The 82,519-nt window shown below is 74.0% G+C and carries 85 protein-coding genes, 1 rRNA gene and 1 pseudogene; 72 read left to right on the top strand and 15 right to left on the bottom strand.

Annotated elements, in window-relative coordinates; genetic code table 11:
• The 6 genes and pseudogenes from VMV22_08255 to VMV22_08230 all read left to right on the top strand — a co-directional run.
• Positions 1–193, top strand: a 193-nt coding sequence (locus tag VMV22_08255; protein ID HUY22320.1) for a hypothetical protein, incomplete at its 5' end; no start/stop codon positions are given.
• Positions 194–313: 120 nt separating this feature from the next.
• On the top strand, positions 314–463 hold the full coding sequence (locus VMV22_08250; protein ID HUY22319.1) for a hypothetical protein: 150 nt from the start codon (positions 314–316) through the stop codon (positions 461–463).
• A 225-nt stretch (positions 464–688) separates the two neighbouring features.
• The gene (locus tag VMV22_08245) at positions 689–967 is read left to right on the top strand and encodes a transposase (protein HUY22318.1); all 279 of its coding nucleotides are present in this window, start codon (positions 689–691) and stop codon (positions 965–967) included.
• Positions 968–978: 11 nt separating this feature from the next.
• The gene (locus tag VMV22_08240) at positions 979–1,113 is read left to right on the top strand and encodes a hypothetical protein (GenBank protein ID HUY22317.1); all 135 of its coding nucleotides are present in this window, start codon (positions 979–981) and stop codon (positions 1,111–1,113) included.
• A pseudogene (locus tag VMV22_08235) lies at positions 1,108–1,602 on the top strand (IS256 family transposase). The gene VMV22_08240 and the pseudogene VMV22_08235 overlap by 6 nt, the downstream one beginning before the upstream one ends.
• 478 nt (positions 1,603–2,080) lie before the next feature.
• Entirely contained in the window at positions 2,081–2,857 is a 777-nt protein-coding gene (locus VMV22_08230) for a hypothetical protein (GenBank protein HUY22316.1), read from the top strand.
• Positions 2,858–2,989: 132 nt separating this feature from the next.
• Here VMV22_08230 and ileS read toward each other — a convergent pair whose 3' ends face one another.
• A complete protein-coding gene (gene ileS, locus VMV22_08225) occupies positions 2,990–6,142 on the bottom strand; it encodes an isoleucine--tRNA ligase (protein HUY22315.1) in 3,153 nt (1,050 codons plus the stop codon).
• A gap of 252 nt (positions 6,143–6,394) precedes the next feature.
• Between ileS and VMV22_08220 the strand changes: the two genes are divergently transcribed.
• The 3 genes from VMV22_08220 to VMV22_08210 are packed head-to-tail and all read left to right on the top strand — an operon-like array spanning position 6,395 to position 8,630.
• The gene (locus tag VMV22_08220) at positions 6,395–7,159 is read left to right on the top strand and encodes a TraR/DksA C4-type zinc finger protein (GenBank protein ID HUY22314.1); all 765 of its coding nucleotides are present in this window, start codon (positions 6,395–6,397) and stop codon (positions 7,157–7,159) included.
• 8 nt (positions 7,160–7,167) lie between these two features.
• Entirely contained in the window at positions 7,168–7,638 is a 471-nt protein-coding gene (gene lspA, locus VMV22_08215) for a signal peptidase II (protein ID HUY22313.1), read from the top strand.
• Complete coding sequence (locus VMV22_08210) at positions 7,635–8,630, top strand: RluA family pseudouridine synthase (GenBank protein ID HUY22312.1); 996 nt, start codon at positions 7,635–7,637, stop codon at positions 8,628–8,630. The genes lspA and VMV22_08210 overlap by 4 nt, the downstream gene beginning before the upstream one ends.
• Before the next feature lie 27 nt (positions 8,631–8,657).
• On the opposite strand, the gene VMV22_08205 is transcribed toward VMV22_08210, so the two are convergent.
• A complete protein-coding gene (locus tag VMV22_08205) occupies positions 8,658–9,491 on the bottom strand; it encodes a sigma-70 family RNA polymerase sigma factor (protein HUY22311.1) in 834 nt (277 codons plus the stop codon).
• Positions 9,492–9,615: 124 nt separating this feature from the next.
• Between VMV22_08205 and VMV22_08200 the strand changes: the two genes are divergently transcribed.
• On the top strand, positions 9,616–10,221 hold the full coding sequence (locus VMV22_08200) for a histidine phosphatase family protein (protein ID HUY22310.1): 606 nt from the start codon (positions 9,616–9,618) through the stop codon (positions 10,219–10,221).
• 6 nt (positions 10,222–10,227) lie between these two features.
• On the opposite strand, the gene VMV22_08195 is transcribed toward VMV22_08200, so the two are convergent.
• Positions 10,228–10,680 (bottom strand): Rrf2 family transcriptional regulator, encoded by a 453-nt coding sequence (locus tag VMV22_08195; GenBank protein HUY22309.1) that lies wholly within the window; start codon positions 10,678–10,680, stop codon positions 10,228–10,230.
• A gap of 152 nt (positions 10,681–10,832) precedes the next feature.
• On the opposite strand from VMV22_08195, the gene VMV22_08190 reads away from it, so the two are divergent.
• The 4 genes from VMV22_08190 to VMV22_08175 all read left to right on the top strand — a co-directional run bounded on the left by VMV22_08190 (position 10,833) and on the right by VMV22_08175 (position 17,296).
• A complete protein-coding gene (locus tag VMV22_08190) occupies positions 10,833–12,005 on the top strand; it encodes an alkaline phosphatase family protein (GenBank protein ID HUY22308.1) in 1,173 nt (390 codons plus the stop codon).
• 118 nt (positions 12,006–12,123) lie between these two features.
• On the top strand, positions 12,124–12,681 hold the full coding sequence (locus VMV22_08185) for a bacterial proteasome activator family protein (GenBank protein ID HUY22307.1): 558 nt from the start codon (positions 12,124–12,126) through the stop codon (positions 12,679–12,681).
• A gap of 141 nt (positions 12,682–12,822) precedes the next feature.
• Entirely contained in the window at positions 12,823–16,428 is a 3,606-nt protein-coding gene (gene dnaE, locus VMV22_08180; protein ID HUY22306.1) for a DNA polymerase III subunit alpha, read from the top strand.
• 178 nt (positions 16,429–16,606) lie between these two features.
• A complete protein-coding gene (locus tag VMV22_08175) occupies positions 16,607–17,296 on the top strand; it encodes a hypothetical protein (protein HUY22305.1) in 690 nt (229 codons plus the stop codon).
• A gap of 19 nt (positions 17,297–17,315) precedes the next feature.
• Here the strand turns inward: VMV22_08175 and VMV22_08170 are convergent, their stop codons facing one another.
• Positions 17,316–18,077 carry a hypothetical protein gene (locus VMV22_08170; protein HUY22304.1) on the bottom strand — a complete coding sequence of 254 codons (762 nt, stop codon included), beginning with the start codon at positions 18,075–18,077 and terminating at the stop codon, positions 17,316–17,318.
• Positions 18,074–20,131, bottom strand: a complete 2,058-nt coding sequence (locus VMV22_08165; protein ID HUY22303.1) for a thioredoxin domain-containing protein — start codon at positions 20,129–20,131, stop codon at positions 18,074–18,076. The genes VMV22_08170 and VMV22_08165 overlap by 4 nt, the downstream gene beginning before the upstream one ends.
• Positions 20,132–20,221: 90 nt before the next feature.
• On the opposite strand from VMV22_08165, the gene VMV22_08160 reads away from it, so the two are divergent.
• The 7 genes from VMV22_08160 (at position 20,222) to VMV22_08130 (ending at position 24,531) form a co-directional block, all read left to right on the top strand.
• The gene (locus VMV22_08160; protein HUY22302.1) at positions 20,222–20,986 is read left to right on the top strand and encodes an SDR family oxidoreductase; all 765 of its coding nucleotides are present in this window, start codon (positions 20,222–20,224) and stop codon (positions 20,984–20,986) included.
• Positions 20,987–21,042: 56 nt separating this feature from the next.
• Positions 21,043–22,326, top strand: coding sequence for a tyrosine--tRNA ligase (gene tyrS, locus VMV22_08155; protein HUY22301.1), 1,284 nt, complete (start codon positions 21,043–21,045; stop codon positions 22,324–22,326).
• Positions 22,327–22,418: 92 nt separating this feature from the next.
• Positions 22,419–22,787, top strand: a complete 369-nt coding sequence (locus tag VMV22_08150; protein ID HUY22300.1) for a YbjQ family protein — start codon at positions 22,419–22,421, stop codon at positions 22,785–22,787.
• A 7-nt stretch (positions 22,788–22,794) separates the two neighbouring features.
• On the top strand, positions 22,795–23,028 hold the full coding sequence (locus VMV22_08145) for a hypothetical protein (GenBank protein HUY22299.1): 234 nt from the start codon (positions 22,795–22,797) through the stop codon (positions 23,026–23,028).
• The gene (locus tag VMV22_08140) at positions 23,025–23,477 is read left to right on the top strand and encodes a DUF3151 family protein (protein ID HUY22298.1); all 453 of its coding nucleotides are present in this window, start codon (positions 23,025–23,027) and stop codon (positions 23,475–23,477) included. Before VMV22_08145 ends, VMV22_08140 begins: the two co-directional genes overlap by 4 nt.
• Positions 23,474–23,935, top strand: coding sequence for a hypothetical protein (locus VMV22_08135; GenBank protein ID HUY22297.1), 462 nt, complete (start codon positions 23,474–23,476; stop codon positions 23,933–23,935). The genes VMV22_08140 and VMV22_08135 overlap by 4 nt, the downstream gene beginning before the upstream one ends.
• A gap of 14 nt (positions 23,936–23,949) precedes the next feature.
• The gene (locus VMV22_08130) at positions 23,950–24,531 is read left to right on the top strand and encodes a flavin reductase family protein (protein ID HUY22296.1); all 582 of its coding nucleotides are present in this window, start codon (positions 23,950–23,952) and stop codon (positions 24,529–24,531) included.
• A gap of 31 nt (positions 24,532–24,562) precedes the next feature.
• Here VMV22_08130 and VMV22_08125 read toward each other — a convergent pair whose 3' ends face one another.
• Positions 24,563–24,838, bottom strand: coding sequence for a hypothetical protein (locus VMV22_08125; GenBank protein HUY22295.1), 276 nt, complete (start codon positions 24,836–24,838; stop codon positions 24,563–24,565).
• Between the two features lie 178 nt (positions 24,839–25,016).
• Between VMV22_08125 and VMV22_08120 the strand changes: the two genes are divergently transcribed.
• Positions 25,017–25,220 carry a hypothetical protein gene (locus VMV22_08120; protein ID HUY22294.1) on the top strand — a complete coding sequence of 68 codons (204 nt, stop codon included), beginning with the start codon at positions 25,017–25,019 and terminating at the stop codon, positions 25,218–25,220.
• Positions 25,221–25,254: 34 nt separating this feature from the next.
• On the opposite strand, the gene VMV22_08115 is transcribed toward VMV22_08120, so the two are convergent.
• The 4 genes from VMV22_08115 to VMV22_08100 form a co-directional block, all read right to left on the bottom strand.
• Positions 25,255–26,382: a C40 family peptidase gene (locus tag VMV22_08115; protein HUY22293.1), complete on the bottom strand. Its 1,128-nt coding sequence runs from the start codon at positions 26,380–26,382 to the stop codon at positions 25,255–25,257.
• Between the two features lie 184 nt (positions 26,383–26,566).
• Entirely contained in the window at positions 26,567–27,505 is a 939-nt protein-coding gene (locus VMV22_08110; GenBank protein ID HUY22292.1) for a hypothetical protein, read from the bottom strand.
• A 5-nt stretch (positions 27,506–27,510) separates the two neighbouring features.
• Positions 27,511–29,046, bottom strand: a complete 1,536-nt coding sequence (locus VMV22_08105; protein HUY22291.1) for a CUAEP/CCAEP-tail radical SAM protein — start codon at positions 29,044–29,046, stop codon at positions 27,511–27,513.
• Positions 29,047–29,140: 94 nt separating this feature from the next.
• On the bottom strand, positions 29,141–30,394 hold the full coding sequence (locus tag VMV22_08100) for an ATP-grasp domain-containing protein (GenBank protein HUY22290.1): 1,254 nt from the start codon (positions 30,392–30,394) through the stop codon (positions 29,141–29,143).
• A 31-nt stretch (positions 30,395–30,425) separates the two neighbouring features.
• Between VMV22_08100 and VMV22_08095 the strand changes: the two genes are divergently transcribed.
• The 30 genes from VMV22_08095 to VMV22_07950 all read left to right on the top strand — a co-directional run bounded on the left by VMV22_08095 (position 30,426) and on the right by VMV22_07950 (position 59,229).
• Positions 30,426–31,082, top strand: coding sequence for a NifU family protein (locus VMV22_08095; GenBank protein HUY22289.1), 657 nt, complete (start codon positions 30,426–30,428; stop codon positions 31,080–31,082).
• Positions 31,083–31,181: 99 nt separating this feature from the next.
• The gene (locus VMV22_08090; GenBank protein HUY22288.1) at positions 31,182–31,967 is read left to right on the top strand and encodes an A24 family peptidase; all 786 of its coding nucleotides are present in this window, start codon (positions 31,182–31,184) and stop codon (positions 31,965–31,967) included.
• 138 nt (positions 31,968–32,105) lie between these two features.
• Positions 32,106–33,296 carry a chorismate synthase gene (gene aroC / locus VMV22_08085; protein ID HUY22287.1) on the top strand — a complete coding sequence of 397 codons (1,191 nt, stop codon included), beginning with the start codon at positions 32,106–32,108 and terminating at the stop codon, positions 33,294–33,296.
• Positions 33,289–33,834, top strand: coding sequence for a shikimate kinase (locus VMV22_08080; protein ID HUY22286.1), 546 nt, complete (start codon positions 33,289–33,291; stop codon positions 33,832–33,834). Before aroC ends, VMV22_08080 begins: the two co-directional genes overlap by 8 nt.
• Positions 33,831–34,883, top strand: coding sequence for a 3-dehydroquinate synthase family protein (locus tag VMV22_08075; GenBank protein ID HUY22285.1), 1,053 nt, complete (start codon positions 33,831–33,833; stop codon positions 34,881–34,883). Before VMV22_08080 ends, VMV22_08075 begins: the two co-directional genes overlap by 4 nt.
• On the top strand, positions 34,880–35,350 hold the full coding sequence (locus VMV22_08070; GenBank protein HUY22284.1) for a type II 3-dehydroquinate dehydratase: 471 nt from the start codon (positions 34,880–34,882) through the stop codon (positions 35,348–35,350). The genes VMV22_08075 and VMV22_08070 overlap by 4 nt, the downstream gene beginning before the upstream one ends.
• 29 nt (positions 35,351–35,379) lie before the next feature.
• A complete protein-coding gene (locus tag VMV22_08065; GenBank protein HUY22283.1) occupies positions 35,380–36,474 on the top strand; it encodes a Xaa-Pro peptidase family protein in 1,095 nt (364 codons plus the stop codon).
• Positions 36,474–37,034 (top strand): elongation factor P, encoded by a 561-nt coding sequence (efp, locus tag VMV22_08060; GenBank protein HUY22282.1) that lies wholly within the window; start codon positions 36,474–36,476, stop codon positions 37,032–37,034. Before VMV22_08065 ends, efp begins: the two co-directional genes overlap by 1 nt.
• A gap of 12 nt (positions 37,035–37,046) precedes the next feature.
• Complete coding sequence (gene nusB / locus VMV22_08055; protein HUY22281.1) at positions 37,047–37,469, top strand: transcription antitermination factor NusB; 423 nt, start codon at positions 37,047–37,049, stop codon at positions 37,467–37,469.
• A 189-nt stretch (positions 37,470–37,658) separates the two neighbouring features.
• Positions 37,659–38,228, top strand: a complete 570-nt coding sequence (gene pyrR, locus VMV22_08050) for a bifunctional pyr operon transcriptional regulator/uracil phosphoribosyltransferase PyrR (protein HUY22280.1) — start codon at positions 37,659–37,661, stop codon at positions 38,226–38,228.
• 20 nt (positions 38,229–38,248) lie between these two features.
• Positions 38,249–39,301 carry an aspartate carbamoyltransferase catalytic subunit gene (locus VMV22_08045; protein ID HUY22279.1) on the top strand — a complete coding sequence of 351 codons (1,053 nt, stop codon included), beginning with the start codon at positions 38,249–38,251 and terminating at the stop codon, positions 39,299–39,301.
• 49 nt (positions 39,302–39,350) lie between these two features.
• On the top strand, positions 39,351–40,658 hold the full coding sequence (locus VMV22_08040; GenBank protein ID HUY22278.1) for a dihydroorotase: 1,308 nt from the start codon (positions 39,351–39,353) through the stop codon (positions 40,656–40,658).
• The gene (carA, locus tag VMV22_08035; protein HUY22277.1) at positions 40,655–41,794 is read left to right on the top strand and encodes a glutamine-hydrolyzing carbamoyl-phosphate synthase small subunit; all 1,140 of its coding nucleotides are present in this window, start codon (positions 40,655–40,657) and stop codon (positions 41,792–41,794) included. The genes VMV22_08040 and carA overlap by 4 nt, the downstream gene beginning before the upstream one ends.
• A complete protein-coding gene (gene carB / locus VMV22_08030; protein ID HUY22276.1) occupies positions 41,794–45,138 on the top strand; it encodes a carbamoyl-phosphate synthase large subunit in 3,345 nt (1,114 codons plus the stop codon). Before carA ends, carB begins: the two co-directional genes overlap by 1 nt.
• A gap of 28 nt (positions 45,139–45,166) precedes the next feature.
• A complete protein-coding gene (locus VMV22_08025; protein ID HUY22275.1) occupies positions 45,167–46,465 on the top strand; it encodes a dihydroorotate dehydrogenase in 1,299 nt (432 codons plus the stop codon).
• A complete protein-coding gene (pyrF, locus tag VMV22_08020; protein HUY22274.1) occupies positions 46,458–47,165 on the top strand; it encodes an orotidine-5'-phosphate decarboxylase in 708 nt (235 codons plus the stop codon). Before VMV22_08025 ends, pyrF begins: the two co-directional genes overlap by 8 nt.
• 32 nt (positions 47,166–47,197) lie before the next feature.
• The gene (gene mihF, locus VMV22_08015; protein HUY22273.1) at positions 47,198–47,518 is read left to right on the top strand and encodes an integration host factor, actinobacterial type; all 321 of its coding nucleotides are present in this window, start codon (positions 47,198–47,200) and stop codon (positions 47,516–47,518) included.
• Entirely contained in the window at positions 47,515–48,087 is a 573-nt protein-coding gene (locus tag VMV22_08010; GenBank protein ID HUY22272.1) for a guanylate kinase, read from the top strand. Before mihF ends, VMV22_08010 begins: the two co-directional genes overlap by 4 nt.
• Positions 48,088–48,483 (top strand): DNA-directed RNA polymerase subunit omega, encoded by a 396-nt coding sequence (gene rpoZ / locus VMV22_08005; protein ID HUY22271.1) that lies wholly within the window; start codon positions 48,088–48,090, stop codon positions 48,481–48,483.
• A gap of 46 nt (positions 48,484–48,529) precedes the next feature.
• Entirely contained in the window at positions 48,530–49,816 is a 1,287-nt protein-coding gene (coaBC, locus tag VMV22_08000; GenBank protein HUY22270.1) for a bifunctional phosphopantothenoylcysteine decarboxylase/phosphopantothenate--cysteine ligase CoaBC, read from the top strand.
• Positions 49,813–51,009 carry a methionine adenosyltransferase gene (gene metK, locus VMV22_07995; protein HUY22269.1) on the top strand — a complete coding sequence of 399 codons (1,197 nt, stop codon included), beginning with the start codon at positions 49,813–49,815 and terminating at the stop codon, positions 51,007–51,009. Before coaBC ends, metK begins: the two co-directional genes overlap by 4 nt.
• Before the next feature lie 49 nt (positions 51,010–51,058).
• Positions 51,059–52,990: a hypothetical protein gene (locus tag VMV22_07990; GenBank protein ID HUY22268.1), complete on the top strand. Its 1,932-nt coding sequence runs from the start codon at positions 51,059–51,061 to the stop codon at positions 52,988–52,990.
• Positions 52,991–53,070: 80 nt separating this feature from the next.
• A complete protein-coding gene (gene def / locus VMV22_07985; GenBank protein ID HUY22267.1) occupies positions 53,071–53,637 on the top strand; it encodes a peptide deformylase in 567 nt (188 codons plus the stop codon).
• A 16-nt stretch (positions 53,638–53,653) separates the two neighbouring features.
• Positions 53,654–54,580 (top strand): methionyl-tRNA formyltransferase, encoded by a 927-nt coding sequence (locus tag VMV22_07980; protein HUY22266.1) that lies wholly within the window; start codon positions 53,654–53,656, stop codon positions 54,578–54,580.
• An 11-nt stretch (positions 54,581–54,591) separates the two neighbouring features.
• The gene (gene rpe / locus VMV22_07975; GenBank protein ID HUY22265.1) at positions 54,592–55,260 is read left to right on the top strand and encodes a ribulose-phosphate 3-epimerase; all 669 of its coding nucleotides are present in this window, start codon (positions 54,592–54,594) and stop codon (positions 55,258–55,260) included.
• 12 nt (positions 55,261–55,272) lie between these two features.
• Positions 55,273–56,334 (top strand): bifunctional diaminohydroxyphosphoribosylaminopyrimidine deaminase/5-amino-6-(5-phosphoribosylamino)uracil reductase RibD, encoded by a 1,062-nt coding sequence (gene ribD, locus VMV22_07970; GenBank protein ID HUY22264.1) that lies wholly within the window; start codon positions 55,273–55,275, stop codon positions 56,332–56,334.
• On the top strand, positions 56,334–57,557 hold the full coding sequence (locus tag VMV22_07965) for a bifunctional 3,4-dihydroxy-2-butanone-4-phosphate synthase/GTP cyclohydrolase II (protein ID HUY22263.1): 1,224 nt from the start codon (positions 56,334–56,336) through the stop codon (positions 57,555–57,557). The genes ribD and VMV22_07965 overlap by 1 nt, the downstream gene beginning before the upstream one ends.
• A complete protein-coding gene (gene ribH / locus VMV22_07960; GenBank protein ID HUY22262.1) occupies positions 57,544–58,083 on the top strand; it encodes a 6,7-dimethyl-8-ribityllumazine synthase in 540 nt (179 codons plus the stop codon). Before VMV22_07965 ends, ribH begins: the two co-directional genes overlap by 14 nt.
• A gap of 17 nt (positions 58,084–58,100) precedes the next feature.
• Complete coding sequence (hisG, locus tag VMV22_07955; protein ID HUY22261.1) at positions 58,101–58,973, top strand: ATP phosphoribosyltransferase; 873 nt, start codon at positions 58,101–58,103, stop codon at positions 58,971–58,973.
• Positions 58,974–58,992: 19 nt separating this feature from the next.
• The gene (locus tag VMV22_07950) at positions 58,993–59,229 is read left to right on the top strand and encodes a hypothetical protein (protein ID HUY22260.1); all 237 of its coding nucleotides are present in this window, start codon (positions 58,993–58,995) and stop codon (positions 59,227–59,229) included.
• Between the two features lie 55 nt (positions 59,230–59,284).
• On the opposite strand, the gene VMV22_07945 is transcribed toward VMV22_07950, so the two are convergent.
• The gene (locus tag VMV22_07945; GenBank protein ID HUY22259.1) at positions 59,285–59,800 is read right to left on the bottom strand and encodes a hypothetical protein; all 516 of its coding nucleotides are present in this window, start codon (positions 59,798–59,800) and stop codon (positions 59,285–59,287) included.
• Positions 59,801–59,993: 193 nt separating this feature from the next.
• Between VMV22_07945 and infC the strand changes: the two genes are divergently transcribed.
• From infC to VMV22_07905, 8 genes are all read left to right on the top strand, one after another.
• Entirely contained in the window at positions 59,994–60,704 is a 711-nt protein-coding gene (infC, locus tag VMV22_07940) for a translation initiation factor IF-3 (GenBank protein ID HUY22258.1), read from the top strand.
• A 1-nt stretch (position 60,705) separates the two neighbouring features.
• Positions 60,706–60,900 carry a 50S ribosomal protein L35 gene (gene rpmI, locus VMV22_07935; protein ID HUY22257.1) on the top strand — a complete coding sequence of 65 codons (195 nt, stop codon included), beginning with the start codon at positions 60,706–60,708 and terminating at the stop codon, positions 60,898–60,900.
• Between the two features lie 96 nt (positions 60,901–60,996).
• Positions 60,997–61,398, top strand: a complete 402-nt coding sequence (gene rplT, locus VMV22_07930; GenBank protein HUY22256.1) for a 50S ribosomal protein L20 — start codon at positions 60,997–60,999, stop codon at positions 61,396–61,398.
• A gap of 65 nt (positions 61,399–61,463) precedes the next feature.
• Entirely contained in the window at positions 61,464–62,216 is a 753-nt protein-coding gene (locus VMV22_07925) for an RNA methyltransferase (GenBank protein ID HUY22255.1), read from the top strand.
• The gene (pheS, locus tag VMV22_07920) at positions 62,213–63,298 is read left to right on the top strand and encodes a phenylalanine--tRNA ligase subunit alpha (protein ID HUY22254.1); all 1,086 of its coding nucleotides are present in this window, start codon (positions 62,213–62,215) and stop codon (positions 63,296–63,298) included. Before VMV22_07925 ends, pheS begins: the two co-directional genes overlap by 4 nt.
• A 7-nt stretch (positions 63,299–63,305) precedes the next feature.
• The gene (gene pheT / locus VMV22_07915; protein ID HUY22253.1) at positions 63,306–65,819 is read left to right on the top strand and encodes a phenylalanine--tRNA ligase subunit beta; all 2,514 of its coding nucleotides are present in this window, start codon (positions 63,306–63,308) and stop codon (positions 65,817–65,819) included.
• Between the two features lie 135 nt (positions 65,820–65,954).
• Complete coding sequence (locus tag VMV22_07910) at positions 65,955–66,794, top strand: SCO family protein (protein HUY22252.1); 840 nt, start codon at positions 65,955–65,957, stop codon at positions 66,792–66,794.
• Positions 66,791–67,768 (top strand): cytochrome c oxidase assembly protein, encoded by a 978-nt coding sequence (locus VMV22_07905; GenBank protein ID HUY22251.1) that lies wholly within the window; start codon positions 66,791–66,793, stop codon positions 67,766–67,768. The genes VMV22_07910 and VMV22_07905 overlap by 4 nt, the downstream gene beginning before the upstream one ends.
• 64 nt (positions 67,769–67,832) lie before the next feature.
• Here the strand turns inward: VMV22_07905 and VMV22_07900 are convergent, their stop codons facing one another.
• Complete coding sequence (locus VMV22_07900; GenBank protein HUY22250.1) at positions 67,833–68,666, bottom strand: TauD/TfdA family dioxygenase; 834 nt, start codon at positions 68,664–68,666, stop codon at positions 67,833–67,835.
• Between the two features lie 92 nt (positions 68,667–68,758).
• Here VMV22_07900 and VMV22_07895 point away from each other — a divergent pair, with 92 nt between their 5' ends.
• Positions 68,759–69,646: an alpha/beta hydrolase gene (locus VMV22_07895; GenBank protein ID HUY22249.1), complete on the top strand. Its 888-nt coding sequence runs from the start codon at positions 68,759–68,761 to the stop codon at positions 69,644–69,646.
• A gap of 74 nt (positions 69,647–69,720) precedes the next feature.
• Here the strand turns inward: VMV22_07895 and VMV22_07890 are convergent, their stop codons facing one another.
• Together VMV22_07890 and VMV22_07885 are read right to left on the bottom strand one after the other, a co-directional pair.
• Positions 69,721–70,431: a hypothetical protein gene (locus VMV22_07890; protein ID HUY22248.1), complete on the bottom strand. Its 711-nt coding sequence runs from the start codon at positions 70,429–70,431 to the stop codon at positions 69,721–69,723.
• 123 nt (positions 70,432–70,554) lie between these two features.
• Complete coding sequence (locus VMV22_07885) at positions 70,555–71,232, bottom strand: GNAT family N-acetyltransferase (GenBank protein HUY22247.1); 678 nt, start codon at positions 71,230–71,232, stop codon at positions 70,555–70,557.
• Here VMV22_07885 and VMV22_07880 point away from each other — a divergent pair.
• Complete coding sequence (locus VMV22_07880) at positions 71,231–71,653, top strand: thioesterase family protein (protein HUY22246.1); 423 nt, start codon at positions 71,231–71,233, stop codon at positions 71,651–71,653. The genes VMV22_07885 and VMV22_07880 overlap by 2 nt on opposite strands.
• Before the next feature lie 48 nt (positions 71,654–71,701).
• On the opposite strand, the gene VMV22_07875 is transcribed toward VMV22_07880, so the two are convergent.
• The gene (locus VMV22_07875) at positions 71,702–72,082 is read right to left on the bottom strand and encodes a hypothetical protein (GenBank protein HUY22245.1); all 381 of its coding nucleotides are present in this window, start codon (positions 72,080–72,082) and stop codon (positions 71,702–71,704) included.
• Between the two features lie 132 nt (positions 72,083–72,214).
• Between VMV22_07875 and argC the strand changes: the two genes are divergently transcribed.
• From argC to VMV22_07825, 10 genes are all read left to right on the top strand, one after another.
• Positions 72,215–73,228 carry an N-acetyl-gamma-glutamyl-phosphate reductase gene (gene argC / locus VMV22_07870; GenBank protein HUY22244.1) on the top strand — a complete coding sequence of 338 codons (1,014 nt, stop codon included), beginning with the start codon at positions 72,215–72,217 and terminating at the stop codon, positions 73,226–73,228.
• Complete coding sequence (gene argJ, locus VMV22_07865; protein HUY22243.1) at positions 73,225–74,394, top strand: bifunctional glutamate N-acetyltransferase/amino-acid acetyltransferase ArgJ; 1,170 nt, start codon at positions 73,225–73,227, stop codon at positions 74,392–74,394. Before argC ends, argJ begins: the two co-directional genes overlap by 4 nt.
• A complete protein-coding gene (gene argB / locus VMV22_07860) occupies positions 74,391–75,308 on the top strand; it encodes an acetylglutamate kinase (protein ID HUY22242.1) in 918 nt (305 codons plus the stop codon). Before argJ ends, argB begins: the two co-directional genes overlap by 4 nt.
• Positions 75,305–76,522, top strand: a complete 1,218-nt coding sequence (locus VMV22_07855) for an acetylornithine transaminase (protein HUY22241.1) — start codon at positions 75,305–75,307, stop codon at positions 76,520–76,522. Before argB ends, VMV22_07855 begins: the two co-directional genes overlap by 4 nt.
• On the top strand, positions 76,519–77,517 hold the full coding sequence (locus VMV22_07850) for an ornithine carbamoyltransferase (GenBank protein HUY22240.1): 999 nt from the start codon (positions 76,519–76,521) through the stop codon (positions 77,515–77,517). Before VMV22_07855 ends, VMV22_07850 begins: the two co-directional genes overlap by 4 nt.
• On the top strand, positions 77,514–78,008 hold the full coding sequence (gene argR / locus VMV22_07845) for an arginine repressor (GenBank protein ID HUY22239.1): 495 nt from the start codon (positions 77,514–77,516) through the stop codon (positions 78,006–78,008). The genes VMV22_07850 and argR overlap by 4 nt, the downstream gene beginning before the upstream one ends.
• Positions 78,008–79,264: an argininosuccinate synthase gene (locus VMV22_07840; protein ID HUY22238.1), complete on the top strand. Its 1,257-nt coding sequence runs from the start codon at positions 78,008–78,010 to the stop codon at positions 79,262–79,264. The genes argR and VMV22_07840 overlap by 1 nt, the downstream gene beginning before the upstream one ends.
• Positions 79,261–80,949 carry an argininosuccinate lyase gene (gene argH / locus VMV22_07835; GenBank protein ID HUY22237.1) on the top strand — a complete coding sequence of 563 codons (1,689 nt, stop codon included), beginning with the start codon at positions 79,261–79,263 and terminating at the stop codon, positions 80,947–80,949. Before VMV22_07840 ends, argH begins: the two co-directional genes overlap by 4 nt.
• Entirely contained in the window at positions 80,946–81,629 is a 684-nt protein-coding gene (locus VMV22_07830) for a DNA-3-methyladenine glycosylase (GenBank protein HUY22236.1), read from the top strand. The genes argH and VMV22_07830 overlap by 4 nt, the downstream gene beginning before the upstream one ends.
• Positions 81,630–82,110: 481 nt before the next feature.
• Positions 82,111–82,519, top strand: a 16S ribosomal RNA gene (locus tag VMV22_07825); the annotation flags it as partial.

The raw sequence follows: 82,519 nt of genomic DNA, 5'->3' as shown, positions 1-82,519 counted from the left end.
CGCCCCCGGCCCGGAGCCGACGGGGATGGCGCTCGAGGGCAGGGCCGGCCCGGCATCGGTCCCCGTGCAGGGCAACGCCGCCACCGGTGGCGCCCGCCCGGTCGGGCCCGAAGCGGCGGCGCCCACCGCCGATGGCCAGGGCGTCATGCCGATCGACGGCGTGACCCAGCCGCAGGCCATCGCGCCGCACTGAGTGCCTGGATCCACCGAATTGTGACCTGATCCGGTCGCCACGCATCCGCGGAGAGTGCCTCCCTTGCTGAGGAGGCACTTGTTGTGAAGTCAGTATCGCGCGGGATTCGACCGGATCGAGGTGACTTTCGACGAGCCGAACCTGGTGGCCAATGCCGGACTCCTGTTGGTGGCCACCTTGGTTGTCCGGCTCGGGCTGGAACGGTTGATCAACACCTCGGTCGACCTGTCGGGCCGGGTCGGCGGTGCCTACCCGGGCGCAAGGTACTGACCCTGGTCCACGCCATGGTGGTCGGGGGCAGCCACATCGACCACGCCGACATGCTCCGGGCCGGAGCAACTCAGTCCGTCCTCCCCACCGGGTGATGGCACCGTCCACGCTCGGCACGTTCTTGCGGGCATTCACCTTCGGGCACGTCCGCCAGCGCGATCGGGTGCTCGCCAGACGTTGCGACGAGCCTGGGCGCTCGGCGCCGGACCCGGGGAGGACACCATGGTGGTCGACCTCGACTCGACCATCTGCGAGTTGTCGGGCAGGGACAAGCAGGGTGCCGGATATGGTTACACCCACCGGCTCGGGTATCACCCGCTTCTCGCCACCCGGGTCGCCACCGGCGAGGTGCTTCACGCCCGGATGCGCAAAGGGGCGGCCGACACGCAGCGGGGGACCATACGCTTCATCGAGGAGCTGGTGGCCCGGCTCCGCCGGGCGGCAGCGACCGGGGAGCTGATCATGCCCTTGGACTCGGGCTTCTGGTCGAACGCCCCCTTGTAGCCCTGGAGTGGATGGACGTCGGCTACACGATGGGTGTGCGCATGGTCGCCTCGGTCATCAGCGCCGTGGCCTCCATCGACGAGGAGTACTGGACGGGCATCGAGTACACCCCCGATGGCGAGGACGAGGTCGCCGAGTGCGAGTAACTCGTGGGGCTGCGTCATCGGGGGCTCGATGTGACCGAGCCCACGCTGTTCGTCCTCGACGGGTCCCAGGCCCTGCCGTCGGCGATCAACGCTGTGTTCGACCACCCGGTGATCGCGCGGTGCGAAGGGCACAAGGAAGGAGCTCGAGCGCACCCACCCCGGCGCCGCCGCGTCGCTGCGAGAGGGGCCGGCGGAGACGCCTCACGATCGGACGCCTCGGAGTGCCGCCGCCCCTGGCGCACCCTGTGCTCGACGAACGCCATCGAGTCCATGATCGACCTCTGCAGGGACCACTCGCGCAACGTGAAGCGCTGGCGCATCGGCCAGATGGCGCTGCGCTGGTGCGCGGCAGGCATGCTCGAGACGAAGAAGCAGTTCCGACGCGTCAACGGGCACCTGCACGTGAAGGCGCTCTGTTCCGCGCTCGAGGCTCACGTGGCCCGTGCTTCGCCCGATCACCACGCTGCGACGGAGGAGGTGGCCGCATAGCCGCGAAGCCTGGGGCCGTCACCGAAATCCACGGCGGTCGGGACATCATCTTGGTCTGTGCTGTTCTCGCCCACGACCTCATCCGGTGGACGCCCCTCCTCGGTGAGCTCACCCCGGAGGACCGCCTGGTGGTGGCCAGGACCGCCCGCACCCCGTTCCTCTCCGTCCACGGCTGTTTGGTCAATCGATCCGGACGGCCGAGCTTCGAGCACCACGTCGAGTGGCCGTGGGCGGAAGCATCTGGAAGGCACTCAACCTCCTGCGGTCACTGCCTCCGGTGCCGGTGTAGACACCTCACCGTGGCCGGCGCACCGCAAACGATGGCAGGACAGCGCTGACAACCCGCGAGGATCATAAACCCCTGGTCGAGCACGCCCTTGTGATGTAAGTATAACCTGAAGGAGTGACGCGCAGAGTGAAATCAAAAGGTAGCGCTCGGACATGGACGGCTAGTCGCAGGTCTTGGGGGTCGGGACTCGTGACGATGGTTGTCGCTGTTGGATTCTTCATCAGTAATGGCATCAGTGGCGAAAACGTTGCTGCAGCTACTAATAGGCTTCATAAGACACAGGCGGTCATCTACGGTGACTCGCTGACGTGGGAGTCGACCAAGTATATTGCCAGGGGTTTCTTGGGTAACACGACGTACAGGCCGCATGTTCACGCCTACCCTGGTTCGGCACCGTGTGATTGGGTGGAGTGGTTGCCTGCGGACATCGCGAAGTACCACCCGACCGTAATCAGCCTGACGACCGTGGGGAACAACACGACTGCCTGTACCATGTCCAATGGTCAACAACTTGATGCGGGCTCCCAGGCATTACAGGACAACTACCGAACAGCGCTGACCGGGTTCTTCTCTACGGCGATTGCATCGGGGGCCAGAGTGATATTCAACCAAGGGCCGCCGGTTGAGAGCCCTGTTGGTAACGCTTGGGTCAATGAGATCAACCTGATCGCTGCACAGCTGGCGCCGAACTACGGCGGCAAGGTCACAATCTCGTCGGCCGCACGGCTATCGGTCTCCAACAATGGGGTATTCACGACCACTCTGCCCTGCTTGGCGGGTGAGAACAAGAAAGACGGCTGCTCTGCTGGGGTGATCGATGTGCGTACCGTCTCCGGTGACGGGGTGGGGGTCCACCTATGTCGGAACGGATTCGTGGGAGGGACGTTCAGGAAGCCCTGCGACGTTTACTCCAGCGGAGAGGTGCGCTTCGGAGCTGCGCTAGCCCAGGCTATTCGTAACCCGTAAAGGAACACTGGTCCACCCAATCCGGGTCATACTCCAGCTGTCCAGATCATCTGGGCCGCTCTTCAAATATGCAGGAAAGCCTGCATCAACGATGGTGCTGACCGGTAATGCGAGCCCGGCGCCGCCGCGGCGTCACCCGCCCGGGCAGGGGGCCTTCGTCAGGCGGATCGCCACCTCGCCCGCCACGGCGACCGTGACCCCCGTGGCCAGCGTCTGGGCGGCCACGTAGGCGCGGTGGGCCTCGACGGCGGCAGCCATGTCGGCGGGCGCGTCGATCTCGAGCTCGATGCAGTCCGACACGTGCAGGCCGGCATCGCGGCGCGCCGCCTGGACCAGGCGCACCGCGTCCCGGGCGAGCCCCTCGGCCTCGAGCTCGTCGTCGACGGTGGTGTCGAGGGTGACGACCCCCACCTCGCCAGGCAGCGTCCGGCCCTCGGCCTCGTTGCGCGGGCGCAGCACGAGCTCGTACTCACCCGGCTCGAGCGCCACGCCCCCCGCCACCATGCCGTCGGGGCCGTGCTCCCAGTCCCCCGTGCGCACCGCCACCGTGACGCGCTGGGTGTCGGGGCCGAGGCGCGGCCCGAGGACGGCGTGGACGAGGGTGAGCACCTGGTGGGCCACGCCCCCGACCTCGTCGGTGAGGACGACCTCCTTCACGTTCACCTCGTCCTCGATGAGCGCCACGAAGGGCCGGAGCCGCTCGGGCTCGGCCGTGGCGACGGTGAGCGTGCGCAGCGGCAGGCGGGCGCGGCGGCCACTGGCCTTGCGCACGGCGTGGCCCGCCGAGCACACGTCGCGGACGATGTCCATGGCCTCGACCAGGTCGGGGTCGGCGGGCAGCTCGCCGGGCGCGGGCCAGTCGGCCAGGTGGACGCTGCGCTCCCCGGTGAGCCCGCGGTAGACGGCCTCGGTGAGCATGGGCAGGAGCGGCGCGGACACCCGGCACAGCGCCGACAGGACGGTCGACAGCGTGTCGTAGGCGTCCGCCTTGTCGGACTCCACCTCCGGCGAGCCGTCGCGGGCGCGCCAGAAGCGGTCGCGGCTGCGCCGGATGTACCAGTTGTTGAGCGCGTCGAGGAACCCGGTGACAGCCGCGCACGCCCCGAACAGGTCGTAGGAGTCCATGGCCGCCGTGACGTCGTCGACGAGCGAGGCCGCCTTCGCCAGGATGTAGCGGTCGAGGACTCCGGTGGCGTCGGTGCGCGGTCGGCCGCGCATGGCGTCGACCCCGGCGTAGAGCGCCAGGAAGTACCAGGCGTTCCAGATCGGGTTGAGGACGTGGCGCACCACTTCCTCGATCCCCTTGGCGTGGACGACGAGGTCCTGGCCCCGCAGCACGGGCGACGACACCAGGAACCACCGCATGGCGTCGGCTCCCCACACGTCGAAGACCATGTCGGGCTCGGGGTAGTTGCCGAGTCGCTTGGACATCTTGCGGCCGTCGTCGCCGAGCACCACGCCGTGCGCCACGCAGTGACGGAACGGGGGCCGGTCGAACAGGGCGGTGGCGAGCACGTGCAGCGTGTAGAACCACCCGCGGGTCTGGCTGACGTACTCGACGATGAAGTCGGCGGGGAAATGGGTCTCGAACCACTCGGCCCGCTCGAAGGGGTAGTGGACCTGGGCGAAGGGCATCGACCCGGACTCGAACCAGCAGTCGAGGACGTCGGTGACGCGCCGCATCGTGGCGCGCCCCGTGGGGTCGTCGGGGTTGGGGCGGACCAGCGCGTCGATGCCCGGTCGGTGCAGGTCATCGAGCCGGACCCCGAAGTCGGCCTCGAGCTCGGCGACGCTGCCGTAGACGTCGATCCGAGGGTGGGCGGGGTCGTCGCTCTTCCAGACAGGGATCGGCGACCCCCAGAACCGGTTGCGGCTGATGGACCAGTCGCGCGCGCCCTCGAGCCACTTGCCGAACGCGCCGTCGCGGATGTGCGCCGGGACCCAGTCGATCTCGCGGTTCAACTCGATCATGCGGTCCTTGATGGCCGTGACCCGGACGAACCAGGAGCTGACCGCCTTGTAGATGAGTGGGGTGTCGGTGCGCCAGCAGTGCGGGTAGCTGTGGGTGTAGGGCGACGCCTCGACGAGGACCCCGGCAGCCTCGAGATCGGCGGTGATGGGCGCGTTGGCGTCGAACACGAGCTGCCCGGCGTACGGGGGAACCTCGGCGGTGAACCGGCCGCGGTCGTCGACGGGGCACACCACGGCGATGCCCGCGGCGGTGCAGGTGTCGAAGTCCTCCTCTCCGAAGCCCGGTGCCATGTGGACCACGCCGGTGCCCTCGTCGGTGGCGACGAAGTCGCCGCCGAGGACGCGAAAGGCGCCGGGCTGGCCGGCGAAGAACGGGAAGAGGGGCCGGTAGGTGCGGCCGAGGAGCTCGGCCCCGGTCACCGTGGCGAGCGGCTCGGCCTCCCCGAACAGCTCCGGGTAGGCCTCGGCGCGCGCCGCCGCCACCGCCGTCGGGGCCCCGAGGAGCTCGTACACGGCGTACTCGACGTCGGGCCCCACGGCGAGCGCGAGGTTCGACGGCAGCGTCCACGGCGTCGTCGTCCAGGCGAGGACGCGCAGCGGGCCCGACACGACCGTCGGCGGCTCGACGGTGTCGTCGGGCTCGAGGGTGAACACCACCGTCACGGCCGGGTCCTGGCGCGGGCGGTAGGCGTCGTCCTGGCGCGTCTCGAAGTTGGACAGGGGGGTCTCGCACTCCCAGCAGTACGGCAGCACCCGGTTGCCCTCGTACAGCAACCCCTTCTCCCACAGGCGCTTGAACGCCCACAGGACGCTCTCCATATAGGGGAGGTCCATGGTTTTGTAGTCGTCGGCGAAGTCGACCCACCGGGCCTGGCGGGTCACGTACCGCTCCCAGGAGTCGGTGGTGCGCTGCACGAGGGCGCGGCAGTACTGGTTGAAGCGATCGATGCCGTACTCGACGATGCCGGCCCGGCCCGACACCTCCAGCTCCTTCTCGGCCTCCATCTCGGCCGGCAGGCCGTGGCAGTCCCACCCGAACCGTCGTTCCACCCGGCGGCCCCGCATGGTCTGGTAGCGGGGCACGGCGTCCTTGACGTAGCCCGTGAGCAGGTGCCCGTAGTGGGGGAGCCCGTTGGCGAAGGGCGGCCCGTCGTAGAACACGAACTCGTTGTCGCCCCCCGGGCGCGCCTCGACCGACGCCGCGAAGGTGCCGTCCTCGGCCCACGACGCCAGGATCGACTCCTCGAGCCGCGGGTAGTCGGGCTGCTGGTCCACGTGCGGGTACGGCGCCTGGCCGCCAGGCGTGTCGGGCATGTCCTCAGCGTATTGGACGGAACGCGCCCCTCCCGGGAGCGCCCGGCCCGGTGCCGCCGGGCACGGCGAGCGGGTGCGCCGACCCCCCGGGGACCGGTCCGAGCGGTCCCGACGGGGGAATAGACCGGGCACGACACGGTGTTGCCGGTGGGACCTGGCGACGCTAACGTCGCCCACCTTCGTCGTCCGGATGGAAGCTGGGGAGATGACCGACATGGCGAGCAACGCCCGGCGGACCGAGGCGTTCTGCTGATGGCCACGGGCAAGAAGTCCGCTCCGACCAAGAAGAAGGCTGCCGTGGCCAAGAAGGCCGTACCGGCCAAGAAGGCCGTACCGGCCAAGAAGGCGCCGACGAAGAAGTCGGTACCCCCCAAGAAGGCCGCCCCGGCCAGGAAGGCCGCCCCGGCGAAGAAGGCCGTCCCGGCCAAGAAGTCGGTACCCCCCAAGAAGGCCGTCCCGGCCAAGAAGGCCGCCCCGGCCAAGAAGTCGGTGCCCCCCAAGAAGGCGGCCCCGGCCAAGAAGACCACCCCGGTGAAGAAGGCTGCCCCGGCCACGAAGGCGGCGCACACGGCGGCTTCGGGCCCAGCGGCGACGAGGCCGGCACCCCCGGCGAAGCCGCCCAAGCCCACGCGGGGGGCCTACGAGTCGGAGCCCAAGTTCCTCGAGGAGCAGCGTCAGCTCCTCCTCGAGGAACGCCAGGTCTACCAGCGCCAGGCCGAGGACCTGCGGGCGGAGGCCGAGTCGCTGGCCCTCGAGCGCGAGCCCGGCGACGTGCAGTTCGACGAGGAGTCCGGCGAGGGTGGCACGGTGGCGGTCGACCGGGAGCGGGACCTGACCCTCTCCGCGCAGGCCATGGCCACCATCGAGGAGATCGACTTCGCGCTGCTGGCCATCGAGGCCAAGACCTACGGAGCCTGCGAGATCTGCGGGCAGCCCATCCCCAAGGCCAGGCTGCGGGCACTGCCGTACGCGCGGCTGGACGTGTCGTGCAAGAGCGGGGGGTTGCACCGGCGCTGAGCGACGGGGTGCGTCAGGGGCCTGGCGCCGTCCGGCGCCTGCTCGTGACCGGTGCCGTCGCCCTCGTGGTCGTCGCCGTGGACCAGGCGACGAAGTCGTGGGCCGTCCACCGGCTGGCCCACGGGCCGATCCACGTGGTGTGGAAGCTCGACTTCGAGCTCACCTACAACTCCGGCGCTGCCTTCAGCTTCGCCCGGGGGTGGGCGCCGGTGCTCGGCGCCGTCGCCCTCGTCGTGGTGCTCCTGCTGCTGACCACGGTGCGGCACGTGCAGTCGACGCCGCTGGCGCTGGCCCTCGGCCTGGTGGTGGGAGGGGCGCTCGGGAACCTCACCGACCGGGTGGTGCGCTCCAACCGGGGATCGGTGATCGACTTCGTGGCGTTGCACTTCTGGCCGACGTTCAACGTGGCCGACGCGTGCGTCGTGGTGGGCGGCATCCTGGCCGCGCTGCTGTTGTGGCGGGCCGAGCCGCGCCCGTGACGGGCACATCGGCGGACGGCCCGCCGCGCCCGCGCGCCCCGACGCCGCTGGACCTGATCGTCCCCGCCGCGCTGGGGGGCTCGCGTGTGGACCGGGTGGTCGCCATGCTCAGCGGGCTGCCGCGGCGCGTCGTGGCGGGCCTGATCGAGGACGGGGCGGTGCGTCTCGACGGGCGGCGCGTGACGGCGCGCAGCCGGGTGGTGCGCGACGGCCAGCGCCTCGAGGTCGACCTCCCGCCCGCCGCCGACCAGTCGCCGTCGCCGGACCCCTCCGTGGCCTTCACGGTGGTGCACCAGGACGCGCAGGTCGTCGTCGTGGACAAGCCCGCCGGGCTCGTCGTGCACCACGGCGCCGGGCACGCCGGCGGCACGCTGGTCGACGGCCTGCTGGCGCGCTTCCCCGACCTCGCCGACCTGGCGGCCGCAGGCGGAGGCGACGAGGGCCGCCCCGGGATCGTGCACCGCCTCGACAAGGGCACGTCGGGGCTCCTCGTCGTCGCCCGCACGCCGGCCGCCTACCGGTCCCTGGCCAAGCAGTTCCGGGAGCACACCGCGGGGCGCGAGTACCTGGCCCTCGTCGCCGGGTCGGTCGAAGCCGACGCCGGGACCGTCGACGCCCCCATCGGGCGCTCGGCCCGGCGCCGGACGCGCATGGCGGTGACGGCCCAGGGCCGCCAGGCGCGCACGGGGTATCGGGTGCTGGAGCGCTTCGGTGGGCCGGTGGCGTGCACGTTCCTGTCGGCCAGCCTCGACACGGGGCGGACCCACCAGGTGCGAGTCCACCTGGCGGCCATCGGCCATCCCGTCATCGGCGACGACCGCTACGGCGAGGCGGCCGCCCGCCCGGCCGCGCTCGTCACCCTCATGCCTGCCGGGCGCGTCTTCCTGCACGCGGCGCGACTGTCGTTCGACCACCCCGACGGGGGGCGCACGGAGTGGGAGGCGCCGCTTCCCGCGGACCTCGCTCGGGTGCTCGAGCGCCTGATCCCCTGACGCCGCGGCGCCCGGTGCGCCAGCGACTCAGGCGGCCTGGTGGGCCGCCTCGACCTCGGCCAGCTCGGCCAGCTGCTGCAGGGCCCGCGCCTCGGCCTGGCGGGCCCGGCGCACGCCGATGCCGAGCCGGGAGGCGGTGGCCTGGAGCGACGTCGGCGAGCCGCCGTCGAGCCCGTAGCGGATCCGCACGACGTCGCGCTCGAGCTCCCCGAGCCCGTCGACGGCGCTGCGCACCCGGTCGAGCACCATCTGCCGCTCGACGTCGTCCTCGAAGGTGTGCTCCTCGGCGCCGACGAGGTCACCGAGGGCCGTGCCGCTGTCGGCACCGGCGGGCTGGTCGAGGCTGGCGACCACGCGCGCCACCCCCTGCAGGGTATCGAGCGTGCGGCCGTCCACGCCGCTGGCCTCGGCCACCTCGTCCACCGTGGGGTCGCGCTGGAGATCGGTGGCGAGCTCCCACGTGGCGCGCTCGGCGCGCTGCGCCTGCTCGGCCACCTCCATGGGGACCCGGATCGTGTTGCCGTGCTGCTGCACGGCGCGCTGCAGGGCCTGGCGGATCCACCAGGTGGCGTAGGTCGAGAACCGGAAGCCGCGCTGCCAGTCGAACTTGTCGACGGCGCGCATCAGGCCGAAGGTCCCCTCCTGCACGAGGTCGCCGAAGTCGACGCCGCGGTCCTGGTAGCGCCGCGCCCAGTGGACGACCAGCCGCAGGTTGGCGGCGATCATCTGCCGCCGGGCCTCGTCGTCGCCGGCGGCGACGCGCTTGGCCAGGCCGACCTGCTCCTCGTGGTCCGGCAGGGGGTACCGGTCGAGGTCGTCCAGGAACAGCCGGATGCTGTCGGGGGTGCCTGTGTTCGCCATGTTTCCTCTTCTTCGAGCTACCGGATCGAACAACACCGTTGTGGTGCCGGGCATTCCTGGCCGGCCGCGGTTGCGCCGCCGCCCCGGGCTTGCGGCCCGACCGCACCCGTGGTGCGCTGGGGCGATGCCCTCCGCATCCCCCGGTCCTCCTGCCCGGCTCGTGGCCGTGCGGCACGGGGCCACGAAGTGGAGCCGTGCCGGCCGCCACACCGGGCGCACCGACCTGCCGCTGCTGGAGCAGGGCGTCCGGGAGGCCGAGGCGCTCCGGGCGCGGTTGTCGGGCCACGACTTCGCCCGCGTCTACACGAGCCCCATGGCGCGGGCCCGCCAGACGTGCGAGCTCGCCGGGTTCGCCGGCTCCGCCGTGGCGTGGGACGACCTGCGCGAGTGGGACTACGGAGACTACGAGGGCCTCACCACCGACGAGATCCGCACCGGCCGGCCGGCGTGGTCGCTGTGGCGCGATGGCGCCCCCGGGGGCGAGACGGCCGAGGACGTGGGCCGGCGGGCCGACCGCGTGGTGGCCGCGGTGCGGGAGCTCGCCGGCGACGTGCTCGTCTTCGCCCATGCGCACCTGCTGCGGGTGCTGGCGGCCCGGTGGGTGGGGCTCGCTCCCGAGGCCGGGGCGCTGCTCGCCCTGGCGCCGGCCTCGGTGAGCGTCCTCGGCTGGGAGCGCGAGGTCGCCGTGCTCGACCGGTGGAACGACGGCGCCGGCGACGCCCTGGCCTGACCGGCCTCAGTGCAGGGATCGGGCGGGCACGGGCGCGCCGCGGGCCCGCATCACCATGTCCGCCAGTGTGAACGAGTCGAGGTGCTCGCGCATGTGCTCGCTCACGTCGGACCACACCGTCAGCAGGACGCACTGGCCCTCGTGCTCGCAGGCACCGTTCTCGTGGGGGCGCCCGAAGTCCCCGGCGACGATGGGTCCGTCCACGGCGCTCACGATCTGCCCGAGCGTGATCTCGCCGGGGGACCGGGCGAGGATGTAGCCCCCGCCGACGCCGCGCTTGGAGCGGACCAGGCCCGCGCCCTTGAGCGCCAGCAGGATCTGCTCCAGATAGGGCTGGGGCAGCCCCGTGCGCTCGGCGATGTCGCGCACCGACGTCGGCCCGGGGCCCTGCCCGTCGCCGTGCAGGGCCAGCGAGAGCAGCGCCCGGCTCGCGTAGTCGCCACGGGTCGAGACCTTCACATCCCGATGCTACCTGTGGGACTGCGCTGACCCGGCTGACACGGCTGACACGGCTGCGCTGACCCGGCTGACACGGCTGGGGGCGAGGGCGGGTGCGGTCGGTGTCGCCGGGGGGGCGGGCGGGGCCCGCCGGTGTGGGTACAGTGCCGCAGATGAGCGACACCCTCGGCACCGGGCGCGGGGGCCCGCCGGTGGGTGCCGGAGCGGTCCCCGCTCCGGTGCTGCCCGATTACGACGGCGCCTGTCTGTCCTCGGTGGTGCCGACGCTGCTGTCGGGCCTCGTCGACCCGCCGGCGTGGGTGCCCGGCCCCGTCCACGGGGCGCGCCAGGTGGTCCTGCTCGTCGTCGACGGGCTGGGCTGGGCCCAGCTCCGGGCCTTGGCGGCGTCGGCGCCCACGCTGGCCGCCGCGGCCGGCGGCCCGATCACGTCGGTCGCCCCGACGACGACGGCCACCGCCCTCACGTCGCTCACCACCGGCGTGCCGCCCTCGGTCCACGGCGTCGTGGGCTACCGGGTGCGCGTCGACGCCGACGGCGCCGGCCCCGGGGACGTCATGAACGTCCTGCGGTGGCGCACGCCCCACGACGACATGCGCCGCCGGATCCCGCCGCCGTCGTTCCAGCCCGTCGCACCGTTCGGCGGCCGGTCGGTGCCCGCCGTCACCCGGCCGGAGTTCGCCGCCACGGGGTTCACGGCCGCCCACCTCTCCGGGGCGCGCCTGGTCGGGTGGTCGGTGCCCTCGGCGCTCGTGGTCGGCGTGCGCCGCCTGCTCGAGGCGGGCGAGACCTTCGTGTACGCGTACTACGACGGGCTCGACAAGATCGCCCACGAGCACGGCCTGGGTGACTTCTACCGCCAGGAGCTGGTGGCGGTGGACCGGCTGGTGGCCGACCTGCTCGACGTGCTCCCGCCCGGCGCGGCCCTGGCCGTGACGTCCGACCACGGTCAGGTCGAGGTGGGCAACGCCACGCGCCTGCCCGCACCCGAGCTGTTCGACATGGTCGAGCTGCTGTCGGGGGAGGGGCGCTTCCGCTGGCTGCATGTGCGCCCCGGGTCGCTCCACGAGGCGGTCGCCGCCGCCCGGGAGGCCCACGGCCACGAGGCGTGGGTGCGCACGCGCGACGACATGGTGGCGGACGGCTGGTTCGGGGGCCCCCTCACGCCCGAGGTGGCGCGGCGGCTGGGCGACGTGGCCCTCGTCGCCCACGCGCCGGTGGCCTTCCTCGACCCCGCCGACACCGGCGAGACGAGGTTGCTGGGCCGGCACGGCTCGCTCACCCACGCCGAGATGCACGTCCCGTTCGTGGCATGGGCGCCCCGCTGACGGCGCGCCCCGCCGGGCGGGCAGGGACCCGGCGATTCATCGATGCCCGCACCCCGCGCCCGGTGCGCCCCCGCACCCCGCGTTTGGCGGGCGCGCACCGGTTTGGGAGGATCGGGCCATGAACCAGGACCCCGAGCAGCCGACCGGTGCCGATCCCGTCGAGACCGTGCTCCTCCAACCCGGCGAGCGGCCGTCGGGCCTCGTGATCCCGGGTGCCACGGGCCCCGGGGCCGAGGGGGGCGCCGAGGCGGAGAGGGACGTCACCGAGTCCGTGGAGCAGCCGGCCAAGGTCATGCGGATCGGGTCCATGGTCAAGCAGCTCCTCGACGAGGTGCGGGCCTCGAGCCTCGACGAGGCCAGCCGCACCCGGCTGCGCGAGATCTACGAGCAGTCCGTGCGCGAGCTGGCGGGGGCGCTCAGCCCCGACCTGGCCGCCGAGCTCGACCGCATGGCGCTGCCCTTCGACGAGAAGTCGGTGCCCTCCGAGGCGGAGCTGCGCATCGCCCAGGCCCAGCTGGTCGGGTGGCTCGAGGGGCTCTTCCACGGGATCCAGGCGACCCTGCTCGCCCAGCAGATGGCGGCCCGGGCGCAGCTCGAGGAGATGCGCCAGCGGGGCCTGCCCCCCGGCCCGGGGGACACCGACGGCCCGTCGCCGCGGCCGGGCACCTACCTGTGACGGCTGCTATCGTCGAATGACACGGCTGTAGTTCTCCACAGGCTGTGGACAGGGCCCTGTGGAGCAGTCGGGGGTGGTGCCGACAGGGCGGCGCCCACACCGCAGGACAACACGCGAGGCCGCCGAGGAGGACGGGGGCGCATGGCCGCCACTGGATCGTTCGCCCATCTGCACACCCACACCGAGTACTCGATGCTCGACGGGGCATCACGGCTCGACGACCTCGTCGCCGCCGCCCTCGCCGACGGGCAACCCGCGCTCGGCATCACCGACCACGGGAACATGTACGGGGTCCTCGACTTCTACGCCGCGTGCCGCCACGCGGGCATCAACCCGGTCATCGGGACCGAGGCGTACATGGCGGGCGAGTCGCGCCACGAACGGCCGGTGCGCCGGGGCAAGGTCGACGACACCGGCGGCGACGTCGACGGGGGGGAGAAGCTCTACTACCACCTGACGCTGCTGGCCGAGACCACCGCCGGGTACCGGAACCTGCTCAAGCTGTCGTCGGCCGCGTACCTCGAGGGGTACTACTACAAGCCCCGGGTCGACTGGGAGCTGCTCGAGCGGCACCACGACGGCATCATCGCCACCACCGGCTGCCTGGGCGGGGTCGTGCTGCAGGCGCTGCTGGCCGACGACGAGGAGCGCGCCCTCAAGCTCGCCGGCCGCCTGCAGGACGTCTTCGGGCGCGACAACCTCTTCGTCGAGGTCCAGGACCACGGGCTGCCCCAGCAGGGCCGGACCAACCCCGCGCTCGTGCGCATCGCCCGCCAGCTCGGGGCGCCGCTGCTGGCCACCAACGACAGCCACTACACGCACCGCGGCGATGCCGTGGCCCACGACGCGCTGCTGTGCGTGCAGACCGGCGCCCTCATCGAGGACCCCAAGCGGTTCAAGTTCGAGGGCGAGGAGCACTACCTGAAGTCGGCCGTGGAGATGCGCTCGCTGTTCTCGGAGATCCCCGAGGCGTGCGACAACACGCTGCTCATCGCCGAGCGCGCCGACGTCGAGATCGCCTTCGGGGTCAACGCACTCCCCGAATTCCCCGTCCCGCCGGAGTTCACGGGTGACACCTACGAGGAGCGCGCCGACGCGTATCTCCGCCACCTGACCACCACGCTCGGGACGTCGCGCTACGGCTCGCCGTTGCCCCGGGCGGTCGCCGAGCGGCTCGACTACGAGCTGGGCGTCATCGCCAGCATGGGGTTCTCGGCCTACTTCCTCGTCGTCTGGGACCTGATCCGCTACGCCCGCGAGAGCGGCATCCGCGTCGGCCCCGGGCGCGGCTCGGCCGCCGGGTGCTGCGTGGCGTACTGCCTCGGGATCGTGGACCTCGACCCGATCCGCTACGACCTGCTCTTCGAGCGGTTCCTGAACCCCGGGCGCAAGCAGATGCCCGACATCGACATGGACTTCGACGAGCGCTACCGGGCGGACATGATCCGCTACGCGTCGGAGCGCTACGGGTCGGACCACGTGGCGCAGATCGTCACCTTCTCGACCATCAAGGCGCGCGCCGCCGTGCGCGACGCGGCGCGGGTGCTCGGGTATCCCTATATCGTGGGCGACCGCATCGCCAAGGCCATGCCGCCGCTCGTCATGGGCCGCGACACCCCGCTGCGGGCATGCCTCGACCGGATCGAGGGGTTCGAGGACGGGTACACCACCGCCCAGGGCCTGCGCGACATGTACGCCACCGACGAGGAGGCGCGCCGCGTCATCGACGTCGCCAAGGGCCTGGAGGGGCTGCGTCGCCAGGACGGCATCCACGCCGCCGCCGTGGTGATCACCAAGGAGCCGCTCACCGAGTACCTGCCCATCCAGCGCAAGCCCGAGAGCGGCCAGGACCCCTCGCTCGCCCCCATCGTGACCCAGTACGAAATGCACGGGGTCGAGGAGCTCGGGCTCCTCAAGATGGACTTCCTCGGGTTGCGCAACCTCTCGGTCATCGAGCGCGCCCTCGACCTGGTGGAGAGGAGCGAGGGCCGCCGCCCCGACATCGATGCGATCCCCCTCGACGACGGGCTCACCTTCGAGATGCTGCGGCGGGCCGAGACGATCGGGGTGTTCCAGCTCGAGGGTGGCGCCATGCGGTCCACCCTGCGGGCATTGGCGCCCACGTCCTTCAACGACGTGGCCGCACTGGTCGCCCTGTACCGGCCCGGGCCGATGGCTGCGAACATGCACCGCGACTACCCGGAGCTGAAGAACGGCCGCAAGGCGCTCTCCTACATCCACCCCGACATGGAGGCCATCCTCGGCGACACGTACGGGCTCATGCTCTACCAGGAGTCGATGATGCGGGTGGCCCAGCGGTTCGCCGGGTACACGCTCGAGGAGGCCGACAACCTCCGCAAGGCGTGTGGCAAGAAGAACCGGGCCCTCATTGCGGCGGAGCGCGAGAAGTTCGTGAAGGGCTGCACCGAGCAGGGCTACGGGGCCGGGCTCGGGACCGAGCTGTTCGACATCATCGAGCCGTTCGCCGACTATGCGTTCAACAAGTCGCACTCGTTCGGGTACGGGCTCGTCGCGTACCAGACCGCCTGGCTCAAGGCCCACTATCCGGTGGAGTACCTCGCGGCCCTGCTGACGTCGGTCAAGGACGACAAGGACAAGACCGCCGTCTACCTCGGTGAGTGCAGGACGCTCGGCATCGAGGTCCTGGTGCCGGACGTCAACCGCTCCGCCGGCGAGTTCACCCCGCTCGTGGGCGAGGACGGCACAAGCCGGATCGTCTTCGGGCTGGCCGCGGTGCGCAACGTGGGCGAGAGCCTGGTCGAGCGCATCGTGGCCGAGCGCGAGGCCGACGGGCCGTTCACCGACTTCTACGACTTCTGCCAGCGTGTCGACCCGGTCGTGCTCAACAAGCGCACGATGGAGTCGCTCGCCAAGTCGGGCGCCTTCGACTCTCTCGGCCATCCCCGGCAGGGCCTGTGCCTCGTCCTCGACGAGATCGTCGACCGCACCCTGGAGCGCCGCCGCGAGGAGCAGGCGGGGATCTCCACGCTCTTCTCGACGCTCGAGGGCTTCGGGGCCCCCGGCGACGGGGCTGCCCCCATGGGGTACGGGGACCCCCGGGTGCCGGTGCCCGACACCGAGTTCGCCAAGACCCAGCGCCTCGCCTTCGAGAAGGAGATGCTGGGGCTCTACGTGAGCGACCACCCCCTGCGGGGATTCGAGACCGCCCTGGCGCGCCTCACCGACTGCTCCATCGCCGAGCTGAAGGAGCTCGACGACGGCCCGTCGGACGGGGGCGCCCGTGACGGCCAGGTCCGGACGGTCGGCGGCGTGGTGACGGCCCTGGTGCGCCGCTACACCAAACGCGGCGAGCTCATGGCCACCTTCGTCCTCGAGGACCTCCGGGCCTCCATCGAGGTGTTCGTGTTCCCCAAGGTCATGCAGGAGATCGGGACCGTGCTGGCCGACGACGCCGTGTTCGTCGTGCGCGGCCGCATCGACACCCGTGACGACCAGGTCAAGCTGGTGTGCATGGAGGCCACGCGGCCCCAGCTGGCCGCCGACGGCGTCGGCGAGCTGCGCGTGGAGCTCCCGCTCGGGGTGCTGACCGATCCCGTGGTGGGGCGGCTGAAGGAATTGCTGTCCGAGCACCCCGGCAACGAGCCCGTGTTCCTCCACGTCGGCCAGAGCGTGCTGCGACTCCCCCCGGAGTTCAACGTGGACAGCCGCCGGGGGCTCCTGGGCGAGCTCCGGGTGCTCCTGGGCCCGAGCGCCATCGTCGCCTGAGCAGGGCGGGGACGGCGCGCGGGGCCGCCCGCGGGCCCGCCCGGGGTCCCGAGTGGGCCAGTGGTCCCCGCGTCCCGTATCCTGGGGGGTACCCCTGAGCCGCCCCGGACCCTGGCCCTGCCATCGCCCGTGACGTCCGATGGGGTGTCGGAGCAGCTGGACGAGCACGGAGCAGGCCATGCCGTTTGACGTCGGGACCAAGGACTGCACAGCACTGAGCGACGCCGAACTGGCCGAGATGGCCGATCTCTGCGTCGACCGGAAGCCGGGATTCGACATCGGCTTCCTGTCCAAGCAGTGCGAGGAGTGGGTCCTGATCAGCCTGGTGCGCGAGGGGACCAAGCTGCGGGGCTACTCGTTCTCCACGCTGGAGCGCATCGGTGGGACGCCGTCGCTGCTCGTCGGCGTGGCCACCGTCGACCGCACGGCCAAGGCCGAGCAGGCCTTCCGCCTCCTGCTGGGCGACCAGTACCGGCGGGCGCTGCTCGCCTTCCCCGACGAGGACGTGTTGGTGGGCACCCGCCTGGCGACGTGCGAGGCGTACCAGGCCTTCGTCGGGCTGGCCGACGTGGTGCCGCGGCCGGGCCACAAGGCGTCGGGCGAGGAGCGGGCCTGGGGCCGGCGCCTGGCCAAGCGCTTCGGCGCCGAGGGCCGCATCGACGACCGCACCTTCATCCTCGCCGGTGACGGCTCGCCCGCGGGTGCCCTCGATCTGGGCGGCCCGAAGGTCCGGGTCCCCGACGACGGCGTGGCGGCGCTGTTCAAGGGTGTGAACCTCAAGCGCGACGACCGCCTGGTCGCCTTCGGCTGGGCCATGGCCGAGGACCTGGCGTCGGGGCGCCTGGCCGCCGGGAAGGTCGCCCGCTAGCGCGTGCGGGGCCCGTCCCTCAGGGGCGGGGCAGGAGCGCGGCCACCGTCTTGTAGCAGTGGCCCTGGCGCGGTCGGCTGAGCGCCACCACCACGAACGAGGGGCGGAACCCCAACGCGCCCGCCAGGTCCTTCCCCGACAGCCGGTCGCGTCGGGCGCCGTGCAGGGCGGCGATCGCCCGGCGGTCCTCCACGGGGAGCCAGTTGTCGCTGCGCGGCCAGCCGAAGCGCGCCCACACGGTGTCGTCCTGGCGGCGCAGGAACAGCAGCGGGCCCCGGCTCGGCACGACGACGGCGACCGAGGGCCGCATGCCGTGGAATTCCCAGTACGGGGCGGAGGACCCGGGGAAGCCGAGCAGGTGCTTCTCGACGGGGACGACCAGGGCGCGCAGGACCCGGCGCGCCCGCCGGCCCCCCACGGTGCCGAGCGAGGCGGGCACGCCGTCGACGGTGACCGCCTCGGGCTGGGCCAGGTCGTCGCCCTCGGGGTCGGGAGCCCACGCCACGTCCATCACGTCGAAGGGGACGAGGTCGGGCTCGCGTCCCTCGCCCCAGGTGATGCGCAGGCGGACCAGGGCGCCGGTGCCGAGATCGACGGCGACCGTGTCGTCGACCGTGCAGCCGAGGACCATGCAGCGGTGCGTCCCCGTGGCCTGGGTCGGCAGCCGCCCCCGTCCCCGGCGGCGCTCCCGGCGGGGCTCGTGCCCACGCCGCCGCCGTCGGCCGTGGCCCTCCGCGCCGTCGCCCGGGCTCGGGGCCACGAGGTCGCCGCGCGCCGTCACGGGCGCGTCCCCGCCCCCGCGCCGACCCGGGCGAGGGCCGCGGCGAGCTCCTCGTCGAGGCGCTCGCCGAGCTCCTCGGGCGAATCGGCCGGGGCCCGGCACGCGTAGCGCCGGCACACGTAGGCGTGCCCCGGCTCGCGCCCGGCCCACAGCGGCGACGCCGTGGGCTCCCCCCAGGCGAGCACCATCGTGGGCTCGAACCGCCGGCGCGCCGCGGCCACGAGGTCGGGGCGCTCGCCGGCCACCACGACCTCGGTGACCCCACCCGACGCCAGCGCGCCACCGGCCACCGTGTTGGCCGCCGCCAGGGGGTGCTCGGCGGCGACGCGCCACAGCGAGCGCAGGATCGTCTCGCCCGCCTCGCCCAGCGCGTCGTCACCCGTGAGCGCACCGAGCCGCAGCAGCGCGGTGACGGCCACGGAGTTCGCCGCCGGGACCGCGCCGTCGAGCAGGTCGAGGGGGCGTACCACGAGCGCCTCAGCGTCGTGGCCCGTGGTGAACAGCAGCCCGTCGTCGCCGGCGAAGAGCGACAGCATGGCGGTGGCCGCCTCGCGCCCGTGGTCGAGCCACCGGGGCTGGCCGGTGAGCTCGGCCAGCCGGGTGAAGAGGTCGACCACCCAGGCGTAGTCGGCGGCGTAGGCGAGGTGGCGCGCCCGGCCACCCTGCCACGACCGCAGCCACCGCCCGTCGCCCGGCCGGCGCAGCTCGGCGAGCAGGAATTCGCCCACCCCGACGGCCGCGGCCGCCCAGTCGGGCCGCGCCGCGGCGGCGGCGGCCTCCGCCAGCGCGGCGGCGAACATGGCGTTCCACTCCGTGAGGACCTTGTCGTCGAGGCCGGGCCGCACCCGCAGTGCCCGGGCCTCGGCCAGGCGGCGACGGGCCTCCTCGACCTGGGGCGGCCGGCGGAGGTCCCCCGAGGTCGGCCGGCGCAGGATCGTGCGGCCCTCGAAGTTGCCGGCGTCGGAGATCCCGTACCACTCGGTGGCGACCTCCGCGAGCTCGGGCCCCAGGACGCCGACGACCTCGGCCGGGGTCCACACGTAGAAGCGGCCCTCCTCGCCCTCGGAGTCGGCGTCCTCGGCGCAGTACAGGCCGCCGCCCGGCGCCGCCAGGGTGCCGAGGACGTAGCCGACGGTCTCCTCCACGACCTGGAGCCACCGGGCCCCCTTCGTGACCTGCCAGGCGTGCAGGTAGGCGCGCACCAGGCCGGCCTGGTCGTAGAGCATCTTCTCGAAGTGCGGCACCGTCCAGGAGGTGTCGGTGGCGTAGCGGGCGAAGCCCCCGCCGAGGTGGTCGTAGATGCCGCCGGCGGCCATGGCGCCCAGGGTGGTGGTGGCCATGGCGAGCGACGACTCGTCCCCGGTGGCGTGGTGGTGGCGCAGGCAGAGCTCCACCAGCTGGGGCTGCGGGAACTTCGGCGCCGGGCCGAAGCCGCCCCAGGCCGGGTCGAAGCGCGCCCGCAGCTCGGCCACGGCCGCGTCGAGCAGCCGGCTCGACGACGCGCCCAGGTCGGCGGGCACGCCGCCCACGGCGGGCGCCAGGTCGGCGGGCAGCTGCACGCGCCGGGCGATGGCCTCGGCCAACGCGTCGGCCTGGCGCTCGACGTCCCGGCGGCGGTTGCGCCAGGCGTCGTCGACGGCGCCGAGCACGCGCCGGAAGCCCGGCATGCCGTGACCGTCGCGCACCGGGAAGTACGTCCCCGCGAAGAACGGCCGGCCGTCGGGCATGAGGAAGACGGTCATCGGCCATCCGCCGCGCCCCGTCGTGGCCTGCACGGCCTCCATGTAGACGGCGTCGACGTCGGGCCGCTCCTCGCGGTCGACCTTGACCGAGACGAACCCGGCGTTGAGCTCCTGCGCGGTCGGGCCGTCCTCGAACGACTCGTGCGCCATGACGTGGCACCAGTGGCACGCGGAGTACCCGACCGACAAGAAGACCGGCCGGTCCTCGGCGCGGGCGCGGTCGAAGGCCTCGTCACCCCAGGGGTACCAGTCGACCGGGTTGTGCGCGTGCTGGCGGAGGTACGGGCTCGTCTCCGCGGCCAGACGGTTCACGGCGTCGAGCCTACGGGGCCGGCGTGCGCCGGCGGCGCACACACCCTGCGCTGCGGGGGAGCCCGCCGCGCCGTCCTAGGGTGGGGCGCCATGGACCTGCGGCTCGACGGCAAGGTGGCGCTGGTGACGGGGGGATCGCGCGGGATCGGCAGGGCCATCGCCGCCCGTTTCGCCGAGGCCGGCGCCAGCGTGATGCTGTCGTCGCGCAAGGCCGACTCCCTGGCCGAGGCGGCCGCGTCGATGGAGGGCCTCGGCGGCCCGGTGGCGTGGCACGCGGCCAACGTGGGCGACCCCGACGCCGCCCCCCGCTGTGTGGCCGCCACCGTCGAGCGCTTCGGCTCGGTCGACATCCTCGTCAACAACGCCGCCACCAATCCGTACTTCGGCCCGCTCATGGACATCGACGCCGCCCGCGCCGAGAAGACGGTGCAGGTCAACCAGGAAGCCGCCCTGATGTGGACGCAGTGTGCATGGCGGTCGTCCATGGCCGAGCGCGGCGGCTCGGTGCTCAACCTGTCGTCGGTGGGCGGCTTGTCCGTGGAGCGGGGGATCGGTTGGTACAACGTCACCAAGGCGGCGCTCGCCCACCTGACGCGCCAGCTCGCCTACGAGCTCGGCCCCGGCGTGCGTGTCAACGCGCTGGCGCCCGGGCTGGTGCGCACCGACTTCGCCCGCGCCCTGTGGGAGTCGGCGGGCGACGCCGTGGCCGGGCGCCTGCCGCTCAAACGCCTGGGCGAGCCCGACGACATCGCCGCCGCCGCGCTGTTCCTGGCGTCCGACGCGGCGTCGTGGATCACCGGGCACGTGCTCGTGGTCGACGGCGGCGCGCTCGCCATGCCCTCGGGCGGGGTGTGACACCCCGACGTGCCGAGTCACCCGGGGGGCAGGTGGCTGCGTGGCAGGCTGGGGCCATGCCTCCGCTGTCGGCTGACCTCGAGTTCCGGGGCCTGATCCACCAGGTCACCGACCCGTCGGTGCTCGAGCGGCTCGACCGCGGCCAGGTGACGGCGTACATCGGGTTCGACCCCACCGCCGACAGCCTGCACGTCGGCAGCCTGCTCCAGGTGCTCATGCTCCGCCGCCTGCAGGAGGCCGGGCACCGGCCCATCGCGCTGGCCGGCGGCGGCACCGGCCTGATCGGCGACCCCGGGGGCAAGAGCGAGGAGCGCCCGCTGCTCTCCGAGGACGATCTGAAGGCCAACCTGGCCGGGATGCGTGCCCAGCTCGAGCGGTTCCTCGACTTCGACGCCACGGCGGGGCCGGCGCGGGCGCTGCTGCTCGACAACGGCGAGTGGTTGAACCGGCTCGGCGTCATCGAGCTGTTGCGGGACGTCGGCAAGCACTTCACCGTCAACCACATGGTGGCGAAGGAGTCCGTGCGTGCCCGGCTGGAGCGCCCGGACCAGGGAATCTCCTTCACCGAGTTCAGCTACATGCTGCTGCAGGCCTACGACTTCCTGCACCTGTTCGACACCGAGGGCTGCCGGCTGCAGCTCGGCGCGAGCGACCAGTGGGGCAACATCACGATGGGCATCGAGCTGGTGCGCAAGGTCCGGCGTGCCGAGGTCTTCGGGCTGACGACCCCGCTCGTGCTCAAGAGCGACGGCACCAAGTTCGGCAAGACCGAGACCGGCACCGTGTGGCTCGACCCCCGCCGGACGAGCCCGTACCAGCTCTACCAGTTCCTCCTGCGCTCCGAGGACAGCGTCGTCGGCGCGTACCTGCGGTACTTCACCTTCCTCGACCACGACGCCATCCGTTCGCTCGACGCGGCGACCGAGGCGCACCCCGAGCGTCGCCAGGCCCAGCGCGCCCTGGCGGGCGCGGTGTGCGCGCTCGTCCACGGCGAGGCCGAGGCCGCCCAGGCCGAGGCCGCCGCCCAGGCCCTCTACTCGGGGGAGCTGGCGTCGCTCGACGAGCGCATGCTCCTGGCCGTGTGCGCCGAGACGCCGACGTCGACCCGCCCGCGTGGGGCCCTCGACGGCGACGGCGTGGCACTCGTCGACGCCGTCGTCGAGGCCGGCCTGGCCCGGTCGAAGGGCCAGGCCCGCACGCTCGTCTCCCAGGGTGGTGTGTACGTGAACGACCGCCGCGTGCAGGACGTCGACGCCCGTGTGGGACGACACGACCTGCTGTTCGACCGGCTCGTCGTGCTGCGCAAGGGCCGGGACTACCATCTCGTCTGCTTCGAGTGACGCCCTGGCGTCGCGCCCCGGCCGGCCCGGGCCCGCCGTCGCAGGCGGACCGGCTGGGCAGCCCGGCGGAGCCCGACCCGAGGGAGACGACCGTGACGACAGAGGGCCCGGGCACCGCCGGTGCCGGCTACGCCAGCTTCCCGATCACCACCGCCTTCGACTTCCCGGAGTACGAGGTGCAGCGGACGCTCGGGTCGTGCTTCGGGCTCGTGGTCCGCTCGATGGGCGCGGTCCGGGGGATCGGGGCGTCGTTCAAGTCGCTCGTCGGCGGTGAGGTCGGGGCCTACACCAAGCTGCTCGAGGACAGCAGGCGCCACGCCATGGACCGGTTGATCGAGAACGCCCGGCTCATGGGGGCCAATGCCATCGTCGGGATGCGGTTCGACTCCTCGGAGATCGGCCAGGCCCTCACCGAGATCGCCGCGTACGGGACGGCCGTCGTCATCGGCCCCCGGCGGTAGGGACGCGGTGCTGTACGCGCTCCTCGGCGTGCTCGTCGTCGCCGCGGTCCTGGTGGCCGCGGCCATGAGCCTCTTCGTGCGCCGCCATGGGGAGTCCGACGGCCCCGAGCCCGGCTGGGTCCCGACCGACGAGGTCTTCAAGGACCCCATCACCGACCGCACCATGCGCGTCTGGGCGGACACCGGCGGCGGACGCCACTACCTCCCCGAGGCCGGCGGCACCCGGGGGCGGTCGCGGTGACCGGCCCGATCGACCTCGGCTCGGCTCCGCCCGACACGGTGCTGCCCCCGGCGCCTGCGGCCGGCGTCGAACGCCTGGCGGCGGCGTCGGCGGTGCCCGCCGCCGCCCGTCACGACGCCGTGGCCGACGTGGTGCGCGCCTTCCCCGAGTGGTCCGAGGCGTGGGCGGCGCTCGGCGACGTGTCGCGCGACGATGTCGAGGCGTACGCCTGCTACCGCGTCGGCTACCACCGGGGCCTCGACGCGCTGCGCCGGGCGGGATGGCGGGGGAGTGGGTATGTCCGGTGGGCGAACGCCGGCAACCGCGGGTTCCTGCGCTGCGTGGAGGGGCTGCGGGCCGCGGCCGCCGCCATCGGCGAGGCCGCCGAGGAGGAGCGCTGCGCGCTCTTCCTGCGCCAGCTCGACCCGGCGTGGCCGCCGGCGGGGCTGCCGGGCGCCGGCGGGCGGTGAGGCGCGCCGCCGCCGTGCTGCTCGTCGCCGGCGTGGCGCTCGCGGCCTGCGGCAGCCCCTACCCCGGGAAGACCATCGGCGAGCAGGTCCGGTCGTGGGCCACGACGACAGGGCTGTCGGCCAGCCTCGGCGCGCTGCGCGGCGACGCCCGACGGATCGTGATGGTGCAGGCGCGTCACGACCCCGCCGCCCTGCGCACCGACTGCGACGTGCTCGTCAACGACGCCCTGGCCGCCAACCAGAACCTCCCGGCGCCCGACGACCAGCTGTCGGCCGTGCTCACCGCCGCCTACGCGGCGGCCGCCGCGGCGGGGCGCGACTGCAGCAAGGCGGCCGCCGGTGACGGCGCCGTGCTGGGCCGGGCCACGTCCGAGCTCACCCAGGCGGCCGCCGGCTACGTGAAGGCCGAGGCGCGCCTCGACGCCCTGGGCGCCACCGGGCCCGGGGGCTCGTCGTGACGGGGGGGCACGGCGTGGTCGGCCCCGTCCCCCCGGGCCGGGAGCCCGACGGCTACGACCGCCTGCGACGGCGGGTGCTGTGGTCCATGCCGAGCGGCTTGTACGTGGTGGGCACGAGGGCGGGGGATCGGCGCAACCTCATGACGATCAGCTGGGCGACCCAGGTCGCCACCGAGCCGAAGCTGGTCGGCATCGGCGTGGAGGCGGGGTCGGTGACCCACGCGCTGCTCCACGAGGGTGGCGTCTTCGCGCTCAGCCTGCTGCCGCGCGCCCAGCGGGCGCTCGTCCGCCGCTTCGCCAAGCCGGTGGTGTCGTCGTCGGTCGACGCCTCGGGTGCGGGGACGATGGACGGCGAGCCGGTCCACGCGGCCTCGACGGGCGCGCCTGTCCTCGACGTGGCGGCGGCCTGGCTCGACTGCGAGCTGCGCCATGCCCTGATGCTCGGGAGCCACACGTGGTTCGTGGGCGAGGTCGTCGACTGCGGCCAGGCGCAGGAACCGGCGCGGCCCGGGGGCGGCGCGTCGCCCGCGGGCGACGGGGACGGCGAGGGCGGTGTGCTGCGCATGCAGGACACCCGGATGAACTACGGGGGGTGAGGGGGTGCGTCCCGAGGCGGGCGGCCGTGCCTCAGGTGGCCGCGGCCCCTGACCCCCCGTCCGTCACCGTCCCGGTGCCCGGTGCGGCGGCCTCGGGCCGCAGATCGACGCGCAACGTCAGGATGCCGTCGTCGAGGGAGGTCTCGGCGTCGCCGATCATGGCGTAGTCCATGAAGTCGAGCTGGGCCTGCTCGACGAAGCGCTGGCGTTCCGGGCCCTCGACGGGGGGGATGCCCCGGGACCGGACGGCGGCGGCGCGGGCGCGGAAGCGCCCCACCATGGCCGCCGGGTCGAATTCCTCGGGCATGCCCTGACTGTAGTGGCGACGGCGTCGCGCCCCCTGAGCAGGCAGACGAGCGGGTGGCCGTGGTCCCGGGCCGGTCCCGGGCCGGTCCGGGGGCGGGTCGGGCGCCCCCTGACCGGCAGATAGACTCTCTGCGAGTCCTCGCCGTGATCCACGCGCCCGGCCGACAGGGGAGTCGCTCGTGAAGAAGGGACGGCATCGCCGCTTCGAGGAGGCCCGCAGCCTGAAGCGCTCGATCGCGACCGCCAACAAGCGCTGTCCGGAGTGCGGCGCCGAGCCCGACGACGAGCACGCGTCGTGGTGCATGGCCGAGTCCGACGAGCTGGAAGACATCCTGGGTCCCGGCTCGGGTGTGTCGCTCGAGGACGACCCGCTGGCGGAGTGACGGGCGGGCGCCCTGCGCGCCGGGGAGCAGACGGCTACGGGTGCCGGCCGTTGGGCATGAGGTCGCCGCTGCCCCACTGGCCGAGCGAGTTCAGCTGCACGTGGTCGCCGGTCGCCTCGACGATCCGACCCCCGCCCACGTAGATGGCGGCGTGGTACACGCTCGTCCAGTCGGACTGGTTGGATCCCCAGAACACGAGGTCGCCCGTCTGCAGCGCGTCGAGCGCCACCGGTTGCCCGGCCGTGTGGTACTGGTCGTCGGCCACGCGTGCGAAGGTGATGCCCGCGGCGTGCGTCCACGAGGCCAGGGTCAGGCCCGAGCAGTCGTACCCGGTCGGGCCGTTGCCGCCCCAGATGTAGGGCTTGCCCAGCTGCGCGAAGGCGAACAGCGCCACGGCGTCGCCCGGCGTGACCGACCGGAACATGAGCCCCTGGGGCGGCGGCGCCGAGCCGAGCGCGTCCCCGAAGGCGTGGACGGTGCCGTTCTGGTCGACGACCCAGTACCCCGCGCCGGTCTCGCTCGACACGACCTTCTCGGCGGGGTCGGGCGTGGGGCTCGCGCCCATGGAGCCGTGGAAGGCGGCGTCCCCGAAGGCGAAGATGCCGCCGTCCGAGGCCACCAGCCAGTAGCCCGCCCCGTCGGGGGTGGGCGCCATGCCCACGATGGGTTGGCTGAGATGGATGGCGCCGGTGGATCCAGAGAAGGCGGCGTCCCCGAAGGAGAAGATGCCGCCGTCGGAGGCCACCAGCCAGTAGCCCGCCCCGTCGGGGGTGGGCGCCATGCCCACGATCGGCTCGTTGAGTGCGATCGCCCCGGTGGAGCCGTGGAACCCGGCGTCGCCGTAGGCGAAGACGCCGCCGTCCGAGGCCACCAGCCAGTAGCCGAGACCCGTCTGCGTCGGGACGATGCCCACGACGGGGTGGGCCAGGGGTAGCGAGCTCGCCGAGCCATACGACGCAGTGGCTCCGAAGTTCCACACGTCCCCGTGCGCCGTAGCCAGCCAGAAATCGCTGGGCGTGGGCGCGTCGGGGGCGGGGCTGCCCACCGTGTGCGGCGTCGGTGCGGCCGCGGCTCCTGTGGCCACGGCGACGTCGGTGCCGGCGACGACGGCGACCGCCAGAGCGGCCGCGGCGAGTGCGCCGGCGAGACGCGTGCGAATCACAGTCCCTCAGTCGGCAGGCCGGGCGACCACCTTGAGTGACGTGGGCCCCGGCAGGGCCCGTTGCGGACGTGTTGTCAGATCCGTCGCGGTGGCGATGTCGAGGTCCGTGGCCACCCGGTTGTCAGCGCCGCGGTCGCGGCCCGTCGTCACCCCCCGGCGCAGGCTGCCTGCCGGGGCCGGGACTTCAGGAGGGCCGCGCCTTGCGGACGGCCGGATGCGGCAGGCGCACGGGCGCGGGGACGGCGACGGACGTCGCCGCCGGGACCATCACCGGGGCGAGCGGGGCCCCCGTCCGGGCGGCCCCGTTGCCGGCCCCGTTGCCGGCCCCGTTGGCGGCCGCCAGGCCGAGGGCCGTGTCGCGGGCCCGGAGGTAGCGGACGAGTCGCTTGAAGATCTTCTTGCCGACCATGGCGACGAGCTCGTCCTCGAGCTCCTCGTAGACCGGGCGCGTCCCCACGAAGGCTTCGGGCGACTCGGTGCACCACCAGTGGAACTCGAAGCCGCCGTCACCCCAGTCGCGGCGGTCCCACTGCCTGATGACCGACGTGACGTGGCCGTCGTCGGCGATCTCGTCGTCACGGCGCAGCGGCAGCTGCCAGCAGACGTCCGGCTTGAGCTCGAGGTGCGGGATGCCCTGCTCGGCCGCGGCGCGGTGCAGCGCGCATCCGGGGCCGCCGGGGAAGTCGACACGGTTGAGGAAGATGCACGCGTCCTTCACCAGGCGGGTGGTGAGGTCGCCGGACTTGGAACGCACGACGACGTCGGGCCGGGCCTTCCCCGCGGTGCGGGCCTTGCCGTGGAACTGCCACTGCTCGGGCGTGAGCTTGGCCGCCGCCGCCTGGACGCGGCGGGCGTCCTTGGCACCGGTGAAGTGCGCCCCGTACGAGCAGCAACCCTGCACCAGCTCGGGAGCGGGGCCTGTGAGGACGCCCTGGCAGCCCTGGCCGAAGATGCACGTCCACCGGCTCTCGAGGAAGGTGACGTCGAACAGCCAGGTGCGCTCCTCCTCGGGATCCGGGAAGCTCACCCACTCGTGCGAGCCTTCCGGGGCACCGTGCCAGGGCTCGTGGCGGCCCTTGGCCGCCGCCGTCGTTCCCTGGGTCGCCGACTGTCGACCGCCCATGTCCTCTACCTCCCGCCTGCGGCGGTGGGCTCGCCCACCGGTGCCGCCTCGACCATCCGGACCGGTTCCACCATCCGGACCGGTTCCACCATCCGGACCGATTCGAATTGCGCGCCGCTGGGCTCGGCACAGCAGAACCACGACTCGGTGAGGCGCGGGCGCTCGTCGGGCGCGACGGACGAGCGCAGACGGTCCTCGGGCGCGGGCGCCGGCCCGGGCCCGGCGTCGCCGAGTACCGCGGCCGCGGTGGCGCGCACGGCGTCGTAGGCCTCCCGGGCGGGCCACCCGTCGGTCCCGGCGCGCTCCGCCAAGACGGCCAGCCGCTCCTGGAGCACGTCGAGACGAGGATCGGGCGACGTCCAGCTCCACCCCAGGTGCTCGGCGTCGTAGTCGCCCACGCGGCCCGCCAGGGTCCCGGAGGTGACGAGGAGCGAGCCGGGGGGCACGAGGAGGCGGATGGCGAGTTGCACGGGGTCGACGTTCCCCACCAGGTCGCAGCGCGCCACGAGGTCGAGGATGTCGACGACGTCGCCCGCCGTGGTCCACGGCGTGAAGGGGAGCAGCGACGGACGCGGCTCGATGCCCGCGGCGCGCAGGACGGCCACCGCCTCGACCTCCTCGGCGGCGGTGTGCCCCTTGTCCAGGTGCACGAGGATGTCGTCGCTGGCCGACTCGAACGCCGACACCGCGAACAGGCAGCCCGCGGCGGCGAGACGCGTCCACACGGTGCGGTCGCGCAGGATGTGCTCGACCTTGGCGGTGACGTCGAAGGTCACGTCTGGGAAGGCGCCGTGGACGGCGTCGACGACCCGCAGCGCGTGGTGGGGGCCGTTCAGGAAGTCGGGGTCGCCGAAGGTGATGTGGCGGGCGCCCATGGCCACCAGCTGGGCGACGTCAGCCACGACGGCGTCGACCGAGACCAGGCGGGTGCGCCCGTCGTACACGACGGGGACGGGGCAGTGGCGGCAGCGGTGCGCACACCCGTGGCTCGCCTCCACGTAGCCGGCGAGTCGGTGCTCGGCCCCCACGGCCAGGCGGGCGTAGTGCTCCAGTTTCGGCAGGAGGTGGCGGGCGGGCAACCCGAAGTGGCCCCGACCGAGCTCGACGACGGTACGCGAGCCGCCTGTCCCGACACTGCCCCCGACCCCGGTCGTCATGGCGGTGCGTCCCGTTCGACCCGCCAGGTCGTCGGCCCATGCGACCAGCGCCGGCTCGTATTCCCCGGCGATGGTGACGTCGGCCACGGGCGCCGCGCCGTGCACGCCGTCGAGCCCGGCGTAGAGCCCGTAGAGGCACAGCGCAATGTCCGGGCGCCGGGAGCGGACCTCCGTGCACACGGTGCGCGCCAGGCGCATGGCCGTGTGCATGGGAACCGAGCACGCCACCGCCTCCGCCCATGACAGCGTGTCGGGGTCGAGCGCCTCGACGGCGAGGTCGGCGCACCGCACGTCGTGGCCGGCGCGCGCCAGTGCACCGGCGGGCGAGGCCACGTGCAGCGGCTGATGGCCGAGCTCGTACGTCGACACCAGCAGGACGCGCACCGCCACACGGTAGTGGCATCGGCAGCGATGGTCGGACCGGGGCCGCCAGGTGGGTCTCGACCCGTCGGCCGTCGTCCACCTCGCCCACGCGGCGTCAGCAGGCGGGTGGCCCCGCGCCCGCGTCGGGGTCGATGTCGACGTCCAGCACCGCCCGCGCCCGCCGCAGCGCGCGCTCCACCCGTTCGGGCGTCCGATCGCGGGCGAAGACGAAGCCGAGGTAGCGGTTCCCCTCGGGGACAGGAGCCACCCGGCGGCCGGGCGCCACGGTGAATTGGACGTCGGTGACGCCCGGGACGGCCAACGCCTCGACGCCGCCGTCGACGCCGACGAAGACCCCGGCACGCGGGATCGGGACCATGAGGACGCCCGACGCCCCCACGGCAGCGGTGGCGCCGAGCGGCATGTCCAGCGCATGGGCGATCACGAGCGCCTCGAGCGAGCGACCCGTGGAGAACGACAGCGCGCGCGAGCACAGGCCACCGATGGTCCGCGCCGCCACCTCGATGACCGAGGCCCGCCCGCCGCTGACGCGCACCTCGGCATGTACGGGGCCGTCGCGCAACCCGAGCGCGGCCGTCGCCCCGGCCGCCGCCGCCAGCACCGCGGCGGCATCGAGCGGGGCCAGGCGTGACGGGGTCACGTAGATGGTCTCCTCGAACGCCGGCCCGTCGAGGGGGTCGGGTTTGTCGAAGACGGCCAGGGGCCGAAGCTCACCCGCCACGAGCAGGCCTTCGACCGCGACCTCTGCTCCCGGGACGAACCGCTCCACGAGCAGCGGGGTGGCGGTCGCCACCCCGGCGGCGGTGGCGATGCGCCGCACGCGCGCGGCGACGGCGACGGCCTCGTCGGTCGTGTCGGCGCGCAGGACCCCCTGGCTGCCGGACAGGGTCGTCGGCTTGATCACGCACGGCAGGCCCACCCGCCGGGCCACGGCCGCGACCTCCTCGGGCCCCGCATCCGCGGGGAGGGGTGCGAACGCCGGCTGGGGCACCTCGGCAGCGGCCAGGCGGGTGCGCATGGCGAGCTTGTCGCGCGCCGCGGCGACGGCCTCGGGGGGGTTGTGCCGCAAGCCGAGCAGCTCCCCGGCGGCCGCCGCCACCACGGTGCCGGCGTCGTCGACCGCCACCACGGCGTCGAGGGGGGCCACGGCGTCGTGGGCGGCGATCAGGCGGGCCGCCTCGGCGGGATCGCCCAGGGGGACCTCGAGGGAGCGAGTACCCATGGCGGCCTTCAGGGCGTGGGGCTCGTCGGTGCCGACGACGACCTCGACCCCGAGCGCCCGGGCGGCGTCGAGGAAGTCCGCGGCGCGGTACGTGGCCGAAGGAAGGAGAAGGAGTACTCGGGCCACACACCTATGATGGTGCGGGGAGGTTGCCACCATGGCTCAGGACGCCTCGGTCGAGGACACCGCGACCACCGCTGTACTCACCGTGACACCCGCGGCACGCGGTGTCGTGCTGGACGCCCGCGCCCAGGAGGCCGACGCCGAGCACCTGGCCCTGTGGGTCGAGGTCACCGGCGCCCGCGACGGCGCCTACACCTATGACATCTACTTCCAGGCGGCGTCTGACGCCGGGGCCGGCGACGCCGTCGCCGAGGATGCCGGCCTGACCGTGGTGGTGCCCGAGTCGAGCGCCGCCCGCCTGGTGGGGGCCCGGCTCGACTGGTCCGAGGAGGGCGAGGGCGGGCTGGTCATCCTGAACCCGAACACCCCACCGCGGCCCGAGGCCTTCACCGAGCGCCGCCAGGGGGATCTCACGGGCGAGCTCGCCCAGCGCATCCTGGCGGTGCTCGACGACCAGGTGAACCCGTCGATCGCCATGCACGGGGGCCGTGCCGACCTGGTGGCGGTGGAGGAGAGCGTGGTCTACGTCCGTCTCAGCGGCGGGTGTCAGGGCTGCGGCCTCGCCAAGGTCACGCTGTCGCAGGGGATCGAGGTCGCACTGCGCGAGGCCGTCCCCGAGATCGCGTCCGTCGTCGACGTCACCGACCACGCCAGCGGCGCCAACCCCTTCTACGAGCCGGCCAAGAAGTAAGGCCGGAGGGGCGTCTCCCGGGGCGCACCTGCCCGGGCGGCTCCGTTCAGGCGGCGCGCATCCGCGGCGCCGTCATGCCCTTCGGTTAGCGTGCCCGCCATGCACGCCCTCGTCACGGGGGTCAGCGCGGCGGGCGGACTGGTCCTCGGCGACGGGCTCGAGGTGCTCGTGGAGCGGATGGGCGCGCGCCTCCCGATGACCCGTCCCTGGTGGCGATGCCAGTCGTGCGCTACGCCGGCGCGTGGGCTCGCCCTCGTCCCCGTGGCGCGGTCCCTGACACTGCGGTCGGGCTGCCCGTCGTGTGGGCAGGCGGTGGCGCACCCGTGGCGGCCCGCGGTCCTCGCCGTCGTCAGCGCCGCGGTGCTCGGCTCCATGGCGGCCCGCATCGGGGCCGACGCGGCCCTGGCCCCGTTCGCCGTGCTGGGCCTGTCGCTGGTGGCGATCAGCGCCGTGGACCTCGAGCGGCAGATCATCCCCAACCGCCTGATCTACCCCACCCTGGCCCTCCTGATCCCGCTGCTGGTGGTGGCGTCGGCCGTCGACCACCGGTGGGGGGCGCTCACCCGGGCCGCCATCGCCGGCGGCGGCGCGTTCGCCGCCTTCTACGCCGTCCACATCGCCGTCCCGCGCGGCATGGGGTTCGGCGACGTGCGGCTGGCGGGTGTGATCGGTGCCGCCACGGGGTGGCTGGGCCTCGGCCGCGCCTTCGTCGGGTTCCTCGCCGCCTTCGTCCTGGGGTCCGTCCTGGGCGTCGTGGCCATGGCGGTGACCGGGGCCGGTCGCAAGACCAAGATCCCCTTCGGCCCCTTTCTCGCTGCCGGCGCGTGGCTGACGGTGCTGTGGGGAGGGCCCGTGGCCCACGCGCTCTTCCAGCGCGGGGCCTGACCCGCCCTGCGCAGCGCGGGGCCTGACCCGCCCTGCGCACCGCGGGGCCTGACCCGCCCTGCGCACCGCGGGGCCTGCGGGGCCTGACCCGCCCTGCGCACCGCGGGGCCTGTGGGGACGCCGAAGTAGATTGGCCGCGTGCTCAGGTTCCTCACCGCGGGAGAGTCCCACGGCAGGGCGCTCGTCGTGATCGTGGAGGGCCTGCCCGCCGGGCTCCCGGTGACGACCGCGGCGGTCGCCGGCGAGCTCGCCCGACGACGCCTCGGCTACGGGCGGGGCCCCCGGATGCGCTTCGAGGCCGACGAGGTCTCGCTCGTCGGAGGCGTGCGCCACGGCCGCACGCTCGGGGCGCCGGTGGCCGTCGAGATCGCCAACACCGAATGGCCCAAGTGGCAGGAGGAGATGTCTCCCGACCCGGGCGCGCCCAGCACCGTCCTCACGAAGCCCCGCCCCGGGCACGCGGACCTCGCCGGGATGCAGAAGTACGGGTTCGACGACGCCCGCGACGTCCTCGAGCGGGCGTCCGCCCGGGAGACCGCCGCCCGGGTGGCCGCCGGCTGCCTGGCCAAGGCGCTGCTCGCCCGGCTGGGCATCGCCGTGGTCAGCCACGTCATCGGGCTGGGGCCGGTGCGCGCCGGAGACGGCCAGCGCCCGGGGCCCGACGACCTCGGGCGCGTCGACGACTCACCCGTCCGCTGCTTCGACCCCGACGTGGAGGCGCGGATGGTGGCCGCCGTGAAGGCGGCCGCCAAGGACGGCGACTCCCTGGGCGGGGTGGTCGAGGTCCTCGCCTACGGCGTGCCGGTGGGGCTCGGCAGCCACGTCCACTGGGACCGGCGCCTCGACGGGTTGCTCGCCCAGGCGCTCGTGAGCATCCAGGCCGTCAAGTACGTGGAGTTCGGTGAGGGCGCCGACGTGGCCACCCGGCGCGGCTCCGAGGCACACGACGCCATCACGTGGGACGAGGCCGACGGCGCCTACCGCCGCGAGACGGCGCGCGCCGGTGGCATCGAAGGGGGCATGTCGACCGGCGGCCTCGTCGTGGCGCGTGTCGGCATGAAGCCCCTCGCCACGTTGAACCGGCCCGTGCTCGGCACCGTCGACGTGGTCACCAAGGAGGCGACCGTGTCGTTCAAGGAGCGGACCGACGTCACTGCCGTGCCGGCCATGGGCGTCGTGGCAGAGACCATGACGGCGCTCGTGCTCGCCGCCGAGGCGTTGCGGAAATTCGGGGGCGACTCGCTGGCCGAGGTGTTGCGCAACCGGGACGGCTACCTGTCGTCGCTGCACGACACGCCGTCGTCGGCCGTCGCGGCCGGCAGTGGCTGAGCACCTCCTGCTCGTCGGCATGATGGGCACGGGGAAGTCGACGGTGGGCCGGTTGGTCGCGGCGCGGCTCGGGCGTCCCGTCGTCGACACCGACGACGTCGTCGAGCAGGCCGCGGGGACGTCGGTGGCGGCCATCTTCGCCACGAGTGGCGAGGCCGCCTTCCGTCGCCGCGAGGCCGAGGCGCTGCAGGACGTCCTCGCCCGCGACGACGCGTGCGTCGTGTCGGTCGGGGGTGGGGCCGTCCTCGATCCCACCAACCGGGCCGCCATGCGGCGCGCCGGGACGGTGGTGTGGCTGCGCGCCCGCCCCGACACGCTCGAGGCGCGGGTCGGCGACGACGACGGCCGGCCGTTGCTGTCCGGCGTCGGCGAGGGGGTCGCCGGAGCGCTCGTCCGCATCGACGCCGAGCGCCGGCCGCTCTACGACGAGCTCGCCGACGAGGTGGTCGACGTGGACGGCCTCGACCCGGACGAGGTCGCCGACCGCGTGCTGGCCGTCACGGGCCGGGCGGTGCGGGCGCAGCGGGACGGGCGATGATCACGGTCCCGGTCGGCCTGGGGGACAGGGCCTACGACGTCGTCGTCGGGGCGGGCGCGCGCCGGCTGCTCCCGGACATGCTGCCGCCCGGCGTCCGCCAGGTGGCCGTGGTCACCCAGGACGGCGTCGAGGTGGACGTCGACCCGGGTGTCGAGGCCCGGACCTTCGTCGTCCCCGGCGGCGAGGCCGCCAAGACCCTCGGCACCGTGGAGCGGTTGTGCCGGGACTTCGCCGGCTTCGGCCTGGCGCGCTCGGACGCCGTGGTGGCCGTCGGCGGGGGCGTCGTCAGCGACGTGGCGGGGTTCGCGGCGGCCGTGTTCCACCGGGGCATCGCCTACGTGAACGTGGCCACCACGCTGCTCGCCCAGGTCGACGCCGCCATCGGGGGCAAGACGGGCGTCAACCTCCCCGAGGGCAAGAACCTCGTGGGCGCCTTCTGGCAGCCCACCGCTGTCATCTGCGACACCGAGGCCCTGCGGTCCCTGCCGGCGCGCGAGTGGTCCTCGGGTCGCGGGGAGATGGCCAAGTACGCCTTCCTGGGCGACGGGCTGCTCGACGACGGCCGCCCGGGCGCGTCGTTGCTCGGTCTCTCGCTCGACGAGCAGATCGCCACGTGCGTGGCGATCAAGGCCGCCGTCGTGTCCGAGGACGAGCGCGAGTCGGGCCGCCGCATGGTGCTCAATTACGGCCACACCCTCGCCCACGCCCTGGAGGCGGCCGCCTTCGGGCCCGATGCCAAGTGGGACCTCCGCCACGGCGAGGCGGTGGCCATCGGGCTCGTGTTCGCGGCGATGCTGGCCCGGCGCCTCGGGCGTGTCGACGACGAGCGGGTGGCCCTGCACCGGCGGGTCGTCGGGGCCTTCGACCTTCCCGCCGACCTTCCCACCGGCGCGTCGGCGCGCGAGCTCGTCGACTTCATGGCGAGGGACAAAAAGGCGCGCCACGACCTGACGTTCGTCCTCGACGGCCCCCGCGGGGTCGAGCCCGTGCACGAGGTGGACGAGGCCGCCGTCCTCGCTACCCTGGCCGACATGGGATGCGCGCCGTGAGCGGGGGCGGGGGAGCGCTCGTGCTGATGCTGTCGGGGCCGAACCTCGACCTCCTGGGTGAGCGCGAGCCCGAGATCTACGGCCGGGCTCGGCTTGCCGACCACGTGACGGCGGCGACGGCGGAGGCCGCCGCGTGCGGGCTGGAGCTCGAGCACCACCAGAGCAACCACGAGGGCGAGCTCGTGGAGCTCGTCCACGGCGCACGGGGCCGGGCCGCCGCCGTGGTGGTGAACGCCGGTGCCCTCACGCACTACTCCTGGTCGTTGCACGACGCCCTCGCCGCCTTCGAGGGGGTCGTGGTGGAGCTTCACCTCTCCAACCCCGCGGCCCGCGAGCCGTGGCGCCACACGTCGGTGGTGGCGGGCGTGGCCGACGGGGCGATCGCCGGCTTCGGCGGACTGGGCTACCTCCTGGCGGTGCGGGCCGTGGCCGCGTTGCTCGCCGAGCGCCCGCCCGGCTCCCCGTGAGCAGCCCCGCCGCCGGCGAGCTGCCCCCTATGCTCGTGCCCCGCCGCCTGGAGCGACTGCGCGCCGGGCTCGACGCCGCCGCGGTCGACGCGCTCCTCGTCACCGCGCTTGCGAACGTGCGGTACCTGACCGGGTTCACCGGCTCGGCGGGCGTGCTGCTGGTCACGACCGCGGGCGCGTTGCTCACGACCGACGGCCGGTACCGGACGCAGGCGGGGGAACAGCTGCGTGCCTCGGGCACCGACGGTGCCGTGGCGCTGTGCATCGGCGGCGTGCAGGCCCAGCGCGAGGCACTTGCCGCCGCGGTGCAGTCGGCTGCCGTCGGGCGCCTCGGCCTCGAGGCCGACCACGTCACGTGGGCCGCCAAGGGTCGCTGGGCCGACGCGCTGGCCGTCGCCGAGCCCGTGGCCACGAGCGGCGTGGTCGAGGCACTGCGGCAGGTGAAGGACGACGGCGAGCTGGCGCGCATGGCGCGGGCAGCCGCCATCGCCGACGCCGCGCTCGGCGAGGTGCTCCCCATGCTCGGGCAGGGCGGGCGCGAAGAGGACGTGGCGCTGGCCCTCGACACCGCCATGCGCCGGCTGGGGGCCGAGGACCGCGCCTTCGAGACGATCGTGGCGTCGGGCCCCAACGCCGCCAAGCCCCACGCCCGGCCCTCGGCCCGGCCGATCGAGGCCGGCGACCCCGTGGTGATCGACTTCGGGGCCGTGTACGAGGGGTACCGCTCGGACATGACGCGCACCTTCTGCGTGGGCGGCGAGCCGACCGGCACGCTGGCCCGGGTGTTCGCCGTGGTGGCCGAGGCCCAGGCGGCCGGGGTGGCGGCCGTGCGCGCCGGGGCCGCCGCCGGGGACGTCGACAAGGCGTGCCGCGACCTGATCGCGGCGGCGGGATGGGGGGACGCGTTCGATCACGGCACCGGGCACGGCGTCGGCCTCGACATCCACGAGGGCCCGGCGGTCGGAGCCGGGTCGACTGCTATCCTCGCCCCCGGAGTCGTCGTGACCGTCGAGCCCGGGGTGTACCTGCCCGGCATCGGCGGTGTCCGTGTGGAGGACACCGTCGTGGTCACCGAGAACGGCTGCCGCACCCTGACCGCTTTCCCCAAGGACGTCGCCGCCTGATGGCTGTCACCACCAACGACCTGCGCAACGGCATGACGCTCGACCTGCCCGACGGGCTGTTCGCCGTCGTGGAGTTCCAGCACGTGAAGCCGGGCAAGGGCGGCGCCTTCGTGCGCACCAAGCTCAAGAACGTCCGGACCGGCGCCGTGCTCGAGCGCACGTTCCGCGCCGACGAGCGGGTGGAGCAGGCCATCGTCGACAAGCGGGAGATGCAGTACCTCTACCGCGACGGCACCGACTACGTCTTCATGGACGTCATCTCCTACGACCAGCTGCAGGTGTCGCCGGCGTCGCTCGGGGACGCCGCCAACTACCTGAAGGAGGGTGACAACGCCGTCCTGCAGATGTACGCGGCCGAGATCGTTGGCGTCGACCTGCCCGCCGCGGTCGAGCTGGCGGTCACCGAGACCGAGCCCGGCGTGCAGGGCGACCGGGTGTCGGGGGCCCGCAAGCCGGCCACGCTCGAGACGGGTCTCGTGGTGCAGGTCCCCCTGTTCGTGAACCCCGGTGACCGCTTGAAGGTCGACACCCGGTCCGGCGAGTACATCACCCGGGCATAGCCGGCAGCGGCCGTGCCCGAGCACCGCGCCCCGGGGGCGCCCGGGGAAGGGCCCCGACACGAGGCGCGCGAGCGGGCCCTGGCCCTGTTGTACGAGGCGGAGATGAAGCGCGCCGACCCGCTCGACGTGCTCCGGGCCCTCGCCGTGGCCCCCGACCCCTTCGCCACGACGCTCGTCGAAGGGGTGGTGGACCGCTCGCAGGAGATCGACGCCCTGGTGTCGGCAGCGGCCGAGGGGTGGGAGATCGAGCGCATGCCGGTCCTCGACCGGGCGGTCCTGCGCCTGGCCACGTACGAGCTCATCGCCGAGGCCGGCACGCCCGTGGCCGTGGTGATCGACGAGGCCGTCGAGCTGGCCAAGCAGTACTCCACGGAATTCTCGGGTGGATTCGTGAACGGCGTGCTGTCCACCATCGCCCGCCGGGTCCGGGGCTGAGCACTCCCGGCGACGCCGAGGCGCGCCACGACCGAGGCACGCCACGCCGAGGCGCGCCACGACCGAGGCGTGGCACGCCGACGTACTCCGCTCGGCCCGGCGCCCGGCGCCGGCCGGTTCGCTGCTACCATCCTCCGACGACCGTGAAGCGGGTCCCGTGAGGCCCGGACGGACCGTGGAGGAGCCTTCGTGGCCGAACGAGAGCGCAGACTGACCCCACCGCGAGGTGGGGTCTTCGTTCCTCGGGTCCAGGTCCTCTCGGCCCAGGACGTCCACCGGGCCCTCATCCGGATCGCCCACGAGATCGTCGAGCGCAACCGGGGCCTCGAGGACGTCGTGGTCGTCGGGCTGCAGACCGGGGGCGTCCCCCTGGCCTTCCGGATCGCCAGCGTGCTCGAGGAGGTGGAGGGCACGGCGGTCCCGGTGGGGCTCCTCGACGTGGCCTTCTACCGCGACGACATCGGGATACGCCCGGTGCTCCCCGAAGCCGCCACCGACATCCCCGGTGACCTGGCCGGCCGGCTCGTCGTCCTGGTCGACGACGTCCTGTTCACCGGGCGCACCGTCCGCGCCGCGCTCAACGCGCTCGCCGACTACGGCCGCGCCCGGGCCGTGCAGCTGGCGGTGATGGTCGACCGGGGGCACCGTGAGCTGCCCATCCGCCCCGACTACGTGGGCAAGAACATGCCCACGCGTATCGACGAGCAGGTCGACGTCAGCCTCGACGGCGTCGTGCTCGGGGACGTGGTGCCCCGGTGACGGCGGCACCGAGGCAGCGCGTGCCCGTCGCGGGGCCCGTGGCGGCGGGGGCCGAGGCGGGCAAGGGATGCCGCCGCCACCTGCTGTCGGTGGCCGAGCTCGGCGCCGACGGCATCGAGGAGATCCTCCGGGTGTCGGACGCCTTCGTCGAGGTGGGCCAGCGCGCCATCCCGAAGGTGCCCGCGCTGCGGGGGCGCACCGTCGTCACCCTCTTCGCCGAGCAGTCCACCCGCACCCGCCTCTCCTTCGAGACGGCGGCCAAGCGCCTGTCCGCCGACGTGCTCTCCTTCTCCGTCGACACGTCGTCGGCGAAGAAAGGGGAGTCGCTGCGCGACACGGTGGAGACGGTAGCCGCCATGGGCGTGGACGCCTTCGTCGTGCGCCACCCGTCGGCCGGCGCGCCGGCCGCGGTGGCGCGGTGGGTCGACGCCGCCGTGGTCAACGCCGGCGACGGCTGGCACGAGCACCCGACCCAGGCCCTCCTCGACTGCTACACCATCCGCGAGGTCCTCGCCGAGCGCGCCGGCCGGAAGCTCGAGGATGCCGGCGTGGAGTGCTTCGACGGGCTGCGCGTGGCCATCGTCGGCGACGTCCGCCACAGCCGGGTGGCGCGCTCGCAGGTCCTCGCCCTCGGTGCCCTCGGGGCGGAGGTGACCCTGGTGGCCCCGGGCAGCCTGCTTCCGCCGTCGTTGGAGGGTTGGCCGGTGGCGGGCGTCTCCACCGACCTCGACGCCGTGCTCCCCCTCATCGACGTCTGCTACCTGTTGCGGCTCCAGATCGAGCGCGGCGCGGGTGCCTTCTTGCCCTCGGTGCGCGAGTACAGCGCGTCGTACGGGCTCACCGCGCCGCGCGCCGCCCGGCTCGCCGAGGGCGCGCTGGTGATGCACCCCGGGCCCATGAACCGTGGCGTCGAGATCGCCGACGACGTCGCCGCCCTCCCGCAGTCGCTGGTCCTGCGCCAGGTGTCCAACGGCGTGGCCGTCCGCATGGCGGTCCTGTTCATGCTGCTCGGGTCGACGGGGACGGGCGACGCGCCCGGCCTGGCGCGATCGCTCGGGAGCGACGGTGGCTGAGGCGTCCGGGCGCGGCCGGGCCCCTGACGCGCCGGGACCCCCAACGGTCGTGATCCGCGGCGGCACCGTCGTGGACGCGGGCGGCGAACGCGTGGCCGACGTCGTCGTGCGCGCCGGCGTGGTGGCGGAGGTGGCGCCGGGGGCCGACGTCCCGGTCGGTGCCACCGTGCTCGACGCCGGCGGCTGCGTCGTCGCCCCGGGCCTGGTCGACCTGCACACCCACCTGCGCCAGCCCGGGGGTGAGGACGCCGAGACCGTCGAGACGGGGGCCCGCGCCGCCGCCCTCGGCGGCTTCACGGCCGTCGTCGCCATGCCGAACACCGACCCGCCGGTCGACAGTGCAGCCGTCGCCCTCGAGGTGCTCTCCCTGGGCGCGGGGGCGACGTGCCAGGTGGCGGTGGCGGGGGCGATCACGATGGGGCGGTCCGGCGAGCACCTCGCCCCCATGGGCGAGCTGGCCGCGCTCGGGGTGCGCCTGTTCACCGACGACGGCACGGGCGTGCAGGATGTCGCCGTCATGCGCCGGGCGCTCGAGTACGCCCGGGGGCTCGGCGTCACCTTGGCGCAGCACTGCGAGGACGCCGCCCTGGCCTGCGGCGGGCACATGCACGAAGGGGAGTGGTCGAGCCGCCTCGGAGTGCCCGGCGTCCCCGCCGAGGCCGAGGAGCTCATGGTGGCCCGCGACATCGCCCTGGCCCGGTTGACCGGGGCGCGTGTCCACTTCCTCCACCTGTCGACGGCCCGGTCCGCGGCCCTGGTGGCGGCGGCCAAGGCCGAGGGCCTGCCCGTGACGGCCGAGGTCACGCCGCACCACCTGGCGCTCACCGACGCCGAGCTGGCCGGGTACGACCCGGTGTTCAAGGTCAACCCGCCCCTGCGGACGGGCGCCGACGTCGAGGCACTGCGGGCCGCGTGCGCCTGCGGCACCATCGACGCCGTGGCCACCGACCATGCCCCGCACCCGCCCGAGCGCAAGGACGCCACGCTCGAGGCCGCGCCTCCCGGCATGCTCGGGCTGCAGACCGCGCTCGCGGTGGTGCTGGCCGCGCTGGGCACCGCCGGCGACGGGCGGGCGCCGCTGTCGCCGCAGGCCGTGTTGGCGCTCATGTCGTGGCAGCCGGCGCACATCGCCGGGCTGGACCGCGCCGGGGGCGGCGACCAGGGCGGTCCCGTCGAGCCCGGCGCGCCGGCCAATCTCTGCGTGATCGACCCGGCGGCGACGTGGGAGGTCGACCCGGCCCGCCTCGCCAGCCGCAGCCGCAACACGCCGTGGGCCGGCCGGGTGCTCACGGGACGGGCGCGCCACACGGTCTTGCGCGGGGAGCCGGTCGTCGTCGACGGCGAGGCGCAGCGATGACCGGCCGTCCCCCGGGCAGCGCCGGCGACGAGTGGTCGGACGGTCGGGCGCCCGCCCTGCTCGTGCTGGCCGACGGCGAAGTGTTCGAGGGCGAGGCGATCGGAGCCGCCCCGCCGGGCGGCGTGGCCACGGGCGAGCTGGTGTTCAACACCGTGCTGTCGGGCTACCAGGAGGTCGTCACCGACCCGAGCTACGCCGGCCAGGTGGTCACCTTCACCTACCCGCACATCGGCAACTACGGCGTCACGTCGGCCGACGACGAGGCGGCACGTCCGTGGTGCCGGGGCGTCGTCGTGCGGGCCCTGCCACCCCGGCCCTCGTCGTGGCGGGCCACGGGGTCGTTCGACGACTTCCTGGTGCGCACCGGTGTGCCCGGGGTCAGCGGGGTCGACACCCGCCGCCTCACGCGGCACCTGCGCGACGACGGCGCCATGGGCTGCGCCTTCGGCACCGCGCCCGAGCCCGTCCTGCGGGCCGCGGCCGCGGCGGAGCCGGGCACGACGGGACGCGACCTGGTGGCCGACGTCACGACGGCGACGCCCTACGAGCGCGGATCGGGCCCGCTGCGCATCGTGGCCTACGACTTCGGCGTGAAGGAGACCATGCTCCGCACCCTCGGCGAGCTGGCGACGGTGACCGTGGTCCCCGCCGGCACCCCGGCGGCGGACACGCTGGCGCGCCACCCCGACGGGGTGTTGCTCTCCAACGGCCCCGGGGACCCCGCCGCGCTCCCGGCGCAGGCGGCCATCGTGGCGGAGCTGCTCGGCCGGGTGCCCGTGTTCGGCATCTGCCTCGGCCACCAGCTCCTGGCCGAGGCGATCGGGGCACGCACCTACAAGCTGCCCTTCGGTCACCACGGCGGCAACCACCCCGTCCGACGACTCGACACGGGCCAGGTCGAGATCACCAGCCAGAACCACAACTACGCCGTCGACGCCGCCTCGCTGCCGACGTCGGGCCCCTTCGCCGCCGAGGTCACGCACGTGAACCTCAACGACGGCGTGGTCGAGGGGTTCCGGTGTCTCTCGGTGCCGGCGTTCAGCGTGCAGTACCACCCCGAGGCCGGGCCGGGGCCGCACGATGCGCGCTACCTGTTCGACCGGTTCCGGTCGATGATCGACGAGGCGCGCGTCTGATGCCGCGGCGCACCGACCTCGAGACCATCCTCGTCATCGGCTCGGGCCCCATCGTCATCGGGCAGGCCTGCGAGTTCGACTACTCGGGGACCCAGGCGTGCCGGGTCCTGCGTGCCGAGGGCTACCGCGTGGTGCTCGCCAACTCCAACCCGGCGACGATCATGACCGACCCCGAGATCGCCGACCGCACGTACGTCGAACCGCTCGACGTCGACGTGTTGAGCGCCATCGTGGAGCGCGAGCGCCCCGACGCGCTCCTCCCCACCCTCGGCGGCCAGACCGGCCTCAACCTGGCCATGGCCCTCTCGGAGCGGGGCGTCCTCGAGTCGGCCGGCGTCGAGCTCATCGGTGCCAGCGCCGAGGCCATCTCGACGGCCGAGGACCGCGACCGCTTCAAGAGCGCCATGGAGGAGATCGGCCTGCAGGTGCCGTCGTCGGGGTTCGCCCACTCCCTCGACGAGGCCATGGCGGTCGGGGACCGCATCGGGTTCCCGCTCATGATCCGGCCGAGCTACATCCTGGGCGGGGCGGGGACCGGCACCGCCGACGACCGGACGCAGCTGGCGCGCGTCGCCGCCGAGGGCCTCGCCGCCAGCCCGGTGCACCAGATCCTCATCGAGCGGTCCATCGCGGGGTGGAAGGAATTCGAGCTCGAGGTCATGCGCGACCGGGCGGACAATTGCGTCGTGGTGTGCTCGATCGAGAACTTCGACCCCATGGGCGTGCACACCGGCGACTCCATCACCGTGGCGCCGGCCCAGACGCTCTCCGACGTCGAGTACCAGGCAATGCGCGACGACGCCTTCGCCTGCATCCGGCGCGTCGGCGTCGAGACGGGCGGGTCGAACATCCAGTTCGCCGTGGAGCCGACCGACGGTCGGCGGCTCGTCATCGAGATGAACCCCCGCGTGTCGCGCTCCTCGGCGCTCGCCTCCAAGGCCACGGGCTTCCCGATCGCCAAGATCGCGGCGCGCCTGGCCGTCGGCTACACGCTCGACGAGATCCCCAACGACATCACCGGGGCCACGCCGGCGAGCTTCGAGCCCACCATCGACTACGTGGTCACGAAGATCCCCCGCTGGGCGTTCGAGAAGCTGCCGGGCACCACCGACCGGCTCGGCACGCGCATGCAGTCGGTCGGCGAGGTGATGGCCATCGGCCGCACGTTCCCCGAGTCGCTGCAGAAGGCGATCCGCTCGCTCGAGCAGGGGAGGGCGGGGCTCAACGGCGACCCCGCCGAGGTGGCCTACGACCTCCTCGACGAGGACGAGCTCATCGCCCAGGCGTGCGAGCCCACGCCGGAGCGGGTCTTCCAGCTCGAGGCGGCCCTGCGCCGGGGCGTGACCCCCGACGCCCTGGCCGCCGCCACCGGCGTCGACCGCTGGTTCCTCGACCAGCTGGCGGTCATCAGCGCGGCACGCCTGCGCCTCGAGGCGATGGGGGCCGCGGGCGGCGGTGTCGCCGGCATCGACCGGCGGACCTGGCGCGCCGTGAAGCGCCTCGGCTTCTCCGATCTCCAGGTCGCGTACCTCCTGTCCGGTGGCGCGGCGCCCTCCGGGGCCGCGGGCGACGGCGCGCCGACGGTCACCGAGGGCGACGTCCGGGCGGCGCGCCTGGCCGCCGGGGTCCGGGCCACGTTCAAGACGGTCGACACCTGCGGGGCCGAGTTCGCGGCGCGCACGCCGTATCACTACGCCACCTACGAGGACGAGGACGAGGTACAACCGAGCGAGCGCCCTCGGGTGGTGATCCTCGGGTCGGGGCCCAACCGCATCGGCCAGGGGATCGAGTTCGACTACTGCTGCGTGCACGCGTCGATGGCGCTGCGTGCCGTGGGGTACGAGACGGTGATGGTCAACTGCAACCCCGAGACGGTCTCGACCGACTACGACACCTCCGACCGCCTGTACTTCGAGCCCCTGACGGCCGAGGACGTGGCCAACGTGATCGACGCCGAGACGGCGGCGGGGTCGGGCCCGGGCGGCGCCCCCGTCGTCGGCGTCATCGTGGGCCTCGGTGGCCAGACGCCGCTCAAGCTGGCGCACACGCTCGCCCCCGGGTCGGTCCTGGGCACGAGCCCGGCCTCGATCGACCTGGCCGAGGACCGGGAGCGCTGGAACGTCCTGTGCGAGCGCCTCGGCATCCCGCAGCCTGCCGGCGGAACCGCCACCACGGTCGACGAGGCGCTGACGGTGGCGGCCAAGGTCGGCTACCCCGTGCTCGTGCGACCGAGCTACGTGCTCGGCGGCCGCGCCATGGAGATCGTCTACGACGACGAGCGCCTGGCACGCGCCGTGTCCGAGCTGGCCGGGTCGTTGACGCGCGAGGGCGGGGTGTCGGCGCTGCGCCCCGTGCTCATCGACCGCTTCCTGGAGGACGCCGTCGAGGTGGACGTGGACGCCGTGCGCGACACCACGGGTGAGGTCCTGATCGCGGGCGTCATGGAGCACGTCGAGGAGGCCGGGGTGCACTCGGGGGACTCGGCGTGCGCGCTGCCGCCGCAGACCCTGCCTCCCCATGTGGTGGAGTCGCTCGGCGTCCACACCCGCGCCATCGCCGAGGCGCTCGGGGTGGTGGGGCCGATCAACGTGCAGTACGCGGTCAAGGAGGGCTCGGTGTACGTCATCGAGGCCAATCCCCGTGCCAGTCGCACGGTCCCCTTCGTGGCCAAGGCGACCGGCGTGCCCGTGGCCATGGTGGCGGCGCGCGTGATGACGGGGGCGTCGCTGGCCGAGCTGCGGGCCGAGGGCCTGCTGCGCCCGCCCGCCACCGGCGGCTGGGTGAGCGTGAAAGAGGCGGTCCTGCCGTTCGGCCGGTTCCCCGGCGTCGACACCCTCCTCGGCCCCGAGATGCGCTCGACGGGCGAGGTGATGGGCGTGGGCGCCACGTTCGGGCTCGCCTTCGCCAAGAGCCAGATCGCCGCCGGCACCCGCCTGCCGTCGGAGGGGACCGTGTTCCTGTCGCTGGCCGACCGGGACAAGGCCGGCGGCCTCGAGGCGGCGCGGACGTTCCGCGACCTCGGGTTCACGCTGGCGGCCACATCGGGGACCGCCGCGTTCCTGGAGTCCAATGACATACCGGTGGCCACGGTGGTGGCGAAGGTGGGGGAGTCGGGGGCGGCCGATGCCGTCGACCTCATCGCCACCGGCCGGGTGCAGCTCGTGGTGAACACGCCGCGCGGTCGCGGCCCGCGCGCCGACGGCATCCACATCCGGGCTGCCGCCATCGCCCACCAGGTGCCGTGCCTGACGACGGTGGCCGCGGCCCGTGCCGCCGCGGCGGGCATCGTCGACTGGCAGCGCCACGGGTTGTCGGTGGTGTCGCTGCAGGAGGTGCACGGGTGAGCGTGCATCCGTTGTGCGAGGTGCACGGGTGAGGCGCTTCGTCCACCTGCGGACACAGGTGGGGTCGGTGTCGTTGCCGAACCCCGTGCTCACCGCGTCGGGGACGGCCGGGCACGGCGCCGAGCTGGGGGCGTACGTCGACCTCGCCACACTGGGCGCCGTGGTGGTGAAGTCGCTGGCGGCGGGCCCCTGGCCCGGCAATCCGGCGCCGCGCGTCCACGAGACGCCGGCGGGCATGCTCAACTCGGTCGGGCTGCAGGGCCCCGGCGTGCGCGCCTGGATCGAGGATGAGCTGCCCGCGCTCAACGACCGCGGGGCGCGGGTGGTGGCGAGCATCTGGGGCCGGCGCGTCGAGGACTACGCCGCCGCCGCCGAGATGCTGGCCGGCGCGCCCGGCGTCGTGGCGGTCGAGGTGAACGTGAGCTGCCCGAACCTGGAGGACCGCAGCCGGATGTTCGCCCACTCGGCGTATGCCACGGCGCAGGCGGTGGCCGCCTCCACCGTGTGCGGGCTGCCGCTGTGGGCCAAGCTCAGCCCGAACGTCGCCGACCTCGTCGACATCGCCGGCGCCGCCCTCGACGCAGGGGCCGAGACGTTGGTCCTCGTGAACACGGTGCTCGGCATGGCCATCGACACGCGCCGGCGCACGTACCGGCTGGGATCGGGCCCGGGGGGCGGTGGCCTGTCGGGGCCCGCCATCCGGCCGGTGGCGGTGCGCGCCGTGCACGATTGCCGCGCCGCGTTCCCCTACGCCGGCATCGTCGGGGTCGGTGGTGTGAGCCGGGGCGTCGACGCCGCCGAGCTGATGCTGGCCGGCGCGGACGCGGTGGAGGTGGGGACGGCGACGTTCCGCGACCCGCGGGCGCCGGCGCGGGTGATCGCCGGCCTGGCGCGGTGGTGCCGGTTGCACGACGTGGGTGACGTCCGCGCCATCGTCGGTGCCGTGCATGCCGCTGCCCGGGCGCGGCCCACCGAGGATCCGACGGCGTCGCGGGTCGCCGACATCGAGGCGCGCACGCGCGTCGTGATGGCCGAGGCGCAGTGGCAGGTGAAGCGGCTCACCGACGAGGTCGAACGCCACGTCCGCCAGGCGGCGCCGGCGCCGGCGCCGGGACCCGGGCGTGGGCCGTCACCGGCCGACCCGTACCCGCCGTCACCGGCCCCGTCCCGCCCCAGCACGCCGCCGGCGTACCCGACCCCGACGGCACCCTCCCCGCGACGGGCGCCGGCGCCGCACCCCCCGGAGCGGCCCCGGGCCCCCGACCGCATCCCCCGGACGCCCCCGCCGCGGCCCCCCCACGACCCGACCCGGGGCGACGGTGGCTGAGGACCCCCGCGACCGGCTGGCACTGGCGCTCGATTTCGACGACCTCGTCGTGGCGCTGCGCATGGCCCGGCGGCTCCGGCCCTGGTTCGGGGTGGCCAAGGTCGGCCTGGAGCTGTTCGGGGCGGCCGGACCCGACAGCGTGTCGGCGCTGGCCGACGAGGGCTACCGGGTGTTCCTCGACCTCAAGCTTCACGACATCCCCACAACCGTCCACCGGGCCGCCCTGGTCATCGGCGAGCTGGGCGCCACCTATACGACGGTGCACACGCAGGGTGGCGACGCCATGGTGCGCGCCGCCGTCTCGGGCATGGCCGAAGGCGCCGCGGCGGCGGGAACACCGACACCCTGCGTGCTCGGGGTCACCGTGCTGACGAGCGACACCGACGCCCCGCCCCGCACCCTCGCCGCCCGGGCCGCCCTGGCGGCGTCGGCGGGCTGTGGCGGGCTCGTGTGTGCCGCCGCCGACCTGGCCGTGACGCGCCGCGCCGCCCCGGGGCTCGTGACGGTGGTGCCGGGCATCCGCCCCTCGGGGACCCCGAGCGACGACCAGGCGCGCCCGGCCACCCCGGGGGCCGCCATCGCCGCCGGCGCCGACATCCTCGTGATCGGTCGCGCCGTCTCGGGCTCGGACGACCCCGAGCGAACGGCCGCCGCCGTGCTCGACGAAGTGACGTCGTCGGTGGCCCCGGCGCGCGGATGACCACCGCCCAGGAGGGCGCTATGGTGGCCCACATGCCGCAACCTCCCGCACTCACTCCGGAGCAGCGCCAGGCGGCGCTGGACAAGGCCGCCAGGGTCCGCCGCGAGCGGGCCGAGGTGAAGGAGAAGCTCAAGATGGGCTCGATCACCCTGTCCGAGCTCCTCCAGCGGTCGGAGAAGGACGAGACCGTCGGCAAGATGAAGGTGCTGTCGGTCCTGGAGTCGCTTCCCGGCCTGGGCAAGGTCAAGGCCCGCCGTCTCATGGAGACGGTGGGGATCAGCGAGAGTCGTCGCCTGCAAGGTCTCGGTGCCAACCAGCGCGACGCCCTGCTCTCGCACACCGCGAAGTCCTGATCCTCGTCATCTCCGGGCCCGGCGGGGCCGGCAAGGGGACCGTCGCCGCCCGGCTGGTCGAAGGCGATCCCGGACTCTGGCTCAGCCGCTCGTGGACGACGCGCCCACGCCGGGTCGGTGAGTCCGACGACGCCTATACATTCGTGGACCGCGCCCGCTTCGAGGAGAAGGTCGCCGCCGGGGGATTCCTCGAATGGGCGGAATTCCTCGGGCACCTCTACGGCACGCCCCTCCCCGACGTGCCGGCCGGCAGGGACCTCGTCCTCGAGATCGACCTGCAGGGTGCCCGCCAGGTGAAGGAGCGTCGACCCGATGCCCTCGTCGTCTTGCTCCTGCCGCCGTCGCCCGAGGTCCAGGCCGAACGCCTGCGCCGGCGGGGGGACGACGAGGCCGAAGTCCGCCGGCGCCTGGACAAGGGCGCCGAGGAGGAGCGCATCGGCAGGCAGCTGACGTCCCTCGTGGTCGTGAACGACGAGGTGGATCGGGCCGTGGCCGAGGTGGCCGGTATACTGGACGTTCACCGCAATTCCCCGCCGGCGCCAGCGGCCGGCCCCTCCGGAGGAGCCTGAATGGCCCAGCGCCGCACGACGCTCATGGACCCGCCCGTCGAGGACCTTCTCGACAAGGTCGACTCGAAGTTCACCCTGGTCGCCCTGTCGGCCAAGCGCGCCCGCCAGATCAACTCGTACTACAACCAGCTGGGCGAGGGCCTCGGGGTCGTGGTCCCGCCCCAGGTGACGTCCGTCTCGGGCAAGCCGCTCACCATCGCCTTCGAGGAGATCGCCGCCGGCAAGGCCACCTTCCACCGCCCCGAGCCGGGCGAGGAGGGCGCCGAGGGAGCCGACGGGGTCGAGGGCGAGCCGGGGCCGGACGCGGTCGAGGCCGTCGCCGAGCCCGTCGCCGGGCCCGAGGTCATAGCCGTCACCGGCGAGCTCGCCGCCGAGGAGCCTGAGGCCGGCGAGTAGCAGGCGGGCCGGTCCCGCCCGCGCCCGCCCGAGCATTCGGAGTTCGATGACAGGACCCGCAGCGGGGAAGACGATCGTCCTCGGTGTGACCGGGGGGATCGCCGCCTACAAGGCGGTCGAGGTGTGCCGGCGGCTCGTCGACGCGGGTGCCCACGTCGTCCCCGTCCTCACCGAGGACGCCACCCGCTTCGTCGGCGCGGTCACCTTCTCGGCGCTGGCGTCCGAGCCGGTGCAGCAGTCGTTGTGGTCGGAGGCCGACCCGATCCCGCACACCACCCTGGGCCGGCGCGCCGACCTCGTGCTCGTGGCCCCGGCGACGGCGCGGTTCCTGGGCTGTTACGCGGCCGGCATCAGCGACGGGCTGCTGACGGCGACGGTGCTCGCCACGCGCGCGCCGGTGATGGTGTGCCCGGCGATGCACACCGAGATGTGGGAGCACCCCGCCGTGCAGGACAACATGGCGGTACTGCGCCGGCGCGGCGTGCACGTGGTCGAGCCCGGCGAGGGGCGGCTGGCGGGCGGTGACGTCGGCGCCGGGCGACTCGCCGAGCCTGCCGACATCGTGCACGCCGCGTTGGCCGTGCTGGTGCACGGGGGAGCGCTGTCCCACAGCGCCGACCTCGCGGGGCGCCGCGTGGTCGTGAGCGCCGGCGGGACGCGCGAGCCCATCGACCCGGTGCGCTTCATCTCGAACCGCTCGTCGGGGAAGCAGGGGCACGCCGTGGCCCGGGCCGCGGCCGAACGCGGCGCCACGGTGGTCCTCGTGACCACGTCGCCCCGGACGGCCGCCGGGGGGGTGTCGGTCGTCCCGGTGGAGACGGCGGCGGACATGGAGCGGGCCATGCTCGAGCACGCCGCGACGGCGGACGTGGTGGTCATGGCGGCGGCGGTGGCCGACTTCCGGCCCAAGGCGGCGGCCGACACGAAGCTGTCGAAGGCCGACGGCCTGCCCGAGCTCGTGCTCGAGCCCACGCCCGACATCCTCTCCGAGCTGGGCCGCCGACGACCGCCGGGCCAGGTGCTGGTGGGCTTCGCGGCCGAGACCCACGACGTGCCCGGGCGGGCGGCGGCCAAGCTCGAGGCCAAGGGCGTCGATCTGATGGTGGCCAACGACGTCTCGGCCGAGCACGTGGGCTTCGACCACGACACCAACGCCGTGACCATCATGGGCGCCGACGGCACCAGCCGGGACGTGCCGCTGGCCTCCAAGATCGAGGTCGCCCACGCCATATTGGATAGTGTTGTCGACCGCCTGGGCCTCCCACGCCCGGGTGGGGGCGCGCGGCACGCCGACGTCCCCGGGGGGGACCACAATGCGAGGAGCGAGACGTGACCACGCGCCACACCTTCACATCGGAGTCGGTGACCGAGGGACATCCCGACAAGATGGCGGACCAGATCTCCGACTCGGTGCTCGACGCCGTGCTCGAGTCGGACCCGAACGCCCGGGTCGCGTGCGAGACGATGCTCACCACCGGGCTGGTCGTGGTGGCCGGGGAGATCTCGACCAAGTGCTACATCGACATCGCCAGCCTGGTCCGTTCCGTGGTGTGCGACATCGGGTACGACAGCGACTCCCACGGCTTCAACGGCCGCACCTGCGGAGTCATGGTGGCGCTCGACGAGCAGTCCCCCGACATCGCCCAGGGGGTCACCGCCGCCCAGGAGGTGCGCACCGGCTCCGGAGGCGAGGACCAGCTCAACGCCCAGGGCGCGGGTGACCAGGGGATGATGTTCGGGTATGCCTGCGACGAGACGCCCGACCTCATGCCCCTGCCGATCTGGATGGCGCACCGGCTGGCGCAGCGCCTCGCCCAGGTGCGGCGCGTCGGTGTCCTGCCCTACCTGCGGCCCGACGGCAAGACCCAGGTCTCGGTGATCTACGACAACGGCCGGCCCGTGGCCATCGACACCATCCTCATCTCGACGCAGCACGCCCCGGGCGTCGACATCGAGACGCTGCTGCTGCCCGACCTGCGCGAGCACGTGATCCACCCCCTCCTGCCGCCGGACCTCGACGCCTCGGGCCTCCGGGTGCTCGCCAACCCGACCGGCCGGTTCGAGCTGGGCGGCCCCCACGCCGACACCGGGCTGACCGGGCGCAAGATCATCGTCGACACCTACGGGGGCATGGCCCGCCACGGCGGCGGGGCGTTCTCGGGCAAGGACCCGTCCAAGGTGGACCGCTCGGCCGCCTACGCGGCGCGCTGGGTGGCCAAGCACGTGGTGGCGTCCGGCGCGGCGCGCCGCTGCGAGGTGCAGGTGGCGTACGCCATCGGCGTGGCGCGGCCCGTCTCGCTCATGGTGGACACGTTCGGCACGGAGGCGGTCGACCCCGACAAGATCGAGCACGCGGTGCGCGAGCTCTTCGACCTGCGCCCGGCGGCCATCGTGCGCGACCTCGACCTCAAGCGGCCCATCTACCGCCGCACGGCCGCCTACGGCCACTTCGGGCGCTCGGACAAGGAATTCACCTGGGAGGCCACCCCCCGGGTGGACGACCTCAAGCGGGCGCTGAGCCTCTAGGCGTCCGGCGCCGGGGGCAACCGACACGACGCCACGTCAGAATGCCCCCATGGCGGCGGGGGTGAGGCGCGAGCGCGTCGTGCGGGTCCTCCCGGACGTGAGCGCGCTGCGCAAGACGTTCGACTACGTCGTCCCCGCTGACGTCGCCGAGCGCGTGCAGGTGGGCACCCAGGTGCGCGTCGTCCTGCACGGGCGCCGGGTGGCGGGGTGGGTCGTGGCCGACGACGTCGAGCCCCTTCCCGGGGTGGCATTGCGCCCGTTGGCGTCGGTGCGCGGCTGGGGGCCGCCCTCCGCCGTGCTCGACCTGGCGCAGTGGGCGGCGTGGCGATGGGCCGGCCCCGTCCCGGCGTTGCTGCGCACCGCCTCGTCGCCGGTGATGGTGCGCGCCCTCGGGGGGCCCGGCCCGTCGCGACGGGGCGGGGGCCCCGGGTCGCCGCCGTCGGGCGGCGTCGTCGACGAGGTGGCCGGCGCCGCGCTGGCCGGCGGGACGACGGTGGTCAGGCTCGGGCCCGCCACCGACCCCGCGCCCGTCTGCGAGGCGGCCGCCGCCATGCTGGGGCGCGCCGGCGCCGAGGGTGGTGTCCTCGTGCTCGCGCCCGGGCACCAGGGGGCCGCCGACGTGGCCCGGCGCCTGGGGGCCGCGGGCGCCCCGGTGGCGCTGCTCCCCGGCGACTGGGCGGCCGCACGCGCCGGGGGGTGTGTCGTCGTCGGGACGCGGGCGGCGGCCTTCGCGCCGCTGCCGCGCCTCGCCGCCGCCGTGGTCCTCGACGCCCATGACGAGGCGTACCACGAGGAGCGCGCCCCGACCTGGGCGGCGTGGGCCGTGGTGGCGGAGCGGGCCCGCCGCGACGGGGCGCCCTGCGCGCTGGTGTCGTCCTGCCCGACACTCGAGGTCCTGGCGGCCGGACGGCTCGTCGTCGCCTCCCGCGCCGCCGAGCGCCGAGGTTGGCCGGCGGTCGAGGTCGTGGACCGCGGGGGCGACGATCCCCGGACCGGGGTCTTCTCGGAGCGCCTGGTGCAGCTGCTGCGGTGGGCGTCCGGCGCGCCGGGGCGGCGGGTCGTGTGCGTCGTCAACCGCACCGGCGGCGTGCGCCTGGTGTCGTGCGCGGCGTGCGGCGAGCTGGCGCGCTGCGAGACCTGCGGTGCCGCCCTCGAGCTCGTCGGGACAGCCGCCCCTCGTGGGCGCCGGCCCGAGGCGCCGTCCCCGACCGTGCCGTCCCCGACCGTGCCGTCCCCGACCGTGCCGGAGGGCGGGGCGCCGCCGCACCTGCGATGCCGGCGCTGTGGCCTGGAACGCCCCGTGGTGTGCGCCCGCTGCGGCGCCACGCGCACCAAGGCGCTCCGGCGTGGTGTGACGCGGCTGCGCGAGGAGCTCGAGGCCCTCGCCGGCGTCCCGGTGGCCGAGGTCTGGGGTCCCGCACCGGCGGGAGAGCCCGACACCGCGGGACGCGACGCGTCGGTGGTGGTGGGCACAGAGGCTGCGCTGCACCGGGTGGCGAGCGCGGACGTGGTGGCGTTCCTGGAGTTCGACTCCGAGCTCCTCGCCCCCCGCTTCCGCGCCGGTGAGCAGGCCCTGGCGCTGATCGCCCGCGCCGCCCGGCTGGTGGCGGGCCCCGACGGCGCCCTGCGCGGCGACCGCGCGCCGGGACGCGTGCTGGTGCAGACGCGCCAACCCCGGCACCCGGTCCTCGAGGCCGCGGTGTCGGCCGACCCCGGCGTGCTGGCCGCGGCCGAGTCCGCCATGCGCGAGGCGCTGGGCCTGCCGCCGTTCAGCGCCCTGGCGGTCGTCTCGGGCGCCGCCGCCGACGTCTACGGCGCCGCCCTGCGGTCGGCGGCGCCCCCCGGCGTGCAGGTGACCGGCCCCGTCGACGCCGCCTGGTCGGTGCGGGCGCCGGACCACGCCTCGCTGTGCGACCTGTTGGCGTCGGTGCCGCGCCCCGCCGGCCGCCTCCGGGTGGAGGTCGACCCGGTGCGCGCCTGAGGGCCGCCGGAGCACCGCGGCCGACCCGACCCCGGTGCCCGTCGTGCCGGGCCGGCCGGCGCCGCCGGTACGATGGCCGTGTGTCGCAGTACTCCATCCGCCTCTACGGCGACCCCGTGCTGCGCCTGCGCGCCCCGGAGGTCGACACCATCGACGGCCGGCTCAAGCAGCTGGCCGACGACATGGTGCAGACCATGTACGAGGCGCCCGGGGTGGGCCTGGCGGCGCCGCAGGTCGGCGTGCAGAAGCGCATGTTCGTGTACGACGCCGGCGACGGCCTGGGCCCCCGCACCGTCGTGAACCCCGTGCTCAGCGAGGTACGCGGCGAGTGGACCTACGAGGAGGGCTGCCTGTCGGTGCCGGGCCTGTCGTGGCCCATCGTGCGCCCGAAGGAGGTCCACCTCACCGGCGTCGACCTCGAGGGAAACGTGGTCTCCATCGAGGCCGACGAGTTCGTGGCCCGCGTGTTCCAGCACGAGGTCGACCACCTCGACGGCGTGCTGCTGGTGGAGCGGCTCGACGAGGACCAGCGCAAGGAGGCCAAGCGGATCCTGCGGGCGCGGGCGCTGGGCCTGCCCGACGCCGACCCCGACGGGCTCCGCACGCTGACGGCGGGGGAGCAGCCGGCGGGGCACCCCGGCCTGTAGCGACGCGCTGGCCCCGGTGGCGCGGCTGGCATTCCTCGGGTCACCGACGGCCGCAGCCGTCTGCCTCGACGCGCTGGTCCGGGCCGGGCACGACGTGGTGTTGGTGGTGAGCCGCGCCGACACGCGACGCGGGCGGGGCGCGGACCGCTCGCCGAGCCCGGTCAAGCGCCTCGCCCTCCACCTCGGTGTGGCCGTGACCGACCACCTGGCCGACGTGACCGAGTCCGGTGCCGAGCTGGGTGTGGTGGTGGCCTACGGCCGCATCGTGCCGGCGCCCGTGTTGGCCGTGCTGCCCATGGTGAACGTCCACTTCTCCCTGCTGCCCCGCTGGCGCGGCGCGGCGCCGGTGGAGCGGGCCCTGCTCGCCGGCGACGAGGACACCGGGGTGTGCCTGATGCGACTCGAGCAAGGCCTCGACACCGGTCCGGTGCTGGCCTCGCAGCGTGTGCCGATCGAGCCGCACGAGCACGCCGCGGCGCTCACGAACCGGCTCGCCGTCGTCGGCGCCCGCCTCCTCGTCGACGCGCTGGTGGACGGCGTCGATGCCCTGGCGCCGGGCGACCCCCAGCAGGGGGAGCCGACCTATGCCGCCAAGATCGACCCCGACGAGCTGCGCCTCGACTGGTCCCGGCCCGCCGCCGAGCTCGAGCGCCTGACGCGGTTGGACCGGGCCTGGACGACGTTCCGGGGCGGGCGCCTGCGGGTGCTCGACGCCCGGGCCCGCCCTCGCCTGGCCGGGGAGGGCCCCGGCGAGGCCGCCGCCGGGAGCGCCCCGGCGGTGCCGGGGACGATGGTCGGCACGGCGGTCGTGACCGGCGCGGGTGTGCTCGAGCTCCTCGACGTGCAGCCCGCCGGCAAACGGCCGATGCCGGCGACGGCATGGCTGCAGGGGGCGCGCCCGCGCCCCGGCGAGCGGCTCGGGGGCGAGGAGCCGGGCCGGTAGGCTCGGCCGCGATGCTGCGGATCGCCCCGTCGGTGTTGTCGGCTGACTTCGGCAACCTGGCCGAGGCGGTGGGCGAGGTGGCCCCCGAGGCGGACTGGCTGCACGTCGACGTCATGGACGGCCACTTCGTCCCGAACCTGACGATCGGCCCCCCGGTGGTGCGCTCGCTGCGGCGCCACACCGGGCTGTTCCTCGACTGCCATCTCATGATGACCGACCCGGGGGCCTTCCTCGAGGCGTTCCGCCAGGCCGGGGCGGACGGGTGCACCGTCCACGTCGAGGTGGGGGAGACTTCGGCGCTCCTGGCCGAGGCGAAGGCCCTCGGGCTGCGCGCCGGGCTGGCGATCAACCCCGAGACGCCCTACGAGGCCATCGACCCCTTCCTCGCCGAGGCCGACCTGATCCTGTGCATGACCGTGCACCCCGGCTTCGGCGGCCAGGCGTTCATGGCCGAGGTGCTCCCCAAGATCGCCCGCACCCGGGCCGCGCTGGACCGGCGCGGCCTCGGGGCCGATCTCGAGGTGGACGGGGGCATCGACGAGGGCACCGCCGGCGCCGTGGTCCGGGCCGGCGCCCGCGTGCTCGTGGCGGGGTCGGCCATCTTCGGCGACGAGCACCCCTGGGAGGCGGCCCGCCGGATCCGCCTCGCCGGCGAGAAGGCCCTGGCGGAGGCCACGTAGACTTGTGATCTCATGACGCCGGCCTCCACCGAGCAGCCCCGGTCGGGCGAACGGGACGACGACCTCGCCGCCATGCGCCGGGCGCTCGCCCTGGCCGGCGAGGTGCGGGCCCGTACGTCCCCGAACCCGTGGGTGGGCGCCGTGGTGGTGGGCACCGACGGCTCGAGCTTCGACGGGGCCACCGCCCCGCCGGGCGGCCCTCACGCCGAGGTCGTCGCGCTGGAGGCGGCCGGGGCCCTCGCCCGGGGCGCCACGCTCTACGCCACGCTCGAGCCCTGCGCCCACCACGGTCGTACGCCCCCGTGCACGCGGGCCATCGTGGCCGCCGGGGTGTCCCGGGTGGTGGTGCCGTTCGTCGACCCCGATCCCCAGGTGTCGGGGCGCGGCGTCGACGAGCTGCGGGCCGCGGGGATCACCGTCGTCGTCGGGACCGCCGCCGACGAGGCCGGCGAGCTGCTGGCGCCGTACCTGAAGCACCGTCGCACGGGGCGCCCCTGGGTCGTGCTCAAGCTGGCCGCCACCCTCGACGGGCGCATCGCCGCCCCCGACGGCACGTCGCGCTGGCTCACCGGCGCCGAGGCCCGCGCCGACGCCCACCGGCTGCGTGCCGCGTCGGATGCCGTCCTGGTGGGCGCGGGGACGGTGCGTGCCGACGACCCCGAGCTCACCGCCCGGCTCGAGCCCGCTCCCGACCACCAGCCGCTGCGCGTGGTGCTCGGGCAGGCGCCGCCCGACGCCCGCGTCCACCCCGCGCTCGAGCTGGCGGGGGACCCCGGCTCCGTGCTCGACGAGCTCGGGGCCAAGGGCGTGCTCCAACTGCTGGTGGAAGGCGGGGCCCGCGTGGCCCACGCGTTCCACGCGGCGGGCCTCGTCGACCGCTACGTGCTGTACCTGACGCCGGCCCTGTTCGGCGGGGACGACGCCGTGCCCATGTTCGCCGGCCCCGGGGCCCGCACGGTCGCCGACCTGTGGCGGGGACGACTGGTGTCGCTGTCCCCCCTCGGGTCGGACGTGCGGGTCGAGCTGGCCCCTCCGGGCCCGGCCGCGCCCGTGGGCGAGGGAGAGGTGGCCTGATGCCGTTCGCCCGGATCGAGGACGCCATCGAGGCCATCGGCCGCGGCGACATCGTGGTGGTGGTCGACGACGAGGACCGCGAGAACGAGGGCGACCTGGTCATGGCGGCGGAGGCCGCGACGCCCGAGAAGATCGCCTTCTTCGTGGCCCACACCTCGGGGGTCATCTGCGTCCCGCTGCTGCCCGAGCGCGCCGACGAGCTCGAGCTCCCGCTGATGGTGACGGACAACACCGAGTCGCAGCGCACCGCCTTCACCGTGAGCGTGGACTACCGCCACGGCACGACCACGGGCATCTCCGCCGAGGACCGCGCCTCGACCATCCACGCCCTGATCGACCCGCACACGCGCCCGGCCGAGCTCAACCGGCCGGGGCACATCTTCCCGCTGCGGTACCGGGCGGGCGGGGTGCTGAAACGCGCCGGGCACACCGAGGCCACCGTCGACCTCGTGACCGCCGCGGGCCTGTACCCCGCCGGGGTCCTGTGCGAGCTCGTCTCGGAGGACAAGACCCGCATGGCCCGGCTGCCCGAGCTGGAGCGCTTCGCCGAGAAGCACGGGTTGCTGCTGGTGACCATCGCGGAGCTGATCCGCTACCGGCGCCACAAGGACAAGCTGGTGACGTGCATCGCCGGCCCGGCGCGGATCCCCACCGACCACGGCGACTTCGCCGGGTACGTCTACGAGTCCCACATCGACGGCGAGCACCACCTGGCGGTGGTGCGCGGCGACGTGCGGGGCCAGAGCGACGTCCTCGTGCGCGTCCACTCGGAGTGCCTGACCGGTGACGTCTTCGGCTCATTGCGCTGCGACTGCGGGCCCCAGCTGGCCGAGGCCGTCCGGCTCATCGCCGAGGAGGGGTCCGGCGTCATCATCTACCTGCGCGGCCACGAGGGCCGCGGCATCGGGCTGGCGCACAAGCTGCGCGCCTACAACCTCCAGGAGCAGGGCCGCGACACCGTCGATGCCAACCTCGAGCTGGGCCTGCCCGTTGACAACCGCGAGTACGGCATCGGCGCCCAGATCCTCGTGGACCTCGGGGTCACCACCATGCGCCTCATGACCAACAACCCCATGAAGTACGGGGGGCTCGAGGGCTTCGGGCTCGACATCGTGGACCGGGTCACGCTCGAGCTGCACTCGAACCCCGAGAACATCGAGTACCTGCGCACCAAGCGCGAGCGGCTCGGCCACATCCTCGACGGCCTTGATGACGTCCTCTGACGCCACCGCGCTCTCGCCCGAAGCCGTCGAGGCGGCCGCGGCGCGCGTCGGCGCGTCGTACGTGGGGGACGCCGGCCACGGTGACGCCCGGGTGGCGGTCGTGTGCGCCAAGTTCAACGGCGGGATCACCGAGCGGTTGCTCGCCGGCGTGCTCGCCGGCCTGGAGGCGAACGGCGTGAAGGCCGTCACCGTGAGCGTGGCGTGGGTGCCCGGCGCCTTCGAGCTGCCGCTGGCGGCACGGCGCCTGGCGGCGTCCGGGGCCGTCGACGCCGTGGTGGCGTTGGGGGCGGTCATCCGCGGCGACACCGCCCACTTCGACTTCGTGGCGGGCGAGTGCGCCTCCGGGCTCCAGCGCGTCGCCCTCGACACCGGCGTGCCCGTCGTCTTCGGCGTGCTCACGACCGAGACCGTCGACCAGGCCCTGTCCCGGTCGCTCGACGGCGAGCAGAACAAGGGGTACGAGGCGGCGGTGACGGCGCTCGAGATGGCGGACCTGCTGCGCGCCCTGCCGGCGTCGGCCGGCTGAGCCCGGGGAGCGCCACCGTGCTGCGGCTCGTCCTGCCCAAGGGCTCGCTCGAAAAGGCCACCCTCGAGCTGTTCGCGGCGGCCGACCTCGCCGTCGTGCGGGGGTCCGACGTCGACTACCGGGCCCGGATCGACGACCCGCGTGTCGACGAGGTGCGCATCCTGCGGCCGCAGGAGATCCCGGGGTACGTGGCCGAGGGCAAGTTCGACCTCGGCATCACCGGGCGCGACTGGATCGAGGAGACGGGCGCCGAGGTGCTCTCGCTCGGAGAGCTGGCGTACTCCAAGGCCACCGCCAACCCGATCCGGGTGGTGCTGGCCGTGGCCAGGGACTCGCCGGTCACGTCCGCCGCCGACCTCCCCGACGGGGCGCGGGTGTCCACCGAGTACCCCGAGCTCACCCGGCGGGTGCTCGAGAAGCACGGTGTCCACGCCGACGTGCGCATCTCCTACGGCGCCACCGAGGCGAAGATCCCCGACATCGCCGACGCCGTCGTCGAGATCACCGAGACGGGGCGGGCCCTGGCCGCCGCCGGCCTGCGCATCGTGGACACGCTCCTCGTGTCGCGCACCGAGCTCATCGCCAATCCCGCCGCCGCCTCCGACGCGCGCAAGCGCCTCGCCATGGACCACCTGATGACGCTGCTCCAGGGTGCCCTCGAGGCCCGGGGCAAGGTACTGCTCAAGCTCAACGTGTCCGCCGACGAGCTCCGGGCGGTGGTCTCGGTCCTGCCGGCGCTCAAGTCACCGACCGTGTCGGAGCTGTCCGGCGGCGGCTTCGCGGTCGAGACGGTCGTGCCCAAGTCCGAGGTGAACATCCTGATCCCGGCCCTGAAGGACCGTGGCGCCACCGACATCATCGAGCTGGCGCTGTCGAAGATCGTGCACTGAGGGGGCCGGAGAGGCCGTGGTGCGCACACGAGGGGGCCCGCGGGCGCCGGTGACCGGCGTGGTCACCGAATTCGACGAGCCCAGAGGGCTCGGCTCCCTGCGCGGCGACGACGGCACGAGCTACCCGTTCCATTGCACGGCCGTGGCCGACGGGTCCCGGGTGGTGGCGGTGGGCACCCGGGTGGTGTTCATCGTGACGGCCGGGCACGGGGGGCGCTACGAGGCGCGCGCCGTGACGCCGCTCCCCGCGGACTGACGAACGGCGCCGAGGTGGGCGCGGCCCGCACCGCGCCGGCTGCCGGGGTGCGGCGTCAGGGCTGCCCGTCGGCGTCGGGTGGCCCGCCGATCTCGACGAAGGCCAGCCGGATCTGCGCCAGGGCGTCGCGCAGCGAGGTCTCGGCGTCGCCCAGGCGACCCGCCATGCCCTCCACCAGCGATCCCATGGCGTCGACGGCGAGTCGTGCCTGGTCGAGGCCCGGCGGTTGCTGCGACAGGTGGATGGCGGCCAGCTCGAAGAGGCCGTAGGCGTGGTTGGCCACGACGACCTCGGCCGGTGTCCCGAGCAGCTGGCGGCGAAGCTCGTCGAGGCGGCTCGCCAGCGCGGCCTGCTCCTCGGGGCCGAGGTCGTCGAGGTCGACATCGTCGAGGTCGGGATCGTCACGGCGGGCCCCCGCGCCCGGCGCGCCACCACCCGCCCCCGGCGCCGAGCCGCTCCCGGCACCCGCGTCGCCCGGGGGGGCGCCCCCGGGCGGACCGGTCGGGGGCGCCGCCGGGGAGTCGGTGGGACGGACGCGGTGCTCGCCGTCAGGTGTCCAGAGGCTGCTCACGCCTGGTAGCGTAGAACCTCGAGTCAACAGGGAAAGCGGGGTCGCGCCACCGGGGCACCCCCACCCGCCACCGAGTGACGGTGCGTCGGGTTCTCGCGGTGGCCCGTCACGGCGGGCACCGAGGGTTGCGACCGCGCTTCCGCCAACGGCTCCGGGGAGACCCGGGGCCCAGCAACGATGGGAGTGATGTCGCATCGCCACACCGACGACGACCGAGCCCAGGATCAACGACCGTATCCGCGCACGCGACGTGCGCCTGGTGGACCCCGAGGGCCAGCAGCTCGGGATACGGCCGCTGCCCGAGGCGCTCGCAATCGCCCGCCAGCTCGACCTCGACCTGGTCGAAGTAGCGCCCCTGGCCAACCCGCCCGTCTGCCGCGTCATGGACTACGGCAAGTACAAGTTCGACGAGGCGCAGAAGGCCAAGGAGTCCAGGCGCAAGACCACCAGTGTCGGGATCAAGGAGATGAAGTACCGGCCCAAGATCGGGCCCGGGGACTTCGACACCAAGACCCGACAGGTCCTCAAGTTCCTGAACGAGGGGCACAAGGTCAAGGTCACGATCATGTTCAGGGGTCGCGAGGTGTTCCATCCCGAGCTCGGCAAGAAGATCCTCGACAGGGTGGCCGAGCATGTCGACGGGGCGGCGAGGGTGGAGTCCGAGGCGAGGCTCGACGGTCGGAACATGGTGATGGTGCTGGCACCGGACAAGCGGGCCAAGCAGGCGGCCGCCGCCCGGGCCGCACAGCACGAGGACGACGGCCCGGTCGAGGCCGGCGCGCCGCCGCCGACGGCGGTGGCGACCGGGGGAGCGGGCCCGGCAGGCACCGACGGTGGAGCGCCTGCCGACACGGCGGGTGCGCCTCCGGGTGGTACGGCACCCGGCGGCGAGGAAGGGAACTGAGATGCCGAAGATGAAGACCGACCGGGGCGCCGCCAAGCGCTTCAAGATCACGGGGACGGGCCGGCTGCGGCGCCGGCAGGCCAACCGGTCACACATCCTCGAGAAGAAATCGAGCGTCCGCACGCGCCGCCTGGGGCGGGAAGTCGAGGTGTCCCCGGCGGACCGCCGCGAGGTGCGGCGCCTGCTCGGTCGGTAACGGCGCAACCCCAGGGCGGGCCCCGGCCCGCCTCCCGGGTCGCGGCGCCCGGCGCCGTGCCCGGGGAATCGATCTCGTCCACGAAAGGAGCTCCTCATGGCCAGGGTGAAGCGCGCCGTCAACGGCAAGAAGCACCGTCGCGCCGTCCTCGAGCAGGCAGAGGGCTACTACGGCAATCGCAGCCGCAGCTTCCGCTCGGCCAACGAAGCGGTCATGCACTCCCTGCAGTACGCGTACCGCGACCGCCGGGCGCGCAAGGGTGACTTCCGCCGGTTGTGGATCCAGCGGATCAACGCCGCCGCCCGCGAGAACGGCACCAGCTACAGCCGGCTGATCGCCGGCCTCCGGCAGGCGGAGGTCGTCGTCGACCGCAAGGTCCTCGCCGACCTGGCGGTGACCGACCCGGGCGCCTTCTCGCAGCTCGTCGGGGTGGCCACCTCGGCGCTGGCCGACGGGGCCCCCACGCCGGTGGGGGCGGAGGCCGGGGACGCGTCCTGACGACAGCGCTGGCCTTCTCGCACCAGCGGGTCCAGCGCCTGCGCCGGCTGCTGCGCCGGCGCAGTGTGCGCCGCTCGGAGGGTGTCTTCGTCGTCGAGGGGGTCAAGCTGCTGCGCGCCGCGTTCACCGCCGGCGCCACGGTGGAGGCGGTCTTCGTCGACGGCGCCGCCCGGCCCGGGCCTGACGTCGCCGAGGTGCTCGACACCGCGCTCGCCCACGGGGCACGTGTCTTCGACCTGGCGCCCGGGGTCCTCGACCGGGTGGCCGACACCGTCACGCCGCAGCCGGTGCTGGCGATCGTCGGCACACCGCCGGCGACGCTCGGCGAGCTGTCGGAGGCCACCTTCGTGGTCGTGTGCGCGGACGTCCGCGACCCGGGCAACGCCGGGGCCGTGATCCGCGTGGCCGACGCCGCGGGCGCCGACGCCGTGGTGTGCTGCGACGGGACGGTCGACCCGTTCAACCCCAAGACGGTCCGCGCCTCGGCGGGCTCGGTGCTGCACCTGCCGGTCGTCGCCACGGGCAGGGCCGAAGAGGCGCTGCGCGCCCTCGGCGGGTTCGGGCTGGCGCGCGTGGCGGCGGTGTCGCGCGGCGGGTCGCCCTACACGGAAGTCGACCTGACCCGACGGGTGGCGCTCGTGCTCGGCAACGAGGCCAACGGCATCGCTCCCGAGCTCGAGGGGCTCCTCGACGCCCGGGTCACGGTCCCGATGGCGGGCGGGGCGGAGTCGCTCAACGTGTCCACGGCGGCCGCCGTGCTCTGCTTCGAGGTGGCGCGCACGCGCTCTAACCTGCACGCCATGGGCGAGGCCCGATGACGACGCCGGGCGCGGGCGAGAGCGAGAGCGGGGACGGGGGCGCCGGCCCGCCGCGCCTCGACCCCGAGGCGCTCGTGTCGGCGGCGGCCTCGAGCGTGGCGGCGAGCGCCACCCTGGCCGAGCTCGACGAGGCCCAGACCGCGCTGCTGGGCAAGCGCTCGGCGCTGGTGTCGGCCCGCCAGGCCATCGCCACGCTCGAGCCCTCGGCCCGTCCGGAGGCCGGGCAGCTGCTCAACGAGGCCCGCGGGCGCATCGAGGCGCTCGTGGCCGACCGGCGGCGCCAGCTGCAGGGCGCGCAGCGGACGGCGCGGCTCCAGGCGGACCGGCTGGACCTGACCGAGGTCGTCGCCCCGCCCCGGCGCGGCCGGCCCCACCTGGTGCAGCGCACCCGCGACGAGCTCGAGGACGTGTTCGTGGGCATGGGGTTCGTCATCGCCGAAGGCCCCGAGGCGGAGACGGACTGGTACAACTTCGAGGCGCTCAACATGCCGCCCGCGCACCCGGCGCGGGGGATGTGGGACACCCTCTACCTCGAGCTGGGCGCCACCGAGACGGTGCTCCTGCGGACGCACACCTCCCCCGTGCAGATCCGACTCATGCAGTCACAGCCCCCGCCGATCTTCGCCGTCATGCCCGGTACGTGCTACCGGCGCGACACGCCCGACGCCCGCCACATCCCGACCTTCCACCAGATCGAGGGACTGGTCGTGGACCGCGGCATCAGCTTCGCCGACCTGGCGGGCACCATCGAGACCTTCACCGGGGCCTACTTCGGGCCCGACATCCACGCCCGGCTGCGACCCGCCTACTTCCCGTTCACCGAGCCCTCGGCCGAGTACGAGATCACGTGCACGATCTGCAAGGGCGCCGGGTGCCGGACGTGCTCGCAGACAGGGTGGATCGAGCTCGGCGGGTGCGGCATGGTCGACCCCGCCGTGTTCGGCGCCGTGGGCCTCGACCCCGAGGAGTGGACGGGCTTCGCCTTCGGCTTCGGCATCGACCGGTGCGCACAGATGCGCCACGAGATCCCCGACATGCGCATCCTGCTCGAGAACGACGTGCGCGTCCTCCGGCAGGTCTGAGGCCACCGTGCGCGTGCCGCTGTCGTGGATGTGTGATTTCGCCCCCTTCGAGGGTGACCCCGCCGACCTGGCGGCGGCCCTCGACGACCTCGGCCTGGTCGTCGAGGAGATCGTCCCCGTGGGCGACGGGCTCGGTGACGTCGTGCTGGCGCGCGTCCTGGAGATCGCCGCGATCCCGGGAGCCGACAAGATCCGGCGGGTCGTGGTCGACGCCGGTGGCGACCCCGTCGAGGTGGTGTGCGGGGCGTGGAACTTCGTGGAGGGCGACACCGTCCCGTTCGCGCCGGTGGGCTCGGTGCTCCCCGGTGACTTCGCCATCACCCGGCGCACGATGAAAGGCGTCGTCTCCAACGGGATGCTGTGCTCGGGGCGCGAGCTGGGCCTGTCCGAGGACCACGAGGGGATCCTCGTGCTCGGCGCCGCCGCCGGCGACGGCCTCGTCCCCGGCACGGCGCTGGTGGACGCCCTGGGGGTCGGGCCCGACGTGGTCTTCGACATCGCCGTCGAGGCCAACCGGCCGGACGCGTGGTGCGTCGCCGGCGTGGCCCGCGACCTGGCCGCCGCCCTGCGCCTGCCGTTCGCCATCCCCGAGCCGGCCGCTCCGGCGATCGACACGGCCGTGCCCGCATCGTCGCTCGCCGGCGTCGATGTGCTCGACGACGACCTGTGCCCCCGCTTCACCGCCCGGGTGCTGCTGGACGTGCAGGTGGGGCCCTCCCCGGACTGGGTGGCGCGCCGCCTCACACTGGCGGGCATGCGGCCCATCAACAACGTCGTGGACGCGTCGAACTACGTGATGCTCGACCTCGGGCAGCCGACGCACCCCTACGACCTCGACCGGGTGGCGGGCAACGGGTTGCGGGTGCGCGCCGCGCGGCCCGGCGAGCGCGTGACCACGCTCGACGGCGTGGAGCGGCGGATGGGGGAGCGCGCCGTGGGGCCCGGCGACGACCGACGCGACTGCCTGATCTGCGACGCCGAGGACGTTCCGCTGGGCATCGGTGGGGTGATGGGCGGGGCGAGCTCCGAGATCTCCGCGGCGACGAGCCGGGTCCTGCTCGAGGCGGCGTACTTCGCCCCCATGGCCATCGCCCGGACGTCCAAGCGGCTCAACCTGCGATCCGAGGCCTCGGCCCGGTTCGAGCGCGGCTGTGACCCCGAGGGGATCGACCGTGCCGCGCTGCGCCTGTGCGAGCTCCTCGCTGCCACCGCGGGGGAGCGCGCCCGCCTCGCCGACGGTGTCGTCGACGTGCGCGGACCGGTTCCGGGGCCGGCGCGCGTGCGCCTGCGCACAGCACGGCTCAACGCCGTGCTCGGCAGCGACCTCGACCAGGACCGCATCACCACGTACCTGCGCCCCCTCGGCTTCACCTGCGAGGCGGCCTCGGCGGGCGTGCTCGACGTGACCGTCCCGACGTTCCGCCCCGACACGGCGCGGGAGATCGACGTCGTCGAAGAGGTCGCCCGGCACCACGGCTACTCCCGCATCCCCCGACGCCGGCCGTTCGCACCGCAGGTCGGGCGGCTCACCCCGTACCAGCGCGAGCGCCGCCTGGTGCGCGACGTGGTGGTGGGGCTCGGCGTGCACGAGGCCTGGACGCCGTCGCTGCTCGGCCCCGACGACCACCCCCGGGTGGGGATCGAGGGCGGTGTCCGGGTGGCGAACCCGCTCACCCCCGACGAGGTCGTGCTGCGCCAGAGCCTGCTGCCCGGGATGTTGCGGGCCCTGGCCTTCAACGCCGATCGCCGCCAGGACGACGTCCGCCTGTTCGAAGTGGGCCATGTCTTCCCCCCGCCGGGCCCCGACCGCGTGGCCGCGGCCCTGGCGCGCGCCGGCCAGACGGTGATCGACGAGCGCGAGGTCCTGGCGGTTGCGCTCGCCGCCGAGGGCGACGACGCCCGGCGGGCGGCGGCCACGTGGCACGCGCTGGCCGACGCCCTCGGGATCGACGGTGTGGAGATGCAGGCCCCCGGTCCCGGCGACGGTTCCGGCGGGGGCGCCGGCGGGGATGCCGTCCCCCCCGGCATGCACCCCACCCGGGTGACGCGCCTCGTGCTGGCGGCCGACGCCGCGGGCGGGGGCCGGGCGATCGGCGTCGTGGGTGAGGTGGACCCCGGCGTGCTCGAGGCCTTCGGGCTCGACGCCGGGCGCCGCCGCGTCGGGTGGCTCGAGGTCGACCTCGGCGCCTTGTTGTCAGAGGCTCCGCGCCGCAGCCCCCTGCTGCGACCCGTGAGCAGGTTCCCCTCGAGCGACGTGGACCTCGCCTTCACGGTGGACGAGGACGTCCCGGCGGCGGCGGTCGAGGCCACGTTGCACGCCGCGGGCGGCGAGCTGCTCGAGTCGCTGGCGTTGTTCGACGTCTACCGAGGGGTGGGGACCGAGCAGGGCACACGGAGCCTGGCGTTCCGCATGCGCTTGTGCGCACTCGACCACACCCTCACCGACGAGGAGGTGGCCGAGCTGCGGGCCCGGTGCATCGCCGCCGTCGAGCGCGCCCACGGCGCTCGGCTCCGGGGCTGAGGTCGCGGTGTCCGGCGCACCGTCCGGGCACGTCGGGGGACCGGGGATCGCGCTGCGGCGGGCGACGGGCGCGGTGCCGTCGGCGTCGGGGGCGATGTGCACCCGATCAGGGCGCGGGGCTACCGTCGATCGGGGATGGTGAGCCTCCAGACGGCCAGGGCCGGCGGCGCGGGTGACGTGCCCGGCCTCGTTCCCACCCGCACCCGACGCACGGTGGCGGCGGTGGTGGCCGCCGCCGTCGTCCTCGCCGGGGGTGTGTTCGGCCTCGCCGTCTCCTTCGGCGCCACTACCCGGCCGGGGCCGCCGTCGCCGTCGGTGGGCATCGCCGAGGACGTGGTCGTGCCGGCGTCCGTGCTGAACCTGCCCCTCGTGGACGAGCACGGGCGGACCACGTCGCTGTCGGCCTTCCGGGACAAGATCGTGGTCCTCACGCCCTTCCTGACGTCGTGCCAGGAGACCTGCCCCATCACCACGGGCGCCCTCCTCCAGATGCAGCAGGCCGTGCGGGCCGCCGGCCTGGCCGGAACGGTCGTCTTCGCCGAGGTGAGCGTCGATCCCGGGCGCGACACGCCGACGCGGCTCGCCGCCTATGCCCACGTGACGGGGGCGGACTGGCCGCTGCTGACGGGCACGGCCGGCACCCTCGGCTCTCTGTGGCACCACTTCGGGGTGTACTCCCAGAAGGTACCCGAGGATTCGCCGCCCGGTCTCGACTGGCAGACCGGCGCGCCGTACACCTACGACGTCGACCACTCCGACGGCTTCATCGTCCTCGACGCGCACCAGCACGAGCGCTTCGTCACCGCGGCGGCGCCGAACCTGCGCGGCAGGGCCCTGGAGCGCCGACTCCGGTCCATGCTGTCGACCCAGGGAGTGCACGACCTGGGCGCGCCTGCGGCGAACGCGTGGACGGTCGCCGACGGGCTCCAGGCCGTCGGCTGGGTGGCGGGCCGGGCCGTCCCGGCGATCGGGTGACGGCGGCCGCCGTGGTCGTCGCCGATGCCGTGTCGCCCGCCGTGCGGCTGCACACGCTGCTGACGGGGTGGCAGACGGACCCCCTCAGCCTGGTGGCCCTCGCCATCGAGGTGGCCCTGGTGACGTGGTACCTGGTGTCGGTGCGGCGACTGGCCCGACGCGGGCGGCGGTGGTCGCGGCGTCGCACGGTGTCGTTCCTCGCCGGCTCGGTGCTCGTGATCGTCGCCGCGCAGTCCGGCCTGGCCTCCTACGACGACCAGGTGTTCGCGGTGCACGTCGTCCAGCACCTGCTGCTCATGAACTTCGCACCGATCCTCCTGGCGCTGGGAGCGCCGGTCACGCTGGCGCTGCAGGCATCGAGTCGTCGCACCCAACGCGGACTGCTCCGGGTCCTGCACGTCGGGCTCGTCGAGTTCGTCACGAGCCCCGTGTTCGTGGTGCTCGTGGCCTACGGCACCATGGTCGGCTACTTCCTCACCCCCTTCTACGCGCTCTCGCTCCGGCACCCCTGGCTGCACGATCTGAGCCATCTCCACTTCCTCGTGTCGGGGTGCCTGTTCTGGTGGCTGGTCGTCGGCCTCGACCCGTCCCGGTGGCGCCTGACGCACCCCGTCAAGCTCGCCATCCTCGCCGTCGGCATCCCCGTCAACGCCGTGCTCGGCATCGCCCTCACCGGTGCCCGCACGTCGATCGCCGCCCAATTCCATTCCGTGGCCGACACCCACCGCGGCGGGGCCCTGCTGTGGGTCGTGGGCGAGCTCACGACCGTCGTCGCCATGGCCATCATCGTCTTCCAGTGGATGAGGGCCGAGGAGCGCCGTGCGGTGCGGGCCGACCGGCTACTCGACGACGCGGACGACGGCGAACGGGACTTCGCGGTGCCGTGGGCGTCGGCGCCGGACCCCGCACCGGCCGCCACGAGCGCCCCCGGCGGGGTCGAGGCCGTGACGACCCTCGATCACACCGCACGCTGACGAGCGACGCCACGCCGGGCGCACCAGGCGACGTCGCCCGGGCCCCCGGTGTCGAGCCCGGACCCTACCGGCCCACACCCGTGGGCCGGTCGCCCCGGAGCGCCACGCGCGTCATGGCGCGGCGGCCCGAGAAGTCCAGCAGCGCGTAGTGCATGGTGCAGCGGTTGTCCCAGAAGGCGAGGTCCCCCTGGCGCCAGTGCCACCGGACGAGGCGCTCGGGCTGGGTGGCGAGGTCGAGGACCAACGACAGCAGCGCGTCGCTCTCGCGCCGGCGCAGCCCGTCGATCTTGGCGGTGAAGAGGGGATTGACGAACACGCTCTTGCGACCGGTTTCGGGGTGGACGCGCACGACGGGGTGGTGGACGGGCCCCGACGCCGCGGTGAGCGACGCCTTGTCCCCGGCCGCGTCGCGCTGGGCGAAGTACGCGCCGGCGTTGGCGGGGGTGTGCGAGGCGGTGAGCCCTTCGAGGAAGCGTTGCAGCGGCGGCGACAGCGCCTCGTACGTGGCGGCCATGTCGGACCAGATGGTGTCCCCGCCCACGGGCGGGACGACCTCGGCGTGCAGCATCGCCCCCATGGGCGGCTCGGGTTGGAAGGTGAGGTCGCTGTGCCAGACGTCGGCGCGGGCGCCCTCCTCCGAGTCGAGTGCCAGCACCTCGGGGTGGCCCTCGACGCTCGGCTCCACCGGATGGGCCTCGGTGGGCTCCCCGAAGCGGCGGGCGAGCGCCGTGAGGGCCGCGGGGTCGAGCGACTGGCCGCGGAAGAACACCACCTTGTGCCGGAGCAGGGCGGCGCGGATCGATTCCACCGTCGAGTCGTCGGGACCACGGGCGAGGTGGACGCCCGACCCCTCGGCACCCAGGACCGTGGTGAGCGGGACGAACTCGATGCCGGGCACGGGCCCGTAGCTTAGGAACCCACCGGCCACGGGCGCACCCGGCTCGTGGCGGCCACCTCGTGCCCGGCGCCTGTCGCCTACTGTCTCGATCGATGACGGGGCGGTCGGCCTCCATGGCGGCGTGGGAGGAGCGGGGGGAGTACCGCACCCTGGGCGGGACGCGGGTCTTCACCATGGACGTGGCGCCCCGAGGTGAGGAGACCCTCGAGCCACTGCTCGTCCTGCACGGTTTCCCGACGTGCTCGTTCGACTTCCATCTCGTCCTCGACACCCTGGCCGAACACCGTCGCGTGCTGCTGTTCGACATGCTCGGGTACGGGCTCTCGGCCAAGCCCGACCGCGCCTACACGATCGACGCCCAAGCGGACACGGCCCAGGCGTTCGTGGCCCAGGCCGGCGTGTCGAGGCTCGCCCTGCTCAGCCACGACATGGGCGACACCGTCGGCGGGGAGCTCCTGGCGCGCGCCGTCGAGGGCCGATGGCGGGTGGAGGTGACGCGCCGGGTCGTCACCAACGGGAGCATCTACATCGAGATGGCGCACCTCACCGCCGGCCAGGAGCTGCTGCTGTCGCTCCCCGATGCCCGGCTGCCCGAGGACGCGGGCATCGACGGTGCCTCGCTGGCGGCGAGCCTGGCAGCGACGTTCAGCCCCGGGGCGACGGTCGACGGGGCGGAGCTGGCGGCGGCGTGGGAGCTGATCGCGCACGACGGCGGCCATCTCCTGCTGCCCCGGACCATCCGCTACATCGAGGAACGGCGCCGGAGCCAGAGCCGGTACACCGGTGCCATCGAGGAGCACCCCTCGCCGCTGGGGATCGTGTGGGGCACCGACGACCCGATCGCCGTGGCCGACATGGCGACCCGGCTGGGCGCGGCCCGACCGGACGCCCGGCTCATCCTCCTCGACGGGGTCGGGCACTACCCGATGATCGAGTCGCCCGTTCGTTTCGCGTCGGCGGTGGCTGAAGCCCTGGCCTAGCTGTACTTCGTTGGGAGGTTGGTGACGTGGCGAGAGGCCGGCGGGGCCCCGTCTGCCTCAGGAGCGCGTCTGCCTCAGGAGAGCGTCACCGTTCCCGAGGCGATGGTGAGTGCCGCCAGTCCCGCCGTCGTCCCGCAGGCGGTGAGGAGCTGCGTGGTCGTGAGGCTGGAATAGGTGGCGGCCGTCGACGTGGCACCGTGGTCGGTGCCGGCGAACGATCCGTCCACGCTGGCGGTGCCCTTGGCGTTGGGCAGGCCGAACCCCGTGTGCTGGGCGGCGTCGGTCACGATGGCGTAGCCCCCGAACGACGCCACGCTGGCGTGGATCGAGCTCGGGCTCCATGCCACGGCCACGACGACGGGCTTGGAGCTCAACAGGCTGACGCAGCCGTTGGTCGGGCTCGTGATGGTGGCCGTCGCCGTGCCGCTCGCCACCTGGATGCCGGTCGATCCGGCAGTGGTGCAACCGGCGGCCGCCAGAGAGATGCGGGTCGCCTCGGCGCTGGTGCCGGAGTTGGTCAGGGGCGGGGTGAAGGTGATCGTCCCGGTGACGTTGGTGCACGTGACGCTGCCCGTGGCCACCGTCCCGCCGGCCGCGGTGACGGGGGTGACCCCGGTCGTCGAGGTGGTCGCGGCCGTCGTGGACGAGGACGCCGACGTGGTCGAGGTGGTGCCGGCGCGGGTCGGGCTCGTCGACGAGCAGCCCGACAGCGCGACCACGAGCACCACGGGGACGGCGACGCCGACCGACTTCCACAGACGCCGACGATCCACCGAGGAGTTCATGAAGATCCAGCATGGATTGCGGTCCGAGCGCCCGACAGGGGCCTTGTCCTCTATCTCGGGCCCTCTATCTTGGGCCCTCTATCTCGGGTCCCCTGCCTCGGGCCCTCTACTCCGAGCCGACGGTCAGGGCTCCTGGGGCGGGCGGGGGTCGCGCCACATGGGCCACACGGTGGGGCCACCGGGGAAGACGATCTCCCCGGTGACCGAGAAACCGTGCCGGTGGTAGAACGCGATGTTGCGCTCCTTGGACGACTCCAGGTAGGCCCCCAGACCTTCGTGGTCGCACCGGTCGAGGATCGGTCGCAGCAGGGCCGATCCGATGCCCTTGCCCTGGTGCACCGGATCCGTGCCGAGGACGGCCAGGTACCAGTGGTCGTTGTCGGGGTGCCGGCGCTCGACCGTGGAGAGCAGCCGCAGCGCCCTGGGCACGTTGCGGCCGAATGCGCCGATCATCTTGGGAGCGCCCCGGACGATCTGCCCGAGGCTCATCTTCCAGTGCCCCGGCGGGTCCCAGAGTGCGCCGCCCGCCCGGTCGGTGTCCGTATAGCACGCGCCGTGGGGGAGGTGCTGGTTCGCGAGGGCCGCCTCGAAGAATGCCGCCACCCGGCGGCGGCGCGTGGGCTCGTCGGGGATGAGGTACGACATCACCGGGTCGTCGAAGAAGGCGCGCGCCAGGCTGGCTGCCAGCGGCGCGGTGTCGGCACGGTCGGCGACGCGGATGGGTCCCGGCATGGCGACCAGATATAGCCGCGGGGCGAAGCGGGCGTCGAAGTCGAGGGTCGACGTGCGAGACTCGGGCATGGCGCGGCCCGAGCCGTTCATCTTCCCCGTCGACGTCCGCTACCTGGAGGTCGACACGCAGGGTGTCGTGTTCAACATGTGGTACCTGGCGTACTTCGACGACGCCATGACGGCCTTCCTCGCCGAGGGCGGCCTGCCGTACGGCGAGATGCTCGACACCGGCGTCGACGTCCAGGTGGTGCACACCGAGATCGACTGGTTCGGGCCGCTGGGATACGGCGATCCCGCGGCGGTGGAGGTGGGCGTGGCCCACATCGGACGGACGTCGTTCACGCTGCGGTTCGACGTCATGTCAGAGGCCCGCGCCGTCGCCGCCGGGCGCACCGTGTACGTGGCGGTCGGCACCGACGGCTCGGGCAAGGTCGAGATCCCGCCTGCGTTGCGGGCCGCGCTCGGGTGGGTCGACGGCGCCGGTCCCTGACCCCACATCCGGGCCCGGCGTGGGCCCCTCATCCGGGGGTCATCGGTGTCAGCCGGGGCGGGGCTCCTCGGCGCCCAGGGAAGCGCCGACGTCCCCGCCGTCGACGTCCTCGAGCAGGGCGCGGGTACGCGGCCCGAACCACGGGGCCAGCCGCCGACGGTCCTCGGGCGACAGCGAGTCCAGGAAGGCCCAGGCCACAAGCTCGTCGGCATCCTCGGACGTGCCGGTCACGGCTTCGACGGCGGCGAGGCACCCGGCCAGGGCGGGTCGGAAGCGTTCGATCCGGGCGGCGAGCTCGGCCACGTAGTCGGCCAGCTCGGTGAACGCCGCCGGGGCGCCGGGGTCACCGTCGGCCGCCTCGGCCAGCTCGAGGTACCGGCTCACGAATCCCGGGGCCGCCTCGAGCACCGTGGCCACCTCGACCTCCATGAGGAGAGTCTACGAAAACTCATGAAAACCTGTCAAATACCTCTTTCGTGGTCGCACCGAGGGAACGGGCCGCCTCGGCATGGAGACGCCGGGAGCTTGCATATCCATGCAGAGATCTGTATTTTCTTGCGGGTGAAGGTGGGGATCGCGGGGGCGTCGGGGTACACGGGGGCGGAGCTCCTGCGCCTGTGTGCCGGCCATCCCGACCTCGAGGTCGTCCTCGCCGGGGCCGACAGCCAGGCCGGCCGGCTCGTCGGGGCCCTGTACCCCTCGCTGGCCGTCGCCTATCCGGGGCTCGAGCTCTCGGTGGTCGGGGTGGAGGACCTGGCGGGCCTGGACCTCGTGTTCCTGGCGCTGCCGCACGGCACCTCGCAGGCCCTCGTGCCCGACCTCGTGGGCCGGGTCGGGGTGCTGGTCGACCTGTCCGCCGACTTCCGGTTGCGCGACCCGGGCGCCTATCCGCAGTGGTACGGCCACGAGCACGCCGCCCCGGGCCTGCTGGCCGACTTCGCCTACGGGCTGCCGGAGCTGTTCCGTGCAGAGCTCCAGGGGGCCCGTCTCGTGGCCGCCCCGGGCTGCTACCCGACGGCGGCGGCGCTGGCGCTGGCGCCGTTGGTGCGGGCGGGTGCGATCGACCCGACCGGCGTGGTGGTCGACGCCGCCAGTGGCGTGTCGGGCGCCGGGCGTGCGGCCACCCACGCCACGCATTTCACGACCGTCGACGAGGACTTCACCGCGTACGGCCTGCTGAGCCACCGGCACACGCCGGAGATGGAGCAGGCCTCGGGCGCGACCGTGCTGTTCACGCCGCATCTCGCCCCCATGAACCGGGGGATCCTGGCCACGTGTTACGCGCGCCCCGCCGACGCGCCCACGACGGAGGACGTCCTCGGGATCCTGCAGGACGCGTACGCCGACGAGCCCTTCGTCCTCGTGAGCGAGGCGTCGCCTTCCACCAAGGCGACGCAGGGCTCCAACTGCGCCCACCTCACGGCGCGCGTCGACCCCCGCACCGGCTGGGTGCTCGTGCTGTGCGCCCTCGACAACCTCGTCAAGGGAGCGTCGGGCCAGGCGGTGCAGTGCGCCAACATCGCCCTCGGGCTGCCCGAGGACCGGGGGCTCTCCACGATCGGGATGTACCCGTGAGCGTGACGGCGCCGAAGGGCTTCGTGGCGGCCGGCGTGGCGTGTGGCATCAAGGCGTCCGGCGCGCCCGACCTCGCCCTGGTGGCGTCGGCAGCGGGCCCCGTGGCCGCCGCCGGCGTCTTCACCGACAACCGCGCCGCCGCCGCCCCCGTGCAGGTGAGCCGGGCCCATCTTTCGGCCACGGGCGGCCGGGCCGTGGCCGTGGTGCTCTCGAGCGGGAACGCCAACGCCGCCACCGGCGCACCGGGCGTGGCCGGCGCCCGGCGGATGTGCGCACTGGTGGGGGAGGGCCTCGGCGCTTCGCCCGACGAGGTGCTCGTGTGCCAGACCGGGCTGATCGGCATCCCCCTCCCGATGGAGCCGGTGGAGCGCGGCATCCCCGCGCTGGTGGCGGCGCGCGCCGCCGGGCCGTCGGCCGCGCAGGCCGCCGCCACCGCCATCATGACCACCGACACCATGCGCAAGGAGGTGGCCGTGGACGCAGCCGGTTTCACCGTCGGCGGCATGGCCAAGGGCGCGGCCATGCTCGCCCCGAACATGGCGACCATGCTCGCGGTGCTCACCACCGATGCCCGGTGCGAGCCGGCGGCACTCACCGACGCGTTGCGCGAGGCCGTGGGGGGATCGTTCAACCGGTTGAGCGTCGACGGCTGCACCTCGACCAACGACACCGTCCTCGCGCTGGCCAGCGGGGCGAGCGGGACGGCGCCGGCACCGTCGGTGCTCGCCGACGCGCTGGCCCAGGCCTGCGCGGAGCTCGCCGGCATGATGGCGGCCGACGCCGAGGGCGCCACCAAGCTCGCCCACGTGGTGGTGACGGGCGCGGCGTCCGACGACGAGGCGCACCGCGCCGCGCGCAAGGTGGCGGAGTCCCAGCTCGTGAAGTGCTCGCTCAACGGGGAGGACCCCTACTGGGGACGGGTCGTGAGCGAGCTGGGCTCGGCCGGCGTCACCTTCGATCTCGACCGGGTGGAGGTGTCGTACGGGGGCGTGGCCGTGTGCCGCCAGGGCGTCGCGGTGGCGCACGACGAGGCGACGGTGCGCGCCCACATGGCGGGACGCGCCCTCGAGCTGCGCTGCGACCTCGGGCTGGGCCCCGGTGCCGCCGCCGTGCTCACGACCGACCTGGGCTACGGCTACATCGACGAGAACAGGACGACGTCGTGAGCGCGGCTGACCTCGCTCCCTCCCAGCGCGCCGCCATCCTCGTGGAGGCGCTCCCGTACATCCTGCGCTTCTGGGGGAAGATCGTCGTGGTGAAGTACGGCGGCAACGCCCTGGCACCCGCCGGGGTCGCCGGGGAGGCCCTGCCGGGTGAGTCCGACGCCCTGGCCTCGTTCGCCGAGGACGTGGTCCTCATGCGCTCCGTGGGCATGCTGCCCGTCGTCGTCCACGGTGGCGGCCCCCAGATCGGCGACATGATGGCCAGGTTGGGCAAGGTCCCGGAATTCCGCGACGGCATGCGCGTGACCGACGCCGAGACGCTCGAGATCGCCAGCATGGTGCTCGTCGGGAAGGTCAACCGCGAGATCGTGTCGGCCATGAACGTCCACGGGTCGCTGGCCGTGGGCCTGTCGGGCGAGGACGCCAACATGATCACCGCCACCGCCCGGGACGCCGCGCTCGGCTTCGTCGGCGACGTCGAGGTGGTGGACCCGTCGATCCTCGAGCGGCTGCTGGCCCAGGGGCTCATTCCCGTGGTGGCGACGATCGCGGGTGACGCCAAGGGGCAGACCTACAACATCAACGCCGACGCCGTGGCCGGTGCCATCGCCGCCGCCCTGCACGCCGAGAAGCTCGTGTTCCTCACCGATGTCGAGGGGCTGCGCTCGGACCCCACCGACCCCGGCTCGCTGCTGCGGACGGTGTCGGTGGACGAGCTCGACGCCATGGTCACCTCGGGCGCGGCCTCGTCGGGCATGATCCCCAAGGCCGAGGCGTGTGCCCGGGCGGTGCGCGCCGGGGTGGCGCGGGCCCACATCCTCGACGGCCGCGTGCCCCACGCCCTGCTGCTCGAGGTGTTCACCGACCGCGGGGTGGGGACGATGGTATCGGCGGAGACGGGCGGGGTGGCGGCGTGAGCACCGGGCCCGACCGCAGCGCCCTCATGCACACCTACGCCGACCCGCCCGTCACCTTCGCGCGGGGGTCGGGCTCGGAGCTGTGGGACGTCGACGGCCGGCGCTACCTCGACTTCCTGTCGGGACTGGCGGTGACGTCGCTCGGCCACGCGCATCCGGTCGTGGCGGACGCCCTGGCCGCGCAGGCGCGCACCCTCCTGCACGTGTCGAATCTCTTCGGGAACACCGTGGGGCCGGAGGTGGCGGGCACGCTCGACCGGCTCGTCGGGGGAGGTGAGCGGCGCGCCGGGGGACAGGTCTTCTTCACCAATTCGGGGGCCGAGGCCAACGAGTGCGCCCTCAAGCTCGCCCGCAAGTGGGCCGGCCCGGGGCGCCACGTCGTGATCAGCACGTGGGACGCCTTCCACGGCCGCACGCTGGCGACGCTGCACGCCACCGGCCAGCCCCTGAAGCACGCGCCGTTCGCGCCCATGCCCGAGGGCTTCGAGCACGTGGCCTACGACGATCTCGACGCCCTCGACGCGGTCTGCGACCCGGCGCGCGTCGCCGCGGTGCTCGTCGAGCCCATCCAGGGCGAGGCGGGGGTCATCGCACCCTCGTCGGACTACCTCGGCGGGATCCGCGAGCTGTGCACCGAACGGGGGATCCTGCTCATGGTGGACGAGATCCAGACGGGCCTCGGGCGGACCGGCCGGTGGTTCGCGTTCCAGCACGCGGGCATCGAGCCCGATGTGGTCACCATGGCCAAGGCGCTCGGCAACGGCGTGCCCGTGGGCGCGTGCTGGGCGCGCGCCGAGGTGGCGGCGGCGTTCTCGCCGGGCGACCACGGCAGCACCTTCGGCGGCCAGCCGCTCGCCACCGCGGCGGCGCGCGCCACCCTGTCGGTCATGGAGGCCGAGGACGTCCCGGCCCGGGCGCGCCGGGCCGGTGCCCGGCTGCGCGCCGGGCTGGAAGCGCTCGACGGGGTCGACGACGTGCGGGGGGCGGGTCTCCTGCTCGGCGCCGCGCTCGGCGCCGACGAGGCCAAAGAGGTCACCGCCGCCGCGCTGGCCCGGGGCCTCGTGGTCAACGCCCCGCGTCCCGACACCATCCGGTTGGCTCCGTCCCTGCTGGTGAACGAGGCCGAGATCGACGAAGCCCTGGCGATCCTCGCCGCCGCGCTCGAGGACGTCCACGGCGCGCCGGCCCCGGCCGAGGGGGCCCGAACCGTATGACCCGCCATTTCCTCGACATCGACGACCTGTCGTGCGACGAGCTCGACGACGTCCTCGCCACCGCCGCGCTCCCGGTGGCCGAGGTGCCCAGAGTGCTGGCGGGCAGGGGTGCTGCGCTGGTGTTCGAGAAGCCCTCCGCCCGGACGCGCAGCTCCACGGAGCTCGCCGTGGTGGCGCTCGGCGGTCACCCCGTCTACGTCCAGGGCGCCGAGGTCGGTATCGACGAACGCGAGACGGCCGAAGACGTGGCTCGCACCCTGGCCTGCTACCACGCCGTGGTGTGCGCCCGCGTCGTCGACCACGGCGTCCTGGTCCGCATGGCGGCCGCGCTCGACGCCGCCCGCGACGGCGGCGCGGACGCGACGCCGTCGGATCTGTCGGGAGAGACGCGGTCGTCGGGAGAGACGGCGGGCCCGGCGGTGCCGGTCGTCAACCTCCTGTCGGACCTCGCCCATCCCTGTCAGGCCCTCGCCGACCTGCTCACGCTGCGCCAGGTCTTCGGCGACGTCGAGGGCCGGACGGTCGCGTACGTCGGCGACGCCAACAACGTGTGGCGGTCGCTCGCCCTGGCGGCGGCCATGACGGGGATCCGCCTGCGCACGGCGTCGCCCGACGGGTACGGCCCCGACGGTGACGACCTCGCCCGCGTGGCCGCGCTGGGTGGCGACATCGAGGTGACGTCGGACCCCGCCGAGGCCGCCAGCGGCGCCGACGCCCTCTACACCGACGTGTGGACGTCGATGGGCCAGGAGGAGGAGGCCGCCCTGCGGCGCACGGCGTTCGCCGGCTTCACCGTCGACGACGACCTGCTCGCCCACGCCGCCCCCGACGCCGTGGTCCTGCACTGCCTGCCGGCGCACCGCGGCGAGGAGATCAGCGCCGGGGTGCTCGAGGGGCCCCGCAGCGTGGTGTGGCGTCAGGCCGCCAACCGCATGCATGCCGTGCGGGGGCTGCTCGCCTGGCTCCTGGGCCCGGGCGGGGACGGCTCGCGGTGAAGCTCGGCAAGCCCCAGCGCCAGCATCGCATCACCCGGCTGCTCGAGACCCACGCGGTCACGAGCCAGGCCCAGCTGGTGGCGCTGCTCTCGGCCGACGGTGTGGAGGCCACGCAGACCACGGTGTCGCGCGACCTCGAGGAGATGGGCGCGTTGAAGGTGCGCGTGGCGGGGGGCGAGAGCGTCTACGCCCTCCCGGAGCTGCCCGCCCGGCAGGTGGCGCCCGAGGACCACCTGCGGCGCGTCCTGGGGGAGTGGGTGGTGGAGGTCACGCATTCGGCCAACCTGGTGGTGCTGCGTACGCCCCCGGGGTCGGCCCACGTGGTGGGCTCGGCGCTCGACCGCAGCGGGTTCGAGGGCGTGATCGGCACGGTGGCGGGGGACGATACGGTCCTCGTGGTGGCGGCCGAGGACCACGGAGGCGCCGTGGTCGCCCAGCGGATCGCCGGGCTGGCGGGGACCAACGGCGCAGGAACGAACGGAGCACGGTGATGGCGAAGCGAGTGGTGCTGGCCTACAGCGGAGGCCTCGACACCTCCGTCGCGGTGAAGTGGCTGCAGGAGGAGCTCGGGGTCGAGGTGGTGACCGTGGCCGTGGACGTCGGCCAGGGCGGCGACTTCGAGTCGGTGCGGCGACGCGCCCTCGACACCGGCGCCGTGGAGTCCGTCGTCATCGACGCCCGCGCCGAGATGGCGGAGTACTACGTCGCTCCGGCCATCGCCGCCAACGGCCTGTACGAGGGCAAGTACCCGTTGGTGTCGTCGCTGTCTCGGCCGGTGATCGTGCGCCATCTGGTCGCCGAGGCGCGCCGGCACGGGGCGGACGCCGTGGCCCACGGCTGCACGGGCAAGGGGAACGACCAGGTCCGGTTCGAGGTGGGGACGCGCACGCTGGCCCCCGACCTCGAGATCCTGGCGCCCGCCCGGACGTGGGGCATGACGCGCGAGGACTGCATCGTGTACGCGGCGCGCCACTCCATCCCGGTGGAGGCGACGAAGGAGAAGCTGTACTCGATCGACGAGAACCTGTGGGGCCGGGCCATCGAGTGCGGCGCGCTCGAAGACCCCTGGGCGGCGCCGCCCCCTGACGTCTTCACCCTCACGCGCCCGACGGCTGTCGAGCCGCGGGACCTGGTGATCGGGTTCGAGGCCGGCGTCCCGGTGTCGGTGGACGGCCGGCAGCTCGCCCTGCCCGCCCTGATCGCCGAGGTCGGTGCGGTCGTCGGCTCGTACGGCTGGGGCCGCATCGACATGGTCGAGAACCGCCGCGTGGGGATCAAGAGCCGCGAGACCTATGAATGCCCGGCCGCGCTGGCGCTGGTGATGGCGCACTCCGACCTGGAGGACCTCACGCTCGAGCGCGACGTGGCCCACGAGAAGGCGCGCCTCGAGCCCCGCTGGGCCGAGCTCGTCTACGACGGCCTGTGGTTCTCACCGCTCAAGGAGGCCCTCGACGCCTTTTTCGCCACGACGCAGCGCCACGTCACCGGTGAGGTCCGCCTGGCGCTGTCGCCCGGCAGCTGCATGGTGACGGGCCGGCGCAGCCCCGTGTCGCTCTACGACCACGGGCTCGCCACCTACGACGCCGCCGACACCTTCGAGCACGCCGATGCCGAGGGGTTCGTGCGCCTGTGGGGCCTCGGCGTGGCCACGTGGGCGGCGCGCCAGGGCGTCCCGCGCCAGCCCGGTGACGACGCCGGTGCTGCGGGTGCCACCGGAGCCGCCGGTGCGCCGGGAGGCCCGACATGACCCTGTGGGAGGGGCGCCTCGGCGGCACCGCCGACGAGGTCATGGCGTTCACGGTGAGCCTGCCCTTCGACCGGCGGCTGGCGGGCGACGACCTCACGGGATCGCGTGCCCACGTGCGGGGCCTGGCCCGGGCGGGAGTGCTCGAGGACGGGGAGTCCGCGATCCTCCTGACCGCGCTCGACCGCGTGGAGGAGGAGCTGGCGTCGGGGATCTTCGTCTTCCAGGCGGGTGACGAGGACATCCACACTGCCGTCGAGCGACGGGTGACGGAGCTCGCCGGCGACGTCGGGGCGAAGATCCACACCGGTCGGAGCCGCAACGACCAGGTCGCCACCGACCTGCGCCTGTACACCCGCCGGGAGCTGCTGCACGTGGCGGCGGCCGTGATCGAACTGCAGGAGACCCTGCTTCGCCGGGCGGTGGAGGCCGGTGACGCCTACCTGCCCGGGTACACCCACATGCAGCGCGCCCAGCCGGTCCTGCTGTCGCACCACCTGCTGGCGCACGGGTGGGCGCTGGCGCGCGACGTGGACCGGGTGCTGCACAGCGTGGTGCGCATGGACGTGAGCCCGCTCGGGGCCGGGGCCCTGGCCGGGTCGTCGCTGCCCCTCGACCCCGAGGCGGTGGCCGGCGACCTCGGCTTCGGGAGCCGGTTCGAGAACTCCCTCGACGCCGTGTCGGACCGCGACTTCGTGGCCGAGGCCCTCTTCGACCTCGCACTCCTCGGCGTGCACCTGTCGCGCCTGGGGGAGGAGTTCGTGCTGTGGTCGAGCGAGGAGTTCGGCTTCCTCGTCCTCGACGACGCCTACGCCACGGGGAGCTCGATGCTGCCCCAGAAGAAGAACCCCGACGTGGCCGAGCTCGCCCGGGGCAAGACGGGCCGCCTCATCGGGCACGTGGCCGGGATCCTGGCGACGCTCAAGGGGCTGCCCCTCGCGTACAACCGCGACCTGCAGGAGGACAAGGAGCCGCTGTTCGACGCCGTCGACCAGGTGACGCGGGCACTGCCCGCCGTCACGGGGATGCTCGGCACGGCGCACTTCGACACCGACCGGATGCGCGAAGCGGCTGACGGTCCCGCCGCCGCGGCCGTCGACCTGGCGGAGTGGCTGGTGGAGCGGGGCACGCCCTTCCGCCAGGCGCACGCCGTGGTGGGCTCGTTGGTGCGCGACTCGCTGCAGCGCGGCGTGCCGCTGGCCGAGCTCGTGCAGTCGCACCCCGCGCTCGGCACCGACGCCCTCGGACTGCTCGAGCCCGGGGTGGCCGTGACGCGCCGGACCTCTCCGGGGGGTGCGGGGCCGAAGCCGGTGGCCGTGCAGCTGGAACGGTTCCGTGTGCGTCTCGACCTGGATCGCCAGCGCGTGACCCACGCCGCCGCGGCCGCCCACGTGATGGGGGGCGGTGCCCACGGCCTGAGCGGTGGCGTGGCCGGTGGCGCCGGCGTCGGTGGTGCGGGGGGCGTCGGTGGTGTGGTTGGCGGAGGTGGTGCCGGCGGGGTCGTCGGCGGGGTCGGCGGGGTCGGCGGGGTCGGCGGGCCGGGCGATGGTGCGGGTGACGCCGGCGGCTCCGGGGGTGCCAGGCCCGGCGCCGGCAAGCCGGGCGGCGCCAGGCCGGGCGGGGGCAAGCCGCGGGCGCGGGGTGGCGGCGGGCGCCGCGGGGCCCCGGGCCCGTCCAAGGAGACGTGAGCGCCGCAGCCGCCCGGGCCCGCCGCGTGCCGTTGCCGCGGGGGTTCTACGAGGTCGACCCCCTGGTGCTGGCGCCGGTGCTGCTCAACAAGCTGCTGGTGCGGGGCGGGCGCGCCGGCCGGATCGTGGAGGTGGAGGCGTACCGGGGCGGCGAGGATCCGGCCTCGCACGCCTTCCGGGGCCGCACGGCGCGCAACGCCACGATGTTCGGCCCCCCCGGGCGGCTCTACGTCTATTTCACCTACGGCATGCACTTCTGTGCCAACGTCGTGTGCATGCCCGAGGGCGTGGCCGGGGCGGTGCTCCTGCGTGCCCTGGCTCCCGTCGACGGGCTCGAGGAGATGCGGGCCGCCCGCACGGCGTGGGCGGCCGGACGGGGCGGCCGTCCGGCACCGGGGTCCGGGTCGGGTTCCAGGTCGGCCTGCGACCGTGACCTGGCGAGCGGCCCGGCGCGGCTGTGCCAGGCCATGGGCATCGGGCGCGACGAGGACGGCGCCGACCTGGTCACGGGCCGGGGCGGGCTGCGGCTCGTCGACGACGGGGTGCCACCCCCGGCGACGCCCGGGGTCTCGGGCCGGGTGGGCATCCGCCAGGCCGCCGACCTGCCGTGGCGGCTCTGGGTGCCGGGCGACCCCAACGTGTCGAGGGCCCGAGCGCGGCCGGCCGTCCACCGGCGGTGACCGTCGGGTCCCGTCGAGGAACGGATCGGTCGCTGCGCACCCGGTGGGTCATGTCGTCGGCGACGCCGGGGGAGACGTACCCCGCCGGGGGCGGTATCCTGCCCCCGGCGGGTGCAGCACGGGCCCGCCGGTGCCCCGGCAGGCGCCTTTGACACCTCCGGGCCGCACCGGTACGATGATGAACCCCCGGTTGGGAGACCAACCGCGGGTGCTCGGCACCAACGCCACACGGTGCGTGCCGCGTCGCTCCTTGAAAACGGAACAGTGAGAGCCAAAAGCCAGTGCGGGCAACCGCACCGGTGCGCTTCGGCGTGCCGGACGGTTGTGCACAGAAATTAAGCACTGTCACGGACAACAACAACCGTGCTGTGCCAGTCGGCAACTGGGGGAAGTCAGCCCCAAGCCGGCTCTCCAGATCGTCGCTTCCGCCCTCGACGCCCCCGCGCTTCGGTTCGGGTGCCCGGAGGTGGGTGCGGAGATCTCGACGGAGAGTTTGATCCTGGCTCAGGACGAACGCTGGCGGCGTGCCTAACACATGCAAGTCGAACGAGGTCCATCCGGTGGCAACACTGGTGAAGACCTAGTGGCGAACGGGTGAGTAACACGTGAGCAACCTGCCCCAAAGACCGGGATAACCCCGGGAAACCGGAGCTAATACCGGATACCCCCACCGGGTCTCATGGCCTGGTGAGGAAATGGATTCCGCTTTGGGAGGGGCTCGCGGCCTATCAGCTTGATGGTGGGGTAACGGCCTACCATGGCACCGACGGGTAGCTGGTCTGAGAGGACGATCAGCCACACTGGGACTGAGACACGGCCCAGACTCCTACGGGAGGCAGCAGTGGGGAATCTTGCGCAATGGGCGAAAGCCTGACGCAGCAACGCCGCGT

Source organism: Acidimicrobiales bacterium (assembly GCA_035531755.1).
Taxonomy (GTDB): Bacteria; Actinomycetota; Acidimicrobiia; order Acidimicrobiales; family UBA8190; genus DATKSK01.
Note: the sequence above shows the minus strand (reverse complement) of the source record. Positions and strands in the feature narration are given on the sequence as shown.

Bases quoted from the DNA above. Each gene is read 5' to 3' on its own strand.
- VMV22_08240 (HUY22317.1), top strand. From the start codon at position 979: ATGGACGTCGGCTACACGATGGGTGTGCGCATGGTCGCCTCGGTCATC.
- ileS (HUY22315.1), bottom strand. From the start codon at position 6,142: ATGCCCGACACGCCTGGCGGCCAGGCGCCGTACCCGCACGTGGACCAG.
- VMV22_08220 (HUY22314.1), top strand. From the start codon at position 6,395: ATGGCCACGGGCAAGAAGTCCGCTCCGACCAAGAAGAAGGCTGCCGTG.
- VMV22_08205 (HUY22311.1), bottom strand. From the start codon at position 9,491: ATGGCGAACACAGGCACCCCCGACAGCATCCGGCTGTTCCTGGACGAC.
- VMV22_08200 (HUY22310.1), top strand. From the start codon at position 9,616: ATGCCCTCCGCATCCCCCGGTCCTCCTGCCCGGCTCGTGGCCGTGCGG.
- VMV22_08190 (HUY22308.1), top strand. From the start codon at position 10,833: ATGAGCGACACCCTCGGCACCGGGCGCGGGGGCCCGCCGGTGGGTGCC.
- VMV22_08185 (HUY22307.1), top strand. From the start codon at position 12,124: ATGAACCAGGACCCCGAGCAGCCGACCGGTGCCGATCCCGTCGAGACC.
- dnaE (HUY22306.1), top strand. From the start codon at position 12,823: ATGGCCGCCACTGGATCGTTCGCCCATCTGCACACCCACACCGAGTAC.
- VMV22_08175 (HUY22305.1), top strand. From the start codon at position 16,607: ATGCCGTTTGACGTCGGGACCAAGGACTGCACAGCACTGAGCGACGCC.
- VMV22_08160 (HUY22302.1), top strand. From the start codon at position 20,222: ATGGACCTGCGGCTCGACGGCAAGGTGGCGCTGGTGACGGGGGGATCG.
- tyrS (HUY22301.1), top strand. From the start codon at position 21,043: ATGCCTCCGCTGTCGGCTGACCTCGAGTTCCGGGGCCTGATCCACCAG.
- VMV22_08125 (HUY22295.1), bottom strand. From the start codon at position 24,838: ATGCCCGAGGAATTCGACCCGGCGGCCATGGTGGGGCGCTTCCGCGCC.
- VMV22_08110 (HUY22292.1), bottom strand. From the start codon at position 27,505: ATGGGCGGTCGACAGTCGGCGACCCAGGGAACGACGGCGGCGGCCAAG.
- VMV22_08095 (HUY22289.1), top strand. From the start codon at position 30,426: ATGGCTCAGGACGCCTCGGTCGAGGACACCGCGACCACCGCTGTACTC.
- VMV22_08090 (HUY22288.1), top strand. From the start codon at position 31,182: ATGCACGCCCTCGTCACGGGGGTCAGCGCGGCGGGCGGACTGGTCCTC.
- VMV22_08075 (HUY22285.1), top strand. From the start codon at position 33,831: ATGATCACGGTCCCGGTCGGCCTGGGGGACAGGGCCTACGACGTCGTC.
- VMV22_08065 (HUY22283.1), top strand. From the start codon at position 35,380: ATGCTCGTGCCCCGCCGCCTGGAGCGACTGCGCGCCGGGCTCGACGCC.
- efp (HUY22282.1), top strand. From the start codon at position 36,474: ATGGCTGTCACCACCAACGACCTGCGCAACGGCATGACGCTCGACCTG.
- carA (HUY22277.1), top strand. From the start codon at position 40,655: ATGACCGGCCGTCCCCCGGGCAGCGCCGGCGACGAGTGGTCGGACGGT.
- carB (HUY22276.1), top strand. From the start codon at position 41,794: ATGCCGCGGCGCACCGACCTCGAGACCATCCTCGTCATCGGCTCGGGC.
- mihF (HUY22273.1), top strand. From the start codon at position 47,198: ATGCCGCAACCTCCCGCACTCACTCCGGAGCAGCGCCAGGCGGCGCTG.
- rpoZ (HUY22271.1), top strand. From the start codon at position 48,088: ATGGCCCAGCGCCGCACGACGCTCATGGACCCGCCCGTCGAGGACCTT.
- coaBC (HUY22270.1), top strand. From the start codon at position 48,530: ATGACAGGACCCGCAGCGGGGAAGACGATCGTCCTCGGTGTGACCGGG.
- VMV22_07990 (HUY22268.1), top strand. From the start codon at position 51,059: ATGGCGGCGGGGGTGAGGCGCGAGCGCGTCGTGCGGGTCCTCCCGGAC.
- rpe (HUY22265.1), top strand. From the start codon at position 54,592: ATGCTGCGGATCGCCCCGTCGGTGTTGTCGGCTGACTTCGGCAACCTG.
- ribD (HUY22264.1), top strand. From the start codon at position 55,273: ATGACGCCGGCCTCCACCGAGCAGCCCCGGTCGGGCGAACGGGACGAC.
- VMV22_07965 (HUY22263.1), top strand. From the start codon at position 56,334: ATGCCGTTCGCCCGGATCGAGGACGCCATCGAGGCCATCGGCCGCGGC.
- ribH (HUY22262.1), top strand. From the start codon at position 57,544: ATGACGTCCTCTGACGCCACCGCGCTCTCGCCCGAAGCCGTCGAGGCG.
- rpmI (HUY22257.1), top strand. From the start codon at position 60,706: ATGCCGAAGATGAAGACCGACCGGGGCGCCGCCAAGCGCTTCAAGATC.
- rplT (HUY22256.1), top strand. From the start codon at position 60,997: ATGGCCAGGGTGAAGCGCGCCGTCAACGGCAAGAAGCACCGTCGCGCC.
- pheS (HUY22254.1), top strand. From the start codon at position 62,213: ATGACGACGCCGGGCGCGGGCGAGAGCGAGAGCGGGGACGGGGGCGCC.
- VMV22_07910 (HUY22252.1), top strand. From the start codon at position 65,955: ATGGTGAGCCTCCAGACGGCCAGGGCCGGCGGCGCGGGTGACGTGCCC.
- VMV22_07895 (HUY22249.1), top strand. From the start codon at position 68,759: ATGACGGGGCGGTCGGCCTCCATGGCGGCGTGGGAGGAGCGGGGGGAG.
- VMV22_07890 (HUY22248.1), bottom strand. From the start codon at position 70,431: ATGAACTCCTCGGTGGATCGTCGGCGTCTGTGGAAGTCGGTCGGCGTC.
- VMV22_07880 (HUY22246.1), top strand. From the start codon at position 71,231: ATGGCGCGGCCCGAGCCGTTCATCTTCCCCGTCGACGTCCGCTACCTG.
- VMV22_07885 (HUY22247.1), bottom strand. From the start codon at position 71,232: ATGCCCGAGTCTCGCACGTCGACCCTCGACTTCGACGCCCGCTTCGCC.
- VMV22_07875 (HUY22245.1), bottom strand. From the start codon at position 72,082: ATGGAGGTCGAGGTGGCCACGGTGCTCGAGGCGGCCCCGGGATTCGTG.
- VMV22_07850 (HUY22240.1), top strand. From the start codon at position 76,519: ATGACCCGCCATTTCCTCGACATCGACGACCTGTCGTGCGACGAGCTC.
- VMV22_07840 (HUY22238.1), top strand. From the start codon at position 78,008: ATGGCGAAGCGAGTGGTGCTGGCCTACAGCGGAGGCCTCGACACCTCC.
- argH (HUY22237.1), top strand. From the start codon at position 79,261: ATGACCCTGTGGGAGGGGCGCCTCGGCGGCACCGCCGACGAGGTCATG.